Origin of the sequence: Yokenella regensburgei (genome assembly GCF_003634235.1) — a bacterium.
GTDB lineage: Bacteria > Pseudomonadota > Gammaproteobacteria > Enterobacterales > Enterobacteriaceae > Yokenella > Yokenella regensburgei.
The window spans coordinates 288,358-403,700 of the sequence record NZ_RBIZ01000004.1; the positions used below are offsets into that span (position 1 = coordinate 288,358).

Annotated in this window: 111 protein-coding genes, 1 tRNA gene and 1 other RNA gene (2 of these 113 only partly in view); 37 read left to right on the plus strand and 76 right to left on the minus strand. The window is 54.7% G+C overall.

Annotation, left to right across the window (positions count from 1 at the left end; translation table 11 throughout):
* The 10 genes from recC to C7387_RS23390 all read right to left on the minus strand — a co-directional run.
* Positions 1-534, minus strand: the 5' end (the start) of a protein-coding gene (gene recC, locus C7387_RS12765) for an exodeoxyribonuclease V subunit gamma (RefSeq protein ID WP_120816825.1). Its footprint begins 2,835 nt before the window's first position; only the first 534 of its 3,369 coding nucleotides appear in the window; it begins with the start codon at positions 532-534; its stop codon lies beyond the left edge, outside the window.
* A gap of 12 nt (positions 535-546) precedes the next feature.
* On the minus strand, positions 547-870 hold the full coding sequence (locus C7387_RS12770; protein WP_006818465.1) for a prepilin-type N-terminal cleavage/methylation domain-containing protein: 324 nt from the start codon (positions 868-870) through the stop codon (positions 547-549).
* Positions 855-1,262 (minus strand): DUF2509 family protein, encoded by a 408-nt coding sequence (locus tag C7387_RS12775; RefSeq protein ID WP_120816826.1) that lies wholly within the window; start codon positions 1,260-1,262, stop codon positions 855-857. Before C7387_RS12775 ends, C7387_RS12770 begins: the two co-directional genes overlap by 16 nt.
* Entirely contained in the window at positions 1,259-1,822 is a 564-nt protein-coding gene (locus C7387_RS12780) for a prepilin peptidase-dependent protein (protein ID WP_006818463.1), read from the minus strand. The genes C7387_RS12775 and C7387_RS12780 overlap by 4 nt, the downstream gene beginning before the upstream one ends.
* Positions 1,813-2,283: a prepilin peptidase-dependent protein gene (locus C7387_RS12785; protein WP_006818462.1), complete on the minus strand. Its 471-nt coding sequence runs from the start codon at positions 2,281-2,283 to the stop codon at positions 1,813-1,815. Before C7387_RS12785 ends, C7387_RS12780 begins: the two co-directional genes overlap by 10 nt.
* Positions 2,284-2,452: 169 nt before the next feature.
* On the minus strand, positions 2,453-3,247 hold the full coding sequence (gene thyA, locus C7387_RS12790; RefSeq protein WP_120816827.1) for a thymidylate synthase: 795 nt from the start codon (positions 3,245-3,247) through the stop codon (positions 2,453-2,455).
* A gap of 6 nt (positions 3,248-3,253) precedes the next feature.
* The gene (gene lgt / locus C7387_RS12795; protein ID WP_006818460.1) at positions 3,254-4,129 is read right to left on the minus strand and encodes a prolipoprotein diacylglyceryl transferase; all 876 of its coding nucleotides are present in this window, start codon (positions 4,127-4,129) and stop codon (positions 3,254-3,256) included.
* 308 nt (positions 4,130-4,437) lie between these two features.
* Entirely contained in the window at positions 4,438-6,684 is a 2,247-nt protein-coding gene (gene ptsP, locus C7387_RS12800; RefSeq protein ID WP_006818459.1) for a phosphoenolpyruvate--protein phosphotransferase, read from the minus strand.
* A 12-nt stretch (positions 6,685-6,696) separates the two neighbouring features.
* Positions 6,697-7,227: an RNA pyrophosphohydrolase gene (rppH, locus tag C7387_RS12805; protein WP_006818458.1), complete on the minus strand. Its 531-nt coding sequence runs from the start codon at positions 7,225-7,227 to the stop codon at positions 6,697-6,699.
* A gap of 268 nt (positions 7,228-7,495) precedes the next feature.
* Positions 7,496-7,723 carry a hypothetical protein gene (locus tag C7387_RS23390; protein ID WP_038255376.1) on the minus strand — a complete coding sequence of 76 codons (228 nt, stop codon included), beginning with the start codon at positions 7,721-7,723 and terminating at the stop codon, positions 7,496-7,498.
* Between C7387_RS23390 and C7387_RS23395 the strand changes: the two genes are divergently transcribed.
* The 5 genes from C7387_RS23395 to C7387_RS12830 all read left to right on the plus strand — a co-directional run bounded on the left by C7387_RS23395 (position 7,681) and on the right by C7387_RS12830 (position 10,888).
* The gene (locus tag C7387_RS23395) at positions 7,681-7,818 is read left to right on the plus strand and encodes a hypothetical protein (RefSeq protein ID WP_392394493.1); all 138 of its coding nucleotides are present in this window, start codon (positions 7,681-7,683) and stop codon (positions 7,816-7,818) included. The genes C7387_RS23390 and C7387_RS23395 overlap by 43 nt on opposite strands.
* Positions 7,819-7,912: 94 nt before the next feature.
* A complete protein-coding gene (gene mutH, locus C7387_RS12815; protein ID WP_038255377.1) occupies positions 7,913-8,605 on the plus strand; it encodes a DNA mismatch repair endonuclease MutH in 693 nt (230 codons plus the stop codon).
* A 62-nt stretch (positions 8,606-8,667) separates the two neighbouring features.
* Complete coding sequence (locus tag C7387_RS12820) at positions 8,668-9,381, plus strand: TerC family protein (protein WP_006818456.1); 714 nt, start codon at positions 8,668-8,670, stop codon at positions 9,379-9,381.
* A 122-nt stretch (positions 9,382-9,503) separates the two neighbouring features.
* A complete protein-coding gene (locus C7387_RS12825) occupies positions 9,504-9,722 on the plus strand; it encodes a YgdI/YgdR family lipoprotein (protein ID WP_006818455.1) in 219 nt (72 codons plus the stop codon).
* 125 nt (positions 9,723-9,847) lie between these two features.
* Complete coding sequence (locus C7387_RS12830) at positions 9,848-10,888, plus strand: NADP(H)-dependent aldo-keto reductase (protein WP_038255380.1); 1,041 nt, start codon at positions 9,848-9,850, stop codon at positions 10,886-10,888.
* A gap of 53 nt (positions 10,889-10,941) precedes the next feature.
* Here C7387_RS12830 and lplT read toward each other — a convergent pair whose 3' ends face one another.
* The gene (gene lplT / locus C7387_RS12835; protein ID WP_120816828.1) at positions 10,942-12,135 is read right to left on the minus strand and encodes a lysophospholipid transporter LplT; all 1,194 of its coding nucleotides are present in this window, start codon (positions 12,133-12,135) and stop codon (positions 10,942-10,944) included.
* Positions 12,128-14,287, minus strand: a complete 2,160-nt coding sequence (gene aas, locus C7387_RS12840) for a bifunctional acyl-ACP--phospholipid O-acyltransferase/long-chain-fatty-acid--ACP ligase (RefSeq protein ID WP_120816829.1) — start codon at positions 14,285-14,287, stop codon at positions 12,128-12,130. Before aas ends, lplT begins: the two co-directional genes overlap by 8 nt.
* Positions 14,288-14,697: 410 nt before the next feature.
* On the opposite strand from aas, the gene galR reads away from it, so the two are divergent.
* Complete coding sequence (gene galR / locus C7387_RS12845; RefSeq protein ID WP_006818451.1) at positions 14,698-15,714, plus strand: HTH-type transcriptional regulator GalR; 1,017 nt, start codon at positions 14,698-14,700, stop codon at positions 15,712-15,714.
* Here the strand turns inward: galR and C7387_RS12850 are convergent.
* Complete coding sequence (locus C7387_RS12850; protein ID WP_006818450.1) at positions 15,675-16,151, minus strand: GNAT family N-acetyltransferase; 477 nt, start codon at positions 16,149-16,151, stop codon at positions 15,675-15,677. The genes galR and C7387_RS12850 overlap by 40 nt on opposite strands.
* Positions 16,152-16,350: 199 nt before the next feature.
* Here C7387_RS12850 and C7387_RS12855 point away from each other — a divergent pair, with 199 nt between their 5' ends.
* The gene (locus C7387_RS12855; protein ID WP_120816830.1) at positions 16,351-17,379 is read left to right on the plus strand and encodes a LacI family DNA-binding transcriptional regulator; all 1,029 of its coding nucleotides are present in this window, start codon (positions 16,351-16,353) and stop codon (positions 17,377-17,379) included.
* On the opposite strand, the gene lysA is transcribed toward C7387_RS12855, so the two are convergent.
* Positions 17,352-18,611: a diaminopimelate decarboxylase gene (gene lysA / locus C7387_RS12860; protein WP_120816831.1), complete on the minus strand. Its 1,260-nt coding sequence runs from the start codon at positions 18,609-18,611 to the stop codon at positions 17,352-17,354. The genes C7387_RS12855 and lysA overlap by 28 nt on opposite strands.
* A 123-nt stretch (positions 18,612-18,734) precedes the next feature.
* On the opposite strand from lysA, the gene C7387_RS12865 reads away from it, so the two are divergent.
* The gene (locus C7387_RS12865; RefSeq protein ID WP_120816832.1) at positions 18,735-19,670 is read left to right on the plus strand and encodes a LysR family transcriptional regulator; all 936 of its coding nucleotides are present in this window, start codon (positions 18,735-18,737) and stop codon (positions 19,668-19,670) included.
* On the opposite strand, the gene C7387_RS12870 is transcribed toward C7387_RS12865, so the two are convergent.
* From C7387_RS12870 to C7387_RS12895, 6 genes are all read right to left on the minus strand, one after another.
* Positions 19,648-20,349: an aspartate/glutamate racemase gene (locus C7387_RS12870; protein WP_038255386.1), complete on the minus strand. Its 702-nt coding sequence runs from the start codon at positions 20,347-20,349 to the stop codon at positions 19,648-19,650. The two genes, C7387_RS12865 and C7387_RS12870, sit on opposite strands and share 23 nt — an antisense overlap.
* Before the next feature lie 100 nt (positions 20,350-20,449).
* Positions 20,450-21,583: an LPS O-antigen length regulator Wzz(fepE) gene (gene wzz(fepE) / locus C7387_RS12875; RefSeq protein WP_006818444.1), complete on the minus strand. Its 1,134-nt coding sequence runs from the start codon at positions 21,581-21,583 to the stop codon at positions 20,450-20,452.
* Positions 21,584-21,975: 392 nt separating this feature from the next.
* Positions 21,976-22,737 (minus strand): 2-dehydro-3-deoxy-D-gluconate 5-dehydrogenase KduD, encoded by a 762-nt coding sequence (gene kduD / locus C7387_RS12880; RefSeq protein ID WP_006818443.1) that lies wholly within the window; start codon positions 22,735-22,737, stop codon positions 21,976-21,978.
* Between the two features lie 62 nt (positions 22,738-22,799).
* The gene (gene kduI / locus C7387_RS12885) at positions 22,800-23,636 is read right to left on the minus strand and encodes a 5-dehydro-4-deoxy-D-glucuronate isomerase (protein ID WP_120816833.1); all 837 of its coding nucleotides are present in this window, start codon (positions 23,634-23,636) and stop codon (positions 22,800-22,802) included.
* A 222-nt stretch (positions 23,637-23,858) separates the two neighbouring features.
* A complete protein-coding gene (locus C7387_RS12890) occupies positions 23,859-25,028 on the minus strand; it encodes an acetyl-CoA C-acetyltransferase (RefSeq protein ID WP_038255399.1) in 1,170 nt (389 codons plus the stop codon).
* Between the two features lie 99 nt (positions 25,029-25,127).
* A complete protein-coding gene (locus tag C7387_RS12895; RefSeq protein ID WP_006818440.1) occupies positions 25,128-26,012 on the minus strand; it encodes a LysR family transcriptional regulator in 885 nt (294 codons plus the stop codon).
* Between the two features lie 106 nt (positions 26,013-26,118).
* On the opposite strand from C7387_RS12895, the gene C7387_RS12900 reads away from it, so the two are divergent.
* The 3 genes from C7387_RS12900 (at position 26,119) to C7387_RS12910 (ending at position 28,930) form a co-directional block, all read left to right on the plus strand.
* Positions 26,119-26,580, plus strand: a complete 462-nt coding sequence (locus C7387_RS12900) for a multidrug/biocide efflux PACE transporter (protein WP_038255401.1) — start codon at positions 26,119-26,121, stop codon at positions 26,578-26,580.
* Between the two features lie 144 nt (positions 26,581-26,724).
* Positions 26,725-27,954 carry an amino acid permease gene (locus C7387_RS12905; protein ID WP_006818438.1) on the plus strand — a complete coding sequence of 410 codons (1,230 nt, stop codon included), beginning with the start codon at positions 26,725-26,727 and terminating at the stop codon, positions 27,952-27,954.
* A 109-nt stretch (positions 27,955-28,063) separates the two neighbouring features.
* Positions 28,064-28,930 carry an aldo/keto reductase family oxidoreductase gene (locus C7387_RS12910; RefSeq protein WP_038255403.1) on the plus strand — a complete coding sequence of 289 codons (867 nt, stop codon included), beginning with the start codon at positions 28,064-28,066 and terminating at the stop codon, positions 28,928-28,930.
* Position 28,931: 1 nt separating this feature from the next.
* Here C7387_RS12910 and C7387_RS12915 read toward each other — a convergent pair whose 3' ends face one another.
* Both C7387_RS12915 and C7387_RS12920 read right to left on the minus strand, forming a co-directional pair.
* Positions 28,932-29,537: a helix-turn-helix transcriptional regulator gene (locus tag C7387_RS12915; RefSeq protein ID WP_038255405.1), complete on the minus strand. Its 606-nt coding sequence runs from the start codon at positions 29,535-29,537 to the stop codon at positions 28,932-28,934.
* A 41-nt stretch (positions 29,538-29,578) separates the two neighbouring features.
* Positions 29,579-30,280: a flagellar brake protein gene (locus C7387_RS12920; protein WP_120816834.1), complete on the minus strand. Its 702-nt coding sequence runs from the start codon at positions 30,278-30,280 to the stop codon at positions 29,579-29,581.
* An 827-nt stretch (positions 30,281-31,107) separates the two neighbouring features.
* On the opposite strand from C7387_RS12920, the gene C7387_RS12925 reads away from it, so the two are divergent.
* The 5 genes from C7387_RS12925 to C7387_RS12945 all read left to right on the plus strand — a co-directional run bounded on the left by C7387_RS12925 (position 31,108) and on the right by C7387_RS12945 (position 36,818).
* Entirely contained in the window at positions 31,108-31,638 is a 531-nt protein-coding gene (locus C7387_RS12925) for a fimbrial protein (RefSeq protein ID WP_006818433.1), read from the plus strand.
* Between the two features lie 58 nt (positions 31,639-31,696).
* Positions 31,697-32,383 (plus strand): fimbrial biogenesis chaperone, encoded by a 687-nt coding sequence (locus tag C7387_RS12930; protein WP_006818432.1) that lies wholly within the window; start codon positions 31,697-31,699, stop codon positions 32,381-32,383.
* A 99-nt stretch (positions 32,384-32,482) separates the two neighbouring features.
* Positions 32,483-35,008, plus strand: coding sequence for a fimbria/pilus outer membrane usher protein (locus C7387_RS12935; RefSeq protein WP_081874653.1), 2,526 nt, complete (start codon positions 32,483-32,485; stop codon positions 35,006-35,008).
* Positions 35,009-35,020: 12 nt separating this feature from the next.
* Positions 35,021-36,061, plus strand: a complete 1,041-nt coding sequence (locus C7387_RS12940; protein ID WP_006818430.1) for a fimbrial protein — start codon at positions 35,021-35,023, stop codon at positions 36,059-36,061.
* 22 nt (positions 36,062-36,083) lie between these two features.
* Positions 36,084-36,818, plus strand: coding sequence for an EAL domain-containing protein (locus C7387_RS12945; protein ID WP_120816835.1), 735 nt, complete (start codon positions 36,084-36,086; stop codon positions 36,816-36,818).
* Between the two features lie 41 nt (positions 36,819-36,859).
* On the opposite strand, the gene dtpD is transcribed toward C7387_RS12945, so the two are convergent.
* From dtpD to C7387_RS12970, 5 genes are all read right to left on the minus strand, one after another.
* Positions 36,860-38,341: a dipeptide permease DtpD gene (dtpD, locus tag C7387_RS12950; RefSeq protein WP_006818428.1), complete on the minus strand. Its 1,482-nt coding sequence runs from the start codon at positions 38,339-38,341 to the stop codon at positions 36,860-36,862.
* A 62-nt stretch (positions 38,342-38,403) separates the two neighbouring features.
* Complete coding sequence (gene cadA, locus C7387_RS12955) at positions 38,404-40,548, minus strand: lysine decarboxylase CadA (RefSeq protein ID WP_006818427.1); 2,145 nt, start codon at positions 40,546-40,548, stop codon at positions 38,404-38,406.
* Between the two features lie 85 nt (positions 40,549-40,633).
* A complete protein-coding gene (gene cadB, locus C7387_RS12960) occupies positions 40,634-41,971 on the minus strand; it encodes a cadaverine/lysine antiporter (protein ID WP_006818426.1) in 1,338 nt (445 codons plus the stop codon).
* A gap of 365 nt (positions 41,972-42,336) precedes the next feature.
* Positions 42,337-43,884, minus strand: a complete 1,548-nt coding sequence (gene cadC / locus C7387_RS12965) for a lysine decarboxylation/transport transcriptional activator CadC (protein WP_120816836.1) — start codon at positions 43,882-43,884, stop codon at positions 42,337-42,339.
* 176 nt (positions 43,885-44,060) lie between these two features.
* On the minus strand, positions 44,061-44,687 hold the full coding sequence (locus tag C7387_RS12970; protein ID WP_006818424.1) for a CatB-related O-acetyltransferase: 627 nt from the start codon (positions 44,685-44,687) through the stop codon (positions 44,061-44,063).
* Positions 44,688-44,851: 164 nt separating this feature from the next.
* On the opposite strand from C7387_RS12970, the gene C7387_RS12975 reads away from it, so the two are divergent.
* From C7387_RS12975 to C7387_RS12990, 4 genes are all read left to right on the plus strand, one after another.
* On the plus strand, positions 44,852-45,388 hold the full coding sequence (locus C7387_RS12975) for a tetratricopeptide repeat protein (RefSeq protein ID WP_038255411.1): 537 nt from the start codon (positions 44,852-44,854) through the stop codon (positions 45,386-45,388).
* A gap of 115 nt (positions 45,389-45,503) precedes the next feature.
* Positions 45,504-46,019: a ClbS/DfsB family four-helix bundle protein gene (locus C7387_RS12980; RefSeq protein WP_120816837.1), complete on the plus strand. Its 516-nt coding sequence runs from the start codon at positions 45,504-45,506 to the stop codon at positions 46,017-46,019.
* A 203-nt stretch (positions 46,020-46,222) separates the two neighbouring features.
* A complete protein-coding gene (locus C7387_RS12985) occupies positions 46,223-46,876 on the plus strand; it encodes a deoxynucleoside kinase (protein WP_006818421.1) in 654 nt (217 codons plus the stop codon).
* Positions 46,877-46,936: 60 nt separating this feature from the next.
* Positions 46,937-47,320 carry a DUF4354 family protein gene (locus tag C7387_RS12990; protein WP_038255415.1) on the plus strand — a complete coding sequence of 128 codons (384 nt, stop codon included), beginning with the start codon at positions 46,937-46,939 and terminating at the stop codon, positions 47,318-47,320.
* A 7-nt stretch (positions 47,321-47,327) separates the two neighbouring features.
* Here C7387_RS12990 and C7387_RS12995 read toward each other — a convergent pair.
* Positions 47,328-47,401, minus strand: a tRNA-Gly gene (locus C7387_RS12995).
* An 80-nt stretch (positions 47,402-47,481) separates the two neighbouring features.
* Positions 47,482-48,231, minus strand: coding sequence for an amidase activator ActS (actS, locus tag C7387_RS13000; protein ID WP_038255488.1), 750 nt, complete (start codon positions 48,229-48,231; stop codon positions 47,482-47,484).
* Between the two features lie 202 nt (positions 48,232-48,433).
* Here actS and C7387_RS13005 point away from each other — a divergent pair, with 202 nt between their 5' ends.
* Positions 48,434-49,309, plus strand: a complete 876-nt coding sequence (locus tag C7387_RS13005; protein WP_120816838.1) for a hypothetical protein — start codon at positions 48,434-48,436, stop codon at positions 49,307-49,309.
* A 63-nt stretch (positions 49,310-49,372) separates the two neighbouring features.
* On the opposite strand, the gene lysS is transcribed toward C7387_RS13005, so the two are convergent.
* The 5 genes from lysS to xerD all read right to left on the minus strand — a co-directional run bounded on the left by lysS (position 49,373) and on the right by xerD (position 55,473).
* On the minus strand, positions 49,373-50,893 hold the full coding sequence (lysS, locus tag C7387_RS13010) for a lysine--tRNA ligase (RefSeq protein ID WP_006818416.1): 1,521 nt from the start codon (positions 50,891-50,893) through the stop codon (positions 49,373-49,375).
* A 9-nt stretch (positions 50,894-50,902) separates the two neighbouring features.
* Positions 50,903-52,001 (minus strand): peptide chain release factor 2 gene (gene prfB / locus C7387_RS13015; RefSeq protein WP_112471493.1). Its coding sequence is split into 2 segments (ribosomal slippage): positions 50,903-51,925 and positions 51,927-52,001, totalling 1,098 coding nucleotides; the frame shifts between segments, so codons are not numbered across the junction.
* A 100-nt stretch (positions 52,002-52,101) separates the two neighbouring features.
* Complete coding sequence (recJ, locus tag C7387_RS13020; RefSeq protein WP_120816839.1) at positions 52,102-53,835, minus strand: single-stranded-DNA-specific exonuclease RecJ; 1,734 nt, start codon at positions 53,833-53,835, stop codon at positions 52,102-52,104.
* 5 nt (positions 53,836-53,840) lie between these two features.
* The gene (gene dsbC / locus C7387_RS13025) at positions 53,841-54,554 is read right to left on the minus strand and encodes a bifunctional protein-disulfide isomerase/oxidoreductase DsbC (RefSeq protein WP_006818412.1); all 714 of its coding nucleotides are present in this window, start codon (positions 54,552-54,554) and stop codon (positions 53,841-53,843) included.
* 22 nt (positions 54,555-54,576) lie between these two features.
* A complete protein-coding gene (gene xerD, locus C7387_RS13030; RefSeq protein ID WP_038255494.1) occupies positions 54,577-55,473 on the minus strand; it encodes a site-specific tyrosine recombinase XerD in 897 nt (298 codons plus the stop codon).
* 101 nt (positions 55,474-55,574) lie between these two features.
* On the opposite strand from xerD, the gene fldB reads away from it, so the two are divergent.
* Complete coding sequence (fldB, locus tag C7387_RS13035) at positions 55,575-56,096, plus strand: flavodoxin FldB (protein ID WP_006818410.1); 522 nt, start codon at positions 55,575-55,577, stop codon at positions 56,094-56,096.
* Between the two features lie 5 nt (positions 56,097-56,101).
* On the opposite strand, the gene C7387_RS13040 is transcribed toward fldB, so the two are convergent.
* Together C7387_RS13040 and sdhE are read right to left on the minus strand one after the other, a co-directional pair.
* Positions 56,102-56,512, minus strand: coding sequence for a protein YgfX (locus tag C7387_RS13040; RefSeq protein ID WP_038255496.1), 411 nt, complete (start codon positions 56,510-56,512; stop codon positions 56,102-56,104).
* Positions 56,493-56,759, minus strand: a complete 267-nt coding sequence (sdhE, locus tag C7387_RS13045; protein WP_006818408.1) for an FAD assembly factor SdhE — start codon at positions 56,757-56,759, stop codon at positions 56,493-56,495. Before sdhE ends, C7387_RS13040 begins: the two co-directional genes overlap by 20 nt.
* A 246-nt stretch (positions 56,760-57,005) precedes the next feature.
* Here sdhE and ygfZ point away from each other — a divergent pair, with 246 nt between their 5' ends.
* Entirely contained in the window at positions 57,006-57,989 is a 984-nt protein-coding gene (gene ygfZ / locus C7387_RS13050) for a tRNA-modifying protein YgfZ (RefSeq protein ID WP_038255498.1), read from the plus strand.
* 48 nt (positions 57,990-58,037) lie between these two features.
* Here the strand turns inward: ygfZ and trhA are convergent, their stop codons facing one another.
* Together trhA and yqfB are read right to left on the minus strand one after the other, a co-directional pair.
* Entirely contained in the window at positions 58,038-58,691 is a 654-nt protein-coding gene (gene trhA, locus C7387_RS13055) for a PAQR family membrane homeostasis protein TrhA (RefSeq protein ID WP_006818406.1), read from the minus strand.
* 163 nt (positions 58,692-58,854) lie between these two features.
* Positions 58,855-59,166 carry a N(4)-acetylcytidine aminohydrolase gene (gene yqfB / locus C7387_RS13060; protein ID WP_120816840.1) on the minus strand — a complete coding sequence of 104 codons (312 nt, stop codon included), beginning with the start codon at positions 59,164-59,166 and terminating at the stop codon, positions 58,855-58,857.
* Positions 59,167-59,212: 46 nt separating this feature from the next.
* Here yqfB and C7387_RS13065 point away from each other — a divergent pair, with 46 nt between their 5' ends.
* Positions 59,213-59,947, plus strand: coding sequence for a MurR/RpiR family transcriptional regulator (locus tag C7387_RS13065; protein ID WP_038255585.1), 735 nt, complete (start codon positions 59,213-59,215; stop codon positions 59,945-59,947).
* 118 nt (positions 59,948-60,065) lie between these two features.
* On the plus strand, positions 60,066-61,499 hold the full coding sequence (locus tag C7387_RS13070; protein ID WP_038255500.1) for a 6-phospho-beta-glucosidase: 1,434 nt from the start codon (positions 60,066-60,068) through the stop codon (positions 61,497-61,499).
* Between the two features lie 104 nt (positions 61,500-61,603).
* Here the strand turns inward: C7387_RS13070 and gcvP are convergent, their stop codons facing one another.
* The 7 genes from gcvP to C7387_RS13110 form a co-directional block, all read right to left on the minus strand.
* Positions 61,604-64,477, minus strand: a complete 2,874-nt coding sequence (gcvP, locus tag C7387_RS13075; RefSeq protein ID WP_120816841.1) for an aminomethyl-transferring glycine dehydrogenase — start codon at positions 64,475-64,477, stop codon at positions 61,604-61,606.
* Positions 64,478-64,544: 67 nt separating this feature from the next.
* The gene (gcvH, locus tag C7387_RS13080) at positions 64,545-64,934 is read right to left on the minus strand and encodes a glycine cleavage system protein GcvH (RefSeq protein WP_006818399.1); all 390 of its coding nucleotides are present in this window, start codon (positions 64,932-64,934) and stop codon (positions 64,545-64,547) included.
* A 27-nt stretch (positions 64,935-64,961) separates the two neighbouring features.
* Positions 64,962-66,056, minus strand: a complete 1,095-nt coding sequence (gene gcvT, locus C7387_RS13085) for a glycine cleavage system aminomethyltransferase GcvT (RefSeq protein WP_038255505.1) — start codon at positions 66,054-66,056, stop codon at positions 64,962-64,964.
* Positions 66,057-66,479: 423 nt separating this feature from the next.
* Positions 66,480-67,682 carry an FAD-dependent 2-octaprenylphenol hydroxylase gene (ubiI, locus tag C7387_RS13095; protein WP_120816842.1) on the minus strand — a complete coding sequence of 401 codons (1,203 nt, stop codon included), beginning with the start codon at positions 67,680-67,682 and terminating at the stop codon, positions 66,480-66,482.
* Positions 67,683-67,693: 11 nt separating this feature from the next.
* Entirely contained in the window at positions 67,694-68,860 is a 1,167-nt protein-coding gene (gene ubiH, locus C7387_RS13100; RefSeq protein ID WP_038255509.1) for a 2-octaprenyl-6-methoxyphenyl hydroxylase, read from the minus strand.
* On the minus strand, positions 68,857-70,173 hold the full coding sequence (gene pepP / locus C7387_RS13105) for a Xaa-Pro aminopeptidase (RefSeq protein WP_120816843.1): 1,317 nt from the start codon (positions 70,171-70,173) through the stop codon (positions 68,857-68,859). The genes ubiH and pepP overlap by 4 nt, the downstream gene beginning before the upstream one ends.
* A 24-nt stretch (positions 70,174-70,197) precedes the next feature.
* A complete protein-coding gene (locus C7387_RS13110; RefSeq protein ID WP_087943250.1) occupies positions 70,198-70,776 on the minus strand; it encodes a YecA/YgfB family protein in 579 nt (192 codons plus the stop codon).
* Between the two features lie 165 nt (positions 70,777-70,941).
* Here C7387_RS13110 and zapA point away from each other — a divergent pair, with 165 nt between their 5' ends.
* The 3 genes from zapA (at position 70,942) to C7387_RS13125 (ending at position 72,117) form a co-directional block, all read left to right on the plus strand.
* Positions 70,942-71,271: a cell division protein ZapA gene (gene zapA / locus C7387_RS13115; protein WP_006818392.1), complete on the plus strand. Its 330-nt coding sequence runs from the start codon at positions 70,942-70,944 to the stop codon at positions 71,269-71,271.
* Between the two features lie 41 nt (positions 71,272-71,312).
* Positions 71,313-71,496, plus strand: a non-coding RNA gene (gene ssrS, locus C7387_RS13120) — 6S RNA.
* Positions 71,497-71,520: 24 nt separating this feature from the next.
* The gene (locus C7387_RS13125) at positions 71,521-72,117 is read left to right on the plus strand and encodes a 5-formyltetrahydrofolate cyclo-ligase (protein WP_120816844.1); all 597 of its coding nucleotides are present in this window, start codon (positions 71,521-71,523) and stop codon (positions 72,115-72,117) included.
* Between the two features lie 34 nt (positions 72,118-72,151).
* Here the strand turns inward: C7387_RS13125 and serA are convergent, their stop codons facing one another.
* Both serA and rpiA read right to left on the minus strand, forming a co-directional pair.
* The gene (serA, locus tag C7387_RS13130; RefSeq protein WP_006818390.1) at positions 72,152-73,384 is read right to left on the minus strand and encodes a phosphoglycerate dehydrogenase; all 1,233 of its coding nucleotides are present in this window, start codon (positions 73,382-73,384) and stop codon (positions 72,152-72,154) included.
* Between the two features lie 271 nt (positions 73,385-73,655).
* Positions 73,656-74,315, minus strand: coding sequence for a ribose-5-phosphate isomerase RpiA (rpiA, locus tag C7387_RS13135; protein ID WP_006818389.1), 660 nt, complete (start codon positions 74,313-74,315; stop codon positions 73,656-73,658).
* Positions 74,316-74,463: 148 nt separating this feature from the next.
* On the opposite strand from rpiA, the gene argP reads away from it, so the two are divergent.
* From argP to C7387_RS13165, 5 genes are all read left to right on the plus strand, one after another.
* Positions 74,464-75,357, plus strand: a complete 894-nt coding sequence (argP, locus tag C7387_RS13140) for a DNA-binding transcriptional regulator ArgP (protein ID WP_006818388.1) — start codon at positions 74,464-74,466, stop codon at positions 75,355-75,357.
* Positions 75,358-75,563: 206 nt separating this feature from the next.
* The gene (gene scpA / locus C7387_RS13150) at positions 75,564-77,708 is read left to right on the plus strand and encodes a methylmalonyl-CoA mutase (protein WP_006818387.1); all 2,145 of its coding nucleotides are present in this window, start codon (positions 75,564-75,566) and stop codon (positions 77,706-77,708) included.
* Complete coding sequence (meaB, locus tag C7387_RS13155; RefSeq protein ID WP_120816845.1) at positions 77,701-78,696, plus strand: methylmalonyl Co-A mutase-associated GTPase MeaB; 996 nt, start codon at positions 77,701-77,703, stop codon at positions 78,694-78,696. Before scpA ends, meaB begins: the two co-directional genes overlap by 8 nt.
* Before the next feature lie 10 nt (positions 78,697-78,706).
* Complete coding sequence (gene scpB / locus C7387_RS13160) at positions 78,707-79,492, plus strand: methylmalonyl-CoA decarboxylase (protein ID WP_120816846.1); 786 nt, start codon at positions 78,707-78,709, stop codon at positions 79,490-79,492.
* Positions 79,493-79,517: 25 nt separating this feature from the next.
* The gene (locus C7387_RS13165) at positions 79,518-80,984 is read left to right on the plus strand and encodes an acetyl-CoA hydrolase/transferase family protein (protein ID WP_006818384.1); all 1,467 of its coding nucleotides are present in this window, start codon (positions 79,518-79,520) and stop codon (positions 80,982-80,984) included.
* Here the strand turns inward: C7387_RS13165 and srsR are convergent.
* The 9 genes from srsR to C7387_RS13210 form a co-directional block, all read right to left on the minus strand.
* Positions 80,981-81,877, minus strand: a complete 897-nt coding sequence (srsR, locus tag C7387_RS13170) for a LysR family transcriptional regulator SrsR (RefSeq protein ID WP_006818383.1) — start codon at positions 81,875-81,877, stop codon at positions 80,981-80,983. The two genes, C7387_RS13165 and srsR, sit on opposite strands and share 4 nt — an antisense overlap.
* Positions 81,878-81,999: 122 nt before the next feature.
* A complete protein-coding gene (locus tag C7387_RS13175) occupies positions 82,000-82,743 on the minus strand; it encodes an oxidative stress defense protein (RefSeq protein ID WP_120816847.1) in 744 nt (247 codons plus the stop codon).
* Positions 82,744-82,833: 90 nt separating this feature from the next.
* Positions 82,834-83,469, minus strand: a complete 636-nt coding sequence (gene argO, locus C7387_RS13180) for an arginine exporter ArgO (protein WP_038255523.1) — start codon at positions 83,467-83,469, stop codon at positions 82,834-82,836.
* A 142-nt stretch (positions 83,470-83,611) separates the two neighbouring features.
* On the minus strand, positions 83,612-84,472 hold the full coding sequence (locus C7387_RS13185; protein WP_006818380.1) for a small-conductance mechanosensitive channel MscS: 861 nt from the start codon (positions 84,470-84,472) through the stop codon (positions 83,612-83,614).
* 159 nt (positions 84,473-84,631) lie between these two features.
* Positions 84,632-85,561: an HTH-type transcriptional activator AllS gene (allS, locus tag C7387_RS13190; RefSeq protein ID WP_040903225.1), complete on the minus strand. Its 930-nt coding sequence runs from the start codon at positions 85,559-85,561 to the stop codon at positions 84,632-84,634.
* A complete protein-coding gene (locus tag C7387_RS13195) occupies positions 85,479-86,354 on the minus strand; it encodes an oxamate carbamoyltransferase subunit AllH family protein (RefSeq protein WP_244922375.1) in 876 nt (291 codons plus the stop codon). Before C7387_RS13195 ends, allS begins: the two co-directional genes overlap by 83 nt.
* A 40-nt stretch (positions 86,355-86,394) precedes the next feature.
* Positions 86,395-87,657 (minus strand): YlbE family protein, encoded by a 1,263-nt coding sequence (locus C7387_RS13200; RefSeq protein ID WP_006818377.1) that lies wholly within the window; start codon positions 87,655-87,657, stop codon positions 86,395-86,397.
* A 16-nt stretch (positions 87,658-87,673) separates the two neighbouring features.
* On the minus strand, positions 87,674-89,341 hold the full coding sequence (locus C7387_RS13205) for an acyl-CoA synthetase FdrA (protein ID WP_120816849.1): 1,668 nt from the start codon (positions 89,339-89,341) through the stop codon (positions 87,674-87,676).
* Between the two features lie 13 nt (positions 89,342-89,354).
* Positions 89,355-90,578 carry an MFS transporter gene (locus C7387_RS13210; RefSeq protein ID WP_038255529.1) on the minus strand — a complete coding sequence of 408 codons (1,224 nt, stop codon included), beginning with the start codon at positions 90,576-90,578 and terminating at the stop codon, positions 89,355-89,357.
* Between the two features lie 323 nt (positions 90,579-90,901).
* On the opposite strand from C7387_RS13210, the gene C7387_RS13215 reads away from it, so the two are divergent.
* Positions 90,902-91,804: a carbamate kinase gene (locus C7387_RS13215; protein WP_038255532.1), complete on the plus strand. Its 903-nt coding sequence runs from the start codon at positions 90,902-90,904 to the stop codon at positions 91,802-91,804.
* A gap of 46 nt (positions 91,805-91,850) precedes the next feature.
* Here the strand turns inward: C7387_RS13215 and fbaA are convergent, their stop codons facing one another.
* The 4 genes from fbaA to tkt all read right to left on the minus strand — a co-directional run bounded on the left by fbaA (position 91,851) and on the right by tkt (position 97,626).
* Positions 91,851-92,930 carry a class II fructose-bisphosphate aldolase gene (gene fbaA / locus C7387_RS13220; RefSeq protein ID WP_038255533.1) on the minus strand — a complete coding sequence of 360 codons (1,080 nt, stop codon included), beginning with the start codon at positions 92,928-92,930 and terminating at the stop codon, positions 91,851-91,853.
* A 91-nt stretch (positions 92,931-93,021) separates the two neighbouring features.
* On the minus strand, positions 93,022-94,185 hold the full coding sequence (gene pgk, locus C7387_RS13225) for a phosphoglycerate kinase (RefSeq protein WP_038255535.1): 1,164 nt from the start codon (positions 94,183-94,185) through the stop codon (positions 93,022-93,024).
* A gap of 48 nt (positions 94,186-94,233) precedes the next feature.
* Positions 94,234-95,253, minus strand: a complete 1,020-nt coding sequence (epd, locus tag C7387_RS13230) for an erythrose-4-phosphate dehydrogenase (protein WP_006818371.1) — start codon at positions 95,251-95,253, stop codon at positions 94,234-94,236.
* A 381-nt stretch (positions 95,254-95,634) separates the two neighbouring features.
* Complete coding sequence (gene tkt, locus C7387_RS13235; protein WP_120816850.1) at positions 95,635-97,626, minus strand: transketolase; 1,992 nt, start codon at positions 97,624-97,626, stop codon at positions 95,635-95,637.
* Between the two features lie 283 nt (positions 97,627-97,909).
* Between tkt and loiP the strand changes: the two genes are divergently transcribed.
* Positions 97,910-98,668, plus strand: coding sequence for a metalloprotease LoiP (loiP, locus tag C7387_RS13240; RefSeq protein ID WP_120816851.1), 759 nt, complete (start codon positions 97,910-97,912; stop codon positions 98,666-98,668).
* A gap of 45 nt (positions 98,669-98,713) precedes the next feature.
* Here the strand turns inward: loiP and C7387_RS13245 are convergent, their stop codons facing one another.
* From C7387_RS13245 to speB, 15 genes are all read right to left on the minus strand, one after another.
* Positions 98,714-100,354 (minus strand): thiamine pyrophosphate-binding protein, encoded by a 1,641-nt coding sequence (locus C7387_RS13245; RefSeq protein ID WP_120816852.1) that lies wholly within the window; start codon positions 100,352-100,354, stop codon positions 98,714-98,716.
* Positions 100,355-100,368: 14 nt separating this feature from the next.
* Complete coding sequence (locus C7387_RS13250; protein ID WP_120816853.1) at positions 100,369-101,838, minus strand: aldehyde dehydrogenase; 1,470 nt, start codon at positions 101,836-101,838, stop codon at positions 100,369-100,371.
* Between the two features lie 9 nt (positions 101,839-101,847).
* The gene (locus C7387_RS13255; RefSeq protein WP_006818366.1) at positions 101,848-102,618 is read right to left on the minus strand and encodes an aspartate dehydrogenase; all 771 of its coding nucleotides are present in this window, start codon (positions 102,616-102,618) and stop codon (positions 101,848-101,850) included.
* A 9-nt stretch (positions 102,619-102,627) separates the two neighbouring features.
* On the minus strand, positions 102,628-103,422 hold the full coding sequence (locus tag C7387_RS13260; RefSeq protein ID WP_120816854.1) for an SDR family oxidoreductase: 795 nt from the start codon (positions 103,420-103,422) through the stop codon (positions 102,628-102,630).
* Entirely contained in the window at positions 103,406-104,176 is a 771-nt protein-coding gene (locus C7387_RS13265) for an alpha/beta fold hydrolase (RefSeq protein WP_120816855.1), read from the minus strand. The genes C7387_RS13260 and C7387_RS13265 overlap by 17 nt, the downstream gene beginning before the upstream one ends.
* A 10-nt stretch (positions 104,177-104,186) precedes the next feature.
* A complete protein-coding gene (locus tag C7387_RS13270; protein WP_120816856.1) occupies positions 104,187-104,717 on the minus strand; it encodes a cupin domain-containing protein in 531 nt (176 codons plus the stop codon).
* Positions 104,718-104,727: 10 nt separating this feature from the next.
* Positions 104,728-105,984: an MFS transporter gene (locus C7387_RS13275; protein WP_120816857.1), complete on the minus strand. Its 1,257-nt coding sequence runs from the start codon at positions 105,982-105,984 to the stop codon at positions 104,728-104,730.
* A gap of 25 nt (positions 105,985-106,009) precedes the next feature.
* Positions 106,010-107,206, minus strand: a complete 1,197-nt coding sequence (locus C7387_RS13280; RefSeq protein ID WP_006818361.1) for an NAD(P)/FAD-dependent oxidoreductase — start codon at positions 107,204-107,206, stop codon at positions 106,010-106,012.
* Positions 107,203-108,129, minus strand: coding sequence for a VOC family protein (locus C7387_RS13285; RefSeq protein ID WP_006818360.1), 927 nt, complete (start codon positions 108,127-108,129; stop codon positions 107,203-107,205). Before C7387_RS13285 ends, C7387_RS13280 begins: the two co-directional genes overlap by 4 nt.
* 87 nt (positions 108,130-108,216) lie before the next feature.
* Positions 108,217-109,005, minus strand: coding sequence for an IclR family transcriptional regulator (locus C7387_RS13290; RefSeq protein ID WP_006818359.1), 789 nt, complete (start codon positions 109,003-109,005; stop codon positions 108,217-108,219).
* A gap of 16 nt (positions 109,006-109,021) precedes the next feature.
* A complete protein-coding gene (locus tag C7387_RS13295) occupies positions 109,022-109,771 on the minus strand; it encodes an SDR family oxidoreductase (protein ID WP_120816858.1) in 750 nt (249 codons plus the stop codon).
* Entirely contained in the window at positions 109,771-110,793 is a 1,023-nt protein-coding gene (locus C7387_RS13300; protein ID WP_120816859.1) for an aromatic ring-hydroxylating oxygenase subunit alpha, read from the minus strand. Before C7387_RS13300 ends, C7387_RS13295 begins: the two co-directional genes overlap by 1 nt.
* A 10-nt stretch (positions 110,794-110,803) precedes the next feature.
* Positions 110,804-111,112 carry a recombinase-like helix-turn-helix domain-containing protein gene (locus C7387_RS13305; protein ID WP_006818356.1) on the minus strand — a complete coding sequence of 103 codons (309 nt, stop codon included), beginning with the start codon at positions 111,110-111,112 and terminating at the stop codon, positions 110,804-110,806.
* Positions 111,109-111,432 carry a Rieske (2Fe-2S) protein gene (locus tag C7387_RS13310; protein WP_038255558.1) on the minus strand — a complete coding sequence of 108 codons (324 nt, stop codon included), beginning with the start codon at positions 111,430-111,432 and terminating at the stop codon, positions 111,109-111,111. Before C7387_RS13310 ends, C7387_RS13305 begins: the two co-directional genes overlap by 4 nt.
* Positions 111,433-111,984: 552 nt before the next feature.
* Positions 111,985-112,905, minus strand: a complete 921-nt coding sequence (gene speB, locus C7387_RS13315) for an agmatinase (protein WP_006818353.1) — start codon at positions 112,903-112,905, stop codon at positions 111,985-111,987.
* Positions 112,906-113,233: 328 nt separating this feature from the next.
* Here speB and C7387_RS13320 point away from each other — a divergent pair, with 328 nt between their 5' ends.
* Together C7387_RS13320 and C7387_RS13325 are read left to right on the plus strand one after the other, a co-directional pair.
* On the plus strand, positions 113,234-113,599 hold the full coding sequence (locus C7387_RS13320) for a helix-turn-helix domain-containing protein (protein WP_244922376.1): 366 nt from the start codon (positions 113,234-113,236) through the stop codon (positions 113,597-113,599).
* A gap of 3 nt (positions 113,600-113,602) precedes the next feature.
* Positions 113,603-114,904, plus strand: coding sequence for a type II toxin-antitoxin system HipA family toxin (locus tag C7387_RS13325; protein ID WP_038255562.1), 1,302 nt, complete (start codon positions 113,603-113,605; stop codon positions 114,902-114,904).
* A 32-nt stretch (positions 114,905-114,936) separates the two neighbouring features.
* Here the strand turns inward: C7387_RS13325 and speA are convergent, their stop codons facing one another.
* Positions 114,937-115,343, minus strand: partial view of a biosynthetic arginine decarboxylase gene (gene speA, locus C7387_RS13330; RefSeq protein WP_071777508.1) — the 3' portion only. The gene runs 1,570 nt beyond the window's last position; the window shows 407 of its 1,977 coding nt (coding positions 1,571-1,977); the start codon falls outside the window, past its right edge; the stop codon is at positions 114,937-114,939.

Here is a 115,343-nt window from a genome sequence, read left to right on the forward strand (position 1 = left end):
CTCTGCCGTGTAGTGCACCAGCGCTTTCCATAGCAATGCCTGCCACTCCTGGGCGTCACTGAGCCCCTCTGCGCGCTCGTCGTGCTCCCACATCGTCAACCATTCAGGGCGGTACACCAGATACTGGTCGTAGAGATCCGCTACCCTGGAAGCTAACTGAAATAGCTTTCGTTTATCCGTATCGTCAGTCAGGTAGTGACGCAGTGGGGTAAATGCCTCCTGCTCAAGCATTTTCGGCAGCAGGGTCATTAATTTCCAGCTCATACTTTGCTTGTTGAACGCGCTTTCTTTTGGGATCTCTGGCAATACGCGAACGAACATGTCCCAGATAAAACTGGCAGGAAGTGGAAAGGTAATATTGGCGGCAATACCAAAGCGTTTTGCCAGCGTCATTTGCAGCCATTGCGCCATACCGGTGCTTTGTACCAGTACCATTTCAGGCTCAAAAGGGTCGTTGAGGGGGTCCCGCTCAACAATAAATTCCATTAACGCTTCCAGCACGTCGAGACGGTTGGAATGGTAAACCCTTAACATAGACGCTCCTGACTATTGGCTCACCGGGCAATGCAGCCTGGTCATTTGACCCTGCCTGCCGGTGGGGGTGGCAATACTAACCGTGATGCTGACACATCTTTGTGCCGATGTCTGCATACGCGTCACCGACCAGCCCTGCGGCACCGCTCCGGGAAAGCGCTGCGTTTGCTGCCAGGCATTTCGCCACAGCTGCCGGTATTGGGTGAGGAGTTGATACCCTTCGGCAAGGCTTCTCTGGTACCCCGCGAGCGCGTTGACGACGGCAATCATCAGTACCATCGCCAGAATCACCTCCGGCAGGCTGAATCCTTGCTGGCGTTTTAGGGTAGCTGACATAACGTCGCCTCTTTTAATGGACAAAAATCACTCCAGCCGTATGGGGAAAATGTCACTTTACCTGAAGCCTCCTCCCCGGAAAGCCAGTAGCGAAACACCTGCCCCCCGGCAATAAGCAGTACGCGTCCCTCAGAGAGCTTTCGCAGGCACACTCGTGCTGCAAAGGTGGAAACCTCGCGGCACTGAATGCCTGGCTCTGATGCCCACGCCTGCATACGCCCCCATTCCAGCGCGGCCTGAACCCGAGCGCTTTCACGTAACGACTCGGTTTCGACACGTGTTTGCGCAAGCGCAGACTGATGCTGGTGGTTCAACCCTTGTAGCAACAGGCTCCCCAATAGCAGCATCAGTAGCACCATCGCCAGCGTCGACATGCCACGCTGTCGGTTCACAGGTTATAGCCCGTTACACTAAAAGAGGCAGACGTTTGCAGCAAGGGATCCGCTGTCAGTGCCGCGCGTAAAGATACGGTCAGCTCGGGCGCAAAGCCTGCGCTGGTGTGCTGGCTGACGCTAAAATAAGTAATGTTTAACGTCTTAGGGTCGGTCATTTTTTCCCACCCTTTCCCTTCGCAGGAAAGCGCACCTCGCAGGGTTTCCAGTGCGCCATCCTGCAACCGGAAACCGGTACTTTCCGCCACGTCAGAAGGAGAGGTTTCCCAGATACCATTACCGTTGGCATCCCAGCGGACGATAACGCAGGAACCCGCTCGCTCTGGTTGCAGCGCAGTGCCTGAGCAGATGCCGTTACAGTATCCTGCCCGCTGCAGATATTTGGCCACCATAAATACCCGCTGCCAAACGTCCTCATCCATGACTTGCCGTTGAGTCTGGCGCAAAATCGCACGCTGTAACGCCGGTAAAAAACGGGCGCTTGCCAGTAACAGAATGCTGCTGATTGCCATCGCAATGAGCACCTCAAGCAGTGAGAATCCCTGTTGTTTTACCGACATTGCGCCCCCTCTCCTTGCTGACACAGACGAATTCGTCCCCACGCAGAAACCGTGATAAACCACCCTCCGGCAGGACTCGCCAGCGCGATTCGACCGGCCCACGCGGTACTGCGCAGGCCATAAAACCCCAGCGACGGCGTTACCCCGGCGAGCGCCACTTCCGGCCAGGCTGGAATGAGTGAAAATGGATCGTCTGTCGCGCAAGCAGGCGCCTGGCCTGCATCCGCAACCAGACACCAATGCCCCTGATGTTGCTGAACGCTGATGCGATGATCGCGGTTATGCCAGTTGGCGTCGTCGCGCAGAAATAGCAGGTAATCCCGCACCTGCGTTGCGGTCTGCCATAGCCGCTGTTGCTGTTGCCAGGCGTTCCAGCCATACAAACCTGCCGCGCTTAACATCAACGTAATCATCACGGCTACCAGCGTTTCAATGAGCGTAAAGCCCTGTTCTTTGTTCATGGCAGGAGTATCGGCAGTCAGCCTTTTTATGGCTACCTGCTGTTATCCGTTTTACGAGGCGTTTTCCGGGTTTTCTTTGCGTTTGCACGGTGTTGCACAGTGCCCGGAAAGCAGATTCCGGAAATAAAAAAACCGGCACGCTAAGGTGCCGGTTTTCATCAGGACGGGATTATATTGCTACCGGAGCTTTGATACCCGGATGCGGGTCGTAACCTTCAATCTCGAAATCTTCAAAACGGTAATCGAAGATAGATTCAGGTTTACGCTTAATCACCAATTTTGGCAGCGCGCGCGGTTCACGGCTGAGCTGCAGGTGAGTTTGCTCCATGTGGTTGCTGTACAGGTGCGTGTCACCGCCTGTCCAGACAAAATCACCGACTTCCAGGTCGCACTGCTGCGCCATCATGTGTACCAGCAGAGCATAACTCGCGATGTTGAACGGCAGACCGAGGAAGACGTCGCAAGAGCGTTGGTACAGCTGGCATGAGAGCTTGCCGTCAGCCACATAGAACTGGAAGAACGCGTGACACGGTGCCAGCGCCATTTTGTCGAGTTCGCCAACGTTCCAGGCAGAAACGATGATCCGGCGGGAATCCGGGTCGTTTCTCAACTGGTTCATCACCGTGGTTATCTGGTCGATGTGACGGCCATCAGGAGTCGGCCATGCGCGCCACTGTTTGCCGTAGACCGGTCCCAGGTTGCCCTGCTCATCGGCCCATTCATCCCAGATGGAGACGTTATTGTCATGCAGATACGCCACATTGGTATCACCGTTCAGGAACCACAGCAGCTCGTGAATAATCGAGCGCAGGTGGCAGCGCTTAGTGGTAACCAGCGGGAAACCATCCTGCAGGTTAAAGCGCATCTGGTGGCCAAAAATGGAGGTCGTCCCGGTACCGGTACGGTCATTTTTTTGGGTGCCCTCATCGAGCACCCGCTGCATCAGTTCAAGATACTGTTTCATGCTTCCTCAGGAGACGTGTTGCTGTGGGTGACGGCGGTAAGCCCAGACCATCATGATAATTCCCGCCAGCACCATTGGGATAGAGAGGATCTGCCCCATGCTGATGTACTGCACCCAGGTGCCAGTGAACTGGGCATCCGGCTGGCGGAAGAACTCCACGATAATGCGGAATGCACCGTAGCCAATCAGGAACAGCCCCGAAACAGAGCCCGTCGGGCGCGGTTTACGGATAAACAGGTTGAGAATAATGAACAGCACGACGCCTTCCAGCGCCAGTTCATACAGCTGAGACGCGTGACGCGGGAGAACCCCGTACTGATCGAAAATCGACTGCCATTCCGGATGCGATGGCAGCAGCGCAATGTCTTCCGCACGCGAGCCTGGGAACAGCATAGAGAAACGGAAATTCGGATCGACACGACCCCAGAGTTCGCCGTTGATGAAGTTACCCAGACGGCCACAACCGAGACCAAACGGGATAAGCGGGGCAATGAAATCAGAGACCTGGAAGAAGGTACGCTTAGTACGGCGAGCGAAGATAATCATCACCACGATAACGCCGATAAGCCCACCATGGAACGACATTCCGCCGTCCCAGACGCGAAACAGATACAGCGGATCCTGCAGGAATACCGGCAGATTGTAGAAGAAGACATAGCCAAGACGGCCACCGAGGAAGACCCCAAGGAATCCTGCATACAGCAGGTTTTCGACTTCGTTCTTTGTCCAGCCGCTCCCTGGACGATTAGCCCGGCGAGTCGCCAGCCACATCGCAAAGATGAAGCCGACCAGGTACATCATGCCGTACCAGTGCAGCGAGACCGGTCCAATGGAAAAAATCACCGGATCAAATTCCGGGAAATGCAGATAGCCACTATTCATCTGTCACCACAAGTTCTTATTCTTCCGCCAAAAGTGGGTAGCGGTAGCGATGCGCAGCCGCGCGGGTCGGCCGCTCCAAAGTTGCGAATCATAGCACAGCGAGGCGTCGGGATATGCCACTAAGATGTAAAAGATATGTATACCCTTCATACTTCAAGTTGCATGTGCGTTGGCTTTCCTCGCTTACCCCAGTCACTTACTTGAGTAAGCTCCTGGGGATTCGCTGCGTCGCCGCCTTCCTGCAACTCGAATTATTTAGGGTATATACCCTTCTTCTCCTCTTCCCTTCCACACGGAAGGGAGAAGGATTAGCGGCCGCCGCGGATGAGGCCACCCAGGCCCCGGCGTTCCATGAAGGCCGCCACCTGATGGCGAACTTCAGCAGAGACCTGCGCCTCGAGGCTGCGCTGCACCAGGGTTTGCGCGTCTTCAATTTCGATATGTCTTAGCAGGTACTTAACGCGTGCTACCGAACGACCGTTCATCGACAGATGGCGGAAGCCCATACCCACAAGAATGGCAACGCACATCGGATCGCCGGCCATTTCACCACACAAGCGGAGATCGATACCGTACAGCTCTGCGTCGCGGGCTATGACTGAAAGCGCACGAAGAATGGCCGGGTGCAGGCTGTCGTAGATGTTGGCAACACGCGTGTTGTTACGATCGACCGCCAGAATGTACTGGGTCAGATCGTTGGTGCCGACCGAGATAAAATCGACCCGATTAGCCAGATTCGGCAGCATAAAGACCATCGACGGCACTTCCAGCATCACGCCAATACGCGGTTTTGGAATGGCGTAGCCGATCATCTCTTCGACCTCGCGCCCGGCGCGTTCTATCAGGCGACGGGCTTCATCCACTTCGTCGATGCTGGTTACCATCGGCAGCAAAATGCTGAGGTTACCCGTGGCAGCATTGGCACGCATCATCGCACGCACCTGCACCAGGAAGATCTCCGGCTGATCGAGCGTGATCCGGATCCCTCGCCAGCCGAGGCACGGGTTCTCTTCACTGATGGGCATGTAGGGCAGCTGTTTGTCAGCACCGATATCCAGCGTGCGCAGCGTGACGGGTTTGTCGTTAAACATCTGCAACATGCCCTGGTACTGCGCCACCTGCTCTTCTTCAGAGGGGAAACCACTCTGCAGCATGAAGGGAATTTCGGTGCGGTAGAGGCCAATGCCATCAATACGGCTACCGAGTTTTTCTTCATGCTCCGGGCTCAGGCCCGCATTGAGCATCACCTTCACCCGCTCACCGCTTTTCAGCTCGGCGGGTCGCTCTACATCATCTTCAGCAATACGGCTAAGTTCATTCTCTTCACTGATGAGCCGCTGATATTCCTGCAGCAGTACCGGCTCCGGATCTACCAGCAGTTCCCCACGATAGCCATCAACCACCAGCTTGCGCCCGTGCAGTACCGAAGGCTGAATATCCGCCCCCATCACCGTTGGGATCCCGAGGGCGCGCACCATGATAGCCGCATGCGAGTTTGCCGCACCGTCACGAACCACGACGCCGGCTAAACGATCCTGCGGAACCTCTGCAAGAGTAGTCGCGGAAAGCTCATCCGCCACCAGTACAAACCGCTCAGGCCAGGCATTTGCCCCCTGAACGGAATCATCAAGGTGGAAAAGGATCCGTTGACCCAGCGCGCGAAGATCTCCGGCGCGCTCTTTCAGGTAATCATCGCTCAGCACCGCAAATTGCTCAGCGAACTTCTCGATGATTTTCTTCACTGCCCACTCAGCAACCGAGCCGCCGTCTACTTCCGCGAACAACTCGCGTCGAAGACGGGCATCTGAAAGCAAGTGAGAATAGAGGTCGAAAATTGCCGCCGTCTCTTTTTGCGCGCCAGCAGCAAAGCGTTTGCTGTAGCGACGGAACTCATTGGCGGCCTCTTCCAGCGCGCCGGTAAGACGTTCACGTTCCAGCGCCGGGTCAAGCGTGGAAGCCTGGTAGACCTGCTCCATCAACGGCAGCGTGGCGTCCATCCAGCCTTCGGCGATGGCCACGCCCGGCGCCGCCGGTAGGGCACGAATTCGGGTCTGACGATACTGACCGAAAAGCGCGGTCAGCTGCGACTGCGAGAGAATAGCGGCCATCTGCGTGGCAAGCGTCACGAGGAAGGACTCTTCGCCCTCATCGTACTGACGAAGTTCCCGCTGTTGCACCACCAGCACGCCAAGCAGCTGGCGGCGCTGGATAATGGGCACACCGAGAAACGCGCGGAAGCGTTCCTCTTTTACCGAGGGAATATATTTAAAGCTGGGGTGTTTGTGCGCATCGGCAAGGTTGATGGGTTCGGCAAGGCGCCCCACTAGCCCGACAATCCCTTCGTCGAAGGCCAAAGTAATGGTGCGACCGCGCGGTTTTTTCAAACCGCGGGTCGCCATCAGGTAATAGCAACGCCGGTCATGGTCGGCTAGGTAAACCGAACACACTTCAGTTTCCATCGCCTGACAGATGTCCGTCACCAGAATATCCAGTGCTTCGTTCAGGCGCGGTGCGCTGGCGACTTTCTCAACAATCTCTCGCAACCGGGTGAGCATAATCTGCGTGGCTTAACCTCTTTTACGTCGATAAGCGGGCGCGCTCTGCGGCTTCGGGGTTGTTTCCGTCAGCGACATCACAACGCTTGCGAACTCCTTCATAACCCGGCGGTATACGTCGCGTTTAAACGATACCACCTGACGAACAGGATACCAGTAACTCACCCAGCGCCAGCCGTCGAACTCTGGCGTGCTGCTGGTTTGCATATTGACGTCCGCGTCACTGCTTATCAACTGCAAGAGAAACCACTTCTGTTTCTGGCCGATACAAACCGGCTTTGTGTCCCAACGCACCAAACGTTTAGGTAATTTGTAACGCAACCAGTTGCGCGTCGAAGCGAGAATGCGCACATCTTTGCGACTCAATCCTACTTCTTCAAACAGCTCACGGTACATCGCCTGTTCTGCTGATTCCCCAGAGTTAATCCCTCCCTGCGGAAATTGCCAGGAGTGCTGGCCAAAACGCCTGGCCCACATGACCTGACCCTGGCGGTTGCAGATTACAATACCGACGTTTGGGCGGTAGCCATCGTCATCAATCACCGGACTACCTCAATATAAGCATCAATGTGAATGATTGTTTCACACTCGCCGGGAACGGTAAACCACTCTGTTACGGCTTCATCACCGGATAACATTTGAATAACTCACAGTAAACGTCAGAGTTATAAACAGATGCACGTATCGATGAGGCATTTTATTCACTTTTTCTGTGGATAGAGTTGTGAAGAAGTATGGAATTAACCAGGGAAAACCCGGAACAGTCTGAATAATACGTCATTTCACTGGGATAATAATAGCAATTTTTTCATTAACTTACTGGCATTAACTTTCCATTTTTAGCACGTAACGTGATGATCATCACATGAGCGATCCTTTGATTGATGAAAGATCGAGCAGCGTCGTTTTTATCCACAGATTGTGCCAATAAGTTAGGCACATTTTGTGTGAAAATCCGATTTTCGTCGCACGTCAAGGCTGTAAATGGAACCAGTAGTGTGTAGTTTTCCCAGTTATCCCATTTTTCTGTGGATAACATGGTGTAAGATCCTGTTTATTGTCAGTGACCAGTTTTGGACAACCTGTTTCACCCTCCGCAATCCCCATAAAGAATGGCAAAAAAAAGTGATATAAATCATCACATTGCCATGGTTATCCAAAAACAGGTAAACTCTGTCTATCATCGTGAAAAACACAGGCTATTTTTTGAGCAAAGGTTCTGATCGCTATGTCTTCCCTCTCCCCACTCTCTTCACCGCCGGAAACACAAGCCCAACTTCTGGCTCAGGCGCAGCGGCTGGCGGGCTATTCGCTGGGAGAACTGGCGGCAAAAGCCGGGTTGCCAATACCTCGCGACCTTAAGCGCGATAAAGGCTGGATCGGTATATTGCTTGAAGTGTGGCTGGGCGCCAGTGCAGGAAGTAAACCAGAGCAGGACTTCGCCGCCCTCGGCGTTGAGCTGAAAACGATCCCTATCGACAGGCACGGCCGACCGCTGGAAACCACCTTCGTTTGTGTAGCCCCACTGACCGGCAATAGCGGAATCACCTGGGAGAGCAGCCATGTGCGCCATAAGCTCAAGCGCGTGCTGTGGATCCCGGTGGAGGGCGAGCGTGAGATCCCGCTGGCCGAGCGCCGCGTCGGATCCCCTCTGCTCTGGAGTCCCAGTGAAGAAGAAGACCGACAGTTACGTATGGACTGGGAAGAGCTGATGGATTTGATTGTGCTGGGCCAGGTGGAACGTATTACAGCCCGCCACGGCGAGGTGCTGCAACTGCGCCCAAAAGCCGCCAATAGCAAAGCACTTACCGACGCCATTGGCGCCCATGGAGAGCCCATTCTGACGCTGCCGCGCGGTTTCTACCTGAAGAAGAATTTCACTGCTGCACTTCTCGCCAGACATTTTTTTCTCGCCCAGTAACCGTTTTGATCTAGCGTGACGCGCGCCTATAATTAGCGTTTTCACTTTGCAGGACCTTTTTGATGTTATTTGCATGGATAACCGATCCCAATGCCTGGCTCGCGCTGGGCACGCTGACGCTGCTGGAGATTGTGCTCGGGATCGACAACATTATTTTCCTTTCTCTGGTCGTTGCCAAACTACCGACTGCCCAACGTAATCACGCCCGACGTATTGGTCTGATGGGGGCGATGGTCATGCGCCTGGCGCTGCTGGCATCCATCGCCTGGGTGGCAAGGTTGACCAATCCCCTGTTTACGGTGATTGGCCAGGAGATCTCCGCCCGTGACTTGATCCTGCTCCTTGGCGGGCTGTTCCTTATCTGGAAAGCGAGTAAAGAGATCCACGAATCCATCGAAGGCGAGGAGGAAGGGCTTAAGACTCACGTACACTCGTTCCTTGGCGCTATCGTGCAGATTATGCTGCTTGATATCATCTTCAGCCTGGATTCAGTCATTACCGCTATTGGTCTGTCCGATCACCTGTTCATTATGATGGCAGCGGTGGTCATTGCGGTGGGTGTGATGATGTTTGCCGCACGACCAATCGGTGATTTTGTTGACCGCCATCCCTCGGTAAAAATGCTGGCGCTCTCTTTCCTGATTCTGGTCGGATTTACGCTGATTCTGGAGAGTTTCGACGTCCATGTACCGAAAGGATATATCTATTTCGCGATGTTCTTCTCCATAGCAGTGGAAACACTCAACCTGATGCGAAACAAAAAGAAACCGCTTTAATCATCTATTAACGCCCCCTAATGGGGGCTTTCACACATTTTTAAGATTTTACCGCTTTTTACTGACCCAAAATCAGGTTATTACTAGACTCATATGAGTGCGGTCATATAGGGGCGATAACGATGAAAAAATGGGCAGTTCTGATTTCAGCAGTAGGAATGGCATTTGCCGTTTCAGGATGCAGCAGCGATTACGTCATGGCGACGAAAGACGGACGCATGATCCTGACCGACGGAAAACCCCAGGTCGATGACGATACCGGGTTAATTAGTTATGAAGATCAGCAGGGAAACCGGATGCAGATCAACCGCGACGACGTTTCGCAAATTATTAAGCGCTAAAAGAAAAGAGGTCAGCCCGCCTGGCCTTTTTCGATCTTTTCCTTTCGATTTTTCCTCCGCTCTGCCATCTTAATATTCCTTTGTCAGGGACCCACCTGACGTTGTTGAGAAAAAGGAAGCCGGCGATGCACTATCACCGTATCCCCCACAGCTCCCTTGAGGTCAGTACTCTTGGGCTGGGCACTATGACGTTTGGTGAACAAAACAGCGAAGCCGATGCCCACGCACAGCTCGACTACGCCGTGAGTCAGGGCATTAACCTGATTGACGTCGCTGAGATGTACCCTGTACCGCCGCGCCCCGAAACCCAGGGCCTGACCGAAACCTATGTCGGTAACTGGCTGGCAAAGCACGGTAGCCGCGAAAAGCTCGTCGTTGCCTCCAAAATCAGCGGGCCGCCGCGTAATAACGACAGCGGTATCCGCCCGCAGCAGGCGCTCGACAGAAAGAACATTCGTGAAGCGCTGCATGATAGCCTGAAGCGCTTACAAACCGATTATCTCGACCTGTATCAGGTCCACTGGCCGCAGCGTCCCACTAACTGCTTCGGCAAACTCGGCTACACCTGGACCGATTCCCAGCCGGTAGTCACGCTGCTGGAAACCCTCGACGCGTTAAGCGAATTCCAGCGTGCCGGGAAAATCCGCTACATCGGCGTATCGAATGAGACCGCCTTTGGCGTGATGCGCTACCTGCACCTGGCGGATAAGCATGACCTGCCGCGTATTGCGACCATTCAGAACCCTTACAGCCTGCTAAACCGCAGCTATGAAGTCGGTCTGGCGGAAGTGAGCCAGTATGAAGGCGTTGAGCTGCTGGCGTACTCGTGCCTCGGTTTTGGCACTCTCACCGGGAAATACCTTAACGGTGCGAAACCGGCAGGCGCGCGTAATACGCTGTTCGCCCGTTTTACCCGCTATAGCGGAGAGCAAACCCAGAAGGCTGTGGCAGCATACGTAGACGTAGCAAAACGTCACGGGCTGGATCCGGCGCAGATGGCGCTGGCGTTTGTCCGCCGCCAGCCATTCGTCGCCAGTACGCTACTGGGCGCAACAACGCTTGAGCAGTTGAAAACCAACGTTGAGAGTCTGCATCTTGAGCTTAGCGAAGAGGTGTTAGCGGATATTGAGGCAGTGCACCAGATCTATACCTACCCGGCGCCGTAACCTCTGCCGGATATTTGCAGTGCCGGGCGGGTGGATTTCCCGCCCGGTAAGGTTTAACGCCGACGGCCCCACAGCCAGAGCGCCACAATCGCCAGGGCGAACAGCACGCCAAACCCCACGCCAACACCGACGACCGGGATCCCCACTTTTACCGAAAGCGAAAACAACCCGAGCATCAACAGCATGGCCCCGTTTTCACCAAGGTTTTGTACGGCAATCGCGTTCCCGGCTCCCACGGTATGCTTACCACGCTCCTGCAACAGCGCGTTCAGCGGCACCACGAAGAAGCCCCCGAGAATACCGATAATAAACAGCAGCAGGTAAGACGGCAGCAGCGCGTGTTGCAGTGCAAAAATGGTGACCACCACGCCAATCAGCACCCCGGCAGGCATACACCGGGAGGCGGTTTCGAGGGTCACGAGCTTCGCCGCAGCCCCTGCGCCCACCACAATCCCGACCGCCACCATCGCATTCAGATAGGTTGGCGTAGCGTTGTCAGTGATGCCCAGCACCACCGGCACCCAAAGCACCAGCAGGAAGCGTAGCGTTACGCCTGCGCCCCAGAACAGACTGGTACCGACCAGCGAAAAGCGTGTTTCACGATTGAGCCACAGGGTACGGCAGGCGCTGAAAAAGCTTTGCGTCATCGGCGTAAAACGCCAGGATTGCCCTGGTCGCGCTGCTGAAAGTTTTGGGATCATCAGGTTTGCCACCACTGCGCCACCATAGACCAGCGCACAAACGCCCAGCGCCGCCAGCACGTGCCAGTCGGCAAGGATCCCCCCCGCCACCGAGCCCAGAAGAATAGCGGCAATGGTGGAAGATTCCATCAGACCATTCGCTTTGACCAGTTTGTCACCGGTGGTGAGCTCCCCCAGGATGCCGTACTTCGCCGGAGAATAGGCCGCCGCACCAATACCCACCAGCGTGTAGCCCAGGAAGGGATTGATGTCGGCACAGATACTCAGAGCCCCCAGCAGCTTCAGGCTGTTGGCGAACATCATCACCCGGCCTTTGGCAAAGCTGTCGGCAATCTGCCCGACAAACGGTGCAAAAAGAATGTAAGCACCTACAAACACCATCTGCAAAATCGGCTGGCTCCAGTCGGGATAAAACTGCTGCTTCATCAGCGCCAGCGTAGCGAACAACAGAGCGTTATCACCAAACGCCGAAAGGAACTGAGCGCAGGTCACCGCCAGCATCCCTTTCGACCACAGCGAAGTGTTAGTGTGTACTGACTCACTCATTATGGGATTCCGCCTGCTCAACCATCGTTTTCAAAGTGACAAAATCAGGTTTACCGCTACCCAGTACCGGCAGTTGTTTAAGCCAGCGGATATCGCGCGGTACCGCCAGCTCCGGGATCCCATGCGCGCGGGCATATTGCTGAATTTTGTCACGGCTCAATGCATTATCGGTGGTAAACAGCACCAGCGCCTCACCTTTACTGGCATCGGTTTTAATCACGGTGGCGTGGAGTTTGTCTGGCGACAACGCCAGCGCCATCTGCTCTACCACCTCAAGCGACACCATTTCACCGGCAATTTTGGCAAAGCGTTTCGCGCGTCCCTGAATCTGTACAAACCCCTGCGCATCAAAGGTGACGATATCGCCGGTGTCATACCAGCCGGCTTCCATTTCACCATTCTGGTTTTCCGCCACCGGCGCTTCCAGCATGCCGGGGTTTTCCACCCGCAGATAGCCGTTCATGATGTTCGGGCCTTTAAGCTGCAGACGTCCACCTTCAGCAATACCCGGCACCTCCAGCAGACGCGCATCCATGCCCGGCAGAATCCGGCCCACGGTCTGCGGTTTTGCCGCCATCGGCACGTTAATTGAGACCACCGGCGCACATTCGGTCACCCCATAGCCTTCAAGAATGCGCAGGCCAAATTTGTCCTGCCACAGCTGACGCGTACTCTCCTGCAGCTTCTCCGCTCCGGCCACCACGTAGCGCACCTTATAGAAATCATACGGGTTAGCAAAACGCGCATAGTTGCCAAGGAAGGTCGAGGTACCAAACAGCACGGTGCAGTTGCGGTCATACACCAACTCAGGCACCACACGATAATGCAGCGGGCTGGGATAGAGGAACACCTCTGCGCCAGTGAGTAGCGGTGTAAACAGACCGACGGTAAGGCCAAAGGAGTGGAACAGCGGCAGGGCTGACATGAAACGGTCATCGGCGGTGAAGTCGGCAATCGTTTTAATCTGCTCTACGTTCGCCAGCAGGCTCTTGTGGCTATGCACTACGCCCTTCGGATGACCTTCTGAACCGGAGGTGAACAGCACCATCGCCGCGTCTTCCGGCTGCTGCTTCACCTGCGCCAGGCGCGGCATCAACAGGTGGGAGAAGATCCACAGCTTGTCACCCGTCGTCACGTCGCCCTTCAAATCTTCGAGGAACACCCAGCGCACCTGGGTCAGCTGCTCCGGCAGATGCCACAGCTTGCCCTTATCAAGGAACGTACGGGAGGTAAAAATCGTCTTCAGCTCCGCTGCGGTAATGGCGCTTGAGAGCCCTTTCACCCCGGCGGTGTAGTTCATCATGGCAGGAATTCGGCCACGGGCGATGGCGCCAAAAATTACCGCGGCTGAGATCCCGGCGTTTGGCAACATCAGGCCAATGCGCTCACCGCGTTCGCTATATTTTTCGAGGATCCGCGCCACGAACAGGGTTTTGGTCAGCAGTTTTCGGTAGGTATCCGGCTGGAAGTTGATGTCTTCCACGCAGAGCTTACGTGCGCCGAAACGGTCCTGCGCAGACAGTAACGATTCATACAGCGTCTCACGCGGGCGCACCGCCATGCGGGCTTCCATCATAATCTGGTGCAGCATTTCGCCAGCAATTTTACGCCGTTCACGCGCCCGCGGTGCCTCCGGCATTGGCAGACTCGTTGGCGGCAGCACGTGCAGTTGAATACGTGGGAACAATCGACGCTTTACCCGTCCCTTCAGACGGCTGAAATGGGTCAGTTCGGCACCTTCAATGCGGATCGGGATAATCGTGGCTTTCGACTTTGCGGCAACGAAGGCCGCACCGTCGTAAATCTTCATCAGAGAACCGGTCACCGAGATGCGCCCTTCCGGGAAAATCACCACCGGACGCCCCTGTTCAATCAGGCGCACAAGATGCTTTATCGACATCGGTTTGGTGGGATCGAGCGGGACGAAGTCAATCAACGGCGCCAGGTAGCGCATAAACCACTTCTGGCTTATCGAGGTATAAACAGCGAAAACCGGGCGGATGGGAAGGAAAAGCGCCAGCAGAATGCCATCAATGAAAGAGACATGATTGGGAGTTATCAGCACGTTTTGCTGATGCAGCGCCTCCAGATTGCCAGTCATCCTGACCCTGTACATCACCCGGAACAGCAGCCGAAAAAAAGCAAAAAGCATAGCAACTCCCTTGTCTTGTCATTATTGACAGAAGAGTACACGAGAAGACGGGGGGAAGCGAAATAGCAGGCAAAAAAAACCTGCGCATCTGCGCAGGTCGGTGCAAATAATAAGTACGAAATGAGTACTGAAGAATCTCACCAATCAATACCTCTGGGATAATCAGAGTATCAACCACCACGAAGAACTCTCCAGCGAACATTCGCAACAGCCCTTCGCAAAGTGTAAGCAAAGGTTTGAATTCACTTTTCCCGGTTTCAATTAGGCCAGCGCCCCCGTGTAACCATTACACGCCAGCGCCATTATCTGCTTCACAATTGCTTAAACCTGCGGGGCACAGGCCTTGAAGAGTCACCGCTTTTCCGTAACACTGTAGAGGTGTAAACGTTTCCCCAGAAAAAAGGCATACTATGGCGACTATAAAGGACGTAGCCAGGCTCGCAGGTGTTTCTGTCGCCACCGTCTCCCGCGTCATCAATCATTCCCCAAAAGCCAGTGAAGCTTCCCGTCAGGCGGTTTTTTCGGCCATGGAAGCGCTCAGCTATCACCCGAATGCTAACGCGCGTGCGCTGGCGCAGCAGTCCACTGAGACCGTTGGTCTGGTGGTGGGCGATGTCTCCGATCCCTTTTTCGGTGCGATGGTCAAAGCGGTAGAACAGGTAGCGTACCAGACCGGCAATTTTCTGCTGATCGGTAACGGCTATCACAATGAAGTTAAAGAGCGGCAGGCAATTGAACAGTTGATCCGCCACCGCTGCGCTGCGCTTGTGGTTCACGCTAAGATGATCCCGGATGAGGAGCTCGCCGGGCTGATGAAACAGATCCCCGGCATGGTGCTTATCAACCGTATTCTTCCCGGCTTCGAAAAGCGCTGCGTGGCGCTGGACGATCGCTATGGTGCCTGGCTTGCCACTCGCCATCTGATCCAACAAGGACACACCCGCATTGGCTATCTCTGTTCTAACCATGCCATTTCGGATGCGGAAGATCGTCTGCAGGGCTATTACGACGCCCTGAAGGAGAGCGGTTTACCCTGTAACGATCGGCTGGTGACCTTCGGTGAACCTGATGAAAGCGGCGGTGAACAGGCAATGACGGAGCTACTGGGTCGCGGCAGAAACTTTACCGCTATCGCCTGTTACAACGACTCAATGGCCGCAGGCGCAATGGGCGTACTAAATGACAACGGCATCGACGTCCCGGGAGAAATCTCGCTGATTGGCTTTGATGATGTGCTCATTTCACGTTACGTGCGCCCGCGCCTGACAACGGTTCGCTACCCGATAGTCACGATGGCCACCCAGGCCGCCGAACTCGCCATGGCGCTGGCAGAAAACCGCCCGCTACCTGAAATTACGCACCTGTTCAATCCGACGCTGGTGCGCCGTCATTCGGTCATTGCGCTCGCCGAAGGTGAAAGGTCATAGCGATAGAGATGCACGGTGGTGTCCGGGTAATCCAGGCCATCACCGATGTACTGCCAGCCAAAACGCTCGTAAAAATCACGACAGGCGGAATAGAGATGCAGGCTGGCAAAGCCCATTTCCCGCGCATAGTCCAGCACATGCTGCTGCAGTTTTCCCGCCAGCCCTTGCCCACGCGCAGACTCCGACACATAGAGCGCCCCCATCCACGGGAAGAGATCCTGGCGACTTATCAGATCGCAGCGCCAGAGCCCTACGGTGCCCAGCAGCGTATCCCCTTCGGTCGCCACAAACGTCAGCGGTAACGAATCGGGCTGCTGGCTGTGGTTGATGATGCTGGCAAATACTTCGCGTGAAAGCGGATCGCCAAACGCCTGCCACAGCCAGTCAGTGACGCATTCGGCATGGTGAGGAACAAGATGTAATGGCTGAATTTTCACGCTAACCCCGGGCAGCAATCGGCAAAGTGCGCCGATTTTAGCAGACTCTCCCACCGTTTTATGGTGTCGTTTTGTCAACGTGGCAGCAATCTTGCAGCGAAAATCGTGATCCTGGTTGTTATTTGCTGATTATGAATGGATTCTGCCAGGGATCCCCTGTGATAAACTATGCCCAGTGATGTGGTATCAGGAATGAACAATGGCAACAATGCTGGATGTCTCACTACGCGCAGGCGTGTCGAAAGCGACCGTTTCCCGCGTGCTGAACGGCACAGGTCAGGTCAAAGAGAGCCCCCGTCAGCAGGTGTTTAAGGCGATGGAAGAGCTGGGCTATCGGCCGAACTTTCTCGCACGCTCTCTGGCTAACCGCACCAGTAACAGCATCGGGCTGGTGGTTTCCACCTTCGATGGTTTCTACTTTGGCCGCTTGCTGCAGCAGGCTTCCCGCCAGACAGAAACCCACGGTAAGCAGCTGATTGTGACCGACGGTCACGACACGCCGGAACGCGAAGAACAAGCGGTGCAAATGCTGGCTGACCGCCAGTGCGACGCGATCATTCTGTATACCCGCTATATGAGCGAAAAAGCGATCATGTCGCTCATCGAATCCATCCCTATGCCGCTGGTGGTCATCAACCGTGATATACCGCAGGCGCGCGATCGCTGCGTGTTCTTCGAGCAGCAGGATGCCGCGTTCCAGGCTGTCGATTATTTGATTTCACAGGGTCATCGCGACATCGCCTGTATTACCGTCCCAGGCCACACCCCCACCGGCAAAGCGCGACTCGAGGGTTATCGCCGTGCGCTTGAAAAGCACAACATCGCATGGGATCCGGCAAAAGTGAAGTATGGAGATTCCAGTATGACGCGCGGCTACGAGCTTTGCCGCGAGCTGCTGGATGAAAACATCCCGTTCAGTGCCCTCTTCGCCTGTAACGACGATATGGCGCTGGGCGCGTCAAAGGCGCTGCATCAGGCAGGGCTGCGCATTCCACAGGATGTTTCTCTGTTTGGTTTCGACGATGCCCCCAGCGCCAAATGGCTGGAGCCGGGGCTTTCAACGGTGTATCTACCGATTGATAATATGATTGTAACCGCCATCGATCAGGCGATTAAACTTGCTAATCAGCAGGAGATCGAGACGATCCCGCCGTTCACCGGTACGCTGGTGCTGCGGGAATCTATCACTACCGGGCCTTATTACAGCTCAAGCGCCAGCAGATCCTGAATGCGCTGACGGCGGCGGATCAGCCGTGCTTTACCGCCGTCAAACAGCACTTCTGGCAGCAGGGGGCGGCTGTTATAGTTCGATGACATCGACGCCCCATAGGCCCCGGTATCGTGCAGTACCAGATAGTCTCCCGCCACTACCGCCGGCAGCGCGCGAGTTTCCACTTTGCCACCTTCCTGCTGGGTAAAGACATCACCAGATTCGCACAGCGGCCCGGCGACAACGGTATCCAGTACCGGCGCCTGGCTGAGATCGCGACCATCGGCGGCAAGTGCAGAGATGTGATGATAGCTGCCGTACATTGCCGGACGCATCAGGTCGTTGAACCCGGCATCAATCAGCACAAAATGACGGCTACCCATCTCCTTCACTCCACGCACCTGAGCCACCAGCACGCCAGCCTGTGCCACCAGGAAACGACCCGGCTCGATTTCAAGCTTCACCGGATGACCAAAATGACGTGCAATTTGCTCACGGGCGGCGTTCCACAAACCGTAATAGTGGTCGGTATCGATTGTCTCTTCACCTTCACAATACGGAATCGACAACCCGCCACCGGCGGAAATCGCCTGCAGATCCTGACCAAAATCAATCACCTGCTGAACCATCGCCCCGCACACCTGCTCAAGGTGACCATAATCAACGCCGGATCCAATATGCATGTGGATCCCAACCAACTGAAGCTGGTGGCGCTGCATCACCGCCAGCGCGGCCGGCAGATCGCTATACCAGATCCCATGCTTGCTGTTTTCGCCCCCGGTGTTGGTTTTCTGGCTATGCCCGTGACCGAATCCCGGGTTGATCCGCAGCCAGACACGATGACCTGGTGACGCAGTACCCAATTGATCCAGCATATCAACAGACCCCGCATTCACCGGGATCCCCAGCTCGGCAACCCGGGCAATGGTCTCTTCATCAATCACATCCGCGGTAAAAACGATGTCGTCCGGATTGCTGCGCGGGTCAAAACCGGCCACCAGCGCGCGTTCGATTTCTCCGAGTGATACGGAATCCACCTTCACGCCCTGTTCACGCATCAGGCGCAGGATATGAATGTTCGAACAGGCCTTCTGGGCAAAACGGACCACGTCAAAACGACTGAGCTGCGCTACCTGCCGGCGAATGATCTGTGCGTCATACACCCACACCGGGCAACCAAACTCGGCGGGAAGTCGCAGCAGGTTATCGGCGGTCAGGTCGGTATCAGTGTTGTTCAGCGGGCGTGGCATGGAAAGACTCCAGTTATGCAGGGGTTTTTCATGATTACGCCACAGCCCGGAGGCAATAAAAAATATCGTTTTATATCGAGTCTATGCAAAAATGATATGGAATCACCTTATAGAGAGAGCCGCATGCCTGCCGTTAATTTGCGTCATATCGAAATTTTTCACGCCGTGATGACCGCCGGAAACCTGACGGAGGCGGCACGGCTGCTGCATACTTCCCAGCCTACGGTGAGCCGTGAGCTGGCACGCTTTGAGAAAGTACTGGGATTAACGCTGTTCGAGCGCTCACGCGGTCGGCTGCATCCGACTGTGCAGGGTTTGCGTTTATTTGAAGAGGTACAGCGCTCATGGTATGGCCTCGACAGAATCGTCAGCGCGGCAGAAAGCCTGCGTGAGTTTCGTCAGGGCGAGCTGTCGATTGCCTGCCTGCCGGTGTTCTCACAATCTTTTTTGCCATCCCTGCTGCCGCCGTTTCTGGCGCGTTATCCGGAAGTCAGCCTGCAGATTGTGCCTCAGGAATCGCCGCTGCTGGAAGAGTGGCTCTCCTCTCAGCGTCACGATCTGGGTCTCACCGAAACCCTGCAGGCGCCGGCTGGTACGGAACATACGCCGCTGCTGACGCTGAATGAGGTGTGCGTTTTGCCGTCAACACACCCGCTGGCGGCCAAAACGGTACTGACCCCGGCCGATTTTCACGGTGAAAACTATATCAGCCTGTCGCGTACCGACAGCTACCGGCAGTTGCTTGATTCCCTGTTCAATGAACATCAGGTAAAGCGCCGGATGGTGGTCGAGACCCACAGCGCGGCGTCGGTCTGCGCGCTGGTGCGCGCCGGGGCGGGGATCTCCGTCGTCAACCCGCTCACCGCACTGGACTATGCTGAAAGCGGCGTTAGCGTGCGCCGTTTCAGCATCGATGTCCCGTTTACCGTGAGCCTGGTGCGTCCGCTGCACCGTCCAGCCTCTGCGTTAGTGGCCGCGTTCACCCGACATCTACAGGCCAGCCTGCCGCTAATAACCGGTCCGCTGGATGAGGTACTCAATGGGACTCAGAGAGCATAAAGTCGACGGCATCTTCGGCATGAATAGCTGCCGTATCGAATACCGGCAGACAGCTTTGTTCTGCCGGTACCAGCAGGCCAATTTCGGTACAACCAAAGATAACCCCTTCGGCCCCCTGCTCTGCCAGACGTTCAATCACCTGCAGATAGTAGTCGCGCGAAGACGGGGTAAAGCGCCCCAGACACAGCTCTTCAAAGATTATCTGATTGATTTTCTCCCGCTCTGGCGCCTTCGGCACCTGCACGTCGAGGCCAAACTGTTCAACCAGACGGCCACGGTAAAAATCCTGCTCCATGGTGTAACGCGTCCCGAGCAACGCCACCCGCTTCAGTTGCTGTTTCTCAATTGCCCGACCGGTTGCTTCAGCAATGTGCAGGAACGGTACCCGAGTGCGGGAGGTGATGCTGTCCGCCACTTTATGCATGGTGTTAGTGCAGAGCACAATACCTTGCGCACCGGCGAGCTCCAGGCCGTGGGCGGCCTGAGCAAGAATGTCGCCCGCTTTGTCCCACTCACCGCTGGACTGGCAGGCTTCGATGGTGTGAAAGTCTACGCTGTGCAGCAGAATTTGCGCAGAGTGTAAGCCGCCCAGGCGCTGCTTTATGCCTTCGTTGATAAGGCGGTAGTAAGGGATAGTAGACTCCCAGCTCATGCCGCCAATTAACCCTATCGTCTTCATCGGTCCCCTCCTGTGTTTCCCCAGTGAAGCAAACTGACGGCACGCAGGCAACAAAAAAGGGCGGCTCTCGCCACCCTTATTATTTCCAGCATCGTCGTGATTACATCGATTCCGGGTTAACCGCTGCCAGTACCGGACGACGGGCGGCCATTGCCTGCCCTACCAGGATACTACCGCAGGCGAAAATGCCCCCAAGCAGCGCCGCCAGTACGATGATGATGCCTTTTCCCGGGCCATCTTTTTTCACCGGCAGCGAGGCCGACAGCTGGTATTTAAATACCGGGAAGGTCATATCTTTGACGCTGACTTTTTCCAGCAGCGACAGCTGATATTCGCTGTTACGCAGCCCGGCATTCAGCTCTGACACGTCGGTGATGGATTTCTCGATTTCAAGCTTACGCTCAATGCCGTCAGCACCCAGCGAAATAGAAAAATCCGGATCGTCTTTTACCGCCTGACCATTACTATAAACCGGGCGGGTGATCCCCGCGGCTTTCGCGACCTGAAGAGAGTAATTCAGGCGTTTGATTCGGGTATCCTGAATGTTGGCAAGTTTCGCACGCTCAAGCTCCAGGGCATCTTTTTCTGTTTGTACTTTCAGCGCGACAGTATCACGAATGCTTTCCAGTGACTGCGTCACCACCTTAGCAGCCACGAACTCGATATAGTTGTTCAGAATAGACTGTGCTTCCTGGGGATTTGGCCCGGTAAAGCTGAGCGTCCAGGAGCTGTAGGGCTGAGAGTCATCTTTTTTCATCGCATTGTCGTTCACGGCTTTCATCTTTTCAGACATAGCAACAATCGCCCGGTGCAGCTCCATGGTGTCGACGTTGGTGTCTTTAAAATGCGCCATCAGCGTTGGCGAGCTGGTGATGTACTCTTCAAGCTCCTGCTGGGAACTGAATTTTTTCAGGAAGAGGTTAAAGACCTCATTGCGATCGAGACCAATATTCACACCCAGCACCTGCAACGCTGCCAGACGCTGATGCAATTGGCTCCACTGCGTCGATTCCGCCGGGGTGACGATGGCATTACTGGTCCATTTCTGCGGCAGCAAAAAAGAAAGCAACAAACCAACCAGCGCGAAGGCGAGGACATAAGCCAGAATGCGCTTCTTCGCACACCACAACATGTCCATGAGACTCAGCAAATCAATCTCCCCCGCGTGCATTTCGTGCTTCGGAAAACGAGACAGGTCAAGGTTGTTTTTGGGTTTGATTTCCAGTGATGACATAGCCTTAAATAACTCAATATTATTCCCTTAGGGGCGCGATAATACCGTAAATGCAGAATATTCCTAATCACTTTTTTGGGAACTTTTGGTTCAAGCTACAAAAAATAGTAGGAATTTCCGAAAAAACAATTGCTTGCCTTTACTTAAATTCACCTCTCACAAACCCTCTCTAACCATCTAATTTTAAATAAGTAATTATCTCATCCTGTTTTCAGTAATACCTTGTAGAGACCCAGTAAATTTAAAAGATAAGAATTAACTGATGCTCGTTAATCCCTGATATTTACAACGAAAATAATTACATATGGTTATTAATCATTACTCAAGTCCGAATCCAGACATAAAAAAACCCTCGCACTTCTGCGAGGGTTTAGAATACTTCCGAGTGAAAGTTAACGCGCCAGCCAGCCGCCATCCACCGCAATGGTATAACCGTTGATGTAGTCCGATGCCCCAGAAGCCAGGAAGACGATTGGCCCCTGCAGATCGCTCGGCAGTCCCCAGCGCCCAGCCGGAATACGGTCAAGGATCTCAGCGCTACGCTGCTCATCAGCACGCAGCTGCTGGGTGTTGTTGGTCGCCATATAGCCCGGAGCAATAGCGTTAACGTTGATATTGTGTTTTGCCCACTCGTTAGCCAGCAGACGGGTTACACCCATCACAGCGCTCTTCGATGCCGTGTACGACGGTACGCGGATCCCGCCCTGGAAGGAGAGCATAGAGGCGATGTTGATAATCTTGCCGCCGTTCCCCTGAGCAATAAACTGTTTTGCCACGGCCTGGGACATAAAGAACACCGTTTTGATGTTCAGGTTCATCACATCGTCCCAGTCCTTTTCGCTGAAATCGATAGCGTCCTGGCGGCGAATCAGGCCCGCGTTGTTAACAAGAATATCAATGTGGCCAAACTCGGCGACTGCGCGCTCCAGCAGCCCAGGAATACCATCGATTGAGCGGAGGTCGGCCGTCAGGCTCAGAAAACGACGACCCAGCGCCGTCACCTGCTCAATCGTCTCAGACGGTTCAACAACGTTGATACCCACGATATCGCAACCGGCCTGCGCCAGACCCAGCGCCATACCCTGGCCGAGGCCAGTGTCACAACCGGTGACGATAGCCACTTTGCCTTCAAGGGAGAATGTATCCAGAATCATGTTTTTCCTCACGTATACTGCGCCTGCCGGTGACAGGCATTGATTAGCTTTACCTGCCGCTTTTAGCGCAGATCTTTAACCGCCACATGGTCCATATCATCAAAGACCTGGTTTTCCCCAACCATGCCCCAGATGAAGGTATAAGCACGGGTTCCGACGCCGGAATGGATGGACCAGCTTGGGGAGATGACTGCCTGTTCGTTGTGCATCACGATATGCCGCGTTTCCTGCGGCTGGCCCATCATGTGGAAGACGCAGGCGTCTTCCTCCATGTTGAAGTAGAAGTAAACCTCCATACGGCGCTCATGGGTGTGGCACGGCATGGTGTTCCACAGGTTGCCTGGTGCGAGCTCGGTCAGGCCCATGCTGAGCTGGCAGGTTTCCAGTACGTCGGGAACAAAGTATTTATTGATAGTGCGGCGGTTGCTGGTGACGTTGTCGCCGAGGGTCACCGGCGCGACCTCTTCTGGCGTCACTTTTTTGGTGGGGTAAGCAGTGTGCGCCGGTGCGCAGTTGTAGTAAAACTTCGCGGGATGGGCGGCATCAACGCTCGCGAAGACCACTTCTTCTGCACCTTTGCCCACATACAGCGCATCGCGATGACCAACCTCATAGCATTTGCCGTCGACGGTGATGGTGCCCGGACCGCCGATGTTGATAACGCCCAGCTCACGACGCTCAAGGAAATAGCTCACGCCGAGCTGTTTGCCGACTTCACTACCGACTGAAACCGTTTTTTTCACCGGCATAATGCCGCCAACGATGATGCGATCGATATGGCTGTAAACCATGGTGTATTCGTCTGCAACGAATACCGTCTCGACCAAAAACTCCTTGCGCAGGCCCTCTGTATCAAGCGTTTTGGCGTGTGTGCTGTGGATACTTTGTCTTACGTCCATCTTCACCTCCGGAAATGCGTTCTGACCAGGATAAGCGGAGTAAAACAGGGTTCCGCTTTGGTTATGTGGCCATCCTACCCCTCCTGAAATGGGTTTTCAATTATAAATAAAACATCGTTTCAATTTTTATTGATTGGTTTCACATAAAAGAAAACGGCCCACCAGAGGTGAGCCGTTATCAAAGGTAAAATGGCCGCGCATCGCGGCTTTCGGGGGAAGGATTTAGTCGCGCTCTACCGCCAGCGCCACCCCCTGCCCACCGCCGATACATAAGGTGGCAAGGCCTTTGCGGGCATCGCGTTTTAACATTTCATGAACCAGTGAAACCAGAATGCGGCATCCGGAGGCACCAATCGGGTGACCGAGGGCAATCGCCCCACCGTTGACGTTGACCCGGCGTTCGTCCCATTCCAGCACGCGGCCAACCGAAATTGCCTGCGCGGCAAAGGCTTCATTGGCTTCAATGAGGTCGACATCACTGAGTTGCCAGCCTGCCCGCTCGAGGCACCGGCGCGTCGCGTGGACCGGCGCGATCCCCATCAGTGCGGGATCGACCCCGACGCTGGCAAAGGCGCGGATCCGCGCCAGGATCGGCAGATTCAGCTCCTGCGCTTTGCTTTCACTCATCATCAGTACCGCTGCTGCCCCGTCGTTAATCGTGGATGCATTACCTGCGGTGACCGAACCCAGACGGTCAAACGTGGGCTGCAGCTGCGCCAGCCCTTCTGCGCTGGCATCCGTACGCGGCTGCTCGTCGGTATCCACCAGCTGCCCACGCGGGCTCAGCACCGGTACGATTTCTTCACGAAAACGCCCGGAGTCGATAGCCAGCCGCGCTTTATGCTGCGAGCTTAGCGCCCACGCATCCTGAAGCTCGCGGCTGATGCCGTACTCGCGCGCCAGATTCTCCGCGGTGACCCCCATGTGATAATCGTTGAATGCATCCCACAGGCCGTCGTGCACGAGGCTATCAATCAACTGGCTATTGCCAAGACGCGCGCCGGTACGGCTGTCGGTCAGCACGTGGGGTGCCCGGCTCATATTTTCTTGCCCACCGGCTATCACGACATCCGCTTCACCACACTGGATAGCCTGAGTAGCCAGATGGAGGGCCTTAAGCCCGGAGCCGCAGACATCGTTGATGGTAATAGCAGATACGGTATTCGGCAGCCCGCCCTTGATGGCCGACTGACGTGCAGGGTTTTGCCCGGCTCCTGCCGTTAACACCTGCCCGAGGATCACTTCGTCAATAGTGTGTGCGGCGATACCGGTACGCTCGATCAGCGCTTTGACTACCATGCTGCCCAGTTCGACTGCCGAGTGGCCCGACAGCGCCCCCTGAAAACAGCCGATAGGTGTCCGGAGCGCACCGACGATAACGACATCTTTCATCTCTACCTCTGCGCAAAAATCCTTCGCCATAGTAGAACATTGTTATCAACAGTTATCGTAATTGTTTAAAAATGGTGAGTTTTATCACACGGGAAGCGCTCATTTTGCCACATGCGGCACCGCCGCGTTTTGCAGGTAATCCCGCAGCCAGCTGCCTGCCGCCCCCAGCGGAAATTTCTTATTCCAGACCAGGTCGACGGAGACCGAGCGGGGCCAGCCAATAATGTTAAGCATCACCAGCGATTTTGAGTGAGCAAACTCTTCCACCAGCGGACACGGTAGCGCACACCAGCCAAATCCCTGCTCAGCCATACTCAACAGCAGTAAATAGTTCGGCGCCGACCACACTGGCCCGCGCGCCGGCTGTGGGTCTTCTTCCAGATAGGTATTCAATCGCAGTTCACGCCAGGTATGCAGCTCGTCCCACTCCACTTCGGTTTTCTCCGCCAGCGGGTGTTCCGGAGCGACGTAAATCGCCATCTTTGAGTGCGAAGACATGCGCGTCATACCGATTTCCGTTGGGTAGCGCCCACGGGCTTCAATCAGACCAATCTGCGCACGCCCCTTCTCCAGCAGGTCGATAACATCGACATCCTCACCCACCAGGCACTCAAACTCGGTCTGCGGAAAACGCTTATCAAACTCGCTCAGAAGTCCCGCCAGCAGATCAGGATGCATGGTATCGGAAAGCACAAACGTCAGCCGGGCTTCGGTGGTCCCCGAAAGCGCAGCCGCCAGTTCGTCCAGCCGGTCGCTGGCGGTCAGTATCGCCTGTACATAGCTCAGTACCCGCCGTCCCTGCTCAGTCAGTACCGGCTGACGGGAGGTACGATCGAATAGCGTCACGCCAAGATCCGCCTCGAGATTGGAGATGGCGGTACTGATGGTCGACTGGCTTTTACGTAATCTTCGCGCGGCTGCGGAGAAAGATCCGCAGGACACCGCTTCTACAAAGGCATTCAGAGCTTCGGGAGAGTAGCGCATGATGTATCTACTTTTTCGATGGTATCTATCTTTCACTCATCTTAATTATCTATAAAATATTTTTCCAGTTACCGTTATTAGAACAATGAAATTGAGGTTTATTTTTATGCAACAGAATAACTTACATCGCAGATCGATCCTGGAGCGTATTTTCCATGCCATTGGGTTTGAGGGTCTCGCGACCCTGGTTCTCGCCCCGACCGCCGCCTGGTTGATGCAGCGTTCAGTGGTAGAAATGGGCGGTGTGGCCATTCTGCTGGCGACGCTCGCGATGGTCTGGAACATTATCTATAACGCCGGGTTCGATAAACTCTGGCCGGTGACCCGTGTCACGCGTACTGCGAAAGTCCGTATCGCCCACGCACTGGGCTTTGAGCTGGGCTTTATCGTCATCGGGGTTAACATTCTGGCGCCGCTGCTGGGTGTTACTCTGCTGGAAGCGTTTATGCTGGAGATTGGCTTCTTCCTGTTCTTCCTGCCCTACACCGTGGTGTACAACTGGGTTTATGACACACTGCGCGCACGCATCATTAAGCGCCGGATGCAAAGAGTAGCCGTTCAGAATTAATAGTTTAGCGAAAAGGCAGCCTCCGCTGCCTTTTTTCATCCCCCCGTGCACAACGCACTGCCATCAACTATCCTCCCCGCCAGCGGCAGAATTATGGTAAATTGCACTCCTTTTTTCTGACTTTATGGTTGATAAATTCGAATAATGTCTAAAATTTGGTCTAAAGAGGAGACTCTCTGGAGTTTTGCTCTCTATGGCACCGCCGTAGGTGCCGGAACGCTATTTCTTCCCATCCAGCTTGGTGCAGCCGGGAGCCTGGTGCTGCTCATCACTGCCCTGGTTGCCTGGCCTTTAACCTACTGGCCGCATCGCGCACTGTGTCAGTTCATTCTCTCCTCGAACACCTCCGCAGGTGTCGGGATCACCGGAGCCGTGAGCCATTACTACGGACGTAAGATCGGCAACATTATTACCGCTCTCTACTTCATCGCCTTTTTCGTGGTGGTGCTGATTTACGCCGTGGCAATCACCAACTCCCTGACCGAACAGCTGGCAAAACATATGCCGCTCACGACAGGTGTGCGAGTGATGGTGAGCGCCGGTGTTGTACTGGTATTGAACCTTATCTTCCTGATGGGGCGTCATATCACCCTGAAGGTCATGGGTTTCCTGGTTTTCCCACTGATTGCCTATTTCCTGTTCCTGTCGCTGTGGCTGACCAGAAGCTGGGATCCATCGCTGCTTGCCGGACAGATGGAGTTCAGTACACACACCCTGCACCAGGTCTGGATCTCTATTCCCGTGATGGTTTTTGCTTTTAGCCATACGCCCATTATTTCTACCTTCGCCATTGATCGGCGGGAGAAGTACGGCGACCTGGCCATGGGTAAATGCAAAAAGATCATGAAGGTAGCTTACTTAATCATCTGCTTAAGCGTGATGTTCTTTGTGATTAGCTGCCTGTTGTCGATTCCGGCAAACTACATTTCCTCGGCGAAACATGAAGGCGTGACCATCCTTTCCGCGCTCTCGATGATGCCAAACTCTCCGGCATGGCTCGCGGTTTCCGGGATTATTGTCGCGGTAGTGGCAATGTCAAAATCCTTCCTTGGCACCTACTTTGGGGTGATTGAAGGGGCAACCGAGGTGGTTCGCACATCGCTTAACGTGGTCGGGGTACATAAGAGCCGCGCCTTTAACCGGGCAATGTCGATCATTATGGTGTCGGCTATCACCTTCCTGATTTGCTGCATCAACCCGAACGCCATCTCGATGATTAGCGTGATAAGCGGGCCGCTTATCGCCATGATCCTGTTCATCATGCCAACCATCTCAACCTACCTGATCCCGTCCCTGAAGCCCTACCGCTCAGTGGGTAGCTTCATCACGCTGGTGGTGGGGATCCTCTGCGTGTCGGTCATGTTTGTGAGCTAAATCCTCTGCGGCGACCCTCGGTCGCCGCCTTCTTTCGTTACACTCTCTGGTTCCCACGTTCATTCCTGCGGCGTTACACTGGTTATGTCATTTCTCTGAGGAAAGCATAATGTCGAGTGTAAAAAAATCCGGTACATATTCCTTAGGTCAACATCAGGTTTATCGCCTGGGGTATGGCGCCATGCAGCTGGCAGGTCCGGGGGTGTTTGGGCCCCCCAAAGATCCTGAGATGGCGCTGAAGGTTTTACAGGCCGCCGTTGAAGCAGGGGTGAACCACATCGACACCTCTGATTTCTACGGTCCACACGTCACCAATCAGCTCATTCGCAAGGCACTCCATCCCTATTCCCGGGATCTGTGCATCGTCACCAAAGTCAGTGCACGACGTAATGAGAAAGGCGACTGGCTGCCCGCGATGTCACCTGCAGAGCTGACCCAGGCGGTTGAGGATAATCTGCGTAATCTGGGGCTGGACGTGCTGGAGGTGGTGAATCTGCGCAGTATGCTCAGCGAGCACGGCCCGGCAGAAGGCTCGCTGGAAGCGCCGCTGGAGACGCTGATCAAGCTGAAAGAGCGTGGGCTTATCCGTCATATCGGCCTGAGCAACGTGACGGCAAAACAGGTAGCGGATGCGCAGAAAATGACGACCGTCGCCTGCGTGCAGAACTTCTACAACGTGGCTAATCGGGCCGATGATGCGCTGATTGATAGCCTGGCGGCGCAGGAGATCCCGTACGTCCCCTTCTTCCCGCTTGGCGGATTTACACCGCTGCAATCCGGAGAGTTGAACGAGGTGGCAGAGAAGCTCAGCGCCACACCGATGCAGGTGGCGCTTGCCTGGCTTTTACAGCGTTCGCCTAACCTGCTGCTCATTCCAGGCACGTCGTCGCTCGGCCATCTGCAGGAAAACCTGGCGGCCGCCTCACTGACGCTCCCCGAATGGGCACTTAACGCGCTGAAGAAAATCAACGCCTGACTTAGCAGGCGAGAGAACGGAAACCGTTAAGGTTTTTATAGAGCTGAGCGCTGTTGCGAAAACCCAGTTTACGCACAGCGTTCATTTTATGACCCTGTGCCGTTTTGTAGTTGATCGCCAGCTGCTGCGAGACATGACGAATGTCTGACCCCTGAAGCAGCAGGCGCAGAATACTTTTTTCCATCTGCGTCAGCTTGCCGCGCTCGGACGACACGCTTTCGCTGTAATCAGGAAGACTCTGGTTCACGACCAGCTGCAGCAGGGTTTCGTGCAGCTGTACCAGACGCACGTCATCGGCGATCACCTGAAAATGGTGCAGCGACAGCAGTTCCGGTACCAGCGTTTCATGCTGGCGCTTCAGGAGCAAGGCAATCTGCTTACGCTCTACGCCCTCAACGTGATTGTTGAGCCACAGGATCTTTTCTGTTGGCGAATAATCACTGTCCAGCAGGCTGATAACCAGCGGCGCGCTTGGGTATGTGTCGAGCACAAATTCCAGCTCTACCACGGTACTGACAAAGATAGGTTCAAGCCCGGAGTCAGCAATCGCCGACTGAAGACCCGCACCCATAAAATCCATGGCGCTCCAGACAATAATCTTTTTCATCAGAGTCATTTCTCTTTACAAACGAAAAGCCAGCGACGGCTTTACAAACGACGCAGTCGCTTCTCTTCAAGGAGTAATTTGACGATGATATTGTCCAGTTTTCGCAGCGTACTTTCCGTCATTCGCTTGAACTGGCAGGAGAGATGAAAGTAGTCACGATCGCTCTCATCGTCGGCCGTTTCTTTTATCCGCTTTACGTTAATCACGTGAAGATCGGAAACTAAAGTCCCTACATCATTAAAATCTAATTCAACATTACGTAATGTTGTACCGCTCAGTGAACTGACGCGTTCGTCATTTTCGACAATGAGTGCGCAGCCACCGTGCGAAATATCCTTAATTCTATAGTGGTATTTTCGGCCGTCATTAAACTTGCCGTAACACTGGAAATTATGTTTGTTCGCCAGAAATAAACGCAGATGTTTTCTACGCTGTGTAACATTCACATTTTCTGGAAAACTGACATATAAACAATTGATGCCATTAACGGTTACGGATTTTGCTTTTGTCGTTTTAAATTCGTATTTCGCGTTGTAATCCTGGATGGCAAAGCTCAGCGCGCTGCGCTCTTTTGCCAGTTCCTCACTCCATGGGATAAAGAATCCGCTGGAATCTAATTTCTGAATACGGCTTGCCAACACGCGTGTTTTAGCACGGACGTCTACCCGGCTTCCCTTCTTTACTGCTTCACGCATAATCGCAATGATTTCAAACAGACCCTGCTTGACGTAGGCGTCTTCCATTTTGTAATTATCCTTCTGATACGAGTATCAAAGCACTACCAGTCTGTTTGTTAAGAGCTGGAACAGATATGTTATCTGAAACCGGCAAAATTCTGTACCTCTGGTGCCTGAAATGCACCGTAGGGTTTTAGAAAGGCCATCAAGCATCAATAAAAAATAAAACAATTCCCATTGGGAAAACAATCGGCCATCACCTTAATGTAATAGCACTCTTAACGGAGGCGCCATAATTATTTCGATAAAACATCAAAGAGCGATTATCGTTTTTTAGTTGGCAGCGCTCTGGCACCAGTAATTATCTCAATTTGTCAGCATACTAGCAGAAAAGCTCAGCAAAAATGATTGCTTGTACCTATCGATCTCATCATAACAATTGATTTCAATAGGTTAACAGTGATAACGGTAATTTATTCATGCACGCCTGCAAGCCGTCTCGAAAAACACACTTAAAACTAAATATGAAAAGTGAGTCACAGGCACAATGCTAATCGTGATTAAGCTTATTTCGTGATTCAGTTAATACCGCACGGAATGCTAAAACATCATTCAAATTATTTAGTTAAAACAACAGGTAAATAGAAGTTTACCCACTCTCCTCCCTGAGTATATTTCCTGACTAATCACAAATTTCCACCTCCGGCGATTGTAACAAACTATTAATTTCTGTGAATTAAGTCGTGAAAACAATCACTCTAAGAAAATTCTTAATGTAAATTTCCCCCGCCCAATCAGTCCATCAGGACGCATTCGATCGAGCAACACTTTGATAACCCGGGGCATTTATTTGCCTGCTAATCGTTATTTTCTAAACAGTACATGGAGTCATAATGAAAAAGATTTTGCTGCCTGCCGCTGCGCTGATCCTGTCAGCAACGGCGATGAATGCCTATGCAGTAAATGGCAAGGTTGAATTCACCGGTGAGATCATTAAATCCACCTGTAACGTAGTCTCTGGCGATCAGGATAAACAAGTTTTCATCGGTAAATATCCAACCAGCGCCTTTACCAAAGTTGGTGACGTAACCGCTTCTAAAGCCTTCACTATTCAGCTGGAAAAATGTACTGCTGGCGATTACACCCTGCGTTTTGATGGCCAGACCGTTGCCGGTCATTCCAACCTGCTCTCCGTTGATAAAGCTCAGGGCGTGGGTATTGAGATCCTCGATAACAACGAGAAAATCATTCCGATCAACCAGTCTGCTGGCACCGATACCCCGTGGGTCACTATTACTCCGTCTGCTCCGGAAGCCAGCGATGGCACCGCGACTTTCAACCTGAAAGCCCGCTACAAATCTTTCGATACCGTACAGGCTGGCTCCGCAAACGCGAACGCCAACTTTACCATCGAATACAAATAAGCCACGGATCAGTGAATCTGGACCAGGGATGGTCTGCGCGATTAATTGGATTGAGTAAATGAAAAAGCGACTGGCATCTTTATTACTTCTTGTATCTTTACAGGCTTCCGCGGGAATTCAGGTTGATGAAACCCGGGTTATTTATAACGGTAACCAAAAGTCTGCTTCCCTGTCGATTCATAACGACACGGATGAAACCTGGATGGTGCAAACCTGGCTTGATACCGGTGATGCCAGCAAAACGCCTAATAATTTACCCATGCAGGTGATCCCGCCAATTCTGAAGCTGGCAGGAAATAAAGACGCCATTCTGCGTTTTATTTATTCCGGTAACGGCCTGCCTGGCGATCGTGAATCGGTTTACTGGATTAACGTTCAGGAAATACCGCCTTCGGCAAAACAAGACAACGTCTTACAAATTGCTGTGCGCACCCGCGTCAAACTCTTCTATCGCCCGGCAACCGTGAAAACCACGCTGCAAAAAGAAGCTGAAGCACTGAGCTGGCGTAAGCAGGGTAATGAACTGGTGGTGACCAATAACGGCCCTCTGCACGTCACCTTCGGGGTACTGACCCTGAAAGGCAACGGCGGTAAAACCTGGAAAACCGAGGCTGACATGGTGAAACCGATGTCTTCGCTGCGTATTCCGGTACCTGCCGGGGCGTCCGCCGCTAACAGCCTGTCATTTACCTTCATCAATGATTACGGCGGCCACACCGAAGTAAAAGATACACGCATTCAATAATTCAGTTTAGGGACGAACAGCATGGCTCGCGATAAAAAAATGGACCTGTCACCACGGCGTCTGGCTTACCACATTCGCTGGACTCTGTGCGTATCAGCAATGCCGCTGTTAGTCGCTCCACTGTCTTATGCTGAAGAGCAGTTCAATACCTCATTCATTCACGGTGAAGATAACGTCGAGCTGGTTAAAGACCTGGCTAATGGCGATGACATTCTGCCGGGACGCTATCCGTTCGACATCTACGTGAACAAAAAACGTGTCGATCACCGTGAAATCGAATTTAAAAAGTTACAGCCGAATATCCCAGGGACTTTCTGCTTGTCTGCCGAGGATTACCGTGAATACGGGATCATGGTTGCAGAGACCGCCGGCAGCAGCGCCTGCTATGACATCGTAAAAGCGATTCCGGGCAGCTCAATGAGCTGGAACGCCGCGTTGCAGGAGCTGGACATCTCGGTTCCGCAGACGCATATGGAACCGCGTCCGCAGGGAGCTATCTCCCCTCGCGTCTACGAAGACGGTATCAACGCCGCCTATGTGAATTACTCCTTCAGCGGCGACCATACCCGCTACAAGGACAGCGAAAATACCCGCCAGGGCGAATACTACTTCCTGTCGCTGAACAACGGCGTCAACCTCGGCTCGTGGCGTTTTCGTAACAACTCCACGCTCACCAAACAGCCGGGGCAAAAAGAGGACTGGACCCCCGTCTCTACCTGGGCGGAAACCGACATCGTGCCATGGCGCAGCCGTGTGCAGGTGGGCCAGAGCAATACCAGCAACAACGTTTTTGATAGCTTCCAGTTCCGCGGGATGCAGCTTTCCAGCATTCCGGAGATGCTGCCAGACAGCCTGCGCGGATATGCACCCGTCGTGCGTGGTGTCGCCAACACCAACGCCCGCGTCGAAGTGCGTCAGAACGGTTATACCGTGTACAGCACCAACGTGCCGCCGGGACCTTTCGCGCTTAACGATATCTATCCAAGCAACCTGAGCGGTGATCTTGCGGTAACCGTAATTGAAGCCGATGGCTCGCGCCACAGCTTTAGCATCCCCTACTCTTCTGTACCCAATATGCTGCGCGAAGGGATGTGGGAATACCAGATTACCGCCGGTAAATATCACGATGGTTCAACCAGCTACCAGCCGAAATTTGTACAGGCGACCTTCTCGCACGGGACAAGCTTTGACCTGACACCATACGGCGGCGTGCTGATGGCGGAACATTACCGCTCCGGCGTGCTGGGCGTGGGTACCAACATGGGCGAATGGGGTGCAGCCTCCGTGGATGCCGCCTGGTCTGACACGGACCTCGCCTCCGGCGACAATAAGCGTGGCGCCAGCTTCCGCTTCCTGTATTCCAAATCCCTGAACAGCCTGGGGACTGAATTCCAGCTCGCCGGGTATCGTTACTCCACTTCTGGCTACTATGACTTCTCAGACGCCATTAATGAGCGCGCCAGCTGGGATAACGGTATTTATCACACCCAGTATTACGACCAGGATAACAACCCGAACGGGGTGCCGGACTGGGCGACCAATCAACGTAAGTACTACGATACGCTGCGCTATAACAACAAACGTCAGCGTGTGCAGCTATCGGTAAACCAGCATATCGCCGGTGCCTCGCTGTATGCCGTATTGTCGCGCCAGAACTACTGGGGGACTTCCGCCTACGACCGCACGGTGCAAACCGGTGTCAGCACCACATGGAAGCGCGTCAACTATGGGGTGTTCTATCAGAACAGCCGCAGTAACTACGGTTACAGCGACAACAGCGTCAACTTCAACGTTTCGATTCCGTTCAGCGTATTCGATACCAACCGCGACATGACCGTCAGCTTTAACGCCAACCACAGCAAGCAGAGTGGTAACGGCTACAGCACTGGCCTGAGCGGTACGCTGCTTGATGACAACCGCATGAACTACTACCTGCAGACCGGCCATACCAAAAATGGCGGGAACACCAGCGTGGCTAACGTCGGTTATCAGGGGAGCTATGGCAACGTCGAAGTGGGCCACAGCTATAACTCCAACTACCAGCAGACTTCACTGAACGTGTCGGGCGGCGTGGTGATGCACTCCGGTGGCGTCACGCTGTCGCAGCCGTTGCAGAATACCTTTGTGCTGGTTGAAGCCAAAGGCGCGCAGGGCGTCCGTCTGGAAAACCAGCCCGGGGCTGCGATAGACCACTTCGGCTACGCGGTACAAACCTCTGCCATGCCATACCGTCACAACCGCGTGGCGCTGCGTACCTCCGATATTGGCAACGGGCTGGATATTCCGCTGGCGTCGAAAGATATCGTTCCGACCAACCGCGCTATCGGCAAAGTGGTCTTTGAAACGCATCTCGGTCAGAGCCTGCTTATCCACAGCAAACTCAGCACCGGTGAAACGCCGATGATTGGCGCCACCATTTTTAACAGCCAGGGCAACAGCATTGGCGTGGTCGGTACCCAGGGTAAAGCCTACGTTTCCGGCGTTGAGAGCGGTGAAAAACTGAATATGAAATGGGGCGATGACGCTGCCGACTCCTGCATGATGACCGTGCCGCAGCTGCCGCCGATTGATACTGATAAACCGGGTGGTTATCAGGAAGTAACTCTGACCTGTAGCACGAAATAAAGGAACCTGACGATGTGCTTTTTCAACAAACTGTCCCGGGCCGGATTGATCCTGTTCTCCTTGTTTGCAGCGCTGTTCTCCAGCAGCAGCTTTGCGCTCTCCTGTAAGGATGCCTTCACCGGCAGCGCGCAGCAGATTATTTCACTGGATCAGCCGATCAACGTATCGACGGCTAACCTGCAGCCGGGCCAGCTGCTGTGGCGCTCCCAGACCTTCTCATCCACCTTCAAGTGTGAAGATACTGACGGTTTTCCAAAAGGTGAGAACGCCTATCTGTGGTGGGACCCGACCAAAACAGTACAAAGCATCCACAACTCCCTGGAAGTGGGCGTTACCTTCAAGAGTATCGACTATAACCCGACCGGTCAGAGCAATACCCTGGTAGGTCCTGGTACCGTGTGCCGCCCGGACGGACGCGGTGGTTGTAAAAGCCCGGCAACGTCGCAGACGGTAAAAGTGGAATATTCGGTGTATATCAAAGCCACCGGTAACCCACCGCCGCAAAGCGGACAGATTAACGATAATAAGCAGTATGCCCTGTTTCAGGTGGATGGCGTAGGTGGCCTGAACACCCGTCCGAACAGCAACTTCCGCTCTTATCTGACCGGGCTTGGCAACATCCGCTTTATCTCCTGCAACCCGCAGATAACGGTTGTCGCGAACAATGGCACCACCGTGAACTTTGGCAAGATCCCGGCGCGTAACGCGGTTGTTGGCAAAATCGAAAAACAGATGCCGTTCTCGATTCAGGCCAACCTCACCGGTGCCGGCCAGGATTGCCAGGGTAAAACGTTGATGGCGAGCTTCAGCACCACTTATCCGACGCAGGATACCAATACTATTCTGCCAACCAACAACAGCGGTTTCGGGATCCTTATCTCTAAAGCGGATACCCCAACCACATGGATCCCAATGAATACCCCGCAGACGCTGGGTTATGTTAACGGCAGCGTTATCAGCACCAATTTCCTGGCAAGCCTGAAATGGCTGAGTGCCACCCCGAAAGAAGGTACGTTTAACGCTTCCGCCAATATTGATGTCACCTTTAAATAGACCAGCGTGGTAGTGCCGCAAAATGACGATGATGGCCACTAAATCGACCGGAATGCGTTATGTTTTTCAGCCGATGTTCGATCGCGAAGGGAGACTTATTGCTGTTGAGTGCCTATCGCGGCTCGACCCGCTGAAGTATGGCCATTCTACGGAGGTTGAGCACTTCTTCGCTCATGCCTCCGAAGCGTTACGCACGGATATTCTCCTGGAACAGATAGCGCTGGTGGCGCGCTATCAGAGCTGGTTTTGCGATAACAACGTCATGGTAACGTTAAATATCGACGAGCAGACGCTGATGACGCTGGATAACGAATTCATCTCAGAGCGCGTTAACGCCATCGGTTGTCTGCATTTTGAAGTTAACGAATTTTCCCGCACCCTCACCCGTCATCACCCTATCTCAAGGGCGTTAAGCGAGAAGTACTCTTTCTGGCTCGATGATTTCGGCGCCGGGTTTGCAGGCTTTAGCGCACTGGCAGTTCAACCGTTCCGCTTTATCAAAACCGACAAGTGCCTGCTGTGGAGCCTGTTCGAGAAAAATAACGGTCAGGAGCTGATGTCGTCGCTGCTACGCTACTTCAGCGCAAATCATCATCTGGTGATTGTCGAAGGCGTTGAGACCGAGGCGCACCGGCAATGGCTTGCCGATATGCCCTGGTTCGCACTTCAGGGAATGCTGTGGCAGGAGAGCAGCATAGAGGCGCTGGTGGCCAGTACGCCGCCGCTCGTTCCCCTGCCCCTGGTTTCCGGACAATAAAAAAGCTGGCAGTCGCCAGCTTTTATTTGTAACACAGGTACTTAATCGCGAGGCAATTCCTGCAGGCACGGCGCGCGATTTTTCGCCCGCAGACTCAGCAGCAGACGTCCACTCAGCACCACCAGCACGATCAACGCCACGCAGGCAAGCGTCCACTCCCCCATCTGTGAGAAGAAGTGACCGTAGGCGGTAATCGCAGATTCGCTAATCTGCGATTCAGTGGTTTCCTGAGCAACAACCCCGGCAAGCCAGTTCGCAACGGCACCTGTCGCCAGCATATAGATACCGGTCAGCACGCCATTAACACCCGGCATATTGAGGCGGGTTATTTGTGCCATCGCCACCGGATCGATAAAGAGCTCGGCAAAGCCCATCAGCGCAAGGCCTGCGATCATCATCCCCATTGAGGCCTGACCGTCGACCTGCCCCTGACGCGCATTGAGAGCCAGCAGCATAAAGCCAGAACCCATCAGCGTCAGACCGAAGGCAAATTTCAGCCACACTCTGAGCAGCGAGTTACCGCGACTTTTAGACGTCACCACCCATGCCAGCACCACGCCTGCAGTCATCACCGCCATCGCGTTGACCGACTGGAACAGCGCGGTCGGCACTTCGAAGCTAAACCAGCGGCGATCGACAAAGCGATCGATAAACAGGCTGATTGAGCTCCCGCCCTGTTGCGCCAGCACCCAGAACAGCGTCCCGGTCAGCATCAGCAAGACAATTTGCCACAGCGCACGGCGATGATGCGGGGATTTGATCATGATCCGCGCCACTATCTGAGCGGCAAAAATGCAGACGATCGCCAGCAGATAACCCGACCAGTTGTTTTCCAGCAGCAGCGTGAAGAACACAGGCGCAAAGCACAGCATCACCAGCAGCCAGCCCCAGGTCGGCAGCACAAACTTTGTGGCACACAGCGCGGGTTTATCGACACCGCGAGTATCACGGAAATGTTTGTGACCGCTCAGGAAAATCATCAGGCCGATAAACATGCCGATCCCGGCCAGTGCGAAACCGACGTGCCAGCCGTACCAGTGTGCCGTCAGGCCGCAGACAATAGGGGCCGCGATAGATCCGACATTACCCGCAGCGTACAGCAGGGAGAAACCGCCATCGCGCCGTTTGTCATCAAGGGAGTACAGTTCACCCAGCAGGCAGCTGATGTTCGATTTAAACAGGCCGTAGCCGCAGATGATGATGGCCAGTGCCAGGTACAGGCTCCACAGAGAATCAGATTCCACGCCCAGCACCACATGACCCAGCGTCATCAAGAGTGCACCGACAATCACCGCCATGCGATTGCCGAGTAAGCGGTCGGCAAGCCAGCCGCCGAGAATAGGGGTAACGTAAACCAGAGACGCGTAGGCGCTGAAGAGACTGATAGCACGGCTGTCGTCGAAGCCAAGCTGATGAGTGAGGTACAAGATAAGTAAGGCACGCATGCCGTAAAAGCTGAAGTATTCCCAGATTTGAATCGCCACGATGTAATAGATCGCGCGCGGTTGTGAGGGTGTTTTCATGTCATCTCCTTGCGCCAGAAAAAAAGGGAAGTGGCAAAGCCACCTCCCTCTAGTGCTACAACTTATTTAGTGTTTTCTTTCAGCACTTTAACGGTGTAACGACCATCAGCCTGGCGATACGCACCGTGGATATCGGTTTCGAAGCCCGGGTAGTGAGCACCGATTTCGCACAGCATCTGCAGGAACTCCAGAACCGGACGGCTTTCTTCAGTGATCATCTCACCTGGCATCACCAGCGGAACTCCCGGAGGATACGGCAGGATCATGTTGGCGTTGACGCGACCGACCATCTCTTCGAGGTAAACCTCTTCCACATCACCGTGCAGTTCTTTCTGGAACGCGGTGTACGGAGTGACGATCATTTTCGGCAGCACTTCGAAGGCGCGGAACATCAGATCCGGCAGGTTGTGATGCTCAACCAGTTTGTGGATGTTCTGTGCCAGGTCCTGAATACGCATGTTTTCATAGAACTCAGGATCTTCACGGTACAGAGACGGCAGCATGTTTTTCACACGCAGGTTCAGGTCGAACGCACGTTTGAAGTCAGTCAGTGCACGCAGCAGGCTCAGTGCTTTGGTTTTGTCGATACCGATGCTGAACAGGAACAGCAGGTTGTACGGACCGGTTTTCTCAACAATGATGCCGTGCTCATCGAGGTATTTCGCCACGATGCTTGCCGGGATACCGAAGTCATCCATGGTACCGTCTTTCTTCATCCCCGGAGTCAGAATGGTGACTTTGATCGGGTCAAGGTACATGTGTTCGTTATCGATGTTTTTGAAACCGTGCCATGCGCTGTCAGAACGCAGCGGCCAGCATTCCGGCTCATCGATGTGCTCCGGCTGCCATACGTCGAAGAACCAGCCGTCAGACTCACCTTTCAGGCGTTTGATTTCTTTACGGAACTTGATTGCGCGCTGGATAGAGCCGCTGATCATGCGCTTACCGGCATTACCCTTCATCATCGCCGCTGCGGTTTCGGTGGAAGCCACGATACCGTAGTGCGGAGAAGTGGTGGTGTGCATCATGAACGCTTCGTTGAAGGTTTCTTCGTTAACGTCACCTTTCACGTGGATCATGGAAGCCTGGGAGAACGCCGCCAGCAGTTTGTGCGTAGACTGAGTTTCGTAAATCACTTTACCTTCAACACGGCCACCGCTCATACCACACTTACCTTCGTAGATCGGAGAGAAGTTGGTGTAAGGCACCCATGCAGAGTCAAAGTGGATGGATTTCACATCCAGGTTTTTCTTGATGAAATCCGTGTTGTACAGCAGACCGTCATAGGTGGAGTTAGTGATAACGGCGTGTACCGGCCAGGTCGCGTTCGGAGTTTCTTTAACGCGTTTAGCGATAGTTGCGTGCTGGAATTCGCTCTGCGGGATACCACCGAGGATACCGTAAGCGTTACGGGTCGGACGGAAGTACAGCGGAGTAATATCGCTCATCATCATCAGATGGGTCAGCGATTTGTGGCAGTTACGGTCAATCAGCACGGTGCTGCCTGCCGGAGCAGAATACATCCCGACGATTTTGTTTGCCGTAGAGGTCCCGTTGGTCACCATGTAGCTGCGTTCAGCGTTGAACACGCGAGCGATGTACTCTTCAGCTTCTTTATGCGGACCGCTATGGTCAAGCAGAGAACCCAGTTCAGACACAGAAATGGAGATGTCAGATTTCATGGTGTTAGCACCGAAGAAATCATAGAACAGGCTACCTACCGGGCTTTTCTGGAAAGCAGTACCGCCCATGTGGCCTGGGGTACAGAAAGTATATTTACCTTCACGAACATATTTGAACAGCGCTTTGGTCAGCGGCGGCAGAATGGTGTCGATGTACTCGTCGGTGTTCTGTCGGATTTTTGCTGCGATATCGTCAGCGGCGCCCAGGGCATATTCGAAGAAGCGAACCTGCATGCGCAGATCGTTCAGGCTAACGTCCAGAGTAGAGTAAGTGTTAGCGAACGCATACAGCGGCATGTATTCGTTCATTTCGCTGATTTCTTCGCACAGCTCGAGGTTGTATTTATCCCAGTCGAAAATCACACCGCACAGCTGCGCATTGTTTTCGATAAGTTTCAGCAGGTCTTCGCGGTCATTCGGGTACACGATGCGGAAATTAAGACCTTCCAGTGCACGATGCAGTTCACGAATGGGTTCTTCTTTGAAGTAAACCCCCATGTGATTCATTATTGCAATAACGTTCATAGTCGTATCTCCAGATGTAGAGTGCCCCTCCCGTCACGTGGTGACAGGTGCAGGAGGAGCAGCGAGAAATGGGTTTAGTAACTAATTAGTGAGCGTCAGCTGTTTTAGCTTCTGCGGATTCATTCTTGTGCTGACGTTCGTGCATTTTGCGGCCGTAGAACATCAGGATGATCAGGCTGACGATAAAGGTACCGGCCAGTTCGAAGGAGCTTGCCCCCATCAGGGCGATGAAGCAGAACACGCAACCCAGTACGGAACACACGAGGCTCACGATGTTGCGCATGTTGAAGCCTTCGAAGCGAATCAGGTCAACACAGGAGTAGAAGTAAGGCAGCATGGTCAGCAGTACCGCGATACCGGTCAGCATGCCGAACAGGTCAGAGGCTTTACCACCGCTGGAGTTCATCATGGTAATCAGCACCATCAACACGGTCATTTTCACCGCAGCCAGCAGCAGGCCTTTTTTCGGAATACCATTGTTATCAGTTTCGCCGTAGATTTTCGGGAAGTTACCGTCGTCGGCAGCACGTTTACCGGCCTGGCCTACCAGCATCATCCAGGAGCCCAGAGAGGTCAGACAAGCGAATGCGGTGAAGGCAGAAACCATCGGAGCAGCCCAGCCGCCGAGGATAGTTGAAGCGCTGATGGCGAACGGCGCACCAGAAGCAGCCATCTGAGAAGCCGGGTACATACCTGCGATAACCTGAGTTGCAGCGATATACACGATACCAGCCATCGCGGTGCCCAGCATGGTTGCCAGCGGTACGGTACGTTTCGGGTTTTTCACCATACCGGTACTTACTGCGGCAGATTCAACACCGACGAACGCCCACAGGCAGAGCAGAATACTTTTAATAATGGCGTGACCATCAGTGGTCTGAGAGGTATTCCAGTTTGCCTGATAAGTGGCAACATCAAACCAGTGCCAGCCGACAACGGCAGTCATTACTACCGGAATAAGTACCAGTACCAGACCAATAGTGGTCAGGCGACTTACCCAGGTACCACCGAGCATATTCACGAAGGTAAACACCCAGACGATAGCAATACATGCGATACCGGCTGGAACTGGGTTATTTAAAATAGGGAAGAAGGTAGAGAGGTAAGATACTGCGGTAATACCGATTGCCAGGTTACCGATCCAGTTTGCATGGTAATAAAGGACACCGGTCTGGAAACCAAACGCTGGAGAAATTTCCCCTGCATATGCAATTGGGCCACCCTCTTGCGGGTTTTTGGTGGCCAGTCGGGCATATACATAAGCCAAAGACATTGCACCAATAATAGCAATCACCCAACCCCAGATGGCAATACTACCAATACTTGCCAGGTTCGCAGGTAATAAAGCAATCCCACTCCCCATCATATTACCAGCCACTACGCCGGTACAGGCAAATAGCCCGATCTTTTTGGCTGAACTCATGTTGCGTTTTCTCCTGAGTTTTGACTTTGGAGGTGCGGATCTTGATGCATACCGTTTATTGATCCGACCGACTGGCAACAAGATTAATGATTCTTATGGAGTAAGTCCTAAGGATTAGGTGAATTAATGGCAAACCTGAAACAAATGACATCTTGAGAATTCTGAGTTAACACATAAACATGACAAGCTGACATCATAAAAAGATAAACATACAATAATTACAGTAACTTACACATGAACAATGGCGTTAAAAACCTGTTGCACCAGAGGTTACAATAGTTGTCTTGATATAACAATTGGGATGCTCATGAGAAACATAAATTTAACCTCATCATGCTACGTAAAATAGCATGATGAGGATTTACTTATTCTGCAGAGAGGAAATTGTCCAGATAAGGAACAACGCGGGTAATAGAAGTCTGGAATACACCGTTTTCAATCCAGTACAAGGTGTTCTCACCAGGACGTAAATTGAAGGCCGTGAGATAGGCATCGGCAGCCTGGCGATTGGCGCCTTTCATCTCATAGACCTTACCTAGCAGTACATAATTGAGCCAGGACATTTCTAAGTCGATACCGGTATTAATCGCTGTGAACGCCTCATTGACATTGCCTTTGCCTAGCAGGTCAATCGTCTTAATTTGATAGATAACCGCAGTCTGTTTTAATCCCGGCATATTTTCGACTTGTGAAATTTCGTCATACAACGCCGAAAGATTGTTACCATCGAGCGGTTGCTGTGAATGTTGTAGTACATCCACCAACGCTTTTTCTGCATAGGCATAAGTAAACTCTGGCGTACGTTTAATAGTACGGTCCAGCAGATCGCTGGCTTTACTTAAAGAGGCAACATCGCCGTTCATTAAATACTGGTGTGCTTCATAGAAATCCGTTAATGACTGGTTTTGTGATGGCTGGAATTGCTGCAGCACGCCCTGCATACCTTCTACCCATGGCTGCTTCAGTGCATCTGCAAGGCTTGTCAGTAAATCATTCTGAATATTGATCTGATTATCGCGGGTAATAAAGTAGCGCTTATCAAGCATCGATGAACCGTCAGCGTTGTCGATAAGCTGCACCGACATAAAGCACTGCTGCGCCCGGTAGTGTCGTTGGTTGACGAACTCAATAGTGAGCGTTTTCCCCGAACTACTCGGTTCATTGAAGTTGTAGTTGGTTTTGTCATGCACCATGAACGTTGAGTAGGTGTTGAGCGTAGTGGTGACCAGGCTCCCCAACCCTACCGCATAGGAGCGCTGCGACGTCCAGTTATTACAGGAATTACCGTTCACCAGACGAATATCGATATCGCGCGGGTTCAGCATCATCCGTGTTTTGGTAATAGCCGGACGCGAACTGAAGGTGGACATCGCAACCAGCGCCACGCAGGAGCCGAGCGCCAGGATAAACAGGCACCACACCCAAAAGGTAGCCACACGGCGTTGCGGGCGTTTGGGGGGCGGGTCTTCAGGATTAACCGGAGGAGCAGATACCGTGATATTCGGCGCGGCGGCAAAGGCAGTGGGCTCTGCTGGTGTCCGGGTCTCAAACCCAGAGGCGATCACCGGACCCGGTTCTTCCCCCTCTTCCGTACACCAGATGACCGACGCCGTCAGCTTGTAACCCCGCTTCGGCACGGTGACAATATACTCCTGGCTATTATCGTCGCCATCTTTCAGCGATTTGCGCAACTCCGAGATACTCTGAGTGACCACGTGGCTGGTCACAACGTTGCGGGTCCAGACATGGTCAATAAGCTCATCCCTGCTTAATACTTCATCAGGATGACGAGCAAAAAATACCAAAAGGTCAATTAAGCGCGGTTCAAGTGTTAACTGGCGACCCTGCCGACTGATTTGATTTACGGCAGGCGTGACCAGCCATTCTCCGACGCGGACAACAGGCTGTTGCATAAAAAAAAGCCCCAAAACGAGAAGGGAAAGGCGGGATGATAGCACATCTCACCACCTGACAATTATGAGGCTTACGACCTTCTGCGTAGGCAATTCTGCCGAAAGCCCTATTACTTCCTGGGATCAGGCCCAAAATGTTGACAGGAAATTAAGGACTTTCTAATAAATACACGGAGTTAGCGCAGGGCTTTCACCGCCTCCTCCAGAGCCGCAAAATTGGAACTGGAAAGTAACGGTTGCAGGCTGACGATGGTCTCTTCAGGAAGCGAATAGAGATCGAGAGCCAGCAGGCGTTCGACATCAGCCTGCGGAAAACGGTATTTGATAAAGGCAGCCGGATTCCCGCCAACCACTGCATAAGGCGCAACGTCTTTGGTCACTACGGCACCCGCAGCCACAACTGCCCCTTCGCCGATCGTGACACCCGGCATAATCATTGCGCGCATACCAATCCAGCAACCATCCTTCAGCACGGTATCACCCCGGTGCTGGTAAGACGCCTGAATAGACTCCATAAAAGGATACAGGCTGGCCCAGTCCATGCGGTGGGTGCTGTTTCCCCCCATCAGAATGGCAGTTTCCGCGCCAATACAGACAAAATTGCCGATAATTAGCTTATCGAGGTGGCCCAACGGCTCCCACTGCTGGCTCACCGAGTCGCCGTGCAGATAGCGCACCACAGAACGTTCAAAGCCGTTATCCCAGCAGTCGCTGTAATAACTGTGTGTTCCTTTGATCAGGATATTGGGGTTGGTAACCGTCTGGTGGAGTCGTTCGGTTCTTGACCAGTGTTTCTCGGTCATAATGTAGTCCTTTGATTTATCAGTTTAATTATTATCACCGTCAGTATGACGGATAAAAAATAAACGGCAGGTCAATTTTCTGACTTCAGGGATGATTACCGCCCTCTGGCCCGGCGGTTTACGCCATGCCGGGACCTTCAATCGTACAAAGACAGGACTGGATCATGAAAATGCAACTCGTCACTAAGCTACTACCATTGCTATGCCTGGTCTCCGGCGGACTTCTCTATTCCATTTCAGCAAACGCGATGGGGAATAATGATACCACCACCCCGACCTGTCCTAAGGGCCAGGTCTACGACAGCAAAACTAAAAACTGTTTGCCGGAAAAAAGCAGCATGCTAAACGATCAGGACAAAACGCAGTACGCGTATCACCTGGCAAAAACCGGGCACTATCAGGACGCTATCAATTTGCTTGATACTCTACAACAGCCCAACACGCGTGAAGCCTGGAACTACCGGGGCTATGCAACACGTAAGCTCGGACGCACAGATGAAGGAATTAGCTACTATCAGCGCTCTATCGCCCTCGATCCACACTACGCCAAAGTACGCGAATATCTCGGTGAAGCCTGGATGGTGAAAGGACGCCCCGACCTCGCGAAACAGGAGCTGGCCACCATCAAAACAATCTGTGGTACCTCCTGTGAAGAGTATCGTGATTTGAAGGCAGCTATCGACGGACATCCTGAATCATAAGTTTGCCTCAGGCAGGAAGTGATGAAGTCCGCACTTCCTGCCTGTCAGACATCGCCAAAAAGCCACTAAGCTGCCAGACTACCGTGGATATTCCCACAATACGAAAAGGGATTTTATGGGCGTACCCGGAAACAAAGCGCAGCTGCTGACAGCCATCGACACAAGTTTCGATAAACTCATGCGCTACCTCAGTGCAGTACCAAAGCGCGGTGCCCCGTTCCGGACAATGGAAGGTCACGCGAAAAACACGCAGATGAGCGTCTGCGATCTCGTCGCCTATCTGATTGGCTGGAACAGCCTGGTCATCAAGTGGATTACCCTCAGCGACGCCGGGAAATCCGTCGATTTCCCGGAAACAGGCTACAAATGGAACCAGCTTGGCCTTCTCGCGCAAAAGTTCTATCAGGATCGTGAAGGTGAAGACCTCTCCACTTTGATAGCCGAACTCCGTTCGTTGAAAACAGAGATCATTGTTCTGATCGAAGCGCGCAGCGATCACGAACTGTACGGGAAAACCTGGTACACCAAATGGACGATGGGCAGGATGATTTCGTTCAACACCTCTTCCCCATACACCAACGCCTGTGGGCGACTCAGGAAGTGGGCTAAAGAACATCAGGTCAGTCTGTAGCAGAAATCCAGCCACCATAACGACTTACCAACAATGCCTAAACAGAGCATAAATGGTGATGAGAATTGCTATCATCTCAGGGTTGTCGCCTACGTTATAACATGTATTATTAATGCAACTTAGTGAGTCATGATCAACTGCCGTTATTTATTCAACTTCTCTGAATCAGTGGAACTTAACATTCTTACTTAAAAGGAAGAAAGATGAAAATTGTTGCTATTGAGGCAAACATCGCTGCCGGTAAAACAACGCTCCTTAAACCGCTCGTCAATATACTGTCAAAAAGGTCAGGATATATATGGAAAGCCATCGAGGAACCCGTGGATAAAGATCCTCTATTCCTTGAACTTCTCCAGGCTTTTGTTGACAACCCATTAGACGCCGATGCGCGCATTATGTTCCAGCTGTATATTACTCATAGCCGCCAGGGGTTATTAAAGAACCTTCCTGACGGGAACTACGTGATTGAGCGTTCGCTGTATAGTGATATCGTTTTTTGTCATGCGAGTTTTTTAATGACAGAACAACCCTCGGCAAAGTACATGACCTACTTCTACCGTATTAAGGAGTACATGCGTTCATACCCGAAGATTGATCTGGTGGTGTACCTGGACCGGAACGTCAACTCCTGCTTCAGCGACTGCATGAAGCGGGCTCGCCAGGCGGAGCTGAACTACACCATTGAGTACTTTAAGGATCTGAAGGCATTTCATGATGCTTGCCTGCCACAGATAGTCAGACAGTATGGCTCAAGGTTATTAACACATAAAATAAAGTCGGGATATGCGTGTCCTTTAACGCTTGCTAAATCAATTATTAAAAATTTCAAAAGGCCACAATTAAGTCCAGGATTATAAAACCTCATTATAATAGATTTATATCACCTGCAAAATTTAGTCAACTACAGAGAGATAAATATGAAACTTTCTCACATCGCTGCGTCAGTTATTCTTTCCGGGTTTTGCTTTTCAGCATATGCCTCACCCACGGATAACATTGCCGTCTATTCAACAGAAAAGTCTAACGGCTCAATTTCGATTGGCGGCCAGAGTGTATTTACCAAAACTTTTGAGGTTGAATTAGCAAAGCTATCCGGTGATACCGTTGACCTGTCAAAACTATGCCTGAAGGCTTATTCGGCGAAAAATAAAGAATATAAGCTTGATACCATCGATGAAGAAATAGCTACCGGGATGTTAAAATATGGCAGACCCACAAAAGGTATTGCAGTATTTGCATCAGAAGATAGTGAGATACTTCAGGCTACGCTGGTGAAAATTTCTGCTGACTGTTCGTCGTGAAGAGAGCTGGAGCGGGCGAAGGGAATCGAACCCTCGTATAGAGCTTGGGAAGCTCTCGTTCTACCATTGAACTACGCCCGCTTTGAGGTTCGAGTGGTATTATAAACCTAACTCTTCCACTGGCAAGCCTTGCGCTTGCCAAGTGGCGAGAAAATAACCTTTTAACACTTAGGCTTACTGCCCTGCGGTGGTAAATAACGCAGTGGATCGATAGCCGTGGCGCGGTAGCGGATCTGAAAATGCAGCTGCACGCCGCTGGCATCACTGCTGCCCATCGTCGCTATCTGCTGGCCAATCTTCACGCTCTGGCCGTTGTTGACCATCATTTTGTCATTGTGAGCATAAGCGGTGATGTAGTCTTCGCTGTGCTTAATCATGATGAGGTTGCCATAACCCCGGAGCTGATTACCGACGTAGACCACCTTACCGGCTCCCGCCGCATAAATTGGCTGACCGCGCTGCCCTGCAATATCAATACCTTTGTTACCGCCATCGGCGGTAGAGTACGGCAATACCACTTTCCCGGACGTTGGCCAACGCCAGCAGCGCTGTCCGACCGGAGGCCACGATGACTGCGGCACTGCGGCCGACGGTGTAACTTTCGCCGTCTGGGTCGTCTTGCCGCTACCCGTTTTCTTCGTCGATCCCGAAGAGCCGTTAATCTTCAGCCGCTGCCCCACCTCGATAGTATAAGGTGGAGAGATACCGTTAAGCCGGGCCAGGTCCTGCACGCTGGTGCCGGTCGTGCGCGAAATACGGTACAACGTATCTCCGCGTTTAACGGTGTAGGTTGGGCCGCTACTGCCGCCGCTCGAACCCGATTTATTACTGGAACAACCAGCCAGCATCAACCCTGCCAGCAGGCAAAGTATCAGGGAAAAGGGGATGTTATTCAGGCGTCCTGCACGCAAAACGGATCCTCAACAAGCGGCTACGGGTGACCTATTCTAGCAGCCTCAAGCCGGATGCCAATGCCTCCCTTCGTTTAAACCTGTTTACTGACAGTAATCAGACTCGCGAACTATCAACGCCGGGCTCAGGTTATCAGCCGATTTTCCCCGGTACCGCCGCACAGATATCCTGTGCCGGGCATCTTCACACGAGGAAGTTATCATGAGCCTGTCTATTCCTGCCCTGGCGCAGGCGGCCGGGGCGAGCTATGCCGAAGCACAAAAATTAATGGCGCCGAAAGGCATCCTGGCCATTATCAAAAATTTCTTTACCTGTGGCGGAGTCACTCGCGCCAACATGGAACTTCTGGATGAATTTAAAACCGCAGTCCGGGAAAAGATAGACACACAACACCCTCAGCGCATTCAGTTCCAGTTCATGGAGCACGAGATTTGCATATCCCCGGGATCTTCAAACAGAACATTCACATGCACGGTCAAAGGCCATCATGAGGATGAGGATTCCACAGAAGAGATAAACTGCGGCTATCATCGTTTTTTGGCTTCACTCACCAGCCCTGCACAGAGCGTCTCGACCAGTGTATCTGCTCGTGGGAACAGCGCTGATGCAAACAAACTACTGAATCAGTATCTTGGTGCCGTTCATTTGCCACCGTTCCATTTTGAGCCCGGCCCCGATGGTAATCCGACAGGAAAAACGGAATCAGATTGCGTCCGGATACTCAGCGCCAGGGCAATGGTCGACTGGAAAACAATGGCATCAGTTTGTGACGACATTCAACAGCAGGCTGTGCTTGCCGCAAAACCGATCCTGGCTCCGTTAGGCCTGATTAATCGCCCCCTGTTTTACGAACCTCATATGGTTCTACTGGTATGCATCCCCGATCAACTGCCAAAGATCGTCGACAGTAAAAACGCCAGCCCTTACCCACATGGCATTAGCGTCGAATGGACCGGGCGTCAGCCATTTCTGGACAGGCAGAGTTGCTGGGCACATGCCTGCCAGCAGGCCATACACTATGCGCATCAATTGACTATGGGGGTTCCTGCAGAGCAACTCACGTTCTGGGAGGATTAAAACAACGGCGGGGTAATAGCAGAAAAAGAATGCCCCGGGGAGGGGCATTCCAGCGTGTCGAACTTACTTCTGCGGACGCAGAGCCGGGAACAGGATCACGTCACGGATGGTGTGGCTGTTGGTGAACAGCATAACCATACGGTCGATACCAATGCCCAGACCAGCGGTCGGCGGCAGACCGTGTTCCAGCGCGGTCACGTAGTCTTCGTCGTAGAACATCGCTTCGTCATCGCCTGCGGCTTTCGCGTTTACCTGATCCAGGAAGCGCTGAGCCTGGTCTTCAGCATCGTTCAGCTCGCTGAAGCCGTTACCGATTTCACGGCCGCCGATGAAGAATTCAAAGCGATCGGTGATTTCCGGGTTCACGTCATTACGACGCGCCAGCGGAGACACTTCTGCCGGGTATTCAGTGATGAAGGTAGGCTGAATCAGGTGCGCTTCTGCCACTTCGTCAAAGATCTCGGTCACGATACGGCCCAGACCCCAGCTCTTCTCGACATGAATGCCGATAGATTCTGCGATGGCTTTCGCCGCGTCGAAGTTATCCAGATCCGCCATGTTGGTTTCCGGACGGTATTTCTTGATAGCTTCGCGCATGGTCAGTTTCACGAACGGCTTGCCGAAGTCGAAGGTGTGTTCACCGTAAGGTACTTCGGTTTTACCCAGAACATCCTGCGCCAGGGTGCGGAACAGGGATTCGGTCAGCTCGATCAGATCTTTATAATCTGCATACGCCATATAGAGTTCCATCATGGTGAACTCAGGGTTATGACGAACGGAGATACCTTCGTTACGGAAGTTACGGTTGATTTCGAAGACGCGTTCGAAGCCACCCACGACCAGACGCTTCAGGTACAGTTCCGGCGCGATACGCAGGTACATGTCCATATCCAGAGCGTTGTGATGCGTGATGAACGGACGTGCAGAAGCACCACCCGGGATCACCTGCATCATCGGGGTTTCCACTTCCATGAAGCCACGACCAACCATGAATTTACGCATGCCGGCCAGGATCTGAGAACGGATTTTAAAGGTGTTACGGGACTCATCGTTAGCGATGAGATCCAGGTAGCGCTGACGATAACGCGCTTCCTGATCCTGCAGGCCGTGGAACTTGTCCGGCAGCGGGCGCAGTGCTTTAGTCAGCAGGCGCAGCTCGGTGCAGTGAATAGACAGCTCGCCGGTTTTGGTTTTAAACAGCTTACCGCGCGCAGCGATGATGTCGCCGAGATCCCATTTCTTAAACTGATCGTTGTAAACGCCTTCCGGCAAATCGTCACGCGCCGCGTAAAGCTGGATACGGCCACCCACGTCTTGCAACGTGATGAAGGAGGCTTTACCCATAATACGGCGGGTCATCATACGGCCAGCAACAGAGACTTCAACGTTCAGGGATTCGAGTTCCTCGTTTTCCTTGGCATCGAATTCAGAGTGCAATTGGTCAGAGGTATGATCGCGACGGAAATCATTCGGGAAAGCAACAGCCTGCTCTTCACGCAGCGCGGCCAGCTTCTCACGACGAGATTTCAGTTCATTATTAAGGTCAATGGCCTCATCGGCACCTTGTGCTTGTATTTCAGACATTTTGGTTCCTCATAACCCTGCTTTCAAACTTGCTTCGATAAATTGATCCAGGCTGCCATCCAGCACTGCCTGGGTATTGCGGGTCTCTACACCAGTACGCAGATCTTTAATGCGCGAGTCGTCCAGGACATAGGAACGAATCTGGCTACCCCAGCCGATGTCAGATTTGTTATCTTCCATCGCCTGCTTTTCGGCATTCTTTTTCTGCATTTCCAGTTCATAAAGCTTCGCTTTCATCTGCTTCATGGCCTGGTCTTTGTTCTTATGCTGAGAACGGTCGTTCTGGCACTGTGTCACGGTATTGGTCGGAATGTGGGTAATACGTACCGCAGATTCCGTACGGTTAACGTGCTGGCCACCGGCACCTGACGCACGATACACATCGATACGCAGATCCGCCGGGTTGATATCGATGTCGATATCATCGTCCACTTCCGGGTATACAAACGCGGAGCTGAACGATGTATGACGACGACCACCGGAGTCAAACGGGCTCTTACGTACCAGGCGATGAACGCCAGTTTCAGTACGCAACCAGCCGTAAGCATAATCACCGGAAATTTTAATCGTGGCAGATTTCAGGCCCGCCACTTCGCCTTCGGACTCTTCAATCACTTCGGTTTTAAAGCCGCGTGCTTCAGCCCAGCGCAGGTACATACGTACCAGCATGCTCGCCCAGTCCTGCGCTTCTGTACCACCAGAACCCGCCTGAATGTCGAGATAACAATCAGCATTGTCATATTCGCCGGAGAACATACGACGGAATTCTAACTGAGCTAATTTCTCTTCCAGTTGATCAAGCTCAGCAACTGCTTCATTGAAGGTCTCTTCGTCTTCAGCTTCAACAGCAAGTTCCAGCAGACCGGAAACATCTTCCAGCCCCTGAGCCATCTGATCCAGCGTTTCGACGATGGCTTCGAGGGAGGAACGTTCTTTACCCAGCGCCTGTGCGCGCTCAGGTTCGTTCCAGACATCCGGCTGTTCCAGCTCGGCGTTTACTTCTTCCAGACGCTCTTTCTTGGCATCATAGTCAAAGATACCCCCTAAGAACGTCAGAGCGTTCCGTGAGGTCCTGAATGCGGTTTTTTACCGGATTAATTTCAAACATGGTCTGTTTTCTTTAATTGGACTTGTAAAATGCGGTGTTAAGGGGCGAATTTTACCGGATCTCCGCCCCTTTTTATAGCGATTACTGCCACGCGCTGTCTCTAGACAGGCCAAATATTGTCAATAATCAGCTGTACACTTCGGTTGCCACGGAATTCGTTGATATCAAGCTTATAAGCCAGCTCAACCTCACGCACACCGTTATCTGGCCAGCAGGCCGTGTCGATATTAAACGCGATGCCGTCAAGCAATGGCCCGCCGCCGACCGGCTCTACCATCACTTTTAAATGACGCTCTCCAACCAGGCGCTGCTGCAACAGCCGAAAACGCCCGTCGAACAACGGCTCTGGAAACATTTGTCCCCACGGGCCAGCATCGCGCAGCATTTGAGCGATTTCCAGCGTCATCTCATTGGGTGACAACGGCCCGTCAGAGATTACTTCACCCTGTAGCAGCGACGGATCCAGCCAGTCAGTGACCAGCTCACCAAAACGTTGCTGAAACTCGTCAAAACGAGCCTCTTCAAGCGACAGCCCCGCCGCCATGGCATGGCCACCAAACTTGATTATCAAACCGGGAAACAGCGTATCAAGGCGCTCCAGGGCATCTCGCATATGCAGGCCCTGAATAGAACGACCGGAGCCTTTTAACGTACCGTCTCCCGCAGGGGCAAAAGCAATGACCGGACGATGGAAACGCTCTTTTATCCGCGAAGCCAGAATACCGACCACGCCCTGGTGCCATTCGGGGTGATACATGGCGAGGCCCCCCGGGAGGGTATCCCGAGAGCGCTCGAGCTTCTCGCAAAGCGTCAGCGCTTCTGCCTGCATCCCCTGTTCAATCTCTTTGCGCGTCTGATTCAGCGCATCGAGCTCGTTGGCGAGCATTCGCGCTTCACCCGGGTTATCACAAAGCAGCAGCGCCACGCCAACGGACATATCATCCAGCCGGCCAGCAGCATTCAGACGCGGCCCAAGCGCAAAGCCAAGATCGCTTGCCGCCAGCTTCTGCGCTTCACGATTAGACACTTCAAGCAGCGCTTTGATACCGAGACGGCACTTCCCGGCACGAATACGACTGAGCCCCTGCCAGATAAGAATGCGATTGTTAGCATCAAGCGGTACTACGTCCGCCACGGTGCCAAGCGCAACCAGGTCGAGCAGCTCCGCCAGATTCGGCGGCGTAATGCCTCGCTCCTCGAACCAACCGTTGTCACGCAGGTGGGTACGAAGCGCCAGCATCAGGTAAAACGCCACCCCCACGCCCGCCAGCGATTTCGACGGAAAGTCGCAATCATTCAGATTTGGGTTAATGATGGCTTCGGCGGCCGGCAGCGTGTCACCCGGCAGGTGGTGATCGGTCACCAGCACCGGGATGCCGAGCGCATGCGCACGATCCACTCCCGCGTGGGAAGAGATGCCGTTATCCACGGTCATAATGAGCTGTGCGCCGCGAGCGTGGGCCTGTTCAACCACTTCCGGGCTAAGGCCGTAGCCGTCTTCAAAACGGTTCGGCACCAGATAGGCGATGTTCTGGCAACCCAATGCACGCATGCCGAGCACGCTGAGCGCGGTACTGGTTGCGCCATCGGCGTCGAAATCGCCCACCACGACAATACGCAGCCCTTCCCGGAAGGCGTTATGCAGGATCTCAACGGCCTTTTCCACACCGCTAAGCTGCTGCCAGGGCAGCATCGCCTTCACGCTGCGCTCAAGATCGCTTGCGCTCTTCACGCCCCGACTGGCGTAAAGTCTGCGCAAAAGCGGCGGCAGTGACTCAGGTAGCACCACCGCCTCGTCGACTTCTCGCCGACGAAGTTGTATCTGTGATTTCACGCGAATCAGTTACCGCTGGTTTGTTTCTGGTGTTCATCAAGAAACGCTTTCATCTCTTTTGGTCCCTGATAACCAGGTACCACGAAACCGTTGCTCAACACAATGGCCGGCGTTCCGTTCACGCCAAACTGCACGCCCAGCGCGTAGTGTTTAGCGATATCGATGTCGCAGGAGGCAGGTTTAACACCTTTGCCCTGCATGGCGTCATCAAAGGCTTTCTGGCGGTCTTTGGCACACCAGATAGATTTCATGTCGCTCTCAGCCTGGCTCTGCACGCCCTGGCGCGGGAAAGCGAGATAACGCACGGTAATACCAAGCGCGTTGTAGTCTTTCATCTCTTCATGCAGCTTGTGGCAGTACCCGCAGGTGATATCGGTAAACACGGTGATCACGTGTTTTTCCTGCGGGGCCTTATAGACGATCATCTCTTTTTCTAACGCATTCAGGCGGGTCATCAGCAGCTGATTAGTGACGTTTACCGGCTGAGCGCCGCTGACGTCATACATCGGTCCCTGAATGATATGTTTACCGTCTTCGGTGACGTACAGCACCCCGCTGTCGGTGAGCACGGTTTTCATGCCTGCAACCGGTGCAGCCTGAATATCCGCGTTCTGAACACCCAGTTTCTTCAGGGACTGTTTGATGGCTGCATCATCAGCATGGGCCGCGCCAGAGAGCGAAGCGGCCAGCAGAGTGAACATCAGTAAACCTTTTTTCATACCATTTCCTTTTAATCAGCCTTCACGCACGCGGGTGATGCTGTTGATGGAGCTGCCGCAGGCGTTCGGTCGCGACATGGGTGTAGATCTGTGTTGTTGACAGATCGCTATGCCCAAGCAGCATTTGCACCACGCGCAGATCTGCGCCGTGGTTCAGCAAATGCGTCGCGAACGCATGTCGTAAAACGTGCGGCGAGAGTTTTTCACTGTCTATGCCCGCCAGTTGAGCATAGTGCTTAATTCGATGCCAGAAGGTCTGGCGCGTCATTTGCTGAGCCCGGGAGCTTGGGAACAGAACATCCAGCGAAACGCCGTTCAGTAGCCATGGCCGCCCGTGTTCAAGATAATTCTCCAGCCAGTACACCGCTTCTTCTCCCAGCGGAACCAGCCGTTCTTTGTTGCCCTTGCCAATAACCCGCACCACCCCTTGTCGTAAACTTACGTCGCTCATGGTCAGGCTAACGAGCTCGGTAACGCGCAGCCCGGTGGCGTAGAGTACTTCCAGCATAGCTTTATCGCGTAACTCCAGCGGCTGGTCAACTAACGGTGCCTGTAACAGGCTGTCGACCTGCGCCTCGCTGAGATCTTTGGGCAACCGCTGCGGGAGTTTTGGTGAGGCCAGCTGGGCGCTGGGGTCGTCAGCGCGTAGTTTTTCCCGATACAGATGCTGGAAGAAACGACGCATGGCGCTCAGCAAACGGGCAGAACTGGTTGCTTTATAGCCACCGGCTTTACGTTCAGCAAGCAGCGCCTGCAGTTCGTCATGCTGAACGGTTTCGAGGGTTGATCCGCGATGGTTCAGCCACTCCACCAGCATGGTCAGATCCCGACGATAGGCGCTGAGCGTGTTTTCCGCCAGATTTTTCTCAAGCCACAGCGCATCGAGAAACTGTTCTATTTGTGCGAGATCCTTTTCCACATTCGCTCCTCTCAGTCGGCAACCCGGGTCATTATGCCTGAACGGAATTCATTTCTGTTACACTAGCGCGAAGTCATAGCAATAAATGAGACGTTTACGCGATGAACATTGGCCTTTTTTATGGTTCCAGTACCTGTTACACCGAAATGGCGGCGGAAAAAATCCGCGACGTGATCGGCGACGAACTGGTGACGCTGCACAATCTTAAAGATGATTCACCCTCGTTGATGGAGCAGTACGATGTGCTCATCCTTGGTATTCCGACCTGGGATTTTGGTGAAATCCAGGAAGACTGGGAAGCCGTCTGGGAACAACTGGATACGCTGAATCTGCAGGGCAAGATCATCGCGTTATACGGTATGGGCGATCAACTTGGCTACGGCGAGTGGTTCCTCGACGCCCTTGGTATGCTGCACGATAAGCTGGTCACCAAAGGCGTACAGATGATTGGCTATTGGCCAACGGAAGGTTATGAGTTCACCAGCCAGAAACCCATTATTGCCGACGGGCAACTGTTCGTTGGGCTGGCGCTGGATGAAACCAACCAGTACGACCTGAGCGATGAGCGCATCCAGAACTGGTGCGAGCAAATCCTCGGTGAAATGGCTGAACGCTTCTCCTGAGCCCGCTACTGTTGCGCCGGTTGTTGCATAATTATCCGGCGCAAATCCCGCCACTCTCCGGCTTCCATACTGTCTGCCGCCAGCCATAGATGATGTTTACGGCGATGACCGACCCGACGGATCCGCAGCAGCATCCCGCCCGATAATATCCAGGGTGTGCCCAGGATATCCCACTCCTGATTTTGCCAGCGTAGACGTGAATCTATCAGTAGTTTAATTTCGCCCTGCCGCGCGTTGATTCTCCGCTGGCTGCGGACGCAGTCAAACACCACCAGCGAAAGCAGCAGCAGCCACAGCGGCGTATAGCTCAACGGCCAGGGCATCAGTAATACCACCCCGGCCACCACGCCATGAAGTAGCAATGACAACCATTGTGCGCGCCATGAGACGCGAAGATCAGATTGCCACAGGACCACGTTCCCGATTCCGTGTCTGAATAAGTTGTACCATGCGCTGGAAACCGGCATCGGCAGGTTTGCCGTGGTTCATCAGCCAGTTAAACAGGTCTGGGTCGTCGCACTCCAGCAGACGAACGAAGAGGAGTTTATCTTCATCACTCAGCGTGTCGTACTCGTACTCAAAGAACGGCATGATGGAGATATCAAGTTCGCGCATACCGCGACGGCATGCCCAGTGGATACGGGCTTTGTTATTAATGTCCATGTTGTCCTTCCTGCATAACGATACCGAATAGTTTAACGCGTTTTCCGCCCTTACTTTACAGGATTATTACACTGTGCGGTGCCTCTTCCACAAAAAACCCTTTCATTTGCAAGGATTTCAATTTTTCTCGTGTCTTCTCGCATAACCGTCAAACGGCACAAAAGGGCTGTGGAAAGCGCTTGCATTAGGGCCTGTCTCTTTTACCATTAGTCATTATCAGAGCGTTAAGCAATTCAGGACATTATTATGGCATTTACTCCATTTCCTCCGCGCCAGCCTACCGCCTCTGCGCGTCTGCCGCTGACGCTAATGACCCTTGATGACTGGGCACTGGCACGCATTACCGGCCCTGATGCCGAGAAATACCTGCAGGGGCAAGTGACTGCAGATGTCGCGCAAATGAACGACAGCCAGCATCTGCTGGCCGCGCACTGCGACGGAAAAGGTAAAATGTGGAGCAATCTGCGTCTTTTCCGTCAGCCCGAAGGCTTTGCCTGGCTTGAGCGCCGTAGCCTGCGCGATGCCCAACTCACCGAGCTGAAAAAATATGCCGTGTTCTCGAAAGCGACCATTGCCGCTGACGATGAGCATGTTCTGCTGGGCGTTGCCGGTTTCCAGGCACGCGCAGCGCTGGCAAATCTGTTTACCACCCTTCCTGACGCCGAACAGCAGGTTACCCATAATGACGCGACGACCCTGCTGTGGTTTGCCGAACCGGCTGAACGTTTCCTGCTGGTGACCGATGTCGCCACCGCAGAGAGCATCGTTGACGCCTTACGCAGTGAAGCACAGCTGAACAACAGCCAGCAGTGGCTGGCGCTCGATATTGAAGCCGGGATCCCGGTTATCGACGCGGCGAACAGCGGGCAGTTTATTCCGCAGGCCACCAACCTGCAGGCGCTGGGCGGGATCAGCTTCAAAAAAGGGTGCTATACCGGTCAGGAGATGGTGGCACGAGCAAAATTCCGGGGCGCCAATAAACGTGCGCTGTGGTATCTGGCAGGTCACGCCAGCCGCGTACCGGAAGCCGGAGAAGATTTAGAGTTGAAAATGGGTGACAACTGGCGCCGTACCGGCACCGTACTCGCCGCCGTTCAGCTCGACGACGCCCGCGTGCTCGTTCAGGTCGTGATGAACAATGACATGGAAGCTGACAGCGTATTTCGCGTTCGCGACGATGCTAATACCCTGAGCATCGAGCCGCTGCCTTATAGCCTGGAAGAAGAATAAGATCTTTAGTCACGCGACCCGGCACCGCCGCCGGGTCGTTGTTGCTATTTATAAGACGTATAAATAGATGGCGAGGAAGTGGCACACGCTGCCTCCGAGCACAAAACCGTGCCAGATAGCATGATTGTACGGGATACGTTTACAAACGTAGAAAATCACCCCCAACGAATAAACCACCCCACCCGCCGCCAGCAGCGTAACACCACCCACCGCAAGCTTGATGGCTAACTGATATACCACAATCAGAGACAGCCACCCCATGATGAGATAAGTCACCAGCGACAACACTTTGAACCGGTGCGCGATAGTCAGTTTGAACAGGATCCCAACCAGCGCCAGGCTCCAGATGACAATCATTAGCCCCCGCGCCAGCGGTGAGTCAAGCCCCACCAGCAGAAACGGCGTATAGGTACCGGCAATCAGCAGGTAAATGGCGCAATGGTCGAACTTTTTCAGCCACTGCTTTGCCCGTTGATGGGGAATAGCGTGATACAGGGTGGAGGCAAGAAACAGCAGGATCATGCTGCCGCCGTACAGGCTATAGCTGGTGATAGCCATAGCGCTGGCATTGGTATCCACAGCCTGCACCAGCAGCAACACCAGGCCGACAATCCCGAATACCAGGCCTATCCCATGGCTGATACTGTTAGCAACCTCTTCAGCCAGTGAGTAACCCTGGGTAATTAATGCTTTACGAACCATACTGAGCTCCGGAAGAACTAATCTACAATTAGCGCATCACTAGCGTAACTGAGAATGATTCCAGTGAACACATGTTCGCTAAAATAAATACGTGAATATTTATAACCATAACAAAATCATTAAGTTACGTTTTTATTTCAACTAACAGGTGTTCTCTATAAACTCAAAGGCATTTGAATTCAATCACATAAAACTGATTCTCACCGGGGTAAATGTCTGAAATAACTTGCTTAAGCTGCGCCAGAGTCATGTTTTCCTGTTGGGCATGCTGAGTGGTAAGAGCGTCGAGCATCACCGTTGAGGTTGCCACTACCTCGATAGTGCAGAAGTAGCCATCATCTTCGTAGCGCCCCACGCGCAGAATATCCCCGACGTTAAAGTGTGACTCGCTCGCGTCGCGCAGGGTTATGGTTTTACGCCCGGCTAAAATGTCTTCCTGAAAGCGCTGAAAAAAAGTGATGTCGTTAGCTGTCATGTTATGCTTTCCTTTCGCTGAATGTCTGTCGAGAGTAACCCGTACCGTGAGCCTATTTTCACACGCCGCCATTGCCAGCCTCAACAATCTCGAAATGATGGTCTACCACTTTGTCATCAAAAATCGCGACACGGTGATGTACATGACCATTCGTGAACTGGCCGATGCCGCGGGGGTATCCACCACCACGGTGCTGCGTTTTTGTCGTCGCCTGGGCTGTGAAGGGTACTCTGAGTTTCGGGTGCGTTTTAAATTATATTTAGAGCAGGAAGAACCTCAACAGACAAATTTTGGTGCCAGCGAAATAATCAGTTTTTTTAAAAGCGTTAATAACGACGAGTTCGATACACTACTTGATGATGCAGTCGATATTATCCTCGCTTCAGAACGTATTATTTTTGTCGGTGCAGGCACCTCCGGTTCTCTGGCAAAATATGGCGCACGATTTTTCTCCAACGTTGGTAAATTCAGTAACCATATTGACGACCCTTATTTCCCGGTCACCAACGATATGGCAAAGAATGCGCTGGCGATTGTGCTGTCGGTCTCCGGAGAAACCGAAGAGATCCTGCGCTTTGCCAGCCAGTTCAGTCTGCATCACTGTAAAGTGCTCTCCATTACCAGCCACGAGCACTCACGCCTGGCAAAGCTTGCTGATTTTAACCTCTCCTGGCATGTGCCTCAGACTCGTATAGCGGGCGTCTACGATATTACGACCCAAATCCCGGTTATTTATATTCTGGAATCCCTGGGGCGAAAACTTGCCAAGAAGCTACGTTAAAAAACAGCTTGTTTTTTGGATGTAACAAATCACATTCGGCCTGAATTGTTATATCGTGACAATTCACTTCGCTTTGTTAGACTCATTTTCAGCGATTTATTGAATGAGATTAATAGCGATGAAAAAACTGACTCTACCGAAAGACTTTTTATGGGGTGGCGCCGTCGCGGCACACCAGGTTGAAGGTGGCTGGGATAAAGGCGGCAAAGGCCCCAGTATTTGCGACGTTCTGACCGGCGGCGCTCACGGCGTTCCACGTGAAATCACCCAGCAGGTTGAAGCAGGAAAGTACTACCCGAACCATGAGGCCGTCGATTTCTACGGGCATTACAAAGAAGACATTAAGCTCTTTGCTGAAATGGGCTTCAAATGCTTCCGTACCTCCATCGCCTGGACCCGAATCTTCCCGAAAGGTGACGAAGCGCAGCCGAATGAAGAAGGGCTGAAGTTCTACGACGACATGTTCGATGAACTGCTTAAATACAATATCGAACCGGTTATCACCCTCTCCCATTTCGAAATGCCACTGCATCTGGTTACGCAGTACGGTAGCTGGACTAACCGTAAGGTGGTTGATTGTTTTGTACGCTTCGCTGAGGTGGTTTTTGAGCGCTATAAGCACAAAGTGAAGTACTGGATGACCTTCAACGAAATCAATAACCAGCGTAACTGGCGTGCACCGCTCTTTGGTTACTGCTGCTCCGGAGTCGTTTATACCGAACACGACAATCCGGAAGAGACCATGTACCAGGTACTGCATCATCAGTTCGTTGCCAGCGCCCTGGCGGTGAAAGCTGCTCGCCGCATTAATCCAGAAATGAAAGTCGGCTGCATGCTGGCGATGGTGCCACTCTACCCCTATTCCTGTAAGCCAGAAGACGTGATGTTTGCTCAGGAATCAATGCGTGAACGCTACGTCTTTACCGACGTCCAGCTGCGCGGTTACTACCCGGGTTACGTGCTGAACGAGTGGCAGCGCCGTGGCTTTACTATTCACATGGAAGAAGCTGATGCACAGATCCTGCGCGAAGGGACCTGCGATTACCTCGGCTTCAGTTATTACATGACCAACGCGGTCAAAGCCGAAGGGGGTACCGGGGATGCAATTTCCGGGTTTGAAGGCAGTGTGCCTAACCCGCATGTAAAAGCCTCCGACTGGGGCTGGCAGATTGACCCCGTTGGGCTGCGCTATGCGCTATGCGAGCTGTACGAGCGCTACCAGAAGCCGCTCTTTATCGTTGAAAATGGTTTTGGAGCCTACGATAAAGTCGAAGCCGACGGCACTATCAACGACGACTACCGTATTGAATACCTGCGCGCGCATATTGACGAGATGGTCAAAGCGGTCACCTGGGACGGCGTCGACCTGATGGGCTACACCCCGTGGGGCTGCATCGACTGCGTTTCCTTTACTACCGGACAGTACAGCAAGCGCTACGGTTTTATTTACGTTAACAAACACGACGACGGTACCGGCGATATGTCCCGCTCAAGGAAGAAGAGCTTTAACTGGTACAAAAACGTGATTGCCAGCAACGGCGAAAATCTCTGATTATTTGCCGGATGTGACGTGAAAACGTTATCCGGCAGAAAATGAATTATCTCCAAAAAATAAGGGCGCCGGAGCGCCCTTAATCAAACCGTAAACCGATGTGGTTACTCGTAATCGCTCATCGGTACACAAGAGCAGAACAGATTACGATCGCCGTAAACGTCATCCAGGCGTTTCACCGTCGGCCAGTATTTGTTTGCAAAGCCTCCCGGGAAGACCGCCTGCTCGCGGGTGTAGGCATGGTTCCACTCGCTCACCAGCTCATTCTGGGTGTGCGGTGCGTTTACCAGCGGGTTATCTTCCAGCGTCCAGTGACCCTGCTTCACCTGGTCAATTTCAGCACGGATAGCCAGCATCGCATCGATGAAGCGGTCCAGCTCCACCTTGCTTTCCGATTCCGTCGGCTCCACCATCAGCGTACCCGCAACCGGGAACGACATGGTCGGTGCGTGGAAGCCGTAGTCAATCAGGCGTTTAGCGATGTCGAGCTCGCTGATGCCGGTCTCTTCTTTCAGAGGGCGAATATCCAGAATACATTCGTGCGCCACGCGACCGTCGCGGCCGGTATACAGCACCGGGAACGCGTCTTTCAGACGGGACGCGATGTAGTTGGCGTTCAGAATAGCCATCTGGCTCGCCTGCTTCAGGCCTTCAGCCCCCATCATACGGATGTACATCCAGCTGATTGGCAGGATTGAAGCGCTGCCGAACGGTGCAGCAGAAACCGCACCCTGACGGGTCAGCATACCTTCAATTTGCACCACGCTGTGGCCCGGCACGAACGGAGCCAGGTGCGCTTTCACGCCGATAGGCCCCATACCCGGGCCACCACCGCCGTGCGGGATGCAGAAGGTTTTGTGCAGGTTGAGGTGAGAGACGTCGGCACCGATAAAGCCCGGTGAAGTGATCCCCACCTGAGCGTTCATGTTTGCGCCATCGAGATAAACCTGACCGCCGAACTGGTGTACGATTTCGCATACTTCACGAATCGTCTCTTCGTACACGCCGTGGGTAGACGGATAGGTCACCATGATACAGGAGAGGTTCTCACCCGCTTGTTCTGCTTTTGCACGCAGATCGGCGAGATCGATGTTACCGTTCTTATCACAAGCCACAACCACTACCTGCATCCCTGCCATCTGGGCAGACGCCGGGTTAGTGCCGTGCGCGGAGCTTGGGATCAGGCAAATATCACGATGACCGTCGTTGCGGCTTTCGTGATAGTGACGGATCGCCAGCAGGCCCGCGTATTCGCCCTGCGCGCCGGAGTTCGGCTGCATGCAGATTGCGTCATAACCGGTCAGCTTCACCAGCCACTCGGAGAGCTGGCTAATCATCTGATGATAGCCTTCCGCCTGCTCTGTCGGGCAGAACGGGTGCAGTTCGGCAAATTCCGGCCAGGTGATCGGCAGCATTTCTGCGGCGGCGTTGAGCTTCATGGTGCAGGAGCCCAGCGGGATCATCGCCTGGTTCAACGCCAGATCTTTGCGCTCAAGCGAGTGCATATAACGCATCATCTCCGTTTCGCTGTGATAGCGATTAAACACCGGATGGGTCAGGATAGCGTCATCACGCAGCATCGGAGTCGGGATAGAGCGGCTGTCGAGGGCAATTTCTTTATCGAGCTTATCGATATCCAGGCCGTGATTGTCGCCAAGGAACACGGTAAACAGATTCAGCACGTCTTCACGGGTTGTGGCTTCGTCGAGGGTAATCCCCACCGCGCCAACGATGTCGCTACGCAGGTTGATTTCCGCCGCTTCAGCACGAGCCAGCACTGCTGCTTTGTCCGCCACTTCTACGCACAGGGTGTCAAAGTAGTGAGCAAAACGCAGCTTCTGGCCCTTCTGCTGCAGGCCGGTCGCCAGCACATCGGTCAGACGATGAATACGGCCCGCAATACGCTTGAGACCAACCGGACCATGGAACACCGCGTAGAGGCTGGCAATGTTAGCCAGCAGCACCTGGGAAGTACAAATGTTGGAGTTCGCTTTCTCGCGACGGATATGCTGCTCGCGAGTCTGCATCGCCATGCGCAGCGCCGTGTTACCCGCAGCATCTTTCGATACCCCGATAATACGGCCAGGCATAGAGCGTTTGAATTCATCTTTTGCCGCGAAGAATGCGGCATGTGGGCCACCGTAACCCATCGGTACACCGAAGCGCTGCGCGGAACCGAAGACAATGTCGGCACCCTGTTTGCCAGGCGCGGTGAGCATGACCAGGGTCATGAAGTCAGCGGCGACGCTGACCACCACTTTGCGGGATTTCAGCTCAGCAATCAGTTTGCTGTAGTCGTGAATTTCACCGGTGGTGCCAACCTGCTGCAGCAGTACGCCAAAGACGTCCTGGTGATCCAGCGCTTTTTCAGCGTCATCAACGATAACGTCAAAACCGAAGGTTTCGGCACGGGTACGCACCACGTCCAGGGTCTGCGGGTGAACGTCCGCCGCCACGAAGAAGCGGTTGGCGTTTTTCAGTTTGCTGACGCGCTTTGCCATCGCCATGGCTTCTGCCGCCGCGGTTGCTTCATCCAGCAGAGAAGCGGAGGCGATATCCAGTCCGGTCAGATCCAGCGTTACCTGCTGGAAGTTCAGCAATGATTCGAGACGGCCCTGAGATACTTCTGGCTGATACGGGGTGTATGCGGTGTACCAGCCCGGGTTTTCCAGCATGTTGCGCAGGATAACCGGCGGCAGCTGCACGGCGGTGTAGCCCATGCCAATGTAAGACTTAAAGCGCTTGTTGCGACCCGCGATGGCTTTCAGTTCTGCCAGCGCTGCAAATTCGGTTGTCGACTCACCCACCTGCGGCGGTGTGGCAAGCTGGATATCCTTAGGCACAATCTGCCCGATGAGCGCGTTTAACGAATCAGCGCCTACGGTGTTGAGCATCTCCTGCTGTTGCTGAGTGTCCGGTCCAATGTGACGTTCAATAAAAGCGCCGCGGTTTTCAAGCTGGCTTAAAGTCTGGGTCATGAGCGATGGTTCCTGAAACATGCAGTGATTTTAAGATTTCCTCTCCCTGAGGGAGAGGAAAAAAACCTTATTCGTCTTCTAACAGGGCTTCGTATGCGGCAGCATCCAGCAGAGCAGCAACCTGAGATTCGTCGCTGGCTTTGATCTTGAAGATCCAGCCGTCGGTGTACGGATCGCTGTTAACCAGTTCCGGAGAATCGCTCAGTTCGTCATTAACCGCGACGATCTCACCGCTAATCGGAGCATAGATATCGGATGCTGCTTTTACAGATTCCGCTACCGCGCAGTCATCGCCTGCGTCAACGTTTTTACCCACGTCCGGCAGGTCGACAAATACCATGTCACCCAGCAGCTCCTGCGCGTGCTCGGTAATACCGACGGTGTAAGTGCCATCCGCTTCTTTACGCAGCCATTCGTGTTCTTTGCTGTATTTCAGTTCTGCAGGTACGTTGCTCATTCAAAATTCTCCAGAAAAAATAATCGATTACACAACGGCTTTGCCATTGCGAACAAAAACAGGTTTGGTCACTTTCACCGGCATTTCGCGGTTACGAATCTGCACTATCGCCGTGTCGCCAATGCCCTGAGGCACGCGAGCCAGCGCAATGCTGTAACCCAGCGTTGGTGAGAAGGTACCACTGGTGATAATGCCTTCTTTTTGGTTGCCCTGGGCATCGGTAAAGCGCACCGGCAGCTCGCCGCGCAGAACGCCTTTCTCAGTCATAACCAGGCCTACCAGCTGCTCAGTGCCGTTTGCACGCTGAGCTTCCAGCGCGTCGCGGCCAATGAAATTACGCTCAGCCGGTTCCCAGGCGATAGTCCAGCCCATGTTGGCTTCCAGCGGAGAGATACTTTCGTCCATCTCCTGGCTGTAGAGGTTCATACCCGCTTCCAGGCGCAGGGTGTCACGCGCGCCAAGACCGCACGGCTTCACACCAGCTTCCACCAGCGCCCGCCAGAAATCCGCCGCCTTTTCATTTGGCATCGCGATTTCATAGCCCGCTTCACCGGTGTAACCGGTAGTGGCAATGAACAGATCTCCTGCCTGCACGCCGAAGAACGGCTTCATACCTTCAACGGCTTTGCGCTGGGCATCAGTAAACAGACTTGCCGCTTTGGCCTTAGCCTCAGGCCCCTGCACGGCAATCAGCGACAGGTCGTCACGCACGGTAATGTCGATACCATACGGTTCAGCCTGCTGGCTAATCCAGGCAAGGTCTTTTTCACGGGTCGCTGAGTTAACGACAAGGCGGAAGAAATCATCAGAAAGGAAGTAAACAATCAGGTCATCGATGACGCCTGCGGAGGCATTGAGCATGCCGGTGTAAAGCGCTTTACCGGGGATCGTCAGTTTTGCGACGTCATTTGCCAGCAAATAGCGCAGAAACTCCCGGGTCCGGCTGCCGTGCAGATCGACTATCGTCATATGCGAAACGTCGAACATACCGGCACCCGTACGAACAGCGTGGTGCTCATCTAACTGGGAGCCGTAATGCAGCGGCATCATCCAGCCGTGGAAATCCACCATGCGGGCGCCACACAGCGTGTGTTGTTCATACAAAGGCGTCTGTTGAGCCATCTTTTCCTCGTTGAATAAGCAAGGGCCAGCACGCATTTTGCGGCAACATTTGTGCCACAAAACCCATCGTCGACGCCCATTCCCGGGCATCGACGCAAACGTTCTCTTTAGCCTGAACTTACCACCGAAACGAGCGGTAAACCATAAGGCAAAGTGGGTCATCACATTAGCTTATGACCAAAACGAGCAAAAAACTGTACAGAGTTATCGACTGGAAAAATGCGATTAATACCACATAAAATTAACAACTATGGCCAGCAGTTCAGGACAAGCTGACATTTTGTGCGGGAAAAGGGACAAAATTCGCGTAGCGAAAATTTCACCGCATTACTAAATCTAATGCGAAAAAGTTGCTGGAATTAGATTATTTCAAACGAGGAGAGACTTCCCGGCGCACAGGCCGGGAGAAGAAGTGTGACGCAGTTAACGTAACCAGGAAGGAAGATCGTTGAGGCCCATCGCCTGACGAATCAGTTGCGGTTTCACGCCGGGGAGCGTATCCGCCAGTTTCAGACCAATATCGCGCAGCAGTTTCTTCGCCGGGTTTTCTCCGGCAAACAGTTCGCGGAATCCCTGCATACCGGCAAGCATCAGCACAGCGCTGTGTTTGCGGCTGCGCTCGTAGCGGCGCAGGTACAGGTGCTGACCGATATCTTTACCCTCACTATGCAGGCGCCTTAACGTCTCGATAAGCTCTGCGGCATCCATAAAGCCAAGGTTTACCCCCTGCCCGGCAAGCGGGTGAATGGTATGCGCAGCATCCCCTACCAGCGCCAGTCGATGCGCGGCAAACTGACGGGCATAGCGTCCGGTCAGCGGGAATACCCGACGCTCACTTTCCAGGGAACACAGCCCCAGACGGTTGTCGAAGGCAATATTCAGCGCCTGATTGAACGCCTCATCGCTGGCCGCCTGCATCCGCTCGGCTTCCAGCGGAGGCAATGACCAGACGATTGAACAGAGATGCGGGTCACTCAACGGCAGGAAAGCCAGAATGCCCTCGCCGTGGAACGCCTGCCGGGCAACGGCCTGGTGTGGCTCTTCAGTTCGAATGGTTGCCACCAGCGCATGATGGCGATAGTCCCAGGAGGCCAGCGGAATATCCGCATGTTGACGCACCCATGAGTTGGCGCCGTCGGCGCCCACCACGACTCGCGCGGTCAGCATGCTGCCGTCTTTTAGCGTAATGAAGGCTTCGTTTTCACCCCACGCCACCTGCTGCAGCGCGGCAGGTGCCATCAGAGTGACGTCGCGGCACTGCTGCGCTTTTTGCCACAGCGCATAGTGGATAACGTCATTTTCAATGATATGACCAAGATGGCTGTAACCGAGGCTGCTGTCTTCAAACGCGATACGGCCAAAGCTGTCCTTATCCCACACTTCCATGCCGTGGTAGCAGCTGGCACGATTTGCCAGAATAGATGACCAGACGCCAAGGTGCGTCAGCAGTTTTTCACTGGCGGCATTAATTGCCGACACCCGCAACGCAGGCGCTGCTTCTGCGGCCAGCGGCTCGGGAACAGATTGTTCCAGTACTGCAACGCGTAATCCGCTGCCCTGCAGGCCGCAGGCAACCGCCAGTCCAACCATGCCACCGCCAACGATAGCGACATCAACACTTTGCACTCTAATGCTCCTTATCTCGCCACCATGCCGAGGGTGCGCGCCGCCAGCGCGTCACGGGCAGGGGTCAGGATTTCCATCGCCATCAAACCAACGTTACGGCCCGCCACCAGCGGTGCCCAACGGTTGGCAAACAGATGTACCAACCCATCGGTCACGCCGATGGTGGCGGATTTATCTTCGCTACGCCGCGCCTGGTAACGGCACAGCAACGCATAATCACCCGGGTCTGCCGCCGTCGCCAGCATCTCAGCCAACGTCATTACGTCGCGCATCCCAAGGTTAAAACCCTGTCCGGCGATCGGGTGCAGCGTTTGCGCGGCATTCCCCACCAGCGCCAGACGGTGCGATACCGCGCGCGAAGCCGTGGTGAGCGACAGCGGGTAGGCGCTGCGTTTCCCGGCCTGGGTAATTCGCCCGAGCCGCCAGCCAAAAGCTTTCTGCAATTCATCGCAAAAACGCGCATCTGACCAGCTCAGTACGTCATCCTGCTGTTCCAGTGCATGACACCAGACCAGCGAACAACGCCCTTTCGACATCGGCAGCATCGCCAGCGGGCCAGAAGCGGTAAAACGCTCGAACGCGCGGCCTTCGTGCGGCAGCGCGGTAGTAATATTGGCAATCACCGCCAGCTGCTGATACGGCTGCTGCTGCCAGTGAATACCGCACTGTTCGCCCAGCGCCGAACGCGAACCGTCGGCGGCCACCAGCAGTTTACCCTGCAGGATCTCACCACCGTCGAGCGTCACGCTGACACCGTCTTCGCTACGGGTAAATTCAGTGACGCGAGCCGGGCAGTGCAGCGTCACACCCGGCGCTTTACGCAACAGAGCAAACAGGCGCTGGCCGACGTCGTGCAGTTCCACTACCTGCCCGAGCGCAGGAAGACGATAATCTTCGGCATCGAGAGTGACGAAACCGGCATGACCGCGATCGCTGACGTGAACGGTCTCAATTGCCGTCGCGCAGTCGCGAATAGCCTGCCAGACGCCAATGCGCTCAAGCTGCTGACAGGTGCCCGCCGCCAGCGCAATAGCACGGCCATCAAACCCTGGATGCTGCTGGCTCTCAGGCGCTACCGCTTCAATCAGATGCACCGGCATTTTCCCGCCGCTCTGCTGCGATATTGCCAGCGCCAGCGTCGCGCCGGTCATGCCTCCGCCGACGATGATAATACTCATACGGCTTTCGCTGCGGCCATCAGCGCCTCGATGTCATCGGCATGCTTCACGACGCTCGCGGTCAGGTTTTCATTACCGTCGGCAGTGATAACGATGTCATCTTCAATACGGATCCCAATGCCGCGATATTCAGCGGGCACCTCGGCGTCGTGAGCGATATACAAGCCCGGTTCAACGGTCAGTACCATCCCCGGTTCGAGTACGCGTGAACGGTCAACGCCGTACTCACCGACATCATGCACATCCAGCCCCAGCCAGTGGCTCAGGCCATGCATGAAGAATTTGCGATGGGCGTTCTCCGCGAAGAGCTGATCGACATCGCCTTTGAGCAGACCAAGCTTCACAAGCCCATTAATCATGATGCGCACCACTTCGCTGGTCACTTCCGCAATCGTCGTACCCGGACGATAGCGGGCGAGCGCATGCTCAAGCGAAGCCAGCACGATGTCGTAAATCTCACGCTGCGCTGGGGTAAATTTACCGTTCACCGGGAAGGTGCGCGAAATATCACCGGCGTAACCTTTATATTCACAGCCCGCGTCGATCAGCACCAGGTCACCGTCGTTAAGTGCCGCCTCGTTCTCGGTGTAATGCAGAATACAGCCGTTAACCCCGCCTGCGACGATGGTGTTATAGGACGGATAACGCGCACCATGACGGGTAAATTCGTGGTGGATCTCGCCCTCCAGCTGGAACTCCATTATTCCAGGTCGACACTTTTCCATCGCCCGGCGATGTGCCAGCGCGCTTATCTCACCTGCCCGGCGCAGTATGGCTATCTCTTCTGCCGATTTGAACAGGCGCATCTCGTGCACCAGCGGTCGCCAGTCGACGACCGACGCCGGGGCCGTCAGATTCTGACGGGATCCTTTACGCAGTTTATCCAGCGCGCGGAAGACGATTTCATCAGCCCAGGCGTATTCACCCTGAGCAAAATAGATGGCGTCGAGTCCGTTTAACAACTGATAAAGCTGCTGATTGATTTCACTGAAGGCTAGCGCCCGATCGACACCCAGCGCCTGTGGTGCCGCTTCCTGACCCAGACGACGCCCAAACCAAATCTCCGCGGTCAGGTCGCGAACCCGGTTAAACAGCACGCTGTGGTTGTGGGTTTCGTCGCTTTTCACCAGCACCAGTACTGCTTCCGGCTCGTTAAATCCGGTGAAGTACCAGAAGTCGCTGTTCTGGCGGTACGGGTATTCCGTATCCGCACTGCGAATCGCCTCGGGGGCGGCGAAAATCAGCGCCGCACTGCCGGGCTGCATCTGCGCCAGAAGAGCCTGGCGTCGACGGTCAAATTCCTGCTGGGTCATGACGCCTCCAGTGTTATTTTTTTCTTAGTGCAGGGTTGGCTTGCGTACTTCCGGGGCCGTTGGCTGCGGACGCGCGAAGGTGTCGTGGCACAGCAGCGCCGCAACGCGCACGTACTCAACAATCTCTTCAAGCGACATCTCAAGCTCTTCCTGATCTTCTTCTTCGTCGTAACCGAGCTGGGCAATATTGCGCAGATCGTCAATCGCTTCGCCGGTTTCGCCTTTTATCTTATCCAGACGCGGCTGCGTCACGCCAAGACCGAGCAGGAAGTGGTTAACCCAGCCGGCCAGCGCATCGGCGCGATCGAACACCGTCGCGTCGTCGCCATCAGGCAGATAAAGCTGAAAAAGGAAGCCGTCGTCTTCCAGCGCATCGCTGGTAGCGGCATGCATTTTACGCAGCGATTCGGACAGATCGTGGCTGAAGGCCAGACCTTCGTTAGTGAGGTCGTGAACCAGCGGCTGCCAGCTGCTGTCGTTGTTTCCGCCACAGAGGATCCCACTCAGCAAACCGTGCATTTCGGCAGGGGTTAAGCCCACACCCTGTTGATTCAATAACTGGTTCAGGTCGTTGTAACCAGGCATTTCGTTCTGTATAGACATGCGCATTCATCGTCGTTGGGGGGAATATCGTGATATGCTACCACTTTGGACCCTGGTGATACCAGAAAAGGGCTTGTATCTTCATACCAGGGTAGCTATAGTGTCGCCCCTTCGCAGACCCGGTCAGGGTGTGAAGGCCGCGCAGTCAATCAGCAGGAAGGTGGCATGTCTGCACAACCCGTCGATATCCAAATTTTTGGCCGTTCACTGCGAGTGAATTGCCCGCCTGAACAAAGGGATGCCCTTCAACAGGCCGCGGACGATCTGAATCAGCGGTTGCAAGATCTGAAAGAACGCACTAGAGTCACAAATACTGAGCAACTGGTCTTTATTGCCGCGCTGAATATCAGCTATGAGTTGACTCAGGAAAAGGTGAAAACCCGCGATTACGCCTCCAGTATGGAGCAGCGTATTCGGATGTTACAGCAGACCATAGAACAAGCATTGCTTGACCAGGGTCGCATAACAGAAAGAACGGGACAAAAGATTGAATAACACTTCATGGTCACCTGTGGTAGAGTAACCCTGAAGACAAAATTTCTCTGAGATGTTCGCAAGCGGGCCAGTCCCCTGAGCCGATATTTCATACCACAAGAATGTGGCGCTCCACGATTGGTGAGCATGCTCGGTCCGTCCGAGAAGCCTTAAAATTGTGACGACGCATTCACCTTGAACCAAGGGTTCAAGGGTTACAGCCTGCGGCGGCATCTCGGAGATTCCCTCTTTCTTCCACTACCATGCATCATGACGCAACTTCCTGAAGTCACGATATCCCGACAGTCACTTCGCCAGACCATCCGGCAACGCCGTCGTTCGCTCAATAGTTCCCAACAACAGCACTTTGCCCAACAGGCCGCCGCCCGCATGATGGCGTATCCGCCGTTAGTAATGGCCCATACCGTTGCGGTGTTTTTATCCTTTGACGGTGAGCTTGACACCCAGCCGCTGATTGAGCAGCTGTGGCGGGCAGGCAAACGTGTTTACCTTCCGGTAATTCACCCCTTCAGCCCCGGCAATCTGCTGTTTTTACACTATCATCCACACAGTGAACTGGTGGTGAATCAGTTTAAGATCCGCGAACCTGCGCTTGACGTGCGTGACGTTCTTCCGCTGGCGGAACTCGATGTGCTGATTGTGCCTCTGGTGGCGTTTGATGCCGAGGGGCAGCGTCTGGGAATGGGGGGCGGATTCTACGACCGGACTCTGCAAAACTATCACCAGCACGGTACTCAGCCCGTGGGCTATGCCCATGACTGCCAGCAGGTTGCAGCGATCCCGGCCGAAGCCTGGGATATTCCACTGCCTGCGGTCATCACGCCGTCAAAAGTGTGGCAGTTTTAAATCCCTCCCCCGACGGGAGAGGGATTGAGAGAGATTAGTACAGCATACGGGCGCGGATAGTCCCCGGGATCGCCTTCATGCTCAGCAGCGCTTTCTGCGCCACATCTTCTTCCGCTTCAATATCAATAACCACATAGCCCATCTGCGGCGTTGTCTGCAGGTACTGCGCGGCAATGTTGACGCCCTGATCGGCAAAAATCTGGTTCAGCACGGTCAGTACGCCCGGACGGTTTTCGTGGATGTGCAGCAGGCGACGCCCGCCGTGCAGCGGCAGTGAAACTTCCGGGAAGTTAACGGCGGAGAGCGTAGAGCCATTATCAGAGTACTTCGCGAGTTTCCCCGCCACCTCAAGACCAATGTTTTCCTGCGCTTCCTGGGTTGAGCCGCCAATATGCGGCGTCAGGATCACGTTATCAAACTCACACAGCGGTGAGTTGAACGGATCGCTGTTGGTGGCAGGCTCCGTCGGGAAGACGTCAATCGCCGCCCCGGCCAGATGTTTGCTCGCCAGCGCATCGCACAGCGCCGGGATATCCACCACGGTGCCGCGAGAGGCGTTAATCAGCAGCGAGCCCGGCTTCATCAGCGCCAGCTCATGCGGCCCCATCAGGTTTTTAGTGGAGGCATTTTCCGGCACGTGCAGAGTGACCACATCGCTCATGTTCAGCAGATCGGAGAGGTGCTGAACCTGGGTGGCATTGCCGAGCGGTAGTTTGTTTTCGATATCATAGAAAAAGACGTGCATGCCGAGCGATTCCGCCAGGATACCAAGCTGGGTACCAATGTGGCCGTAGCCAATGATCCCAAGCTTTTTGCCGCGAGCTTCAAAGCAACCTACAGCCTGCTTGTTCCACAGACCCCGGTGGGCTTTGGCGTTGGCCTCCGGTACGCCGCGCAGCAGCAGCAGAAGTTCACCGATAACCAGTTCTGCCACCGAGCGGGTATTGGAGAACGGGGCGTTGAACACCGGGATACCCCGGCTGGCCGCTGCCATCAGGTCAACCTGGTTGGTGCCAATGCAGAAGCAGCCGACGGCCACCAGTTTCTCCGCCGCCTGGAAGATCTCTTCGGTCAGATGGGTGCGGGAACGCAGGCCAATGAAGTGGGCATCACGGATCGACTCTTTCAGTTGCTCAGGATCGAGTGCACCTTTGTGAAACTCGATGTTGGTGTAACCTGCGGCACGAAGATTATCCACCGCTTTCTGGTGTACGCCTTCAACCAACAGAAACTTAATCTTGTCTTTTTCCAGTGATACCTTAGCCATTTCCCCGCCCTGTCTTTCTGCTTGTGATGTTGTCTTGTGTTGTGTTGAACGAAAGTCCGTCTAAGCAACATATCAAAAAAAACTATCGCGGCAATATGAACGTTTGCGTCAGGCATTTGAGGAAATGTCATACAGGGGGAAAAGGCAGGAGAAAATGCTAATGCAGAGAAATATGACAGAATGATTAACAGATGCGCTAACAAAATGTGACAGAAGTCACCAAATATCACCAGGCAAAAATTTTTACGGGAGGACAATGCCTCCCGTCAGATCATTTCACGATGGTTTTGACGCCGTCGGCGGTGCCAATCAGCGCAACATCTGCACCACGGTTGGCGAACAGACCGACCGTCACCACGCCCGGAATGCCGTTGATGGCATTTTCCATCGCGACAGGATCGAGGATTTCCATCCCGTGCACGTCGAGGATCACGTTACCGTTGTCGGTCACTACGCCCTGACGATATTCCGGACGGCCACCGAGTCTCACCAGCTCACGCGCTACGGCGCTGCGGGCCATCGGGATCACTTCAACCGGCAGCGGGAAGTTGCCCAGAATATCGACCTGCTTGGAGGAGTCCGCGATGCAGATAAACTTGTCTGCGACAGATGCGATAATCTTTTCGCGAGTCAAAGCCGCGCCGCCGCCCTTAATCATCTGCATGTGGCCGTTAATTTCGTCGGCACCGTCGACGTAAATCCCCAGACGGTCAACTTCGTTAAGATCGAATACGGTGATACCGAGGCTTTTCAGTTTCTCGGTAGAAGCGTCCGAACTGGAAACCGCCCCTTCAATCTGCCCTTTCATGGTGCCCAGCGCGTCAATAAAATGCGCCGCCGTGGACCCCGTACCGACACCAACGATGGTGCCCGGTTGTACATACTGAAGTGCTGCCCAGCCTACTGCTTTTTTCAGTTCATCCTGCGTCATGATTCTTACCCATGGAGTGATTAGGTGCGGGCATTATAAAACATTACCGGAAAGCATGTGTCATGCCAGCTCACCAATTTGGTCTGTATCAAAGACAAATTTATGTCATAGTGCGAACAACAGACATCACAGGAGTTAGCCAGATCTGATGAAACGACCTGACTACAGAACACTACAGGCGCTGGATGCGGTCATCCGGGAACGAGGCTTCGAGCGCGCCGCGCAGAAGCTGTGTATTACCCAGTCCGCCGTTTCGCAGCGTATTAAGCAGCTGGAGAACATGTTCGGCCAGCCATTGCTGGTGCGTACCGTTCCCCCCCGCCCGACCGAGCAGGGACAAAAGCTGCTGGCGCTGCTGCGTCAGGTTGAACTCCTGGAAGAGGAATGGCTGGGGGATGAACAAACCGGCTCAACCCCGCTGCTGCTTTCGCTGGCGGTCAACGCCGACAGCCTGGCCACCTGGCTGCTGCCTGCGCTGGCGGGCGTACTGGCAAACTCCCCTATCCGCCTGAATTTACAGGTGGAAGACGAAACGCGCACTCAGGAGCGCCTGCGTCGGGGTGAAGTGGTAGGCGCTGTGAGTATTCAGCCCCAGGCGCTGCCAAGCTGTCTGGTGGATCAACTCGGGGCGCTGGACTACCTGTTCGTTGCCTCAAAGCCTTTTGCCGAGCGCTATTTCCCGAACGGCGTCACCCGCGCATCGCTGCTGAAAGCCCCCGTCGTCGCTTTCGATCATCTCGACGACATGCATCAGGCGTTTTTGCAGCAGCACTTCGATCTGCCGCCGGGCAGCGTGCCGTGCCACATCGTGAACTCGTCGGAAGCCTTCGTGCAGCTGGCACGTCAAAGCACCACCTGCTGTATGATCCCGCATCTGCAAATTGAAAAGGAGCTGGCCTCTGGCGAACTTATCGATCTGACCCCAGGTCTGTTCCAGCGCCGGATGCTCTACTGGCATCGTTTTGCGCCAGAAAGCCGCATGATGCGCCGGGTTACCGACGCGCTCGTGGAATATGGCCACAAAGTCCTGCGTCAGAATTAAGCCGTTTATCGCCGGATAACGCGTGGTTATCCGGCTCCCGCCTTTTCACGTTATCTCCACCACGTCTTTGAAATCCATCACAAAATAAAATACAGCACGCGGCAAAAAACGACGCCCTGTTAGCTATTTTTTGCTGGCGACAAGCCCGCTGAAAGAGCTCACCGTATTCGCAAATATTCAAATTATTGCGTAATACGGAGCAAAAAATGGTTAACACGCTGGAATGGCAAAAACTCGCCAACAAAGAGCTCAGCAGACGGGAACAAACCGTGGCATCGCTGGAACGGCAAACGGCGGAAGGGATTGCCATCAAGCCACTGTATACCGAAGCCGATCTCGATAATCTGGAAGTCACCGGCACGCTCCCCGGCCTGCCGCCCTACGTCCGCGGCCCGCGCGCCACGATGTATACCGCCCAGCCATGGACAATTCGTCAGTATGCCGGGTTCTCCACCGCCAAAGAGTCCAACGCATTTTACCGCCGTAACCTCGCCGCCGGACAAAAAGGGCTTTCAGTCGCCTTTGACCTTGCCACTCACCGAGGCTATGACTCTGACAACCCGCGCGTGGCGGGCGATGTCGGCAAAGCGGGGGTGGCGATTGATACCGTCGAAGACATGAAGGTGCTGTTCGACCAGATCCCGCTGGATAAGATGTCCGTATCAATGACCATGAACGGTGCGGTATTGCCGGTGATGGCGTTTTATATCGTGGCAGCCCAGGAGCAAGGCGTTACGCCAGAGCAGCTGACCGGGACTATCCAGAACGATATTCTGAAAGAGTATCTGTGCCGCAACACCTACATTTATCCACCCAAACCCTCGATGCGCATTATCGCCGACATCATTGCCTGGTGTTCGGGCAACATGCCGCGCTTTAACACCATCAGCATCAGTGGGTATCACATGGGTGAAGCCGGCGCCAACTGCGTACAGCAGGTCGCTTTCACCCTGGCCGACGGCATTGAATATATTAAAGCCGCGCTGTCTGCCGGGCTGAAAATTGACGACTTCGCCCCACGTCTGTCGTTCTTTTTTGGCATCGGCATGGATCTGTTTATGAACGTCGCGATGCTGCGCGCCGCCCGCTATCTGTGGAGCGAAGCGGTGAGTAGTTTTGGCGCCACCAACCCGAAATCCTTAGCCCTGCGCACCCATTGCCAGACCTCAGGCTGGAGCCTGACCGAGCAGGATCCCTATAACAACGTGGTCCGTACCACCATTGAGGCGCTCGGTGCCACGCTCGGCGGGACACAGTCTCTGCATACCAATGCCTTTGATGAGGCGCTTGGTCTGCCTACGGATTTCTCGGCCCGCATCGCGCGTAATACTCAGATAATCATCCAGGAAGAGTCAGAGATCTGCCGCACCGTCGATCCACTGGCGGGATCGTATTACGTCGAATCACTCACCGATCAGATCGTTAAGCAGGCGCGCACCATCATCCAACAGATTGATGAGGCTGGAGGGATGGCGAAGGCGATCGAGGCCGGGCTCCCCAAACGCATGATTGAAGAAGCCTCGGCGCGCGAACAGTCGCTGATCGACCAGGGCAAGCGGGTCATCGTCGGCGTCAACAAGTACAAGCTGGATAAAGAAGACGAAACCGCGGTGCTGGAAATCGACAACGTGAAAGTGCGCAACGAGCAGATTGCCTCGTTGCAGCATATCCGCGCCACTCGCGATAACGCTGCCGTCAAAAATGCGCTAACGGCGCTGACCCACGCGGCGCAACATCATGAAAACCTGCTGGCCGCCGCCGTTGAAGCCGCACGCGTTCGCGCCACGCTCGGGGAAATTTCCGACGCGCTGGAAACCGCCTTTGACCGCTATCTGGTCCCTAGCCAGTGCGTTACCGGCGTGATTGCGCAAAGCTACCATCAGTCTGATAAATCGGCTGACGAGTTCGATGCCATTCTTGCGCAAACGGATCGATTCCTGGAAGAGAACGGTCGTCGCCCACGCATTTTGATCGCCAAAATGGGCCAGGATGGCCACGATCGCGGTGCAAAAGTGATCGCCAGCGCCTACTCCGATCTTGGTTTCGATGTCGATCTCAGCCCGATGTTCTCGACACCGGAAGAGATTGCTCGCCTGGCAGTAGAAAATGATGTCCATGTCATCGGCGCCTCATCGCTGGCCGCAGGCCATAAGACATTGATTCCACAGCTGGTTACAGCCCTCAAAGCGTGGGGTCGTGAGGATATCTGCGTGGTGGCAGGCGGTGTGATCCCTCCACAGGATTATGCTTTTTTGCACGAGCGCGGCGTTGCGGCCATTTACGGCCCCGGCACCCCGATGCTCGATAGCGTCCGCGATGTACTCACCCGCATCAGCCAGCATCATGATTAACGCCACCACGCTTGCGGATTCCGTCCGTCTCCTGCGTCTGGGCGATCGCGCCACGCTCGCCCAGGCCATGACGCTGGTTGAAAGCCATCATCCTCGTCACCAGGCGCTAAGCACACAGCTGCTGGACGCCATTATGCCGTTCACCGGTCGCGCCCTGCGCCTGGGGATCACCGGCACGCCGGGCGCGGGGAAAAGCACCTTTCTGGAAGTCTTCGGGATGCTGCTGATTCGTCGGGGATTGCGGGTCGCCGTGATTGCGGTCGATCCCAGCAGTCCGGTCAGCGGCGGCAGCATTCTTGGCGACAAAACCAGGATGACCCAGCTGGCGCGCGCAGAGGGAGCCTTCATTCGCCCGGTACCGTCCAGCGGACATTTAGGGGGCGCCAGCCAGCGCGCACGCGAGCTCATGCTGCTCTGCGAGGCGGCAAACTTCGACGTGGTGATTGTCGAGACCGTCGGCGTCGGGCAGTCCGAAACCGAAGTTGCCCATATGGTCGACTGCTTTATTTCGTTACAGACAGCAGGCGGCGGCGATGAGATCCAGGGCATTAAAAAAGGGCTTATGGAGATGGCAGATCTGATTGTCATCAACAAGGATGACGGGGATAACCGCAACCAGGTCGCCATTGCCCGCCATATGTACGAATCCGCCCTGCACATTCTGCGCCGCAAATATGACGAGTGGCAGCCACGGGTTCTGACCTGTAGCGCACTCGAAAAACGCGGTATCGAGGAAGTCTGGCAAGCGATATCCGACTTTCAGACACGTCTTACCGACAGCGGTCGGCTCAAAAAAAACCGTCAGCTGCAGGCCGTGGACTGGTTGCAAAAGCAGACCGAAGAAGAAGCGCTACACCTGCTCTTTGCCCACGCTGACTTCAAACGCTATTTCCAGCAAACGCTGCTGTCAGTGAAAAAAAATGACCTTTCGCCGCGCGCCGGTTTGCGGCATATCAGCGAATTTATCCAGCATCATTACTTTGAATAAAGAGAACATTATGTCTTATCACTACGTCAAGGTTGTTATCATTCAGAAAGTTGCGGTCATTGAATTCAATTATGCCCGCAAGCTTAACGCGCTGAGCAAAGTGTTTATTGACGATCTCACCAGGGCACTCAGCGATCTCAATCGCCCTGAAATTCGCTGCATCATTTTGCGCGCCCCGAGCGGAGCAAAAGTGTTCTCTGCCGGGCATGACATTCACGAGCTGCCCACCGGACGTCGCGATCCGCTCTCCTATGACGATCCGCTACGCCAGATAACCCGCATGATCCAAAAATACCCCAAACCGGTGATCTCGATGGTCGAGGGCAGCGTCTGGGGCGGCGCTTTTGAAATGATCATGAGTTCCGATCTGATCATCGCCGCCGAAACCTCAACGTTCTCAATGACCCCGGTCAACCTCGGTGTGCCATATAACCTGGTGGGTATTCACAACCTGACCCGCGATGCGGGTTTCCATATCGTTAAAGAGCTGATTTTCACCGCCCTGCCGATCTCCGCGCAGCGCGCGCTGGCGGTCGGCATTCTCAACCACGTCGTCGATGCCGAAGAGCTGGAGGATTTCACCCTGCAGATGGCGCACCACATCTCGGAAAAAGCGCCGCTGGCAATTGCGGTCATTAAGGAAGAGCTGCGCGTCCTTGGCGAAGCGCACACCATGAACTCCGATGAATTTGAACGCATTCAGGGTATGCGTCGCGCCGTTTACGACAGCGATGATTATCAGGAAGGGATGAACGCGTTTCTGGGAAAACGTAAACCCAATTTTGTCGGCCATTAATACCGTTTAGCGGGAGGAGACGGGCATGAAACAGATGAATGCCGAAGAAGCGGCAGAAATTATCCAGCACGATGATATGGTGGCGTTCAGCGGTTTTACGCCCGCAGGTTCCCCAAAAGCGCTGCCCGCTGCGATTGCCCAACGAGCCCGCGAACAGCATCTGGCCGGGAAGCCCTTCCAGATCCGCCTGTTGACCGGAGCATCAATTAGCGCAGCCGCTGATGATGCGCTATCAAAGGCTGACGCCCTTTCCTGGCGTGCGCCTTATCAAACGTCACCCGGCCTGCGTGAGAAAATCAATCAGGGCCAGGTAAGGTTTATCGACCTCCATCTGAGTGAAGTGGCGCAGATGGTTAATTACGGTTTTTTCGGCGACATCGATGTCGCTGTCATCGAAGCCTCCGCCATTACGCCTGATGGTCGGATCTGGCTTTCCAGTGGTATCGGTAATGCGCCCACCTGGCTGCTGCGGGCGAAAAAAGTCATTATTGAATTGAATCATTACCATAGCCCACGAGTGGCGGAGCTTGCCGACATTGTGATCCCCGGGGCGCCGCCGCGCCGTAACAGCGTCCCCATTTTTCATACCATGGATCGCATAGGCAGCCAGTACGTTCAGATAGACCCGAAAAAAATCATCGCGGTAGTCGAAACCGAGCTACCCGATGCCGGAAATGCGTTGGATAAAACCAATCCTGTCTGCCAGCAAATCGCTGACAATGTGGTCTCCTTCCTGCTGGAAGAGATGGCGCGCGGACGCATTCCGCCAGAATTTCTGCCCCTGCAAAGCGGCGTCGGTAATATTAACAATGCGGTCATGGCGAGACTCGGTGAGAACCCCGATATTCCACCTTTTATGATGTATTCAGAAGTGCTGCAGGGATCGGTGGTACATCTGCTGGAAACAGGTAAAGTCACCGGTGCCAGCGCCTCCAGCCTGACGGTATCTGCGCCATCTCTGCGGAACATTTATGACAATATGGATTTCTTCGCCAGCCGGATAGTGCTGCGCCCGCAGGAGATCTCCAATAACCCGGAGATCATCCGTCGGCTGGGGGTTATCGCGCTCAACGTCGGTCTGGAATTCGATATCTATGGCCACGCCAACTCCACGCACGTCGCGGGGGTGAACCTGATAAACGGTATTGGCGGCAGCGGCGATTTCGAACGCAACGCCTACTTGTCGATATTCATGGCTCCGTCGATTGCCAAAGAGGGGAAAATATCCGCCATCGTGCCTATGTGTAGCCATGTCGATCACAGCGAACACAGCGTCAAAGTGATCGTCACCGAACAGGGGATTGCCGATCTGCGCGGATTATCCCCGCTACAACGGGCGCACACCATCATCGACAACTGCGCCCATCCTCTGTACCGCGATTATCTGCACCACTATCTGGAAAACGCCCCTGGCGGACATATCCATCACGATCTCAGCCATGCGTTCGATCTGCATCGTCACCTGCTGGAAACCGGCTCTATGCTGGGTTAATTTTCCGTACCATCACGATCCTCAGCAATCTGCTGGAGCATCGTGGTGGTATAGCGATGATTTTTCAGCGAATAGAGAAACTCCTGCATGTACATTGGGCTGCCGGGAGCATCAAAATACTTCAGCGTCGACGGATTCACTAAGCGCCAGGCAAAATAGGGAATCACCGTCAGAAACTGTCCACGCTCCACCGCGCTGATCTTGGCCATAAAGCTGTAAGGACGATAAATAATCGTCGGGTTGATCCCGCTGGGGCGCATCCAGGCATCCAGCATCGCCTCAAAATTGGCCCGATTCTGGAAACGCATTTGTAGCCAGGGTAGCTCTCGCAGCAGATCCTGCGGCTGTTTTTCCTCGTAACGCCGGGATACCAGAAACCCCAGACGCAAAGGAGGTAGCTCACTGACCGCCAAGTTTTCCAGCCCCTGCACGCGAGGGGAAACATGCTGCGGTGAAATAATAAAATCAAGCTGCCGGTCGAACAGGTTATCGATCACCTCATTCTCGCTGAACTCCACCGCCTGGGTGGTCACCCCTTCGTATTTATCACCAAGGCTAATCAACTGGTCAAAAATAATGGTCGGATAGGTATTGTCGATTCCGATAACGACATCCCGTCGGCGACGAGAAGAGTTGTGGATTTCGTTATCAATAGCTGAGAGCCGCTGATAGACAGGAAAGAGTTTCTGGTACAGGTCCTGCCCGGCCTTATTGAGGCTGATGTTATTATCTTTACGATTAAACAGCGTATAGCCTATTTGCTCTTCCAGTGCGGCGATGCTTTTCCCGAAGGGTGATGCGGTCATATGTATTTTTTCTGCAGCTCTGGCGATGTTATTGGTCTGTGCCAGCAGAATAAAATTACGCATCTTTTTTGAGATAAAAATATCCATAGTCACCTCATAAAATCACTATGGCATATCCTCATTCAGACCAAAAAAAAGACTCGCGGTGCGGTCTCATTTTTACAGTTACTCACAGAAAAAACCCGGCTGGGTAGCCGGGTCTGCAATCATTACTGCGCTTTAGCAGGCGTTGCCACTGCCTGACCCGCTGCGGGCTCCAGCTGGAACACCACATCAACCTGATCGTCAAACTGAATCGTCGGCTGCTCGTAGGTTTCCTGCGCAGATACCGGGGCATCGGCGGCTTTCATCATCCGTACCATCGGGCTCGGCTGATAGTTAGAAACGTGGTAGCGCACGCTGTACACCGGGCCGAGCTTGCTGTTGAAACCAGCGGCCAGCTCTTTTGCCTGATGAATAGCATCATCGATAGCGGCTTTACGCGCCTTATCTTTATAGGACTCTGGCTGCGCAACGCCAAGCGATACAGAACGGATTTCGTTCAGACCCGCTTTCAGCGCGCCATCCAGCAGAGAATTCAGCTTGTCTAACTGACGCAGAGTGACCTCAACGGTGCGCACTGCGCGGTAGCCTTTAAGGACGCTTTTGCCGTTCTGATAGTCGTAGTCTGGCTGCGTGCGCAGGTTAGCGGAGCTAATGTCTTTCTTCGCGACACCGCTCTGTTCAAGGAAAGAGAGGTATTGCGCCACGCGATCGTCAGCCTGTTTCTTCGCGGTCGCGGCGTCTTTCGCGGCGATATTGACTTCAATGGACATGGTCGCAATATCCGGAACCGCATCCACGCTCGCTGTGCCAGAGGTGACAATGTGCGGGCCATCCGGCAATTCATTTGCCTGGACCGCGGTTGCACTTAAACCAATCAATGCCGCCAGGGCCATCACTTTGAATTTCACTGTCGTTCCTCCTTGTTACGTAGTTCACCCAAAACAGGGCGCATGCCAGCAAGCTTAGCTTCAGACCGGCAAAAGTCCATAAGATAACGCTTAGTTGAACAGGGACTGAACGTGCGTAACACCTTCTTTCGCCAGCTGAAAAGCGATAAACCACATCACCAGACCGACCAGAATATTGATGATGCGTTGCGCTTTAGCCGTTCGCAGACGCGGGGCCAGCCAGGCGGCCAGCAGCGCCAGACCGAAGAACCACAGGAATGAGGCGCTGACGGTGCCGAGCGCAAACCAACGCTTCGGTTCCATCTCAAGCTGTCCGCCCAGGCTTCCCAGCACCACAAAGGTATCGAGATAAACATGCGGATTGAGCCAGGTCACCGCCAGCATGGTGGCGATAATCTTCCAGCGCCCCTGCTTCATCACCTCAGCGCTCGCCAGCTCAAGGTTGCTGCTCATCGCCGTTCTCAGCGCGCCAAAACCGTACCACAGCAGGAACGCTACGCCCCCCCAGGTGACCAGCGCCAGCAGCCACGGCGACTGCATCAACAGTGCGCTGCCGCCAAAAATCCCGGCGCAGATAAGCAGCAGATCGCTGACCGCACACAGCAGAGCAATCATCAGATGATACTGGCGACGGATCCCCTGATTCATGACAAAGGCGTTTTGCGGACCTAGCGGCAGGATCATGGCAGCACCAAGAGCAAGACCTTGAAAATAATAAGATAACACGATAATTTTCTCGTACAGTTCGTTAATGAGCGAGACTATAACGCGAGAGAATCATTAGAGGAAATTGATAATATTAATCAGACATTAGAGTTGCTAATTAGCATTAATGTAAAAAGGGCCGGTTAAACCGACCCTCTGCATTTTACTCTGCGCTGCTTTCTGCTGAACGCTTCACGTGCACATCCATCTGCGGATACGGGAAGCTGATACCGTTGGCATCGAAGTCACGCTTAATGTGCTCCAGCACGTCCCAGTATACGGCCTGCAGATCGCTACTTTTGCTCCACGCACGAATAACGAAGTTGATTGAGGAAGCACCCAGCTCGTTCAGACGCACGGTCATCTCACGGTCCTTCAGAATACGATCGTCAGACTGCAGGATCTGCATCACCAGCGCTTTCACCTTGTCGATATCGGTGTCGTAGGCCACGCCGATGATGAATTCATTACGGCGTACCGGCTCGCGGGAGAAGTTGATGATGTTGCCAGCGATGATTTTCCCGTTCGGGATAACCACGATTTTGCCATCCACGGTACGCATGGTGGTGGAGAAAATCTGTACGTTCAGCACGGTACCGGCGACGCCGCCGAGGTCAACATATTCACCGGCGCGGAAAGGACGGAACATCACCAGCAGCACGCCGGCCGCCAGGTTAGAGAGCGAGCCCTGCAGTGCCAGACCAACGGCCAGACCCGCGGCACCGAGTACCGCGATGACCGATGCGGTCTGCACACCCACGCGACCCAGCGCCGCAATCAGCGTAAACGCGATGATGGCATAACGCACCAGTGCGGCCAGAAAATCCGCCACAGTGGCATCAATTTTACGTGCCACCATCAGACGATTGATGGTGTTGGAAATGATCCGTGCCGCAATCATACCGACGATAACAATGGCCAGCGCCGCGACGATGTTGACGGCATAGCTCAACAGCAGCTCCTGGTTGCGCACCAGCCAGCCACCGGCATTATTTATACTGTCGACAACATTTAAATCTTCCATTTACCCTTCCTTTTGAAGAACCCTAACCATGCCAATGAGATCAGCATCACAAAAAAAGTTAACGACAAAGGTTAACAAAATTCACAGAATTTGCCATTTTTCAGAATCACCTGAGCCACAGCAAAACGTAAAATAAGAAGATTCTATGGCGTAAAGAGATTATTCCACGGGCCGGTCGATCATGCGTAAAAACCCACTCACTAACGGGTCTTTTTGCGCGAAAAGGCGGGCAATATCGGTCACAACCTTTCCGCTGTCGGCGACTTTCCATGCCACCGAAAGTGGCGAAGGACGGCGAGGATTTACCACTTCACGCACCACCAGCGCCCCCGACTCCACGTAGGGGCGGCTCAGGCGCTCGGGCAGAAAACCGACGCCCAGCCCACTTAAATGACAGGCGAGCTTGGTGGCGATATCCGGCACCTTGATCTCTTTTTGCCCGCTCAACAGCCACGCCACCCGACGGGTCAGCGTTCGCGAAGTGTCATCAATATTAATGGCCGGGTAGCGACGCAAGATATCGTCGGAGAGTACCGGTGCCGGGTGGCTGGCCAGCGGATGCGACGCGGCAATCACAAATTGCCAGCCGACATCGCCGAGAGGTAATAATGAGATGGTGTTAGAGAGCGACTCCGATCCGGTGACGCCTACCGCCAGGTGGAAATCGTCGTACAGTAAGGAATCCCAGACGCCCATATACACCTGGCGCGAGACCTGGAAACGAGTAAAGGGATATTGCTGATGCAGCCAGGTGAGTAAATCTGCGGCGGCCTGCGGCTGGTACAGCAGGTTGTTCACTACAATATTCACCTGCCTTTCTACACCTTCGTTAATTTGCTGCAGTTCGTCCGGCATAGCATCGAGCCAGTTCAGCCACTGGCGGCAATGTTCCAGCAGATGCTGCCCGGCAAGCGTCAGGCTCACCGAACGGGTGGTGCGCAGAAAAAGCTGTGTGCCGACCTGCTCCTCCAGCGTTTTGATGCGGTAGCTTATCGCCGCCGGTGTTTTATGTAACGCGCTGGCGGCACGGGAGAAGCTCTCCGTCTCCGCAACCCGAATAAACGTTCGAATAGTTTCCTGATCCAGCATGATCCCTCCCGCATTGCAATGTCTGTAGCCAGTCCAGCGCCACCACCATGCCGGTCAGTATATCCGCGCCGGAGGTATGCCCGACAGACAATAAACGTCGAATGGCGGGGAGCGAGTTACGTCCCGACTGCAGGTGTCGCAACACGCGTAATACCGGGGTGGAGAACATTCCCTCTCTGGCGCTATTAAGATAACTACAGCTTACAGAGGTTGTCAGAAAAGCGAGTTGACCGGCAGGGGGTAAAAACGCGGTTCCCTGCAATCTTGCGGCCCAGGGCGTCGTCCACAGCACCGCCATCGCACCGGTAAGCATATCATCGCCGCCGGGAGTCAGCCCCGGCCCCTTGCCGATAAGCATTGACCACTCCGGTACACCACCTCGGTGCCAGATCCGCAGCCCATCCCGCAGCAACCGGTAATCTTCCTGCTCGCTGTTAAGTTCATGGAGAGAACCGCACAGGCCGGTTGGCGCCTGCAGCGAAGAGAGCGCCGGGCGGCATAGCTTCCCATGCCCTGCCATCAGCGCCAGTACTCGCCGGGCGCGCAGCACCATGCCGTCGCCCTGCAGACGCAGGCCCTGCTTTTCAACGTGTTGAAGCGTGGAGATTAAGGAGAAGTCGCGTGTCGACAGCAGCAGCCCGCCGGGCCCCATGCCTTTGCCATAGCGCCAGAAGGTCAGCAACTGCCCGTTGCGATGGGAAAAGTTTACCGCCTGGGTAAAACGGCTGTGCAGGCTCCAGTAACCATCGGCGAGACGGTCGAGCCCGGCACAGGCCAGTGCATCAATATTCATAATGAATCAACTCCGGGGCGGCCTGTGCCGCCCCTACCTGTCAGGCGCTGATATGATGCAGCTCTGCCAGTGCTTCCAGCGCTTTTTCAAAGCACAGCAGCGGCGCACGCACGGTGCCTGCCCCCACCTGCCCGATCCCGGCTTCGCGGTGGGCAATACCGGTGTTGATAAGCGGCGTAATACCGGTTTCGACTACCCGACGAACGTCCAGACCGAGACAGGCACCTTTGAAATCCCACGACGGGATCTGGAACAACGGGTTATGGTCGAGATAAATTTCAGCCATCTCCTCTGATGTTTCCAGCGCAGCCCCCATACCGCCGGCACCAACAAAGCGCGTAACGCCCGGGGCCGCAATCATCGCAGCGCCGCCGATACCCAACGTTTCGGTAATCGCACTGTCGCCGATATCCGGGTTCGCGTCGGCCTGGCTGTAGCCGGTGAAGAACAGCCCCTGCGGCGTATTCACCGGAGCAGTAAACCAGCGATCGCCGGTGCCGCTAACGCGGATCCCGAACTCACGACCGTTTCGCGTCATGGCGGTGACAACCGATCCGGCTTTGATTTCTGCCGCAGCGTCCATCACCGCTTTGCTGTAGGCCATCGCCAGGTTCAGGAAGAACTGGTCGGTGACGCTCAGGAACTGCAGCACATCGGCAAGCTCGGCTTTATCGCGATCAAGACGGGCGATAACCGGCGACAGCGCGCGCAGCAACAACGAAGAAGCGGCGATATTACGTTGATGGAACTCATCACCCATGGTGATAGCCTGCGCCATCATGGCGGTCAGATCCACGCCACCTTCCATCTCGCTGAGCGCTGCCTGTAGCACCGGAGCTAAGGTATCGCGCATCCAGCGCAGACGCTGCTGCACGTCTTCGCCGTAGGCACCAAAGCGCATCACCTTACCAATGCCTTCGTTCAGGTTGCAGCAGGCCTCATTGCCGTGCACCACATCACGCACCACCAGCACCGGCATGGTCGCCGAGGTAATACCGCCCATGGGACCCACTGCGCCCACATGGTGGCATGGAATAAACTCGACTTCGCCCTGCTCCAGCAGACGCACCGCGTCGGCTTCGCTGCTCGCCCAACCTTCAAACATGGCCGCGCCGATACAGGCTCCGCGCATCGGTCCGGTCATATCCTGCCACGCGATCGGCGGCCCGGCGTGCAGCAGCTTGCGCCCCTGCGCCAGCACCGGCACCGCTTCTTTCGCCGGGCGAACCGCTATCCAGTGAGGACGCGCTGCTTTAATTCGTTCAATGATGGCTTCGTTAGCCTGCGCAATTGATGAATACATATCTGTACCTCTGAACTTAACGTAACTGTTTGAGTAAACTGGCGAGACGCGCGTTACCACCGGCAACGGGCGCCCACTGATAGTGCACAACCGGCGTGTTGCTGCTTTGCAGATCCAGCGCGAAGCTACGCAGCCCGGCGTTGATCACCTGCACCCCGTCGAGCAGTGAATAATGCACATCGTGATGGGTATGGGCCTGCTGATGGGTAAGACTCACCGCCAGCAGCACCGCCTCTTCCAGGGTTTCCGCCACCGCGATACCTGCCTCACGTAGCTTTTCGCTTTGCCCGGAGCGCCCCTGCGGATCCTGCTCGGTACCGGTTAAGGTAGCGATGGTGACCAGCGGTGCGTTTGTCCCACGTTTCGCCTGCAGTTGTGCAATAGCATCCACCACGGCTCCGGCAGGATCTTCACAGGCGCCGTAGCCCAACACCACGTCGAGCAGCAGCACGCCCACTTCTGGCTGCGTCGCCAGCTTTTCGATTTCGATAGTGCGGGTCGTCGGGTCGATCATCGGATGCGGACGGCCCAGGGTGTAGCTGTCATCGCCAAGATCAACAATACGATGGCCACCCTGCGCCAGCATGACGCCGTCCGGGTGGTCTGCGCTGAGAGGAATGCCGAGGCTTGCGGAAAGCAGCATCGCCGCTTCGGCTGCCAGCGTGCCACCGGCATACAGGCCATGAATGGTTTTCCCAGCGACCATCGGTTGCAGACCACGCTGTTGCTCAACGTGCGCCAGCAGCACCGCCAGACGCGCAGCGTCAGACAGCGACGTTGCCAGCCAGACGTTACCTTCGCGGCGCTGCTCCGGTTTGCTCCCGAGGAACAGCGCCACCACCGGTTTATTCAGGGTTTGCATCGCCGTGATAATGCGTTGACGAACTTCTGCGGCCGGGGGCTTAGAGACAAAGGTAATCACCTGCGTGGCGTCGTCACCGGCCAGCATCTCCAGCGCGGTCAGCGCGCTGATACCGCCAACGTCGGCGCTTAAATCACGCCCGCCAAGACCAATGGCGTGGGAGATCCCCTGCTGGTGCAGGGCAATCTGCGAAGTTATCTCCTGGATCCCGGTGCCGGATGCACCGATGACACCGATATCCCCTTTCGGCAAAACGTTGGCAAACGCCAGCGGGCTACCGGCAATCATCGCAGTGCCGCAGTCCGGCCCCATGACAATGAGACCGCGGGATTGCGCCAGCTTTTTCAGCTCCACTTCCTGCGCCAGCGGCACGTTGTCGGAGAACATCATCACGTTTTTATCTGCGAGCAGCCCTTCACGAGCCACGTCTGCGGCATACTCGCCCGCTACCGACACCAGCAGAAGATTAGCCTGCGGCAGTTTCTGGCAGGCACTCTCCCAGCGGCGCGCTTTCACCAGTTGGCTGGAGCTACCGGACGCATTGGCGATGGCGTTCAGCTCTTTCTCAAGCTGCTCACGGATAAGATCCATGATCCCCGGCACTTCCTGGGTCGTGCGCACCGCAACACAAATATCGTTCGGCGTCGCACTGGCGAAGTCGTCATGCCAGAACCCGGTAGAATCGAGCATCGATTTATTAGCCGGCGTTCCCATCATCACGGACACCTGATCGACCTCCGGGCGTTCGCTTAATTTGCGGGAAATAATCATCAGGATGACGGAGTCCTGAAAACTTCCCTTCTTAATAAAGGCGTAAATCATTACCGCTACCTCTTTATGAACGTTTTTCTTTTAAAAACAGCATACTGATAAGCCCCACCACCAGAAGCGCAGCAGAGACATAGAAACTGGACGCCAGGCTGCCGGTAATATCACGGGCAGCACCGGCAATAATCGGCGCCAGAATGGAGGAGCTCATACCAATGAAATTGAACAGACCGAAGGCGGTGCTGTAGTTGTTCTCATCCACGCTGTCCGCAACCAGCGCCACCAGCACCGGATCGAGCGCCAGTTTGCCCACCAGGCCATAGATGCAGAGCGCCACGATGACCCCGGTCATGCTCGGCATCCAGACGATGGAGAGCATGCTGAGAATTGCCACCGGCACCAGGAACATAATCAGCGGTTTGCGGCGACCTAATTTGTCGGAAAGACTGGAGAATAACAGTGCGCCGGGAATAGATATCCACGCCACCAGCGAAGAAATAAACCCGGTTTCACTACCGGCAATTCCACGCTCATTTTGCAAATAATAAGGAAGCCAGGTCAGAATAACGAAGAATCCAAACAGGCTACAGAACACCATAATATAAGTCAGAATAAGGTTGCGGTTTTTCAGTAAATCGCTGAATTTACCTTTTTTAACCGCCTGACCATTTTCATCTTTGCTGCGTTTTTTCTCTTTTACGAATAGCCAGATGGCAACCCCCACCAGAATAGAAGGGATAGCCATGGCGTAAAACGGCATACGCCAGGAGTAACCTTTATCGTAGACCAGCCAGCTTGAGGTCATCAGACCGAGGGCAATACCGAACGCCATCCCGCTATTGATAATCGCACTACCAAGAGAACGGTATTTTTTCGGGATCTGCTCTGAAGAGAGGCCATACTGCGGGCCGTAATAGGTGCCTTCGCCAGCCCCGGTCACCACGCGGGCGAACAGCAAGGTGGTCCAGGTCTTGGCCCATCCGGTCACAGCAGTGAAGGCGCCAAACAGAATAAAGCCCGGTACCAGCACCTTTTTCTTACCAATTTTGTCGCCCAGTACCCCGGCCGGGACCTGCAGCAGCGCATAGGAGAAGTAGAATACCGAGTTCAGGATCCCAAGCTGGGTGCCGGTTAAACCAAACTCTTTTTCCAGTTCACCCATCACCGGGTTAAGAATGGTGCGATCGGCATACATAAAGATCCACCCTAACCAGAACAGGAATACCGTTACCCACCATGCGGGTATCCCTCTTTTTTTCGGCACATCGGCCACTTCACACGATCCAGACATAAGCAATCTCCCGGTAATCATTACCGTTGAATACCTCAGTCAATGAGGTTTGATGTTTAACTGTCTTCAACTTATCGGGTCGTAGCACTATTTCATTTGCGCGAAATCACACTATATCCATTGTTATAAATTACTGAGCATTACCCATGTGATTATTAAAAAAACTCTAATAATGATTATTAAATATCGTTAAATAAAAACCACACTAGCATAAAACATTAGCGAGATATTTTTACCAATAGATGAATTCCTCTTACGATCACAATTTAAATTAATAAATCTTATATTTTGAGGGGGAAATATTTCTATTATTTGAGGTCAGAATGAAAAAGAAACTGGTCATTGCGCTGGGTGGTAACGCATTGCTACAGCGCGGAGAAGCATTAAGCGCCGAGAACCAACAGCGCAGCATTCAGCTGTTCGCCAGAATGGTCTCTGAACTGGCGCGTGACTATCAACTGGTCATCGTCCACGGCAACGGCCCGCAGGTGGGTTTACTGGCGCTGCAGAATGCGGCCTATCGTGAGTCTCCGGCGTGGCCGCTGGATATTCTGGTCGCAGAAAGCCAGGGGATGATTGGTTACGCCATCGCCGAAGGGGTTTCTCAGTACGCCGACGCCCTGCCGGTGACGACACTTCTGACCCGCGTGGTGGTGGATCCGGAAGATGAAGCCTTCCAGGCTCCGGGGAAATTTATCGGCCCGGTCTATCCGGCGGAACAAAAAGCAGCGCTCGAGCAACAGCATGGCTGGCAGGTGAAAGCGGATGGGCAGTACGTTCGCCGGGTTGTCCCCTCCCCTGCACCACTGAAAATTGTCGACAGCGCGGCGATTGAAACACTGATGGCCGCCGGGCATCTGGTTATCTGCTGCGGCGGTGGCGGTATTCCGGTGGTGGAGCATGAACACGGCTATCAGGGCGTAGAAGCGGTAATTGATAAGGATTTGACCGCCGCGGTGCTGGCACAGTCCATCGATGCCGATATGCTGCTTATTCTCACCGACGCCGATGCCGTCTATCAGGACTGGGGCACGCCGCAGGCGCGTGCATTGCGGAAGGTGACGATTGAAGAGTTAGCGCCCTTTGCCGCACCCGACGGCGCGATGGGGCCGAAAGCCGCCGCGGTTATCCAGTTCGTTCGCCGTAGCGGAAACCCGGCCTTTATCGGAGCGCTAAAAGATGCGCCGCAGATCCTCAGCGGAGAAAAAGGCACCTGCATTCACTAAAAAAAATGGCTTCCCGAGGGAAGCCATTTTATTGCCATCAGGCAGATTACAGTACGTCTACCGCGTTCAGTTCTTTGAACGCCTGCTCCAGACGAACGATCATGCTGCTCTGTGCAGCACGCAGCCATACGCGCGGATCGTAGTACTTCTTGTTCGGCTGGTCTTCGCCTTTCGGGTTGCCCAGCTGACCTTGCAGGTAAGCTTCGTTGGTTTTGTAGTACTGCAGGATACCGTCCCAGGTCGCCCATTGGGTGTCGGTATCGATGTTCATTTTCACAACGCCGTAGCTCACGGAATCTTTGATTTCCTGAGCAGAAGAACCGGAACCGCCGTGGAACACGAAGTTCAGGCTGTTGTGCGGCAGGTTGTGTTTCTTAGAAACATATTCCTGAGAATCACGCAGGATAGTCGGGGTCAGAACCACGTTACCCGGCTTGTACACGCCGTGTACGTTACCGAAGGAAGCAGCGATGGTGAAACGCGGGCTGATTTTGCTCAGTTCAGTGTACGCGTAATCAACGTCTTCCGGCTGGGTGTACAGTGCAGAAGCGTCCATGTGGCTGTTGTCCACGCCGTCTTCTTCACCACCGGTGCAACCCAGTTCGATTTCCAGGGTCATGCCGATTTTGGACATGCGAGTCAGGTACTTAGAGCAGATCTCGATGTTCTCGTGCAGAGACTCTTCGGACAGGTCAATCATGTGAGAAGAGAACAGCGGCTTACCGGTGGCTGCGAAGTGTTTTTCACCCGCGTCCAGCAGACCGTCGATCCACGGCAGCAGTTTCTTAGCGCAGTGGTCAGTGTGCAGGATAACCGGAACACCGTAATGCTCAGCCATCTGGTGAACGTGATGCGCGCCAGAGATAGCACCCAGGATTGCAGCGCCCTGAGGAACGTCGGTTTTCACGCCTTTACCCGCGATGAACGCAGCGCCACCGTTGGAGAACTGAACGATAACCGGTGCTTTAACTTTTGCTGCGGTTTCCAGAACGGCGTTGATGGAGTCAGTCCCCACGCAGTTAACAGCTGGCAGAGCAAAGTTATTTTCTTTTGCTACCTGGAACACTTTCTGAACGTCATCACCAGTGATCACGCCAGGTTTTACGAAATCAAAAATTTTAGACATGTTACGTAGTCCTGTATCTTCGGCCGTTAGAAATGGGTGCGTGCTTGTATAGCGCGCTGAAAAATGGGCAGGTTTCCCTGCCCTTTAGGTCTTACTTCTTAGCGCGCTCTTCGAGCATTGCTACTGCTGGCAGTACTTTACCTTCCACGAATTCGAGGAATGCGCCGCCGCCAGTGGAGATGTAGGAAATCTTGTCAGAGATACCGAACAGGTCGATAGCGGCCAGCGTGTCACCGCCGCCTGCGATAGAGAACGCGTCGCTGTCAGCAATGGCGTTAGCCACGATTTCGGTACCTTTACGGAAGTTCGGGAACTCGAACACGCCAACCGGGCCATTCCACAGAATGGTTTTGGCATTTTTGAGGATATCTGCCAGTTTCTGTGCAGAAACATCACCGAGGTCCAGGATCTGCTCTTCATCTTTGATGTCGTTAACAGATTTCAGGGTCGCGGTGGCGGTTTCAGAGAACTCGGTCGCCACGCGAACGTCAGTCGGAACCGGGATATCGCAGGTCGTCAGCAGGCGTTTAGCTTCGTCAACCAGGTCTGCTTCGTACAGGGATTTACCCACGTTGTGGCCTTGAGCGGCAACGAAGGTGTTAGCGATACCGCCGCCGACGATCAGCTGGTCAGCGATTTTGGACAGAGAATCCAGAACGGTCAGTTTGGTAGAAACTTTAGAACCACCGACGATAGCAACCATCGGGCGAGCCGGTTCTTTCAGCGCTTTACCCAGAGCGTCAAGCTCAGCGGCCAGCAGCGGGCCTGCACAAGCAACATCAGCAAATTTGCCGATACCGTGGGTAGAGGCCTGCGCGCGGTGCGCGGTACCGAATGCATCCATCACGAACACGTCGCACAGTGCAGCGTATTTCTTAGACAGCGCTTCGTCGTCTTTTTTCTCGCCTTTGTTGAAGCGAACGTTTTCCAGAACCACCAGTTCACCAGCAGCAACGTCAACGCCGTCGAGGTAGTCTTTCACCAGGCGAACCGGGCTGGAAAGTTTTTCTTTCAGGTAGTTAACTACCGGAAGCAGAGAGAATTCTTCGTTGTACTCGCCTTCGGTCGGACGACCCAGGTGGGAGGTAACCATCACTTTCGCGCCTTGTTTCAGGGCCAGTTCGATGGTCGGCAGAGATGCACGGATACGCGCGTCGCTGGTCACTTTCCCTTCTTTAACCGGCACGTTCAGATCCGCACGGATGAAAACGCGTTTGCCAGCCAGATCCAGATCGGTCATCTTAATTACAGACATGGTGAATCCTCTCATTGATTCATAAAGTTTTGCAGACGCATTCGCGTCTTACCTGAAACCAATAGCTGCCATCGCCAACGTGGTGTCGAGCATTCGGTTGGCAAAGCCCCATTCATTATCACACCAGACCAGCGTTTTGATGAGGTGCGCACCACTCACTCGCGTCTGCGTTCCATCAACGATGGCGCTGTGCGGATCGTGGTTAAAATCGGTGGAGACCAACGGCAATTCCGTATAGTCAACTATACCATGAAATGCTCCCAGCGCTGCTTTTTGCAGCAAGCTGTTGACTTCACAGGATTTTACCGGATTTTTCACCGTCACGCTAAGGTCGATCGCCGTCACATTTATCGTTGGAACTCGCACCGCAATCGCTTCAAAACGGTCATTAAACTGCGGGAAAATACGGGTGATCCCCGCCGCCAGTTTTGTATCAACCGGAATGATGGACTGACTCGCGGCACGCGTACGGCGCAAATCCGGATGATAAGCGTCAATCACCTGCTGATCGTGCATGGCAGAGTGAATGGTAGTTACCGTCCCCGACTCGATGCCAAAAGCATCATCTAACAATTTGATAACGGGGATTATGCAGTTTGTAGTACAGGAGGCGTTGGAGACAATGCGATGCTCGGCGCGAAGCTCGTCCTGGTTCACACCAAAGACGACGGTGGCGTCAAGATCGTTGCTGCCGGGATGAGAAAAGAGCACTTTCTTCGCGCCAGCCGCGAGGTGCGCTTCACCGTCTTCACGAGTGCCATACACGCCGGTGCAGTCGAGTACGACATCCACACCCAGCTCCCGCCACGGCAGCGCATCAATACTGCGCTCGTGGAGCAGACGAATTGCATCGTCACCGACGTACAGTTGCTCGTTCTCCTGACGGACATCCCAGGCAAAGCGGCCGTGGCTGGTGTCGTACTTCAATAAATGCGCGATGCCGGTAGCATCGGCAAGCTCATTGATTGCCACCACGGTGATTTCCGCCCGGCGTCCGGATTCATACAGTGCACGAACCACGTTACGCCCGATGCGACCAAAGCCATTAATCGCTACGCGTACGGTCATAGGTCTCTCGCTAGACTTTCCCTGATTTGAGGTGGCAAACAGAGTAATGCAGCCACGCCCTGAGGGAAACCTTGCCTGTCACAAACTGCGACTGATTGATTATTTGTCGAACATTTAATCGACTGAAACGGTTCAGCTAGAATAAGCGAAACCAAGAATAAAAGGAATGATTGTCCAGACAAAGAAGCCAGTTATCTGACATTCGTCACATTTTCTTTGGAATAATTGACGGGCGATTTCAGAGATTCAGGAATAGCAGGAACAGGAAGCGGAGGTGAGGAAAAAACAAAACGGTAACCCAATGGCTACCGTTTTTTGTGTTTGCCCCTCGCCCATGAGGAGAGGGTCAGAGGGCGGGCTAAAGCCTGCCCCTGCAAACGATTACAGCAGTTCTTTCGCTTTCGCGACTACGTTTTCGACGGTGAAGCCGAACTCAACGAACAGCTGTTCCGCCGGAGCTGATTCACCGAAGGTGGTCATGCCGACGATAGCGCCGTTCAGGCCCACGTATTTGAACCAGTAGTCAGCGATACCCGCTTCAATGGCCACACGGGCAGAAACGGCTTTCGGCAGTACGGATTCACGGTACGCGGCATCCTGCTTCTCGAACGCGTCGGTAGACGGCATGGAGACCACGCGCGCTTTCACGCCTTCGGCAGTCAGTTTTTCCCACGCGGCAACCGCCAGCTCAACTTCAGAGCCGGTCGCGATGAAGATAAGCTGCGGCTGACCGTCGCAATCTTTCAGCACGTAACCACCGCGAGCGATATCCGCCAGCTGTTTCTCGGTACGATCCTGCTGTGCCAGGTTCTGACGGGAGAGGATAAGCGCGGTCGGGCCATCGTGACGCTCAACGCCATATTTCCATGCCACAGCAGATTCAACCTGGTCACACGGACGCCACAGGCTCATGTTCGGCGTCACGCGCAGAGAGGCAATCTGCTCAACCGGCTGGTGAGTCGGGCCATCTTCGCCAAGACCGATAGAGTCATGGGTGTAAACCATCACCTGACGCTGCTTCATCAGCGCAGCCATACGTACCGCGTTACGCGCGTACTCGACGAACATCAGGAAGGTGGAGGTGTACGGCAGGAAACCACCGTGCAGGGAGATACCGTTAGCGATAGCGGTCATACCGAATTCGCGCACGCCGTAATGGATGTAGTTACCCGCCGCATCTTCGTTGATTGGCTTAGAACCAGACCACAGGGTCAGGTTAGAAGGTGCCAGGTCAGCGGAACCGCCGAGGAACTCAGGCAACAGCGGGCCAAAGGCTTCAATCGCGTTCTGAGAAGCTTTACGGCTGGCGATTTTCGCCGGGTTAGCCTGCAGCTTAGCAATCCACTCCTGCGCTTTCGCCGCGAAGTCAGCCGGCATTTCGCCCTTCATACGACGGGTAAATTCAGCGGATTCCTGCGGGAAGGCTTTCGCATAAGCAGCGAACTTCTGGTTCCAGGCAGATTCTTTCGCCTGGCCTGCTTCTTTAGCATCCCACTGCGCATAGATTTCAGACGGGATTTCGAACGGAGCGTATTTCCAGCCCAGCTGTTCACGAGTTGCAGCAACTTCCGCATCACCCAGCGGCGCGCCGTGGGAGTCGTGAGTACCGGCTTTGTTCGGAGAACCGAAACCGATAATGGTTTTGCACATCAGCAGGGACGGTTTGTCGGTCACTGCACGCGCTTCTTCAACCGCACGTTTGATAGCGGCCGCGTCATGACCGTCTACGCCACGCACAACGTGCCAGCCGTAGGCTTCAAAGCGCTTCGCGGTATCGTCGGTGAACCAGCCTTCAACGTGACCGTCAATGGAGATACCGTTGTCGTCGTAGAACGCAACCAGTTTGCCCAGTTTCAGGGTGCCCGCCAGGGAGCACACTTCGTGGGAGATACCTTCCATCATGCAGCCATCGCCCATGAAGGCGTAGGTGAAGTGATCAACGATGTCGTGACCCGGACGGTTAAACTGTGCTGCCAGGGTTTTCTCTGCGATAGCCATACCTACGGCGTTGGCAATACCCTGACCCAGCGGACCCGTAGTGGTCTCAACACCGGCGGTGTAACCCACTTCCGGGTGGCCCGGCGTTTTGGAGTGCAGCTGACGGAAGTTCATCAGCTCAGACATCGGCAGGTCGTAGCCGGTGAGGTGCAGCAGGCTATAAATCAGCATAGAGCCGTGGCCATTGGACAGCACGAAACGGTCGCGGTCTGCCCAGGCTGGGTTCTGCGGGTTGTGGTTCAGGAAATCACGCCACAGGACTTCGGCAATGTCAGCCATGCCCATCGGGGCACCCGGGTGACCAGACTTGGCTTTTTGTACTGCGTCCATGCTCAACGCACGAATAGCATTGGCAAGCTCTTTACGTGAGGACATTTTGACTCCAGATCGGACTGTTGAAGGCCATGCCAAAACGACTTGACGACAGCGCGTTTTGGGCTATGCCGGAAAAAAGTGTGAACAATGTAACCCAAGCGGCTGGTCATGTACATGGAGCATCCTTTTGGCCCTTAAGAAATCTCTGGATCACGCTCGCATGTTGCGCAATCTGCTCGCTCGCTTGTTGTTATTTTCTTTATACTTCCGCCACGGTCCGTTGCCGAAGGCGGCAGATCTTTTTTCAGAATCATCACAACCTGGTCGTGCGGAAGAGAACCAAATGAAAATTCGCCTTGCTTTAGTCGCTGTTGGGATGGCTACGCTGTTAACCGGCTGCCAGAATATGGATTCAAACGCGCTGCTAGGCTCAGGCGCCGAGGCGTTTCAGGCCTGGTCCCTGTCGGATGCCCAGGTTAAAGCCCTGAGCGATCAGGCCTGTAAAGAGATGGATTCCAAAGCGACCATCGCCCCGGACAGCAGTGATTACGCCAAACGCCTCGGCAAAATTGCCGCTGCATTGGGCGACAACATCAATGGTCAACCGGTGAACTACAAGGTTTATGTGGCTAAAGACGTGAACGCCTTTGCCATGGCAAACGGCTGTATCCGCGTCTACAGCGGCCTGATGGACATCATGAACGACAACGAAGTTGAAGCGGTCATTGGCCACGAGATGGGCCACGTTGCGCTCGGCCATGTGAAGAAGGGTATGCAGGTGGCGCTCGGGACTAACGCCCTGCGCGCGGCAGCTGCTTCAGCGGGCGGTATGGTCGGCAGCCTGTCACAATCGCAGCTTGGCGATCTCGGTGAAAAACTGGTGAACTCACAGTTCTCTCAGCGCCAGGAGTCCGAAGCGGATGACTACTCTTACGATCTGTTGCGCAAACGCGGCATCAATCCATCGGGTCTGGCCACCAGCTTCGAGAAACTGGCCAAACTGGAAGCGGGCCGTCAGAGCTCCATGTTTGACGATCACCCGGCCTCTGCGGAACGTGCCCAGCACATCCGCGACCGTATGGCAGCAGACGGAATTAAGTAAGTCTCCTCTCTGACCCTCTCCCTAAGGGAGAGGGTTTTCTGTCTGTCAATACAGCGTTTTCTGCGGCGGTCCGGCAAAGCGCAGGGCACCGATTTTGTCCATCCGAACTTCCACCACCGACGGCCCCGGCGTTGCCAGTGCTTCCGTCATCACCGCCTGAAAATCATCCGCACTTTCGACGCTCCACGCCTGCAATCCCATAGCCTGTGCCAGTTGGGTGAAATCCGGGGTGTGCAGCTCGTTGTAATACTGACGTCCACCGAAGTATTTATCCTGGATGCCGCGCATCACGCCATAGCCGCCGTCATTCATGATAAGCAGTGTGAGGTTAGCCTTCTCCTGCGCCATCGTCGCCATTTCACCAAGGTTCAGACTAAGCCCGCCGTCGCCAACCAGGCCAACGACCTTACGTCGTGGGTTTGCTACCGCGGTGCCAATCGCCATCGGCAGTCCCATGCCGATCGCCCCTGCCAGCGAATGAATATTGCAAAGCGGAGCCTGCGCCCGGAACAGACGGCTGCCCCACAGGCTGCCGGAAACGGTGATATCTCGCACCAGGATCCCGTCAGCGGGTAACGCACTGGCGATGGCGTCACTGAGGCGGGCGTAAGGTCCGCACTGCTCGCGCAGCCCCTGTTCGGCGATAGACACCGCTTCGCGCACCTGCAGATCCCACTGCGTGTTGCCCCATACCCGGCCCTGCACCCTTGAGGCCAGCGCGGTGAGTAATTCACGGCAGTCCGCCGTCAGGGTGTTATCCATCAGGTAATTACGGCTCGCCGCCGCCGGATCGATATCAATCTGAACTCGCGGCTCCGGCAGCGCCAGCGTCCAGGAGCGCGTTTCGTTGCTGCGCAGGCGAGACCCAGCCACCAGGGTAAAATCACACTGCCCCAGCAGCGCTTCAACCGACGGCGAGTTATGAAACGCCCGCAGGCTCGCCGGGTGCGAATCGGCTAAAATTCCACGCCCATGGGTGCTGGAAATCACCGTCATTCCAGCATCTGCCAGCTTTTTGACCGCATCCAGACAATGCAGCGCCCCACCGCCCAACCACAGCAGCGGCTGTTTCGCACGGTTGAGCTGCGCCCACAGCGCATCAACATCGGCGTCGTTCACCGCGGCAGCCGGTGTCGGTTTCACCGGCATCGTCACCAGTGAACGCGGTATCATCGCGCTCTGAATATCGATGGGGATTTCTACCGAGACGGGTCCGCACGGCGGCGTCTGCGCCTCCTGAATTGCCTTATGCAGAATGGCGACGGCCTGGTTGGCGCTGCTAACGCGATACGCCCGCTTTGAGCTTGCCTTCAGGAACGTCAGCTGATCGCGGGTTTCGTGGATAAACCCGGTGTCGGCATCAAGCCAGGCTTTCTCCACCTGACCGGTCAAATGCAGCAGCGGCGTCGAGGCGTTCAGCGCTTCTACCAGCGCCCCCACCGCGTTGCCAGCCCCGGCCCCCGTGCTGGTCAGCGCGACCCCAAGCCCGGTGAAACGCCCATGGGCATCCGCCATGGTCACTGCTCCGGCCTCGCCGCGGGAAGGGACAAAACGAATTTTCTCTCGCTGACCAATCGCATCGGCAATCGGCAGGTTGTGAATAGAGATAACGCCGTACAGCGCGTCAACCTGATAGTGTTCAAGTGTTCTGGCGATGGCCTCGCCCACGGAAATCATGTCACTCATAGCTCACCCTTTTTTTAGTCGCACCAGTGGTTGATGCCGTTCCCCGTCGCCAGATAAACGCTCTTCTGCTGCATCCAGGCTTTAAGTCCCTGAATGCCCTTCTCGCGGCCCAGACCGCTCTCTTTGAAACCACCAAACGGGGTTGAAACAGAGAAAACTTTATAGGTGTTGATCCACACCGTTCCGGCCTCCAGCTGTTCACTCAGGCGCAGCGCGCGCCCGCTGTCGCGCGTCCAGATACCGGCTGCCAGGCCGTATACCGAATCGTTCGCTTCCGCGATAAGCTCGGCTTCATCGCGAAACGGCATGGCTACCAGCACCGGGCCGAAAATCTCCTCCCGGCAGGTACGCGCCTGATTGTTCAGTCCTTCGATAATGGTCGGCTGGAAGTAGCTACCACCAGCAAGCTGTGGATCCGCCGGAACCTCACCGCCGCACAGCACCCGGCCACCCTCCTGCTGGGCCAGCGCCACGTAGTCCATCACACTCCGGCGATGTTTCTGGTTGATAAGCGGGCCGACGTGGGTGCCTTCGGTAAACGGGTTACCAATGCGCAAACCGCGCGTCAGCTCCAGCAGACGGGCCATCAGCGGTGCATATACATGCTGATGAACAAACAGTCTTGAACCGGCGATACAGGCCTGGCCGCCGGAGCTGAAGATGCCATAGCAGATACCGCGCGCGGCCTGCTCGATATCTGCGTCTTCCAGCACGATGGTTGGCGATTTACCGCCAAGCTCTAATGACGCCGGGATCAGTTTTTCTGCCGCCACATGCGCCAGATGACGGCCGGTGTTTGTACCGCCGGTAAACGAGATTTTGCGCACCCTCGGATGGTGCGCCAGCGCGTCACCAATCACCGATCCTTTACCCGGCAGCACGCTCAGTAATCCTGCGGGGAGCCCGGCTTGCTCGAAGATGCGCGCCAGCTCCAGCGCCATCAGCGGCGTTGCTTCGGCAGGCTTGAGGATCACCGCGTTTCCCGCCGCAATCGCCGGGGCAATTTTCTGCATTTCGCTGGCGATGGGGGAATTCCACGGCGTAATGGCGGCCACCACGCCCAGCGGCTCATAGCGGCTGAAGGTCAATACCTGCGCAATACGCGGCGTTGGCAGTTCGCCCTCCAGCAGTTCGCAGGCGGCGGCAAAATAGCGGGCGGTTCCGGCAGCGCTCAGCACCAGTCCCCGGGTTTCCGCCAGCGGTTTGCCGTTATCACGGCTCTGCATCTGCGCCAGTTCGTCCACCCGCGCCTCTATCTCGTTCGCGACGTGGTGCAAAATCCTCGCCCGCTGGTGCGGCAGCGCGTTGCGCCAGGCCGGTGCTCGCCAGGCACGTTCACCTACCGCAATCGCCTCTTCGAGATCGTCGAGGCTTGCTGCATTAAGCGTGGCGTTGAGCGATCCATCTGCCGGGAAGTGGCTCTGCAGAACCTCCCCGCCGCCCGGGCGCCATTTCCCACCAATGAAAATATCGAGAGCTTTCATGTTGTGTCCTTATTGCTGCGCCAGTTCACGACAGGCGCGCACCGCGCTCAGCGCCGCCAGCGTCGAGGTTTTCGGGTTACTGGCGAGCGGCAGCCCGCTCAGTTCAATATGAAATTCACCGAACAGCCCTTCCACATGCAGCGTGTGCGTATTGCGGGTAGTTGTCGGGTCAACCATCAGTTGCACGCGGGTTTCATCCATACCGATGCCGCCCAACGCTACGGTTGCCGCCACGTTGGCATTGGCCGGAAACAGACGCGCTGCCTCCCGCGCACTGCCTTCAAAAAAGATCTGCGCGCTGCTTACGGTGTCGAGGTTGATAAGCTTTTCCGCGTGGCTCCCGCGCCAGCTGGCCGGGCTTTTGCGCGAACGGTAAACCACCCGCTGCAGCCCTCCTTCTTTCGCCGCAGATAGACCGTCAATGCCCGCAACGGCTCCGGAAAGCAGGGTCAGTCTGCCACCAGCGTTGCGCAACCGGGCTTCAAGTTCCCGGTCGGCCAGCGCCCCGGTCGAAACCACCGCCAGATGCCAGCCCCGGCGTAAGATAGCCTCACCGTATTGCGCAACGGCCTGCTGGCTGGCGCACTCCAGCACTAAATCCGGCGTATCAGCACAGTCACCCGGCGACAGCAGCGGCATTACCGTGCCGTGAAAGCGTGCCAGAATCCCGGCATGGTGGTGCTCATGCGCCACAATCCAGCCAATAGCAACCGCCTCCGGCATACGCTCAATCACCGCCTGCGCCATCGCTCCATATCCCAACAGCATGATTTTTTTCATCTTCGCTCCCTACAGATGACGGTTAAAACCGCCCGACACGTCCAGAGCCGCGCCGGTGGTAAACGATGCCAGCGGCGAGGCAAGGAACAGCAGCGCCTGCGCCGGTTCCTGCGGCTTGCCAAGACGCTGCATGGGGATCCCGCGCTGACGGGCAATCTCTGCCGTCCACTCACCGAAGCTCTGCTGTTTGTCGCAGCGGGCTTCAAAACGGCGGCGCCACTGGCCGGACTCCACCATGCCGAGCAGAATGGAGTTCACACGAATGCCTTTGCTAATCAGCTCCTTAGAAAGCGTCAGCGTCATGTTGAGCAGCGCCGCCCGTGCCGCCGAGGTGGCAATCATGTGCTCCTCAGGCTGAAGCGCCAGCAGGGAGTTAACGCAGGTAATCGAGGCAATATCCGAGCGCTCAAGCTGGGGGATAAACGCCTGCACCGGGTTAATGACGCCGAACAGTTTGAGTTCAGCCTCATGCAGCCAGGCCGCTCGCGGGGTATCGGCGAAGTGCGCAACATAGCCCTGACCCGCGTTATTAATAAGCATGTCGGCACCGCCGAAGCGTGTTTCCACCGCCCCGGCAAACGCCTGTATCTGCGTGTCGTCCAGCACATCACAGCGCTGCGCCATGATTTCCGCCTGCGGATACTCGTTCATCAGCGCCGCCTGCGCGCTGGCGAGCCTGTCCGGATCGCGCCCGCAGAAAGCCACCTTTGCGCCTTCCGCCAGCAGCAGGCGCAGGGTTTCAAAACCAATACCGGATGACCCTCCGGTCACTACCGCCACCCGTCCTTCAATTTGCGCCTGCATGGCGAACTCCTTCAACGACACGTAATAATTGTTGGTTAAACGCCTGAGGGTTATCGAGATAACAGGCGTGTCCGGCTTTCGCTAACGGCTGCCAGCCCATGCCATAGCGCAGCGCCAGGCCATAAGCCATCTCGGGCGAAGTAATGCAGTCCTGCTCGCCGCACCAGACCTCAAACGGATCGCGATAATCGCCCAGCCAGCGGTGAATATCGTCATACGCCAGCATCCGCGCTGCCGCCAGATAGCCCGCTTCCGTCAGGCGGCGCATCCCGGCCGCCACCGTCGCGATATCCTCTTCGCGCGCCCCCGGGTGCAGCAGCTTCGCCGCCCTGCTTTCGGCAAGCGCCTCTACCCCGGCGCTGATTTGCGCTTCGCGCTTACGCCAGACCTGCTCGCGCTGGGCGGGTTCCGCCTGCCCGTAGCCCTGCGCCGGAGAAGCCAGTACCAGCGCCTGTACCCGCTGCGGGCGGCTGGCGGCAAAGGCGCTGGCCACCAGCGCCCCCAGCGAATGCCCGACCAGCACGACGCGCTCAATTCTTAGCGCATCCAGCAGCGCCGCCAGCGCATCGGCATAATCACTCGCCATCGCTTTGGTTACCGTCAGCATCGGGCTGTTGCCGTAGCCCGGCATATCCCAGGCCAGTACCCGACAGCCCGGCAACGCCATTTGCTTATGCCAGGAGGACGCCCCGGAACTGATCCCGTGCAGCAGCATCACCGGCGTACCCTCTCCCTGTTCACGAAACGCGGTCATCGTCCCCTCCTCAGTTGCGTTTGACCTGGGCTAACGGATGGTCTACCGGATAGGTCGGGATGTGCGGCTTCGATGTACCGAGCATGACGCACATCAGCGCCTCTTCTTCCCCGTGGTTAAATAGCCCGCGATAGATCCCGGCTGGCACGGAGATAAGATCACGCTCGCGCAATACGGTTTCGGTGTAATGGTCCCCGTCCTGCACCATCAGGGTGATTTGTCCCTTCAGCATGAAGAACACCTCTTCGACGTCGTCATGCAGGTGCATGGGTCCTTCGCATTTCGCGGGCAGCACCATGGTGGAGAAGGTGAAATGCTCAGCGGGAACGGTGTTGGTATCGTTTGCCACGCCGGTTGCCCCGGTGCCGATATAACGCATCTGAGCGCGACGATATTTCGGGTCGAAGTCGGCCTGAAACTTCAGCGCATTCCAGTCATATTTACGTCCTTCAAAGCGGGCGATGCGCGATTCGATCCACGCCTCCATGGTCAGGTTGTCCGGTTTAACGACGGGTGGTTTGGTAACGGTTGAATCAGTCATGGCAATCTCCTCAGTAGCGTGTCAGCATCGGCAGCAACAGCGCGCAGCCCAGCGCGGCCATGACCACCAGAAAGAAAAGTCCGGAATCCATACTGCCGGTGAAACTAATCAGGGCGCCCATTACCGCAGGCGACAGCGCCCCGGCAAAATTCCCCAGACCGTTGAAAATGCCGCCTGCTGTGGCACTGACCCCGGAGTGGGTGGCTTTCGCCAGCAGGGCAAAGATATTGGGTGCACCAATCCCCCACATAAAAGTGCTGAAAGACATTGCCGCAATCACCGTCAGGGGCGTGCTGTAGTGCATCACGGCGATAAGCCCGATACCTGCGCCCGCCATCGAGATAAAGCAGGCGGCGGCACGTTTATCGAGCTTGTCAGAGAGCCACGCCCCCAGCACTTCCCCCAGCAGCATGGCGATAAACGGCATAGAAGAGAGCCAGCCCGCGTGTTCGAGGTGGATCCCTTTGCCGTTGATGAGATACCCCGGCAACCAGCCGTTGATCCCCCAGAGATAGGTCAGGAAGGCGATATTAAAGACGCAGATCATCCAGAAGTGCGGGCTAACCAGCAGCTCGCTGCGCGCCGAACGCCGGGTGTTCTGGCTCTCGGTGGCGGTTTTTCCCCGGCTTGCCAGCTGCACACCGCGCAGCCCAATACGCACCAGTACCAGCACCGGGAGCGTCAGCAGCGCCATGGTGAAGAAGGTGCTCTGCCAGCCAAAATGGTTGAGCAACGTCAGCGAAAGCGGGAAACCAATTGCCGCCCCGAACGGTGTCCCCAACAGCCACAGCATGGTGGCTCGCGCCTGCAAATGTGCCGGGAAGGTCTGGCGGATAATGGTAAAAGCCAGCGGGAACAGCGGCCCCTCGGCGATACCGAGCAGGATACGCAGCACCAGCATCAGGCTGTAGCTATGGGTAAAGCCCATCATCAGCATCAGCACGCACCACACCACCATCATGCCGGTGAGCAGGCGCAGCGGTGCAATACGGTCGCCCAATCCGCTCAGCAGGACGGAAGAGATCCCGTAGCTCAGCAGGAAGGCGCTCATGAGTAATCCAAGGCGAGTGGTATCGAAATCGAGCCCCATCGCCTGCTGGAATTCGGGGTCAACAAACAGCGCCGCGATGCTGATTTTGTCGAAGAACGCCAGCAGCACGCAGGCCAGCAGCGACAGCGGGATCGACCAGCGAACCGCTTTTTTCGGCGCGAGGGCGCCCTCACCGCGCGCGTCATCTGCCGCGGTGTTTGTCTCTAATGTGGTCATGTCTCCCCCTACGGGTACACGGGCGCTAACGCAGTGACATCAAAGAAAATTCAGGATCGTCGAGCGGCACATCGCGCAGATCCCGTCGGGCGGCTATCCAGCGCTTCGCAAGCTTAACGGTCCTCGCATCGTTAAAGGCAACCAGCTGCTCGAGGGTGCCGTCAGCCGCCAGCGAGAAGAACAAGGGGCCTTTGGGATCGCGGCGCACCACCATCCGGCAATCGGATCGCGGTACCCCGAGGATCTGAATGTTGTGCTGATATTGATCTGACCACAGCCAGGCAGGCTCGTCGTAGCCCGGCGCGCTGTCGTTGAGCATCGCTTTGGCCGTCGCCACCGCCTGATTTTGCGCAAAGGCCCACGACTGTAGACAGAGTCCGTACTGGTGGTGCTGTGCGACGTCACCGGCGGCATAAATCAGCGGATCGGACGTTCTTCCCTGCGCGTCTACGATAATGCCCTGCGCCGTGGTCAGCCCCGCCTGGCGGGCCAGGCTTACGTTGAGCGTCACCCCAATCCCCACCACCACCGCGTCGAACAGTTCGCGTTTGCCATCGCACTGAATCACCGGCAGCCCGTCAGCATCTTCCAGCTCCATCGCGCCGCAGCCGCAGCGCACATCCACCCCCTGCTCGCGGTGCAGGTGCAGCAGTTCGGCAGAAACCTCGGCCCCTACCGAGCGCATGCACAGCGCAGGCTGCTGTTCAAACAGCGTGACCGCCACACCCCGTTTACGCGCTGAGGCGGCTATCTCCAGCCCAATCCAGCCGCCGCCGACGATAGCCAGTTTGGCGCAGTTGGCGAGACGCTGCTTCAGCCGCTGGGCATCCTGCCAGTGGCGCAGGGTGTATACCTGCGGGTGCTGTGCCCAACTGTCCCCTGGCAGGCGGGCGCTGCCGCCGGTCGCGATCAGCAGTTTGTCGTAGTGCAGCGTGTCACCATTGCTGAGCTGAATGCGATTCGCGGTACGATAAATCGCCATCGCGCGCAGCGGGCGGTACCAGCGCAGGTCAAGAGAGCGCTGAACCTCTTCACTGAACAGTCTCGGCAGTGCCGGGACCTCATCAAGCAGCGCGGCTTTCGACAACGGCGGGCGCTCGTAGAAATCCCACGGCTCGTCGCTCACCACGGCAATTTCACCGTTAAATCCCTCATCGCGCAGCGTTTTTGCCGCCCACCCTCCGGCCTGACCGCCGCCGATAATGATGATTCGTTCTGTCATAACGCCTCCGTCTTCTTCTGCTGACGACGGGTATCGTGGTCAATGCCACCCTCTACGGCCCACTCGGTAAAGGAGACCAGCGAATGTTCCAGCTCACGCGGCTGCCACTTTTCCGTCAGGTAATCATCGTTGGTGTAGTATTCGAACGCGCCGCCGGTGGGGCTGTTGACGTACCAGAAATAGGCGGAAGAAACCGGGTGACGACCGGGGCCGATAAACGTGCTCCAGGCGTTGCGGTTCATAGCGATACCGCCACCTGCCACTTCATGGATATCGCGCACGGTAAACGCCACGTGGTTGAGCCCGCGTTTGCGGTTCGGGAGTTGCAGCAGGAACAGGTTGTGGTGACCGCCGCGCGTCTGGCAGCGCAGGAACACGGCGCGGTTGATATAACGATCGGAAACCTGAAAGCCAAGCACCTCACGATAGAAACGCTCGACTGCCGCCAGCTCTTCGACAAAAAACACCACATGGCCGATGTTGACCGGCGTGGCTTTGTCATACACCGGGCTTGGGGTGTCGATCCGACGCATATCGCCCCACTGATTAATCGGCTCGACGTGAAGCCTCACTTCCGTTTGCTGCGTCACCTGCACCCGCAGGGTCATGCCGTTCGGGTCACGGCACTCCAGCGCACCGTCGACCTCACGAAAACCCGGCTGCTTTGCAAGCTGCGGACGAAGCGCGTCAAGCGCCGCGCGGTCAGCCACCGCCCAGGTCATGCGCCGCAGGGTATTTCCGGCTTCAAACGCTGGTGGCAGGTCAGGATCATTCGTCGGTTTCAACGCCACGCTCGCGCCGCTGAGGGTAGTAAAGTGGCGCCCACCGGCGTCACCGCGCAGGCCGAAGTCCGCCATAAATTTGCTGCAATCCGCCAGGTTGTCGACGCCAAATTCCAGCTTTTCAATTCCAGTGATGCTCATAATGGGTTGCCTCTTTACCGTTCAGTTGCCTTTTTTGGGCGTATGAGGGGCCCGACGCCCGCCAGCGCCTGAATGTAATTATTTGATTTAACTAGCTTTCGCCAGATACCCCAGGAAGCCGGAGATTTTCTCTGCCGCCGCACGGACTTCGTTCAACAGGCGACGTTTATCCGTAGACGGCACCTCTTCGGCAGGTACCATGATGCTCACCACCGCCGCTACCCGCCCACTGCGATCGTAAATCGGCCAGACGATTGAGGAGATCCCCTGACGGAAGAAGGATTCACCGATGACGTAGCCGCGCACTTTGTCCTGCTGCACCATTTCCCACAGCGCTTCGCGATCGTAAAGCTGGCCCGGCACGTTGCCCGGCAGGCGCGCATCCGGGAACAGTTTTTCGTACTCTGCACGGCTAAGGTCAGTGAGAAGCACCCGCCCAAGCGAGGTGCAGTGCACCGGCAAACGTGTCCCGATACTGACCTGATTGACCCGCGAACCTGCGGCGCTAACGCGGGCCACGTAGATAATGTCGCGACCGTCGCGGATAGCCAGGTGGCTGCTGCACTGGCTGCTGTCGCGCAGCTGTTCAATCACCCGTTGCCCCACCTGGGCGACATCCAGCGACGCAATGTATTCGAAGCCGAGCCGCAGCACGTTCATTCCCAATGAAAACGTGTTGGTACGCGGATTACGTTCCAGAAACCCCAGGTACTCCAGCGTCTGTACTACCCGATAGGCGGTCGCTTTCGGCATCCCCACCAGCCGGTGCATTTCGGCAAACGTCAGGTCGCGATGCTGTTCGCTGAACGCCATCAACAATTGCAAACCCCGCTCAAGTCCTGGCACCAGATATCTCGTTTCCTGCTCGTTGGCCATACCGTCTCCGCCACGCTTAGTTAAAGACAAATCCACCGTTCACCGGTAGCAGTTGCCCGGTGATAAATCCGGAAAGCGGGCTCAGGAGCCACACTACGCTGCCGGTCACATCTTCAGGCTGCTGTGCACCGCTAAGCGCCCGGCCATTTTCATACAGCTGATGGCGCTCCGCCGGGACGTACTCCGTGGCTTCAACCCGGGTAAGGCCTGGCGCAATCGCGTTGATACGTATACGTCTTTCACCCAGTTCACGCGCCATCGAACGGGTCATGGAAATCACTGCCCCTTTGCTGGCGACATACGCCATCAGGCGCGGTGCCCCCCAGAGCGCGGTATCCGACGCCACGTTGACGATGGCAGAACCTTCACGCATCAGCGGTACGGCTGCACGGGTCACAAGCCAGGTGCCTTTGACGTTAACCGTCATCACCTTGTCCCATAGCATCGGGTCGTACTCCATCATGTCTTTGCCGCCGACGCCGGTCGCCAGCGCCGCGTTATTCACCAGCCCGTCGACGGCGCCGCGTTTGCCGATGTCGCTGAATGCCTGGGCGATCGACTCTGCGTCCGCGAGATCTATCCACTGCGTCTCAACTCGATAGCCCTGCTGGCGTAAACGCTGCGCGCTTTCTGCAAGTTCACCCTTGAGGATGTCGCACAGCACCACCGTGGCCCCTTGCTGAGCGCAGGCCAGCGCGAAGTGGTAACCCAGACCATGCGCTGCGCCGGTAACGACGATGCGTTTGTCGTTAAGCAATCCATTCATCAGGCAGCTCCCTGCGCGGCTTCGCGCCGGGCAAGCTGCTCTTTCGCGGCTTTCTGCATCATCCGGCGCAGGCGTGAGAGCCCCACATCATGCTGATAGAGGTATTCATGGTCGCGGGCGTTCGGAGCCATGTTTTCCAGCACCACGCGATCCTGCTCCAGGACTTCCCAGTGCAGTTTTTCCAGACGATTACGGTACATAAAACGCCACAGGTCACGCTGCCAGCCTTTCACGCCACGAATACGCCAGAAGAACACGCGGCAGTTGTCGTTGTCTTCCGGAACCACCATGCCGACAATCCAGAAGTGACCGCCGGGCCCGAAGCGTTTTTTGTACGGGATGGACAGGCGCATCCAGTACGCACCGCTGGAGCCCAGTTCAACCCAGTCGAAGTTAACGCCGCTCTGCCCTTTCTTCTCAAACACAAACCCGCTCTGCGTTGGCTGCAGCACCATATCGGCCTTACGGTCGCCTTCCGCCATCGAGTGCGACGACGAGTGCAGGTAGGTGCCGTGCATCGGATCCATCACGTTTTCGAGCGCGTACTGGTAATTACACTGCCACGCGGCGGTGCAGAGGAAATGGCTGTAGGTTTCGCTATCGGCAAGCTCTTCCGGAAAGCTCAGTTCGTCAGGCTGCTGGTCAGCGGTAACGCCAAACCAGAGGAAAATCGCGCCGTGGGCTTCCTGTACGTTGTAGCTGCGCACGCACTGTTGCCCCACCAGCGGGCAGCGGTCGACGGCCGGAACATCTTTAACTTCGCCACTGCCCGCCACTTCCAGGCCGTGGTACCAGCAGGCAATGCGGTCGCCGAGGTTCCAGCCCATCGACAGACGCGCACCGCGGTGCGGGCAGCGGTCCTCCAGCGCCTGAACCTGGCCATCTTTATTCCGCCATACCACAATCTGTTCCCCAAGGCGGGTGATACCCACCGGCGCGGATTGCACTTCCCAGCTCGCCAGCACCGGATACCACAGACCGCGCAGCCCTGTGTCGAGATATTGCTGAACCGTCGTTGTCATCGCCCTCTCCTCAGTATCCGTTAACCTGTAAAAATGCCTGGAAACTGCTTTCGCTCCACGCCTCGCCCTGCTGGTCATACATTTTTATTTGATTCAACCCATGAACCAGTTCCGGCAGGGTTTCGACTCCCCGTTCAAACAGGGTTTCCAGGGTGGCGATTAGCGACAGCTCCCAGCTTTCCGGCTGGCGGCTGCGGGTCTGCCAGACCAGATTCTGATACTCACCGGGTTTATGAATATTGCCGCTGCCGCCTTCCGACGGCGGCGTGAACTGGCGACTTTCCGGCAGGGATGGGTTGAACGCCCGGAATTCGCTCATACCACGCTCTCCTCGATGAAGGTAATCTGGATCTGGTTTTCAAAAATCCGTACCGGGTAACGGTTGAGGTTCCGCTCACCTGGGCCGTGCAGGCACTTCCCGGTTTTGATATCGAACACCGCTTCATGCAGCGGACATTCGACTTTGCCATCTTCAACAAATCCCTGACTTAACAGGGCATAAGCATGCGGGCAGACGTCCTCCAGCGCGTAATATTCACCGTCGATAAGATAAATGCCGATGTCTTTACCCTCGACATTGCCGCTAAAAGGAAAATCTTCCTGCACTTGCTTCGCGTCACACACGCTTATCCAGCTCATCATGATCCTCCAGCTGTAAGTTTCATATATGAAACATTGTTTCTTATTTAATACGGTCAATATAAAAGCGATCACTATTTCGTCAAGGCGTGATGTGACAAATTTGTTAAACACTTTGTGATTAATTAATTAACTGTGGAAGCGATCACGAAAAATAATGTCGATGAGAGCGTCGTTTTTAAAGAAAAGCAGATCTCGCTGTTTATTGAAAAACATTCATCAATGCAAAAATGAGGGGGAAGCTATGAAATTAAGGAATGATAAATATAAAGATTGGGAAAACATGAAGTTTCACCTGTGAAACTTCAATTATAATTAACCTTTAAAAACAATGAGTTTCACCAATGAACCAATTTACTCCTGTGACTATCACCTTGCAGGAAAAATAATAACCACATTTTATTATGGTATTAGCGTAAAACCTTGAGAATGATTTAAAGATGAGAAATAAAACGAGGGGTTAACTGACAGGGGATTTTGCCTGATGTCCAGAATAATATGCTGAAAAGATGCTGCCGAGTATTATTTCTCAGCAGCATTTTTATTTCAGACTTATTCGCCTTTTTTGGCAGCCTGCAGATAGAGCATTTCCAGCGCCAGGGTCGCCGCAGCCAGCGCGGTGATTTCAGACTGGTCGTATGCCGGAGCAACTTCTACCACGTCCATCCCAACGATGTTCAGGTCTTTCAGGCCACGGACCAGCTTGATCGCGCGATCGGAGGTCAGGCCGCCGATAACCGGAGTACCGGTACCCGGTGCAAACGCCGGATCCAGGCAGTCGATATCAAAGGTCAGATAAACCGGCATATCACCGACAATCTGCTTCACCTGAGCGATAACATCATCAACGCTACGATCGTTCACCTGGCCTGCGTCCAGCACGGTGAAACCATTGTCTTTATCGAACTCGGTACGAATACCGATCTGCACGGAGTGGTTCGGATCGATAAGCCCTTCGTTCGGCGCAGTGAAGAACATGGTGCCATGGTCAAACTCACAGCCGTTAGCATAGGTATCGGTGTGCGCATCGAAGTGCACCAGCGCCATTTTACCGAAGTGCTTCGCGTGGGCACGCAGCAGCGGCAAAGTAACGAAGTGGTCACCGCCGAAGGAGAGCATACGTTTACCGGCTGCCAGCAGTTTTTCCGCGTGCGCCTGCAGCTTCTCACTCATTTCACGCGCATCACCAAACGCGTACACCAGATCGCCGCAGTCCACGACGTTCAGACGTTCGCGCATATCGAAGTTCCACGGGAAGCGATTGTGCTCCCACGCGAGGTTGGTGGACACCTGACGGATAGCCGCCGGACCATGACGACCGCCCGCGCGGCCAGATGTCGCCATATCGAACGGAACGCCGGTGATAACCCAGTCAGCATCGCTGTCGTAGGGCTGGAAGTTCATTGGCAGACGCAGGAAACCAAAGGCGTTGGAAACCAGGGAGTTGTCGTACTGATGACCTAAAGTGCTCATGTCCTGACCTCTTCTAAAGTCGATACATTAAAAACAGATGAAAAAAAATCCCCTCCGCGTCGTTAGGCCCGACGAGGAAGGGATTATTCGAATTCAGTTTGTCTGCGGATTATCGCCGCAAATTCATACGGGTTCAAGCACCAGCATTATAGACAATTTCAGAATATCTGCCCCTCAGCCCTGATAAGGTAAAATTTGACCTGAAAGGAGGCATTTTAGCCTGAAACAGGTAAAATATTACCGAAAAAAGAAAAATCACAAACTAATAAAAAGGTATTATACTACCTATAAATGCGGTTTAATGATGATTAAAGGTACATTTTTACCCATGAATGATTTTACCCGGGCCATGACCGACAGCGTGCTGGCAGAGAGATTATTCAACCGCCTGGAAGCACGGCGTAAAGCGATGAAAATCACCCAGCTAACGCTCGCTGAACGCGTTGGTATCACGCCCAAAACCTACCGGGCGGTGAAGAGTGGCTCGTGCAGCCTGCTTATTTTTATCAGCATTCTTCGTGAGCTACAGTTGCTGGAGAATCTGGATACGCTGGTTCCCACCGCCACGCTGCGGCCTGCAGAAGTCTGGGCCCAGGTCTCCAGGGCGGGGAAAAGGCAACCGTCCACGGCCACCAAAGCGATGCAGATCCGCAGCATGATGGAAAAACGCAAGAAATATAAAACAGGGGAGTAAGAGATGATTGCGAATGCGTGCAAAGTACAGTTCTCTGGCGTAGACGTCGGCACGCTGGCAATAACCGATGACTCACCCTGGATCTCTTTTGAGTATGACGCCGCCTGGGTTGCGGAGGGGTTCTCCCTTTCTCCACTCCATATGCCGCTCACCACGGCCCCGCAGAATTTCCCGGCGCTGGCCACCGATACCTGGCGCGGTCTCCCGGCGGTGTTCGCTGACTCCCTGCCCGACGATTTTGGTAACGCGTTAATTAATAGCTGGCTCACCCGGCAGGGGCTGGATAAAGCTCAGTTTGGTGCACTGGACCGACTGCTTTATACCGGCACGCGGGGGATGGGAGCGCTGGAGTATCAGGATGCCATCGACCTTCCTGCGAACCGTGCCGAAGAGCTTCAGCTTTCCTCTCTCGTCGAGCTGGCGCAAAAAGTACTGAACGAACGCAATCATGTCGATATTGACGCCAGCGAGCAGCACGCGATGTCGCATCTTCTGCAGATAGGCACCTCGGCCGGTGGAGCCAGACCTAAAGCCGTTATTGCGGTGAACCACGACAGGAGCCATATCCTTTCCGGCCAGGTCGCGGTTCCGGAAGGCTTCGAGCACTATTTACTGAAATTTGATGGGGTAAGAGAGCAGCACGCGGATCAGGAGACCTTTGGCGATCCCCGAGGTTTTGGCCTGATGGAATACAGCTATTATCAGATGGCAACCCGCTGCGGTATCACCATGTCACCCTGCGAAATCCTGTCTGAACATGGGCGAAGCCACTTCATGACCCGCCGCTTCGACCGGGAAGGGAATCAGAAATACCATGTTCTGACCCTGTGCGGCATGGACCATGCTGATTTCAGGAAACCCGGGCAATACAGCTATGAAGAATTGCTCAACGTCGCCCGCCAGTTGGGGCTTCCCATCAGACAACAGGAGCAGATTTTCCGCCGCATGGTGTTTAACGTGGTCGCCAGAAATCATGACGATCACACGAAGAATACCGCCTTTCTGGTGGATGATGATTTCCGCTGGTTGCTGGCTCCGGCCTATGATGTGGCGTATAGCTACAAGCCAGGTTCGCCATGGGTAGACCAACATCAAATGACCATTGCCGGAAAACGCGACCACTTTACCCGGGACGATTTATTATCGGTCAGTACGCTGATCACCCGGTTTAGTGAGAAGAAAGCCAATGCCATTATCGATGAGATAATCGGTGAGGTGAAACGGTGGCCAGAGGTGGCAGAAGAGAATGGTGTCTTCCCGGCGCTCAGGGATGAAATAACCCGTAACCTGGTGCTGGAGATATAAAAAAACGGGCGCCGCAGCGCCCGTCTATGCGGTTACTCGTCTTCCAGGTAAGTGTACCCGTAGAGACCCGCTTCGAACTCTTCCAGGAACTGCTTTTGCAGTTCTGCATCGAGACCGGTGTTTTTCACCTGGTCGCGGAACTGCGTCAGCAGCGTGTTCGGATCGAGCTGCACGTACTCCAGCATATCCGCCACGGTATCCCCTTCGTCAGACAGCTCAACTTCAACGCTGCCATCCGGGAAGACAAACACGTCAACCGCTTCGGTATCCCCGAACAGGTTATGCATGTTGCCGAGGATCTCCTGATACGCGCCGACCATAAAGAAGCCCAGCATCGGCGGGTTTTCCGGATCGTACGGCGGCATCGGCATGGTGGTCGCAATACCGTCACCATCGATGTAGTGGTCGATAGCACCATCGGAATCACAGGTGATATCCA

What these genes read in the sequence shown, in the direction of transcription:
- C7387_RS12770 (WP_006818465.1), bottom strand. Translation starts at nt 870, where the DNA reads ATGTCAGCTACCCTAAAACGCCAGCAAGGATTCAGCCTGCCGGAGGTG.
- C7387_RS12780 (WP_006818463.1), bottom strand. Translation starts at nt 1,822, where the DNA reads ATGTCGGTAAAACAACAGGGATTCTCACTGCTTGAGGTGCTCATTGCG.
- C7387_RS12785 (WP_006818462.1), bottom strand. Translation starts at nt 2,283, where the DNA reads ATGAACAAAGAACAGGGCTTTACGCTCATTGAAACGCTGGTAGCCGTG.
- thyA (WP_120816827.1), bottom strand. Translation starts at nt 3,247, where the DNA reads ATGAAACAGTATCTTGAACTGATGCAGCGGGTGCTCGATGAGGGCACC.
- lgt (WP_006818460.1), bottom strand. Translation starts at nt 4,129, where the DNA reads ATGAATAGTGGCTATCTGCATTTCCCGGAATTTGATCCGGTGATTTTT.
- ptsP (WP_006818459.1), bottom strand. Translation starts at nt 6,684, where the DNA reads ATGCTCACCCGGTTGCGAGAGATTGTTGAGAAAGTCGCCAGCGCACCG.
- C7387_RS23390 (WP_038255376.1), bottom strand. Translation starts at nt 7,723, where the DNA reads ATGTTATCCACAGAAAAATGGGATAACTGGGAAAACTACACACTACTG.
- mutH (WP_038255377.1), top strand. Translation starts at nt 7,913, where the DNA reads ATGTCTTCCCTCTCCCCACTCTCTTCACCGCCGGAAACACAAGCCCAA.
- C7387_RS12820 (WP_006818456.1), top strand. Translation starts at nt 8,668, where the DNA reads ATGTTATTTGCATGGATAACCGATCCCAATGCCTGGCTCGCGCTGGGC.
- C7387_RS12825 (WP_006818455.1), top strand. Translation starts at nt 9,504, where the DNA reads ATGAAAAAATGGGCAGTTCTGATTTCAGCAGTAGGAATGGCATTTGCC.
- C7387_RS12830 (WP_038255380.1), top strand. Translation starts at nt 9,848, where the DNA reads ATGCACTATCACCGTATCCCCCACAGCTCCCTTGAGGTCAGTACTCTT.
- lplT (WP_120816828.1), bottom strand. Translation starts at nt 12,135, where the DNA reads ATGAGTGAGTCAGTACACACTAACACTTCGCTGTGGTCGAAAGGGATG.
- aas (WP_120816829.1), bottom strand. Translation starts at nt 14,287, where the DNA reads ATGCTTTTTGCTTTTTTTCGGCTGCTGTTCCGGGTGATGTACAGGGTC.
- galR (WP_006818451.1), top strand. Translation starts at nt 14,698, where the DNA reads ATGGCGACTATAAAGGACGTAGCCAGGCTCGCAGGTGTTTCTGTCGCC.
- C7387_RS12855 (WP_120816830.1), top strand. Translation starts at nt 16,351, where the DNA reads ATGGCAACAATGCTGGATGTCTCACTACGCGCAGGCGTGTCGAAAGCG.
- lysA (WP_120816831.1), bottom strand. Translation starts at nt 18,611, where the DNA reads ATGCCACGCCCGCTGAACAACACTGATACCGACCTGACCGCCGATAAC.
- C7387_RS12865 (WP_120816832.1), top strand. Translation starts at nt 18,735, where the DNA reads ATGCCTGCCGTTAATTTGCGTCATATCGAAATTTTTCACGCCGTGATG.
- C7387_RS12870 (WP_038255386.1), bottom strand. Translation starts at nt 20,349, where the DNA reads ATGAAGACGATAGGGTTAATTGGCGGCATGAGCTGGGAGTCTACTATC.
- kduD (WP_006818443.1), bottom strand. Translation starts at nt 22,737, where the DNA reads ATGATTCTGGATACATTCTCCCTTGAAGGCAAAGTGGCTATCGTCACC.
- kduI (WP_120816833.1), bottom strand. Translation starts at nt 23,636, where the DNA reads ATGGACGTAAGACAAAGTATCCACAGCACACACGCCAAAACGCTTGAT.
- C7387_RS12890 (WP_038255399.1), bottom strand. Translation starts at nt 25,028, where the DNA reads ATGAAAGATGTCGTTATCGTCGGTGCGCTCCGGACACCTATCGGCTGT.
- C7387_RS12895 (WP_006818440.1), bottom strand. Translation starts at nt 26,012, where the DNA reads ATGCGCTACTCTCCCGAAGCTCTGAATGCCTTTGTAGAAGCGGTGTCC.
- C7387_RS12900 (WP_038255401.1), top strand. Translation starts at nt 26,119, where the DNA reads ATGCAACAGAATAACTTACATCGCAGATCGATCCTGGAGCGTATTTTC.
- C7387_RS12905 (WP_006818438.1), top strand. Translation starts at nt 26,725, where the DNA reads ATGTCTAAAATTTGGTCTAAAGAGGAGACTCTCTGGAGTTTTGCTCTC.
- C7387_RS12910 (WP_038255403.1), top strand. Translation starts at nt 28,064, where the DNA reads ATGTCGAGTGTAAAAAAATCCGGTACATATTCCTTAGGTCAACATCAG.
- C7387_RS12915 (WP_038255405.1), bottom strand. Translation starts at nt 29,537, where the DNA reads ATGAAAAAGATTATTGTCTGGAGCGCCATGGATTTTATGGGTGCGGGT.
- C7387_RS12920 (WP_120816834.1), bottom strand. Translation starts at nt 30,280, where the DNA reads ATGGAAGACGCCTACGTCAAGCAGGGTCTGTTTGAAATCATTGCGATT.
- C7387_RS12925 (WP_006818433.1), top strand. Translation starts at nt 31,108, where the DNA reads ATGAAAAAGATTTTGCTGCCTGCCGCTGCGCTGATCCTGTCAGCAACG.
- C7387_RS12930 (WP_006818432.1), top strand. Translation starts at nt 31,697, where the DNA reads ATGAAAAAGCGACTGGCATCTTTATTACTTCTTGTATCTTTACAGGCT.
- C7387_RS12935 (WP_081874653.1), top strand. Translation starts at nt 32,483, where the DNA reads ATGCCGCTGTTAGTCGCTCCACTGTCTTATGCTGAAGAGCAGTTCAAT.
- C7387_RS12940 (WP_006818430.1), top strand. Translation starts at nt 35,021, where the DNA reads ATGTGCTTTTTCAACAAACTGTCCCGGGCCGGATTGATCCTGTTCTCC.
- C7387_RS12945 (WP_120816835.1), top strand. Translation starts at nt 36,084, where the DNA reads ATGACGATGATGGCCACTAAATCGACCGGAATGCGTTATGTTTTTCAG.
- dtpD (WP_006818428.1), bottom strand. Translation starts at nt 38,341, where the DNA reads ATGAAAACACCCTCACAACCGCGCGCGATCTATTACATCGTGGCGATT.
- cadA (WP_006818427.1), bottom strand. Translation starts at nt 40,548, where the DNA reads ATGAACGTTATTGCAATAATGAATCACATGGGGGTTTACTTCAAAGAA.
- cadB (WP_006818426.1), bottom strand. Translation starts at nt 41,971, where the DNA reads ATGAGTTCAGCCAAAAAGATCGGGCTATTTGCCTGTACCGGCGTAGTG.
- cadC (WP_120816836.1), bottom strand. Translation starts at nt 43,884, where the DNA reads ATGCAACAGCCTGTTGTCCGCGTCGGAGAATGGCTGGTCACGCCTGCC.
- C7387_RS12970 (WP_006818424.1), bottom strand. Translation starts at nt 44,687, where the DNA reads ATGACCGAGAAACACTGGTCAAGAACCGAACGACTCCACCAGACGGTT.
- C7387_RS12975 (WP_038255411.1), top strand. Translation starts at nt 44,852, where the DNA reads ATGAAAATGCAACTCGTCACTAAGCTACTACCATTGCTATGCCTGGTC.
- C7387_RS12980 (WP_120816837.1), top strand. Translation starts at nt 45,504, where the DNA reads ATGGGCGTACCCGGAAACAAAGCGCAGCTGCTGACAGCCATCGACACA.
- C7387_RS12985 (WP_006818421.1), top strand. Translation starts at nt 46,223, where the DNA reads ATGAAAATTGTTGCTATTGAGGCAAACATCGCTGCCGGTAAAACAACG.
- C7387_RS12990 (WP_038255415.1), top strand. Translation starts at nt 46,937, where the DNA reads ATGAAACTTTCTCACATCGCTGCGTCAGTTATTCTTTCCGGGTTTTGC.
- C7387_RS13005 (WP_120816838.1), top strand. Translation starts at nt 48,434, where the DNA reads ATGAGCCTGTCTATTCCTGCCCTGGCGCAGGCGGCCGGGGCGAGCTAT.
- lysS (WP_006818416.1), bottom strand. Translation starts at nt 50,893, where the DNA reads ATGTCTGAAATACAAGCACAAGGTGCCGATGAGGCCATTGACCTTAAT.
- dsbC (WP_006818412.1), bottom strand. Translation starts at nt 54,554, where the DNA reads ATGAAAAAAGGTTTACTGATGTTCACTCTGCTGGCCGCTTCGCTCTCT.
- fldB (WP_006818410.1), top strand. Translation starts at nt 55,575, where the DNA reads ATGAACATTGGCCTTTTTTATGGTTCCAGTACCTGTTACACCGAAATG.
- sdhE (WP_006818408.1), bottom strand. Translation starts at nt 56,759, where the DNA reads ATGGACATTAATAACAAAGCCCGTATCCACTGGGCATGCCGTCGCGGT.
- ygfZ (WP_038255498.1), top strand. Translation starts at nt 57,006, where the DNA reads ATGGCATTTACTCCATTTCCTCCGCGCCAGCCTACCGCCTCTGCGCGT.
- trhA (WP_006818406.1), bottom strand. Translation starts at nt 58,691, where the DNA reads ATGGTTCGTAAAGCATTAATTACCCAGGGTTACTCACTGGCTGAAGAG.
- yqfB (WP_120816840.1), bottom strand. Translation starts at nt 59,166, where the DNA reads ATGACAGCTAACGACATCACTTTTTTTCAGCGCTTTCAGGAAGACATT.
- C7387_RS13070 (WP_038255500.1), top strand. Translation starts at nt 60,066, where the DNA reads ATGAAAAAACTGACTCTACCGAAAGACTTTTTATGGGGTGGCGCCGTC.
- gcvP (WP_120816841.1), bottom strand. Translation starts at nt 64,477, where the DNA reads ATGACCCAGACTTTAAGCCAGCTTGAAAACCGCGGCGCTTTTATTGAA.
- gcvH (WP_006818399.1), bottom strand. Translation starts at nt 64,934, where the DNA reads ATGAGCAACGTACCTGCAGAACTGAAATACAGCAAAGAACACGAATGG.
- gcvT (WP_038255505.1), bottom strand. Translation starts at nt 66,056, where the DNA reads ATGGCTCAACAGACGCCTTTGTATGAACAACACACGCTGTGTGGCGCC.
- ubiH (WP_038255509.1), bottom strand. Translation starts at nt 68,860, where the DNA reads ATGAGTATTATCATCGTCGGCGGAGGCATGACCGGCGCGACGCTGGCG.
- pepP (WP_120816843.1), bottom strand. Translation starts at nt 70,173, where the DNA reads ATGACCCAGCAGGAATTTGACCGTCGACGCCAGGCTCTTCTGGCGCAG.
- C7387_RS13110 (WP_087943250.1), bottom strand. Translation starts at nt 70,776, where the DNA reads ATGTCTATACAGAACGAAATGCCTGGTTACAACGACCTGAACCAGTTA.
- zapA (WP_006818392.1), top strand. Translation starts at nt 70,942, where the DNA reads ATGTCTGCACAACCCGTCGATATCCAAATTTTTGGCCGTTCACTGCGA.
- C7387_RS13125 (WP_120816844.1), top strand. Translation starts at nt 71,521, where the DNA reads ATGACGCAACTTCCTGAAGTCACGATATCCCGACAGTCACTTCGCCAG.
- serA (WP_006818390.1), bottom strand. Translation starts at nt 73,384, where the DNA reads ATGGCTAAGGTATCACTGGAAAAAGACAAGATTAAGTTTCTGTTGGTT.
- rpiA (WP_006818389.1), bottom strand. Translation starts at nt 74,315, where the DNA reads ATGACGCAGGATGAACTGAAAAAAGCAGTAGGCTGGGCAGCACTTCAG.
- argP (WP_006818388.1), top strand. Translation starts at nt 74,464, where the DNA reads ATGAAACGACCTGACTACAGAACACTACAGGCGCTGGATGCGGTCATC.
- scpA (WP_006818387.1), top strand. Translation starts at nt 75,564, where the DNA reads ATGGTTAACACGCTGGAATGGCAAAAACTCGCCAACAAAGAGCTCAGC.
- meaB (WP_120816845.1), top strand. Translation starts at nt 77,701, where the DNA reads ATGATTAACGCCACCACGCTTGCGGATTCCGTCCGTCTCCTGCGTCTG.
- scpB (WP_120816846.1), top strand. Translation starts at nt 78,707, where the DNA reads ATGTCTTATCACTACGTCAAGGTTGTTATCATTCAGAAAGTTGCGGTC.
- C7387_RS13165 (WP_006818384.1), top strand. Translation starts at nt 79,518, where the DNA reads ATGAAACAGATGAATGCCGAAGAAGCGGCAGAAATTATCCAGCACGAT.
- srsR (WP_006818383.1), bottom strand. Translation starts at nt 81,877, where the DNA reads ATGGATATTTTTATCTCAAAAAAGATGCGTAATTTTATTCTGCTGGCA.
- C7387_RS13185 (WP_006818380.1), bottom strand. Translation starts at nt 84,472, where the DNA reads ATGGAAGATTTAAATGTTGTCGACAGTATAAATAATGCCGGTGGCTGG.
- allS (WP_040903225.1), bottom strand. Translation starts at nt 85,561, where the DNA reads ATGCTGGATCAGGAAACTATTCGAACGTTTATTCGGGTTGCGGAGACG.
- C7387_RS13195 (WP_244922375.1), bottom strand. Translation starts at nt 86,354, where the DNA reads ATGAATATTGATGCACTGGCCTGTGCCGGGCTCGACCGTCTCGCCGAT.
- C7387_RS13200 (WP_006818377.1), bottom strand. Translation starts at nt 87,657, where the DNA reads ATGTATTCATCAATTGCGCAGGCTAACGAAGCCATCATTGAACGAATT.
- C7387_RS13205 (WP_120816849.1), bottom strand. Translation starts at nt 89,341, where the DNA reads ATGATTTACGCCTTTATTAAGAAGGGAAGTTTTCAGGACTCCGTCATC.
- C7387_RS13210 (WP_038255529.1), bottom strand. Translation starts at nt 90,578, where the DNA reads ATGTCTGGATCGTGTGAAGTGGCCGATGTGCCGAAAAAAAGAGGGATA.
- C7387_RS13215 (WP_038255532.1), top strand. Translation starts at nt 90,902, where the DNA reads ATGAAAAAGAAACTGGTCATTGCGCTGGGTGGTAACGCATTGCTACAG.
- fbaA (WP_038255533.1), bottom strand. Translation starts at nt 92,930, where the DNA reads ATGTCTAAAATTTTTGATTTCGTAAAACCTGGCGTGATCACTGGTGAT.
- pgk (WP_038255535.1), bottom strand. Translation starts at nt 94,185, where the DNA reads ATGTCTGTAATTAAGATGACCGATCTGGATCTGGCTGGCAAACGCGTT.
- epd (WP_006818371.1), bottom strand. Translation starts at nt 95,253, where the DNA reads ATGACCGTACGCGTAGCGATTAATGGCTTTGGTCGCATCGGGCGTAAC.
- tkt (WP_120816850.1), bottom strand. Translation starts at nt 97,626, where the DNA reads ATGTCCTCACGTAAAGAGCTTGCCAATGCTATTCGTGCGTTGAGCATG.
- loiP (WP_120816851.1), top strand. Translation starts at nt 97,910, where the DNA reads ATGAAAATTCGCCTTGCTTTAGTCGCTGTTGGGATGGCTACGCTGTTA.
- C7387_RS13245 (WP_120816852.1), bottom strand. Translation starts at nt 100,354, where the DNA reads ATGAGTGACATGATTTCCGTGGGCGAGGCCATCGCCAGAACACTTGAA.
- C7387_RS13250 (WP_120816853.1), bottom strand. Translation starts at nt 101,838, where the DNA reads ATGAAAGCTCTCGATATTTTCATTGGTGGGAAATGGCGCCCGGGCGGC.
- C7387_RS13255 (WP_006818366.1), bottom strand. Translation starts at nt 102,618, where the DNA reads ATGAAAAAAATCATGCTGTTGGGATATGGAGCGATGGCGCAGGCGGTG.
- C7387_RS13260 (WP_120816854.1), bottom strand. Translation starts at nt 103,422, where the DNA reads ATGCAGGCGCAAATTGAAGGACGGGTGGCGGTAGTGACCGGAGGGTCA.
- C7387_RS13265 (WP_120816855.1), bottom strand. Translation starts at nt 104,176, where the DNA reads ATGACCGCGTTTCGTGAACAGGGAGAGGGTACGCCGGTGATGCTGCTG.
- C7387_RS13270 (WP_120816856.1), bottom strand. Translation starts at nt 104,717, where the DNA reads ATGACTGATTCAACCGTTACCAAACCACCCGTCGTTAAACCGGACAAC.
- C7387_RS13275 (WP_120816857.1), bottom strand. Translation starts at nt 105,984, where the DNA reads ATGACCACATTAGAGACAAACACCGCGGCAGATGACGCGCGCGGTGAG.
- C7387_RS13280 (WP_006818361.1), bottom strand. Translation starts at nt 107,206, where the DNA reads ATGACAGAACGAATCATCATTATCGGCGGCGGTCAGGCCGGAGGGTGG.
- C7387_RS13285 (WP_006818360.1), bottom strand. Translation starts at nt 108,129, where the DNA reads ATGAGCATCACTGGAATTGAAAAGCTGGAATTTGGCGTCGACAACCTG.
- C7387_RS13290 (WP_006818359.1), bottom strand. Translation starts at nt 109,005, where the DNA reads ATGGCCAACGAGCAGGAAACGAGATATCTGGTGCCAGGACTTGAGCGG.
- C7387_RS13295 (WP_120816858.1), bottom strand. Translation starts at nt 109,771, where the DNA reads ATGAATGGATTGCTTAACGACAAACGCATCGTCGTTACCGGCGCAGCG.
- C7387_RS13300 (WP_120816859.1), bottom strand. Translation starts at nt 110,793, where the DNA reads ATGACAACGACGGTTCAGCAATATCTCGACACAGGGCTGCGCGGTCTG.
- C7387_RS13305 (WP_006818356.1), bottom strand. Translation starts at nt 111,112, where the DNA reads ATGAGCGAATTCCGGGCGTTCAACCCATCCCTGCCGGAAAGTCGCCAG.
- C7387_RS13310 (WP_038255558.1), bottom strand. Translation starts at nt 111,432, where the DNA reads ATGAGCTGGATAAGCGTGTGTGACGCGAAGCAAGTGCAGGAAGATTTT.
- speB (WP_006818353.1), bottom strand. Translation starts at nt 112,905, where the DNA reads ATGAGCACTTTAGGTCATCAGTACGACAACTCCCTGGTTTCCAACGCC.
- C7387_RS13320 (WP_244922376.1), top strand. Translation starts at nt 113,234, where the DNA reads ATGAATGATTTTACCCGGGCCATGACCGACAGCGTGCTGGCAGAGAGA.
- C7387_RS13325 (WP_038255562.1), top strand. Translation starts at nt 113,603, where the DNA reads ATGATTGCGAATGCGTGCAAAGTACAGTTCTCTGGCGTAGACGTCGGC.